The sequence below is a fragment of the Microbacterium sp. NPDC087592 genome (genome assembly GCF_044743585.1).
Taxonomy (GTDB): Bacteria; Actinomycetota; Actinomycetes; order Actinomycetales; family Microbacteriaceae; genus Microbacterium.
Window position 1 is genome coordinate 957,754 of the sequence record NZ_JBIUWT010000001.1, and the last position, 112,146, is coordinate 1,069,899.

The following is a 112,146-nucleotide window of genomic DNA, read 5'->3' on the forward strand; positions in this document are numbered from 1 at the left end:
GGCTCGACCCCGAGGGCATCCGCTGGATGCGGGAGCTGCTGCGCGGCCAGGCGGATGCCGGCGGGACTGTCCTGCTGTCCAGTCACCTGATGGGCGAAGTTGCCGGCGTCGCGGACGACCTCGTCGTGATCGCCCACGGCCGGATCGTGGCGACGGGCACCGTGGACGAGATCACGCGCGGGCACGCAGACCTCGAAGCGGCCTTCTTCGCCCTGACCGGCGGGGATACCTCGACCGACCCGAACGGCGGTCCCTCGCGATGAGACTCCTGCGCACCATCGCCGCCGAGACGGCCAAGATCCTCACACTCCCGGGCGTATGGGCCGGCGTGCTCGCGAGCATCCTCGGCACCGTCGCGATCACGACGCTGAACGCGACGCAGGCGGTCGCCGCCCTCGACGCGGGTGAAGCCGACCTGTTCGGTCCGATCTCGGTCCTCGAGACTGCTTTCGCCGCGGCTCCGCTCGGCACGATCGGCGCGATCGTCGTCGGGGTGCTGGCGGTCAGCAGCGAATACACGCCGAACAGTCCGGATGCCGGCGGATCCCGGCAGATCACCAGCACGCTCGTCACGAGCCCCGGTCGAGTGAGGCTCGTCTTGGCCAAGCTCACGGCGGTGGTGGTGATCACCGTCCTGACCGCGGCCGTGGCCTTGTCGTCCTGCCTCGGGGTCGCTCAACTGTTCCTCGGCGACGTCGCCCCCGAGGCCGTCCCCGTCGAACAGGCGATGTGGCGCATGGTCGGCACGACGGTCTACTGGACCCTCACCGCCCTCCTGGCGTTCGGCATCACGCTGATCACGCGCAGCGGCACGCTCCCGCTGATCATCCTCATCCTGAACAGCTCGGTGGTCTCGATCTCCCTCTTGCTCACGAACCTGACCCCGCTCGCGCACTGGCTCCCCGACATGGCGGGACGCAACCTGTTCGGCTTCGACGCCGAACTCGTGCTCCCCGGAGGCCTCGACGCCGTGCCAGGCGGGCTCGTCATGGCCGCGTGGGCCGTGGCAGCCGTGGGCGCCGGAACGATCGTCTTCACGCGGAGAGACGCCTGATGCGGCGGGCACTGGGGGCGGAGCTCTCCAAACTGCGGACGCTTCCGCTCACGACACATGCCGCCGCGGGCATGATCCTCGTCAGCGCACTCATCGCCGCGGCGCTCGCGGGGTTGCACGGCGAGCGAGGGGGCACCGTGCCGGCGGTCGACGCGGTTCTCGGGGCCATGCCGTATGCGCAGGCCGGTGCGATCCTGCTCGGGGTCGTGCCGGTGGCGCACGAGTACGCCGGGCGTCAGTTCAGCACCACCCTCATCGCGGTGCCTCGCCGGATGCGGGTGATCGTGGCGAAGACGTGCGCGGCGATGGTCGTGTTGTTCCTCGTCGGGACGCTGTCGGTCGCTGTGGCGTGGTTGTCCGCCGAGCTGACGCACCGGGCCTCGGATGCCGGCGGTGTGGCCGCGACGGCGGAGGACCTCGCCCGCCTCGGCGGCGCGATCGTCTATCTGGTGCTGATCGGGCTTCTCGCCCACGCGGTGACGCTCGTCCTGCGGAATCTGGTACCGGCGCTGGTGTCGATGCTCGTCGTCGTCTACATCCTGCCGTTCGCTCTGACCGCGCTCGGAGAGCACACTCGGTGGCTGCCCACCCGTGCCGGGTCGCAACTGTTCGCGCCGGACGACGCCGTGCTCACGGCGTTCACCGGGGCCCTGGTCCTGCTCGCCTGGGCGGTCACGATCGGCGTCGCCGGCGCCGCCCGCTTCACCCTCTCCGACGCGTGACCGGGGCTCCCCTCGCCCCTCTCCCTCCGCCGACCGCGCTCAGAGATCGGGGGCGGCGTTCCACGCGTCGACGAACTCCTGGGTCTCGTCGCCCCCACCCTTCACGAGGTTCGGGTGGAGTTTCCCGGTGACCGTGAATGCGTACGCAGGACGGTCGGTCTCCGGCGCCCAGCTCGTCGATGCGAAGATCTCGGCTTCCTGATCCCGCAGCGCGGCATGCTTGATCGCCGGGGCCAGCGCGGCGACGTCGGCGTCGTGGTCGAGCACGACATCGAGCTCCCGCGGTCCCAGCGCGACGGAGCGCACTCCCTCGGCATCGGCGAGTCCGAGCGCACGATCGAAGTTCGCGACGTATCCGTCCTCGCTCATGGTCTTCGCCGTGACGCGCGAGCCCGGCTCGTCTTCCTTCAACACGAAGAGCTGGAGGGAGTTGAACTCCTGGAGGTCCGGCGTGGCGAGAAGGGCCTGCTGCACGGTCGCGGCCGTCTCGGCATCGGTCGTGGTCACCGAAAGATGCAGAGCGCGCGGCCCATGAGTGCCGATCGAGGCGCCCACGACACCGGCGATCGGCGTGAGGATCGCATCGAGTCTGGCGCCGAGCTCCTGCTGCAGCGCCGGAGCGGTCATGATCCCGCTGGAGAGGTCGACACGGAGCCGTGCCTGGCCCGACGTCAAGGCGTCGACTGCGGGCGTCGCCGCCGCGGCACCCTCGACCGTGCGCATCCGCAGCGCGAGCGAGTCGTCGTCGAGCGTGTACTTCTGGATCGGGGCGACGGCGGCCACCGCCGCGACCGTCTCGACCGCGGCCTTCAGCGCCGCCGGATCCTGCGTCTCGATCGTCGAACGCTCGTGCACATCCGAGACCTTGAGCGACACCCCGTCCGTGAGCGGACCGGCCGCCGCCGCATCCGCCAGCGGCTCGATCGTCGCGGTCGGGTCGACCCCTGCTTCGGCGACCGCCTCGACGCCCAGCGAATCGTCGGAGGACCAGACACGACCCTGCAGGATGCCGTCGACTCCGGTCAGCTCGCCCACCGCCTCCGCGAGTTCGGCGACCTCGTCGTCATCCCCGGCGACCGTCCACTGCCAGGCACCGGTGCGCACCTTGAGCACCACGTCATCATCGGTCACGGACTCGGCGAGGGCGTTCAATCGCACAGCGGCCTCGGGGAGGTCCGCGGGTGCGACCGAGTCTTCGAGCGTGATCAGGTAGGCCCCGTCCTCCGCCTTCTCGATCGAGGAGACGGCCGGATCCTTCGCGACCTGCTCCTCGAGGTCTTCGCTCTTCCGCGTGCACCCGGCGAGCGCCGTCACGGCGATCACCCCACCCAGCAGCAGAGCGGCACCACGAACGATCCCCCGGTTTCGATGCATTACTCCATCGTATGCACAAACGCGCGAGCCCCGGATGGGCACAACTCCCCATCCAGTCTCGCGCTCGCGCGCGCGCTCGCGTATGCGCACGAGCGCGCGCCGAGTGCACGGCTTCGCGTCGAGTGCGCGGCGTCTTCACGCAGGTAAGCCGTGCACCCGGCAGCATCCCGTGCACTCGGTAGCAGGGGGCGGGTAGGGGGCAGGGGCGAGGCGGCGCGGACACGACAGAGGCCCCGGACCGCGGAAGCGGGACGGGGCCTCTGGTGAGCGAGACTCAGGCGGTGAGGTCGGCCGCGGTCGGCACGCGACCGGCGATCTCCTCGATCACGTCGTCGTCGAGGCGCGCGTTCTCGAACGGCGCGTCGATCTCGGCGCGGTCGAGCAGCTCGGTCATGCGACGCTGACGCTGACGCGTGATCAGCGTGACGACACGACCCGAACGACCCGCGCGACCGGTACGGCCCGAGCGGTGGAGGTACGTCTTGTACTCGTCGGGAGCGTCGGCCTGGACGACCAGGTCGATGTCGTCGACGTGGATGCCGCGGGCGGCGACATCCGTGGCGACGAGCACGTTCACGCGACCCGAGGTCAGACGCTCGAGGTTGCGCGTGCGCTTGGCCTGGTTCAGGTCGCCGTGCAGCGAGACGGCCGGGATGCCGGCATCGTCGAACTGCTCGGCGAGCATGTCGGCGTAGGCACGCGTGCGGGCGAAGACCAGCGTCTTGCCGGCACGGTCGACGAGCGACGTGAGGATGTCGGCCTTGTCGCGGTGCTCGATCACGAGCACGCGGTGCTCGATCGTGCTGGAGTCCTGGTCCTCACCGGCGACCTCGTACACGGCCGGGTCGACGAGGAACTCGTCGACGAGAGCCGCGACCTCGCGGTCGAGCGTGGCCGAGAACAGCAGCTTCTGGCTGCCGTCGGCGGTGTGACGCAGGATGCGCTGCACGGGCTCGACGAATCCGAGCTCGCACATGTGGTCGGCCTCGTCGAGCACCGCGATGCGGCAGTCCGAGAGGTCGAGCTTGCCCTGGTTGATGAGGTCTTCGACGCGACCGGGGGTACCGATCACGATGTCGACGCCCTTCTTCAGCGCACCGACCTGGCGACCCTGCGGGACACCACCGTAGATCTGCGTGGTGAAGAGGCCGACGCTGCGGGCGATCGGCTGGATCGTGCGGTCGATCTGCAGCGCGAGCTCGCGCGTCGGAGCGAGGATGATCGCACGCGGCGAGCGTCCGAACTCACGGCGCTTGCCGGCCTGCGACTGCAGCACGCGCTCCACGAGCGGCGCACCGAAGGCGATGGTCTTGCCGGAGCCGGTGCGGCCACGGGCGAGCACGTCGCGTCCGGCGAGGACGGCCGGGATGCTGGCGGCCTGGATCGGGAACGGCGTCGCCGCGCCCATGCCGACGAGGGTGTCGACGATGTTCGAGCCGAGGCCGAGGTCGCCGAAGGTCACACCGTCGACCTCGACGGCCGCGACGGACTTCGCCTCGAGGCGCTCGTGCACGACGTCGTCGCCCGGGGTGAACTTCGCTCCGGTCGACTCGGGCCGGCTGGTGGCGTTCCAGTCGTTGCGGCTCGGCCGCTCGTTGCGCGCCGGACGCCCACGGGTGTCGGAGGTCAGCGGGCGCGGACGCTCGGTGCGGTACGCGCCACCGGTCGACGGACGCGAACGCTCGTCACGGCCACCCTCGTACGAACGCTGCGTGCGGTCGCGGTCGAAGGCCCGACGGGCGCGGTCGGCGTCGTACGAACGCTCGCCGCCGCGGTCGGCACCACGGTCGTTGCTGCGGGCACGGTCGCCGCCGCGGTCGTCACGGCGCGGACGCTCGTCACGGTCGAACCGGGGACGCTCGGCACCACGGTCGCTGTTGAACCGGGGACGCTCGCCGCCACGGCGGTCGTCGCGAACCGGACGCCCGCCATCGCGGTGGTCGTTGTCGCGGAAGCCCTGACGCTGGGTGCCGGCACCACGGTCGTCACGACGCGAGCGGTCGTCGCGGTCGAAGCGGGGGCGGTCGCCACCGCGCTCGTCGCGGTAGGTTCCGGGACCGGTCGGGCGCTGTCCGCTCGGACGCTGTCCGCCACGATCGTCCCGACGCGGACGGTCGTCGAAGCGGCCGCCGGCGCTGGGCCGGTCGTTGTAGCGAGGACGCTCGGAGCGGTCGTCGTTGCGGTGGTGCGGTGCCTCGCGGCGTCCGGACTCGGCGCGGTTGCGGATGCCCCGGGCCTCGTCGCGGCCGGCACGCTCGGAGGCGTTCCAGCGCTGCTTGGGCGCACCCGACTCGGCCTCGGCCGGGCGGTAGCCACGGTGACCGGCGCTGCGGCTGCCGGGACGACGGTCGTAGCCGCCGGCGGCGGGGGCGGAGCGGCGGTCGCCGGCATCCGCGCGGGCACCACGCTCGTCGCGCGCACCGTCACGGGCGGGGCCGCCGTTGTGACGGTCGTGGAAGGAGGTCTTCTTGGCGCCGTAGCGCGGCTCGAAGTTGGCGGCGGGACGTCCGCCGCGGGGCTTCTTGTTCTTGGGCATTGCGTTGTCTTCCTGTGTTCTCGCACGAGAACAGCGCCGCGCACACGCGCGAGCACCCTGCGCGTGGTCGGATGCGACCAGCGGGGTTCCGGACTGTCAGCGGCCGGGGCCATTCATGTGATGGTTGATTAGCGTCGAGCGACGCTCACCATCGGCCCCTGGACTCACACTTCACACACATAAAACGTCCGCGCCAACGCGCGGGTGTCCGAAGCCGACCGCACAAGTGTAGCCGACGCGCCTGAGAGAGTGCCGACGCGGGGGTGGCCGTACGATGTCGAAGTGACTTCCGCATCCCCCACCGGCGCCCAGATCACCCTCCGACTCGGCGATGCGACCGCCCAGATCGCGCAGGTCGGCGCGTCTCTGCGGTCGCTGCGCATCGGCGGCGTCGACCTCGTCCCTCCATACCCGCTCGATCGGCCCACCCCCGCCTGTTCCGGCGTGGTCCTCACCCCGTGGCCGAACCGCGTGCGCGACGGCCGGTGGGACGATGACGGCACCTCGCGGCTGCTCGCGATCACCGAGCCGAAGCTGAACAATGCGAGTCACGGACTGCTGCGCTTCACGGCGTACGAGGTGTCGCACACCGACGCCGAGGCGGTGCTGCGGGCGACGATCGTGCCCCAGACCGGCTACCCGTACCTGATCGAGACCGCCGTGACCTACACGCTCACGCCCGACGGCATCGAGGTCACGCACACGCTCACCAACCGCTCGGCGACGCCCGCACCGGTCGCCCTCGGCACGCATCCCTTCGTGACGATCGGCGACGTCGACCCGCATGACCTGGTGCTGCGTGTCCCCGCGGAGACGGCGTTCACGACCGACGAGCGGATGCTCCCCACCGGCACCCGTCCCGCCGAAGCCACCCTGCGCGACGGGGCGCGGCTGGGCGACGTCACCCTCGACACCGGGTTCACCGACCTCGCCCGCGACACCGACGGCCGAGTGCGGCACTCGCTCACGGCACCCGACGGCCGCCGCGTGACCCTGTGGCAGGGCGAGGGCTTCGACTACGTGCAGGTGTACACGACGCCCGCCTACCCGGGGCAGAGTCTCGCGGTCGCGATCGAGCCGATGACCGCGCCCGCCGATGCGTTGAACAGCGGCCTCGGCATCCGTCGTCTCGCCCCCGACGAGACCTGGACGCTGCACTGGGGCATCGCCCTCGGCTGACCGGTTCCGACTCGTCGCAGGGTCGGGCCCGTTCACAATTCAGGAACTTCGAGCGAAAAGGCCCCGGATCACGCAGCTGACTGCGAATCCGGGGCCATTTTCCTGAATTGTGAACAGCCGGCGGGCGAGACCGCGCGCCCGCCGCGCGGGAGCTACTCCCCGCGGTCGCGCAGCTCGCGCCGCGTGAGCTGCGGCGCGTGCGGCAGCCCGGACGCGTCGATCAGCACCGATCCGGCCGGAGCCACAGCGGCGCCCGACGTGTCGGGGTCGACGGGAGCATCCGGCTTCGGCGCTCCCTCGGCATCCGATCCGCCGGCCTTGCGCGCGGCCCGCCGCTGCTTGGCACCCTCGACGAGGTTGTAGAGCGTGGGCAGCACGATCAGCGTCAGCACGGTCGAGGAGAGCAGTCCGCCGATCACGACGATCGCCAGCGGCTGCGAGATGAACCCGCCGTGACCGGTGATGCCGAGAGCCATCGGCGTCAGCGCGAGGATGGTCGCGAGCGCGGTCATGAGGATCGGCCGCAGACGCTTCTCGCCACCGGCCTTCACCGCCTCGATGGTCGACAGACCCTTCTCCCGATACTGGTTCACGAGGTCGACGAGCACGATCGCGTTCGTCACCACGATGCCGATGAGCATCAGCACACCGATCAGCGAGGCGACGCCCAGCGGCACACCCGTGACGATCTGCAGCAGGATCGCGCCGGTCGCCGCGAACGGCACCGAGACGAGCAGCAGCAGCGGCTGGCGCAGCGACTTGAAGACCGCGACCATCACCACGTAGACGATCAGGATCGCCGCGAGCATCGCGAGTCCGAGCTGCGAGAACGAGTCGGCCTGCTGCGAGGCGACACCGCCGACCTCGGCGGAGGCTCCGTCGGGCAGGTCGGCCGCGGCGAGCGCCTCGGTCACCGACTGCGTGGCGGTGGCGAGGTTGTCGGATGCCGGCGGCACGGTGACCGTCGATGTCCGGCGCCCCTGCTCGGTCGTGATCGAGGTGGGGCCGTTGCGCTGCTCGACCGTCGCGATGTCCTGCAGCTGCACGACGCCGAGCGGGGTCGTGATCGCGAGCTCCTTGAGGGCCTGGACAGTGGTCGGCGGCTCCGGCGTGACGATGTAGATGGTCAGCGCGGTGTCGTCGATCTCGACCGATCCGGCCTGCTGCGGACGCATGGTGTTCGAGACGATCGAGCCGACCGCGACCTCGGAGAGACCGCGCTGGGCGGCTGCATCCCGGTCGACGACCACGGCGATGTACGGCAGCGAGGCGGCGAGGTTGTCGGTCACCTGGCCGACGCCGTCGCGTCCGTCGAGCTCCTCGACGACCGAGGTGGTCGCGGTCTGCAGGTCGTCGGCGTTGGATGCCGTGACCGTGATCTCGATGTCGCTCGAGCCGAAGCCGGCGGATGCCGCGACCGACACCTCGCCCACGTCGTCGCCGAGTCCGTCGATCGCGTCCTGCACGTCGGCGCGCAGCTTCTCCTGGTCGGCGTCGCCGTCGGTGAGCACCGAGTAGGTGACACCCGCTCCGCCCGAGAAGGCGTCGCTGAGGGCCGAGCCGCTGGTGCCGATCGACGCCTGCACGTGCTCGATGCCGTCGATGCCGAGGAGTGCGTCCTCGACCTCGACCGCGGCATCCGACTTCGCCTGCAGGCTCGCGGTCGGGCCGAGGTCCTGCGTGACGGTCATGGTGTTCTGGCCGGAGTCGCTCAGGAAGTTGATCTTCATGAGCGGTGCGGCGGCGAGCGTGGCGCCGAGCACCACGACGGCGAGGATCACCGTGACACCGGAGTGCTTCAGCGTCCAGCCGAGGATCGGCCGGTAGACGCGCTGCAGCTGCGTGGGCGGAGCATCCGGGTGCTCGGGGTCGATGACGTTGCCGTGCTCGTCGACGAGCTCCTTGCCCGGCTTGAGGAACCAGTACGCGAGCACCGGGACGATCGTGAGGGCGACCAGGAGCGAGGCGACCATCGCGATGGTCACGGTCATGGCGAACGGTCGGAACAGCTCGCCGACCATGTCGCCGACGAACACGATCGGCAGGAACACCGCGACGGTGGTGATCGTGGATGCCGTGATCGCCATGGCGACCTCGCGCACGGCGAGGCGGATCGCATCACCCTTGTCGGCATCGCCGACGTAGTGACGTTTGATGTTCTCGATCACGACGATGGAGTCGTCGACCACGCGGCCGATCGCGATTGTGAGCGCACCGAGGGTCAGCACGTTGAGCGAGTAGCCGAACGCCTGCAGCCCGATGAAGGTGATGAGCACGCTCGTCGGGATCGAGATGGCTGTGACGAGCGTGGAGCGGATCGACATCAGGAACACGAGGATCACGATCACCGCGAACACGAGTCCGAGCAGGCCCTCGGTCGCGAGCGTCTCGATCGACTGCACGATGAACGGCGCCTGGTCGAAGATGATCGTGAACTCGGCGTCGGGGAAGGCGTCGCTGATCGTGTCGAGCGCGGCGATGACGCCGTTCGACACCTCCACGGTGTTCGCGGCGGGGAGCTTGGTGATCGAGATCGAGAGCGCGTCCTTGCCGTCGACGCGCGAGATCGAGGTGACCGGGTCGGACTCCTGCACGACCGTGGCGACATCGCCGATGGTCGAGGTGGTACCGACGAGCGGGAGTGCCGCGATCTCTTCGACCGAGGTGATCTTCGCTCCGGTCTGCACCGTGAGCGTCTGACCGTTCTCGGTGATGTCCCCGCCGGGGAAGAGCGTGCCGTTCTGCTGCAGCGCATTGCTGATCGCCTGCGTGCTCTGGCCTTCGGCGGCGAGCTTGGCGGGGTCGGGCGTGATGCTGATGCGCTGCCCGACACCGCCGACGATCTCGGCGGCGTTCACGCCATCGACGTCTTCCAGCTCGGGGATCGCGACGGATTCGAGCTCGGCCTGCGCGTTGTCGGCATCCTCGAATCCGGTGACGGCCACCTGGATCACCGGGAAGTCGTCGATGGAGACCGACAGCACCTGCGGGGCCACGTCTTCCGGCAGCTGCGAGGAGACGCGGTTGATCGCCTGCTGGATCTTCTGCTCGGCGGTGGCGAGGTTGGTGCCGTAGGCGAACATCGCCTGCACGATCGAGGCGTTCGTGGTGCTGGTGGCCGTGGTCGACTCCAACCCCGGAACGCCCTGGATCGCCGACTCGATCGGCGTCGACACGTCGTTCTCGACCACCTCGGGCGAGGCACCCGGGTACGTCGTCATCACGACGAGCGCCGGCAGCTCGAGCGAAGGGATCAGCTCCTGCTTGAGGTTGGTGAGCGCGAGCCCGCCGAACACCGCCGCGACGATGGTGATCAGGGCGATGAGCGCGCGGTTCTTGAGGCTCAGGATGGCGAGTTTCGACAAGGCGGTTTCCTCGGTGTCAGGGTGTGGCTGTCGCTGCGGAGGGAGTGGAGACGGAATCTCCGAGGATCCGCGCCAGTGCGGTCTCGATGAAGGACTGTTCGAGATGGGCGTCGCGGATCTGCATGCTCCACATGACGCCGTCGATGAAGATCATCGCCGCTCGGGCGCGGTCTTCGCCATAGGTCGGCTCGAGAAGTTCCACGAGCCGGTCGGAGAGATGACGTGCGAGCTCGCGCAGCCGGGGGTCGTGCACGGCCGCGGTGACCACGGCGCGGTCGGCCTGCACGGCATGGTGGTCGTCGAGGCTCTCGAACACGAGCGCGGCGATCACGGCGGGGCTGTCCCCGCGGTCGGCGATGGTCTGCCGGACGCCGTCGAGACGCGCATCGACCTCGTCGGCAAGCGCGCGGAAGGCGGCCGAGCGGAGGTCGTCGAGGGTGTCGAAGTACTGGGTGGTTGCACCGAGGGGAACGCCCGCGCGGGCGGCGACCTTGCGGTGGGTGACGGCTTCGGCGCCCACCTCGACGATGAGCTCGGCGGCGGCGGTCACGATCTCGCGACGGCGCGCTTCAGGGTCACGTCGACGACGCGACCCATCACCCATCCGAACCCCCTGGACATCCGTACATGTACGTTTGTACATTTCCGGATTGTGAGGACGCTGGGAGCGGTCAGAACAACGAGCCGACGGCCAGCCCGAGACCCGCGGCGAGCAGGCCGAGCAGCAGCATCCCGACGGCATTGAAGACGGATGCCGGGCGCTCGCCGTCGCGCCACAGGGCGACCGTGTCGAGCATCGCGGTGCTGAAGGTCGTGTACCCGCCGAGCAGCCCGGCGCCGAGGAGGAACGCGGCATCCGGCAGTGCGGTCGTGACGATGCCGAGCGCGAAGGATCCGGAGAGGTTCACCAGCAGGATCCCCCACGGGAACCGGCGACCGGCCAGCCGGGCGACGCCGAGGTCGACGACGTATCGCAGCACCGCACCGACGCCGCCGGCGAGCGCGGCGCCGACGAACAGCAGCGGGCTCACGATGCCGCTCCGGGGCGGGGGCGGGCGATGCGCAGCCCGAGAGCTGCGGCAGCGAGCCCGAGCACGAGGCTACCCGCGGCATAGGCGAACGCGAGCACCGGAGCATCCGCCCACAGCTCCACGCTCCCCGTCATGAAGGCGCTGTACGTCGTGAAGCCGCCGAGCACCCCGGTGCCGAGCAGCAGTCGCAGATCCGTGGAAGCGGGGATCCGGGCAGCCAGCACACCGATCAGCAGGGCACCGAGCACGTTCGCGACGAGCACGGCGACGGGCACACCGCCGGCGTCCGGGAGAGCGAGCCCCAGGCCGAGCCGTGCCGCCGTGCCCACTGTGCCGCCGAGGGCGACGAGGAGGATGCGGCGGAGGGTCACGTCGCCACTGTAGTCGCGCGTGACAGTGCGCCGCGGCGATGTCAAGGGCGTGGATGCCGGGCACCGCACGCCGTTGACTGTGCACATGACCCCTCTGTGGAAGCTCGAGAAGTCGCTGCCGACCGGATCGCCCTTCGAGGAGGGTGCGCGCCACGACGTCGTGATCGTCGGCGCCGGGATCACCGGCCTCACGACGGCCGTCATGCTCACCCGGGCCGGGCTCGATGTGGCCGTGATCGACGCGGGTGGCATCGCCGAGCTCGCGACCGGCGCGAACACCGGCAAGCTGTCGCTCCTGCAGGGGTCGCGGCTCGCGACGATCCGCCGCCACCACCCGGCGTCGCTCGTGCGCGCGTACGTCGACGCCAACAGGTCGGGGATGGAGTGGCTGACCGCCTTCGCCGAGAGCGCGGATGTGCCGTTCACCCGCCACACCGACCACTCCTACGCGCAGGGTCCCGACGGCGCAGGAGACGTGCGCGACCAGCACGACGCCGCCCGCGAGGCCGGGCTGCCGACGCGGATGCTGGCCGCCACCACCGTGCCGTCGACGCCGTTCCCGGTGGCCGCCGCCGTGGCCCTCGACGATCAGATCGCGATCGACCCGGTCGCGGTGACGGTCGCGCTCGCCCACGAACTGCTGAGCGCCGGCGGCGCGCTGCACATCGGCGTCCGCGCCACCGGCACCCGCGCGCTGCCCGGTCGCGTCGACACCACGGCGGGGCCCATCTTCGCCGACCACATCGTGCTCGCGACCGGCACCCCGATCACCGACCGCGGGCTGTACTTCGCCAAGACGCACGGGCTGCGGTCGTACTGCGTATCGTTCCGGGTGCCGGGCGATGTGCCCGCGGGGATGTTCCTCTCGGTCGACGGCCCGACTCGCTCGGTCCGTCCGGTGAGCGCGGCCGACGGGCCCGGAGGCGAGGCTCAGCTCGTCGTCGGAGGCAACGGCCACCCGGTCGGCAGGTCCGACAGCGAGAAGGCCGCGGTCGAAGACCTCGTCGCCTGGACACAGCTGCACTTCCCCGGCGCCGAGGAGACGCATCGGTGGTCGGCGCAGGACTACGAGTCGCACAACCTGATCCCGTTCGTCGGTGCGATGCCCCGCGGTCTCGGCCGCATCCGGTTCGCGACGGGCTACGCCAAATGGGGGCTGTCGAACGCGCCGGCCGCCGCACAGCGTCTCACCGCCGAGATCCTCGGCACGCCGTGGCGTGACCGGCCGACCTGGATGACGACCATCGGCACGCGTATGACCATGCCCGCCGACCTCGGACGCGGAGCCGTCGAGGGTGGGAAGGTCGCGGCCGCGCTCGCCGGCGGATGGACGGATGCCGAGAGCCGCTCGGTCCCCGTCGCGAAGCCTGCCGAGGGCGAGGGTGTGGTGGCGAACCGGGGCGGTCGTCCGGTCGGCGTCTCGACGGTCCACGGCGTGACGCGCGCGGTCAGCGCGGTGTGCACGCACCTGGGCGGCGTGCTCGAGTGGAACGATGCCGAGTGCACGTGGGACTGCCCGCTGCACGCCTCACGGTTCGCGGCCGACGGCACCCGCATCGAGGGCCCGGCGGTGAAGGACCTCAGTCGCCTGCCGCGCTCGGGCCGGGAGTGACCGGGCCGGTCGTCGGGCCGTCGTCCCACCCCTCCTGAGGCGTGTCTCCGTTCTCGCGGAACACGTACTGCGACACGAGCTTGCGCTGGCTGCTCGACCAGTCGATCGCGGGTCGGCGCTGCTCGGGCGGCAGGTAGCCCAGCCGGTAGACGGCCATGAGCTCGAGGTCGTCGGGCACCCGCAGCAGCTCGACGATCTCGTCCCAGCGCCCCGGCACCTCCATCGGGAAGGAGATGAACTGGATGCCCATGCCGAGCTCGACCGTCGTGAGCCAGATGTTCTCCATCGCCGCCCCCATGCTGAACACCGAGTAGAACGACGACAGCTGCCCCGGCCGGTACTCGCTGCGGTCGAGCATGACGCCGATCAGCAGCGGCGACCCCGCGACGAGCTTGCGGTTCTCGGAGCCGAGGGTCTTGGGCACCCCGAACGTGTTCATGAGCGTCTGCCCGCGCTTGGTGAACACCTGGCTCGTGAACGGGCGGAGGGCGGCGGGCAGCTTGTCGAACAGCATCCCACTGCGCTTCTCTTCCATCTCGGCCTGGCTGAAGCGGAAGTACGGCTTGTAGCGCTCGAAGAACGTGCCGTTCGACATCGCCTCGGTCATGCTCTCGCCCGAGATGCGGGCGATCTGCTCGATCGTGTCGCGGCTCTCGATCACGACGAACCGCCACGGCTGGCTGTTCAGCTGCGAGGGCGCGCGGCCGGCGGCCTCGAGGAGGATGCGCTGGTGCTCCTCCGACACCGGGTCGGGCAGGAAGGGCCCGTTCGTGGTCTTGCGGCGGCGGATGGCGTCGAGCAGTTCCATGCGGTCACTTCCGGTCGGCGGGGCGGAGCGAGACGACGAGTCCCGCGACGATGAAGGGGGCCGCGGCGAGCGCGACGAGTGGATGCCGGCGGCCGTGGCTGCCGAGGTACGGGATCGCGGCGAGGGGTGCGGCCGCGGGGAGCAGTGCGAGGGCGGCGCGGCGAGCGGCGGTGCGAGGGCCGCGGGACCAGCCGACCACGGTGGCCGCGGCGACGGTCGCGCAGGTGACGATGTAGAGCGCGTGATGCAGCCAGCGGAATCGACTGGTGTCGATGAGCCGTGCGGCGACCGAGGCTCCGAGTGCGCAGTTGGCCGCGTAGGCCGTGGTCGCGACGAGGAACAGCGGCGATGCATCCCTGTCCCTGTGCCGCCGACTCATGGCACGACCCTACGCCCGCCCCCGCGCCAGGGGCTCCCCCTTGCACCCCGACCCGCCGTTCGCTAGGCCCTCTCTCCCCCTTCCCCCGCCCGCCGAGCGGCCCCCCTGTGTGCGAACGGCCCCCTTGCATACGTCCACAACGGGATGGTTCGCACGCAAGGGGGCCGCTCGGCGCCGAAGAACGACGCCTAGAGGTTCGCCTCCGCATAGATGCGGAGCGCGTCGCGGACGAACTCCGCGCCCTGGGTGCCGCCGGACGACGTCGCGTAGTTCGCGCCGAAGCGCGGATCCGCGACGTACATCTCGCCGAGCCCGATCACGTACGCCTTGACGTCGCCGCCGGGGACGGCCGCGGGAGTGCCCGGGATGCCCGTGAGCCACTCGACGTGGCGTCGCGCGACATCCTGAGCCTCGGCGGATGCCGGGTCGATGCCGCTCTCTGCCGCGGCGATCCAGTCGCGTCCGAGGTCGGACACGCGCTGCTGCCAGTCGGCGCGTTCGGCATCCGTCATCCCCCGCCACCAGCGGTCGCTGTCGGCGTAGGCCTTCTTGCCCCAACGATCCTCGACCTCCTCCTTGTACTGGGTGTGGTCGAAGCCGTCGAACATGTTCTCTGCCATGAGGTTCTCACCTCCTCTCAATGCTGTGATGGTCGATTCGACCGACGCGATCTGCCGCGCCAGCCTGGCCTGCTCCTCGCGCAGCAGCGCGAGATGGGTCTCGAGGGCGGATGCCTCGCCGCGCTCCCGTTCGAGCACCTCCGCGATCTGCGGCAGCCCGAGTCCGAGCTCCCGCAACAGGAGGATGCGCTGCAGCCGCACGAGCGCCTGTGCGTCGTAGTGGCGGTAGCCGTTGGGCGCGATGCGCGAAGGCGGCAGCAGTCCGATGTCGTCGTAGTGCCGCAGCGTGCGACTCGTGGTTCCCGCCAGCCGCGCGATCTCCTGGATGGACCAGTCGTCCCGTTCCATGTCGCCTCCTTCCCGTTCGATATCTCGACTCTAGAAGTTGACGTTGCGTCAAGGTCAAGCATCAGCCACTCCTTCTCGAGTGCACGGCTTACCGACGAATGCACGGACTGTCTACGCGGCCAGGCCGTGCATTCGACAGCTTCCCGTGCACTCGGAGCAGCGACGGCGGCGCATGGAGCTCTGACTCAACGCGAAAACGGCCCCACCCCCGGGTCGGGAGGGCGGGGCCGCTGGTCGCGTGGGAACAAGGGTCAGTCGACGGCGGTTCCGAACGCGGTCACCGAGGCCGTCAGCGCGTCGGCGACCGCCTGCGCGTCGATGTCGAAGAGCACGTCGACGTTCGGCACTCCCTGCCACCGGTCGATCATCTGCACGACCGTCTGACCGCGGGTGTGCGTGCCGTTCAGCTCCACGTCCACGCGCAGCCGCCGCACCGTGAACCACTCGGGGTTGAGCGCATAGGCGACACAGGGCACGTCGTTGAGGTGCATGCCCTCGGTCTTCCACTCCGGCATGTCGTCGCGGTCGTCCTGGCGGTCGGGGTAGCCGATCATCTCGCAGAGCGCCACCCCCATCGGCGAGCGCGACTCCCAGAGAGTGCGGATGTGATCGGGCGAGAGCGAGAAGCTGCGGGACACATCCAGACCGACCTGCGTGAGCGGAGCCCCGGACTGGATGACGATCTCGGCCGCCTCGGGGTCGTTGTAGATGTTCGCACTCGCGACCGGCGTCACGTTGCCCCAGGTGAGAGCCGCCCCACCCATGTAGATGATGCGACGCACCGAGCGCGCGAACTCCGGCTCCAGCTTGATCGCCAGCGCGACGTTCGTCAGCGGAGCGAGCGCCATGATGGTCACCTCGCCCGGTGCCGCCATGACCGTCTCGATCATGCGGCGCACGGCATCGGATTCGACGTCGGCATCGGGATCCGGGTCCGGGTACTCCCAGTAGCCCACGCCACCGGGTCGGTGGATGTGCTCCGCGAAGTTCGGCTCACCGACCAGCGGCCGACTCGCACCCTTCCAGATGGGCAGGTCGGGACGACCGGCGAGCGCCGCGATCTTGCGGGCGTTCGCCGTGGCGGTGTCGACATCGACGTTGCCGAACACCGTGGTCAGCGCCTCGATGTGGAAGGCGTCCGAGGCGAGCGCCCAGAACAGCGCTCCGGCGTCGTCGATCCCGGGGTCGGTGTCAATGATCAGTCGTTCCATATCCATGCTTTCTGTCATGTCCTAGCGGCTCACAGGCCGTTCGGACGCTTCACTGAGCCCGTCCGCGACCACCGGTTCCGCCCGTGCGGCACGGGCGGAACGCATGTAGACGAACAGGTACCAGCAGTTGATCGCGATCAGGGTGATGTTGAGCGCGACCATGGGCGCGCTGCCGAGCATCAGGTTGTAGGCCATGAGCATCGCCGATGCTCCGAGGTTCAGCCACCGGAGGCGAGAGATCGTCGGCTGGAGGATCGAGATGATCAGGAGAGCACTGCCGGCCCAGCCGACGATCTCACGCCAGATATCCATCAGGCGGTCACTTGCCCACGAAGAGGCCGTTGCGGTTCTTGGCGAGGAGGTAGAGCACGACGCTGATCGCACACAGGGTGGCGATGTAGATCGGGAAGACCCACATCATCCCCTGGCTCTGCAGCCACAGCAGCAGGTACGAGGCCGTGCCGCCGAAGATGGCCACGCCGAGACCGTATCCGAGCCCGAGACCGGTGCCGCGGATGTGCTGCGGCAGGAGCGAGTTGGACACGACGACGAAGATGGTCATGTTGAGCAGCAGCACGATGGCGCCACCGAACATCACTCCGGCGAGCGTTCCGACCCCGGGCTGCGAGTACAGCAGCGCCAGGAAGATGGTCGGGATCGCCAGCAGGCGGGCGACGACGAACCACCGAGACATCGGGAAGCGGTCGAGGATGCGGCTCAGACCGTAGGCGCCGAGCGTCAGGAAGATGCCCATGCCGGTCGTGATGGCGAACACTGCGGTGGGGTCCTCTCCGAACGTGCCGTTCGCGAGGTTCGGCAGACCGGCGATCCAGGTGTAGTTGTACGCCTGGATGGCGCCCACGATGAACACCGTGGCGAGCACGCTCAGCCAGTACTTGCGCACATCGCGCCACACGGAGTTGTTCTTCGTGGGGATCGCGCCGACCGTGCGGATGGCTGCGGTGTCGAGCGTCTCCGGCAGCGTGCGGCGCAGCCACAGGACGATGAGACCGAACGCTCCGCCCACGAGGAACGGGATGCGCCATCCGTAGGCCGCCAGGGCTTCCGGTCCCAGCAGCAGGCTGATGAAGAAGATCGACAGCGGTGCGAGCAGGTTGCCCAGGTTGTTGAAGAAGGCGAAGAACCCGGCCACGTAACCGGGACGGTTGGGCACCAGCTCGAGCGCGTATGCCGTTCCGAGCGGCGCCTCGACACCGGCGGAGAGGCCCTGGAGGAGGCGTGCGGCGACGACGATGATCGGCGCGAGAACGCCGATGGTCTGGAAGTCGGGGAGGATGCCGATGATGAAGCTGCCCAGGGCGACGGCTCCGACGGCGAAGATCATGATCTTCCGGCGCCCGTACCGGTCGGCGACGAAACCGAAGACGACACCGCCGAGGGGGCGGGCGACGAAGCCGACCGCGAAGACCGCGAGCGCGTTCAGGGTCGAGGCGAGCGGGCTGTCGGAGGGGAAGAACGCCGCACCGAGGTAGACCGACAGGAGCCCGAAGATCGCCCAGTCGTACCACTCGAGCGCGTGGCCCCAGCTCAGCGCCCGGAGGTTGCGGCGCTCTGTCTTGCTGGCTTTGCTCGTCAGCTGCTGCGGCGCCGTGGCTGCCACTACTTCTTCAGTGCTCATGGAGCTCCTTTGCTCTGCCCTCGAGGGGGAGGTGATCGACCCGTTGACGACTATAGTATAGCAGGATCGCCCTTCGCGACAGAAAGAGTGCATCGTGACTTCACCGCTGAACGACACCGACCGCCGCCTCGTCGACGCCGCCTCCGAACTCCTCGTCCGCACGCACGACGCCGACCTGCACCGCGTCGCGGCTGCCGCCCGCGGAGCGTCAGGACAGATCTATCTCGGCCTCAGTCTGCGCTCCCCGCGAGTGAGCGTCTGCGCCGAGAGCACGGCCCTCGCGAACGCCAGGATCGGCGGCGAGCAGGACATCGAGGCCATGGTCGCGGTGGGGCTGCGGGAAGACGGAACCACGGTCATCCTCAACCCCTGCGGCGTGTGCCGTGAGCTCGTTCCCGCCATCGCCCCGGGCATCCGCACACTCGCCGACGGCGGCGGCCACCCGGTGTGGGTGACCGCCGCCGATCTGCTGCCGATGCCGTGGGTGCGCGCGCGCTCCTACGACTGAATCGCCGCGGGGCTCAGCGCCACGGAAGCGGGCGCCGCAGCACCTCGCCGATCCGCTCGAGCACGCCGTCGAAGTCCATGTCGAAGACGACACGATGGATCGGCCGCGTCTCGCCCTTCACCGGGTGCACCCCGGCGAGGTAGCGGTCGCCGGTCTCCTGGTCGAGGAACGTCTCCAGCGGACGCATGACCGCACCGGTGACGAGCTCGGGGAAGAGCAGGCTCGCCACCGCCATGCTGTCGTTGATGCCCATGACCCGGCGCCCTTCCGGCTGCGGGTACGAGCGCGAGTAGAAGCCGGCGTAGTCCCGACTGATCGCGGTGATCAGCTGTGCGGGGGCGAAGCCGGTCGACGAGGCGATGTCGAGGAAGAAGTCCTCGGGCACCAGGGCCTGACGGGTGACGTACGGCCCGCACCAGGTGACGTCGCCCTCGTGGGCTGCCACGATGCGCGCCGCGTCGATGTCGAACGAGACGTTGGGGTCGCGCGAGACCCGGAACCGGCGATCCTCCCACGGCGCGGTGTCGTGGTACAGCGCCGGCCCGAGCGTCCCCACGATGGTGGTCGAGCGGAGTCGCTGCAGTAGGTCGGGCCGCTTCTCGAGAGCGGCGGCGAGGTTGGTCTGCGGGCCGAGTGCGACGTAGTCGATCTCGCCCTCATGCCGATCGACCAGGTCAAGCACGACGTCGACGCCGACCGGCTCGGGATCCACGGACTGCTCCGGACGAAGCCCGGTGTTGCCGAAGCCGTCCTCGCCGTGGATGCCGGGGTTCATCCGCAGCTCCTGGATGAGCGGCACGTCCGCGCCGCGGTACACGGGCACATCCGTGCGTCCGCAGGTGTCCAACACGTAGCGGGCGTTGTCGGCCGCGCGCTCGCCGGTGGTGTTCCCGAAGACGCTGACCACCGCCAGGATCTCGACCTCGGGATCGGCGGCCAGCAGCATCAGCGCCAGCGCGTCATCCACGCCGGTGTCGGTGTCGACGATGACTTTTCTCATGAGTGCTCTCCAGGTAGGGGGTCAGGGACGCGACAGCCCGAACGCGGCGAACGCGTCCTGCGTTGACTTCTCGGTCAGGAGGGTGACGAAGCGCGCCGCGTCGTCCCCGGCGCCGGGGCGCGCGCCGATCGCGAACCGTCCATAGGACTGCAGGTCGTGCGGGATCGGTTCGACGATCTGCGGGCCGACGACGGAACGCAGCTCGCTGACCTGCTGGACCGCGACATCCGCCCGCCCGTCGAGCAGCGCTTCCACGGTGAGACCCGACTCGCAGCGAACGGCACGCTCATCGATGCGCTCGAGAAGACCGCGCTCCCGGAGCACCTTCATGAAGTGCACTCCGCTCGCCCCGCTCAGCGTGTACGCGACCGCACGGGCGGCGAGCAGATAGTCGAGGAAGGCCGCCGCCGAGTCATCGGCCGGCACGGGCGCACCCTCGAGCCGCGCGAAGCCCACGGACGAGACCGCGATCTCGGCGACCTGGGCCGGGTCCACCAGCCCCTGTTCGGCGAGGTCGGTCACCGACGACGAGACCCCGAGCACCAGGTCGGGGCGCTCCCCCGCGGCGATGCGCTCGAGGAGCACGGTCGTGGGCTCGAACGTCGCGTCGACGCGGACACCTGTGGCGCTCTCGAACGCCGGGATGATCTGCTCGACGAGGGGCTTCTTGACGACGAGGCCGCTGTACAGGGTGATCATGAGGGAGACCTTTCGGAGGGCGCCGCGAACGCGTGCAGCTGCGCAGGGGTGAGCGGGGCTGTGGCCAGACCGCGGGTGACGAAGAACAGCTGCGCGGTGTGCTCGAGCTCTTCCAGGGCGTCGACAGCCGAATCCAGATCGACGCCGGCGACGACGGGTCCGTGGTTGCGCAGCAGCAGAGCGTGAGTGACACGCGCCGCCTCTTCCACGGCGGCGGTCGCGGCAGGGTCGCCCGGGGCGAAGTAGGGAAGCATCCGCAGCGCTCCCACGCGCATGCCGTAGTACGCGGTGAGGGGCGGGATCGGAGCATCCGCGTCGATGTCGGCCAGGCACGACACGGCGGCCGCGTAGACCGAGTGGGTATGCACGACCGCGTTCAGGTCGGGACGCACCCGCAGCATCGCGACGTGCAGGAACGCCTCCTTCGTCGGCTTCGGACCCTCGAGGTGCGTGCCGTCGAGAGCGACCACCGACAGCTGGTCCGCCTCGATCTCGGCGAGGCTGACACCCGTCGGGGTGAGCAGGACGCGATCGCCGTCCCGCACCGCGAGGTTGCCGGTGCGGCCGTGGGTGAGACCGCGGCGATGGATGGAGTGCGCGACGCGTTCGATCGCGCGGCGGGCGGCGGTGCTCATGCGGCGACCCCCTGCCGAGCGACATCCACGAACAGATCCTCATCGCCGAAGTTCCCGGACTTGAGGATCAGGTGCACGTCGCGCCGCTCGTCGTGGATCCACGGCGCACCGGGCGCGACCTCCTCCCCCACGACGGCGACGGTGGTACCGAGCGCGCGGACGACCTCGCCCGAGGTCTCGCCACCGGCGATGAGCATGCGCTTCACCCCGCGATCCGACAGCTGGGCGGCGATGAGACCCGCCGTCCGCTCATACAGTTCGCCGGCACCGGGAACATCGTCGCGACGCTCCGAGGCGGGACTGGAGGAGTACAGGAGAGCGGCGGCACCTTCGGGCTGGCGGTCCCACCACTCCACGGCGCGTGCGGCGAGCTGCTCGGCGGTGTCGCCGGGTTCGGCCGTGATGCGGAAGGCGGGGCTTCCGGAGGAGACGAAGCGGTCGATCTGCTCGAGGGTGCGTCGGGAGCAGCTGCCCGCGATGATCGCGGTGCGCCCCGGAGGCGGCACCGGGGCTGCGGTGCCGCTCGCCGTCTCCCGCAGCGCGATCGCTCCGACGAGTCCGGCGGATCCGGCGACGAGCGCGTCGCCATCGACGGCCTCCGCGAGCGCCGCGAGGTCGGCATCGGTGACGGCGTCCGCCACCACCTGGAGGGCGCCCTCCGCGCGGGTCCGGCGCAGTGCCTCGCGCACCGCCTCGGCGCCCTGCTGCACCACATCCAGAGGCAGCGCCGCGACCGGTTCCGCGCTCTGCGCCGCGAGCAGCCGCGGCACCGAGGAGTCGCGCATGGGCGTCACGGGATGATCACGCATGTGGGTCTCCGCGAGCAGCGTGTCGCCGACGAAGAGGTGCCCGCGGTACACGGTGCGCCCGTGCAGCGGCGCGGCAGGAGTCGTCACGACCAGGTCGACACCGAGCTCGCGGGCGACCGCCTCGGTGACCGGCCCGATGTTCCCCTCGGCGGTGGAGTCGAAGGTCGAGCAGTACTTGACGTAGATGCGGTCGGCTCCCCGCTGTCGCAGCACCGCGAGCGCGGCGAGGCTCTGTGCGACGGCCTCTGCGGCGGGAAGGGAGCGCGTCTTCAGGCCGATGACGATGGCGTCGGCCGAGACCGCGGCGTCGTCGATGTCGGTGCCGAGCGCGAGGAGGGTGCGCAGACCCGCGCGCCGCAGTGCCGCGGCGACATCCGTGGCCCCGGTCACGTCGTCGGCGATGACGCCGATCATCGAGGACCCTCCTGGAGTGCCGCGGTCAGCCGTCGAGCAGCAGCGGCGGGGCCGTCCAGCACCGTGACGCCGAAGCGGTCCGCAAGAGGCGCAGCGGCGGCGGCGAGCGAGTACTGGGCGAGCACGATCAGGTCGTAGGGCTCGTCGACACCGGCGATCGCGGTGGCGAGGGCGTCGATCAGGTCCGGCACAGCCAGCGGCACAGCCGCCGCGGGGACCACGAGCGGGCGCACCTGCGCCGACGATCCGCTCGCGACGAAGGCTTCCGTCAGCCGTGCCGTGCTGTCGCTCGCGGACGACTCGAGCGACGCGACCAGCAGCACCCGCGCGGGGGCGGCCGCCACGGCCTCGGCGAACAGCGGACCGTCTGCCGACAGCACGGTGACGCCGTCGGCCTCGCGATCACGCCGATCGGCGCGGATCCCGAACTGCGAGCAGGTGAGCAGCACGCCATCCGCTCCGCCCGCCAGAGCGAGCTCGATGAGGCTGTCCATGCGGGCGGCCAGCGGCGCGGTGATGCCGCCCTCGACGTGCGCGTCGGCGAGCAGACGGTCGTCGAGCAGGTTCCACACGGTCGCCGTGGGAAGGGCAGCAGCGATGGCCGTCGCGGCCGGGGCGATCGCCAGCGGGGTGGCGCTGATGAGTGCGATCTTCGGGTCGGTCATCGAATGATCCTCTCGATCCAGGAGAGTCCGTCGCGGGTGCCCGCGACGGGGGCGTACTCGCAGCCGATCCACCCGGGATAGCCGCTCTGCGCGATGCGGGCGAGCACGCGCTCGTAGGCGATCTCGCCCGTGCCGGGTTCGCCGCGACCGGGGTTGTCGGCGATCTGCACGTGCGCGACCACAGGCAGCAGCTGCTCGAACCGTTCGATGAGGTTCCCCCGGTCGACCTGCGCGTGGTAGACGTCGAACAGGACGCCGACGACCTCGGGGTCGACCTCCTGCGCGACCGTCGCCGCGGTCTCCATCGAGGCCAGGCCGTAGCCGGGCTGATCGCGCTTGTTGATCGCCTCCAGCGCCAGGCGCACACCCGTCCCGCGCGCCTGCTCGGCGGCCCAGGAGATGTTCGACACGTACGTCGCGAACGCGGCGTCCGCGTCGGCATCCGCCGGCTTGATGCCGGCCATCGCGTGCACGACGCCGGCGCCCAGGACGTCCGCGTACTCCAGCGCACGCAGCACGCCTTCGCGGAACTCCTGCTCCGCTCCGGGCACGTACGCCGCGCCCGAGGCGGTGGGCGAGCCCGCTGCACCGGCGGGGGTGTTGATGAGGATCTGCGTCAGGCCCGCATCGTCCAGCAGACGCCGCACCTCGGCCGGCGCGAGGTCGTACGGCGACGCGAACTCCACCGCCGTGAACCCGGCCTCGGCCGCCGCGTCGAACCGCTCGACGAACGGCACCTCGGTGAACATCCACTTCAGGTTGGCCGCGAGGCGCACCGGCCCCGACGTGGTCTCGACGATCATGCCGACACCGCGTCGTAGTCGGGGTTGACCACGTATTCCGGAGCAGCGCCGCGGAGCGCGGCGATCACGTTGCGGGCCGCCATCCGGCCGGATTCGCCGCGTGCCTCGCGGGTCGCGCCGGCGACGTGCGTCGTGGCGAGGATGCCGGGGGTGTGCAGGAGCGGGCTCGACGCGCTCAGGGGCTCGTCCGCGAAGACGTCGAGCGCGGCGGCGCCGAGGCGCCCCTCTCGCACGGCGTCCACCAGCGCGTCCTCATCGACGATCCCCCCGCGGGCGGTGTTGATGAGCACCGCATCGCTCTTCATCAGCGCCAATCGGGAGGCGTCGATGAGGTTCCGCGTGGATTCGTCGAGGAAGAGGTGCAGCGTCACGAAGTCGGCCTCGCGCAGCAGGTCGTCCAGATCGAGACGACGGATGCCGTGGGCCGCGGCGAAGTCCTCGTCGAAGTAGGGGTCGTACGCGACGATGTGCATTCCGAACCCCGCGGCGATCGTCGCGACAGCCTTGCCGATCGAGCCCAGCCCGAGGATCCCGAGGGTCGACCCCTGCAGCTCTCGTCCGGTGAGCTGCTGCCACGTGCCCGCGGCCAGGTTGCTCACGTTCTCGGGGATGCGGCGAGCGCAGGCCAGCGCCAGCGCGAAGACGTGCTCGGCCACGGCCTGCCGGTTGGCGCCGGGCGTGACGCATACGGGCACCTGACGTGCGGTCGCGGCGTTCACGTCGACGCTGTCGTACCCGACGCCGGTGCGTACGACGATCTGCAGTGCGGGGGCGAGCGCGAACTCCTCCTCACCCAGCGGCCGCGTGCCGGCGATGATGGCGCGGGCTCCGGAGAGCGCGCCGGCCCGGTCGTCGGCGTCCAGCAGGGCCAGCTCGGGTTCGTGCCGCGTCGTGAGGCCGGCCTCGCGCAGCATCCGATCGACCTCGTCGCCGGGCTCGAGGAATGCGGTGGTGATCAGCACGTCGTGGGAATCGGTCTTCGTCACCAGATCCCTCCTTCGTAGTCGGGGGCGGCGAATGCGCCGCCGTGCAAGGTGGGTGCGGGGGCGCTGAAGTCCACCGCGTCGGTGTGGTCGGCCGCGTCGTCGCGGGGCACGTAGCCGATGGCCGCCCAGCCCGCGTCGCCGTTCCACCAGCGTTCGGTGTTCGCCGAGCAGCCGTAGACGACCTGGCAGCCCACGGGAGCGCTCTCGATCGCGCAACGGAACAGTTCGATGCCGTCGCGCCAGCTGAGCCAGAGGCCGAGCTGGCGTCTGTCTTCGGGCGCCGGGCGGAAGGTGCCGATGCGCACGAGCACCGACTCGACGCCCCACTTGTCGTGGTACAGGCTGGCGAGGGCTTCGCCGAACGCCTTCGACACCCCGTAGAAGGTGTCCGGGCGCAGCGGCGCGCTCTCGTCCAGGACCTCGCTCGCGGGGTGGAAGCCGACGACGTGGTTCGAGCTGGCGTAGACGACGCGACGCACACCTGCTCGCCGCGCGGCTTCGTAGACGTGGTAGGTCCCGTCGATGTTGACCGTGCGGATGCTGTCATACGGGGCCTCATCGGCGATGCCGCCGAGGTGCACGATGACGTCGACGCCTTCCGCAGCCGCGGTGAGGGCATCGAGGTCGCCGAGGTCGCCGATCACGACCTGCTCCCCGGGGAACAGAGGCTCGTCGGCGTCGGAGCGCGCGAACAGCACGACGCGGTCGTACCGGGAGGCGAGTCCTTCGCGGATCACCCGGCCCATCCGTCCGGTCCCGCCGGTGTACAGCACTGTCGTCATCGTCATCCTCTCCTTCGGCATCGGCGCTCAGCCGATGCTGCGGTCCTCTTCACCCGTCGAGGCGTCGGCGAAGAACCCGATCTCCGCCCGCTGCGGGCGCCGACGACGGGCGGTGCGTCCGTCCCAGCGCAGCTCCACATCGTGTCCGGGAACGAGCGCGGCCCCGGTGTCGGTCAGCAGCGAGCGCATCGCGGCGATCGTCGCGGCACTGGCCTCGGCGTCCAGCGTGGAATCGACCCGCCCCGAGGCGAGCTCGTACACGTTCTTCACCGCGTCGCCCGCGAACACGCGCTTCTCCTCGGCACGGTCGAGGTAGAACGCGAGGTGGTGCGGGGTGTGCCCGGCGCTGTCGATCGCGTGAATGCCCGGAAGCACCTCCTGCCCTGCGGCCATGCGCTCGACACGGTCGGTGCGACGGAGGAGCTCCTGCACGTGCAGGTCGGGGATGAACGGCGTACCGGCGGGCTGATCCGCCGCCCAGCGCAGCTCCTTCTCACCGACCCAGGTGGTCGCGTGGGCGAACATGGGGAAGTTCGAGACGTGATCCCAGTGCATGTGGGTCAGCAGCACGTCGGTCACATCGTCCGTCGTCAATCCGAGACGCTCGAGGCCCGCGTGGATGAGGGGGATGTACGCGGGCTGGCCGGCGTCGATGAGCACCCGGCGCACGCCGTCGTCGAGGAGCCACAGACTGCTCCAGCCGAAGGCCCCGTGCGAGCTCGATTTCCCGGGGAAGCCCTCCACGAGTGGACGCGCGACGTAGCCCGACGATCCCGCTGATCCGGTCGTCGGCGTCGACATGGGTCCCTCGTTCTGCGCCATCACAAAAAATAGTATAGCGCAGGAAAGGGGGAACTGACAGGCCGATCAGCCCTCGAGAAGCCTCTCGGTCGCTCCCACGATGTGGTGGCGCATCGCCTCGGCCGCGCCGTCCGCGTCGCCGGCCTTGATCGCCTCGTAGACCGCATCGTGTTCCGGCGCCGCACTGACGGCCCCCGTGCGTCCGAACTTCGAGAACAGTCGGAACCGCTGGATCTGCCCACCGAGTGCGGCGTACGACAGCTCAAGGAAGGCGTTGCCGGACTGCGCCGCGATCATCATGTGGAAGCGGGCGTCGCTGCGCCAGTACAGGTCGAAGCCCTCGGTCTCGGTGTCCGCGACCTCGGCCGAGCGGCGGAAATCCTCGACCGCCTCACGCAGCCCCTCCAGGAACTCGGGCGTCGTGCGCAGAGCGGCCTCGTACGCGAGACGGGGCTCCAGCAGAACGCGGGCCTCCCCCAACTGCTCGACCTCTTCGCGCGTCATGACCGGGGCCACCTGGTAGCCGCGCAACGCCTCGCGCTGGACGAGCCCGGTGTGCTCCAGGCGCGCGAGCGCCTCACGCAGGGGGGTCTGGCTGACGTCCAGTTCGCGCGACAGGGCGCCGATGTTCAGGCTCTGCCCCGCCGCCCGCTCTCCCGACATGAACTGATGCAGCAGCACCTCGTACATTCGGTCGGCGATGGGCTGCTTCGTCGATCGCCCGGCCACATCTTCTCCCCTCGAAGTCCTTCCGTCGAAGACTACCGGTCGACTCCACGGCGCCTGCACGGACGCGCGGCCGCCGCGGCGACCGACCCCCTCCCGCATGAGGCTGCATCCGAACTTCGCACGGAGAGGTTGACACAATCGAGATATATCGTGTTACGCTGGCCACACACGATATATCGTGACCCTACACACAGGAGAAGCACATGACCGAGAAGTGGCTCATCGCCCCGGGCGAGGAACGCGTCATCGACATCGAGTCCGTCACCCGCCTCAAGGTGGGCCTCGTCGGCGGACAGGTGGACATCATCGCCCACGACGAACCGGGCATCCGCATCGAGGTGCACGGCGTCACCACCAAGGACCTCCGCATCGAGTCCCACGACGGCGAGGTCGAGATCGACCACCCGCAGCTGGGCTGGGACAACTTCCTCGAGGTGTTCCGCAACTTCGGCTCCGGCGGCCCCCGTGCCGAGGTGAGCGTCGCGGTCCCCCGCGCGATCGCCCTGAACCTCGGCGTCGTCAGCGCCGGCGCCCTCGTCTCGGGCCTCCGCAACGACGCCCGCCTCAACACCGTCTCCGGCGACATCATCGTCGACACCCTGATCGGCGACCTCACCGTCAACTCGGTCTCGGGCGACGTGCAGGTGCGCGGCCTCACCGGCTCGATCAGCGCGAACAGCGTCTCGGGCGACGTGGCCGTCACGGGTGCGATCCGCAAGGCGACCGTCGACATCGTCTCGGGTTCGACGCTCGTGGATGCCGCGGGAGACGTGAACACCATCAACATCAACTCCGTCTCGGGCGGCACCACCGTGCGCCTCGACGAGTCGCTGGCCGCGAACTACGTCGTCCGCACACTGAGCGGTCGGCTGCTGATCGACGGCGTCGAGCGCAGCTCGACCGGCCCCAGCAACTACACGGGCACGAAGGGCGAGCTCTCGGGACGATTCGTCGACCTGCGCGCGAACTCCGTCTCCGGCGGCGTCACCGTCCTCCGCCGCACGCCGGCCTCGATCACGGAAGACGAGGAGTGGGAAGCATGAGCCCCGCCGTCTTCTCCCACGGCGACCTGCGCCTGTATCTGCTGTCGCTCCTCGCCAAGGCGCCACAGCACGGCTACGGCATCATCCAGTCGCTGACCGACCGCACCGGCGGCACGTACACGCCCAGCGCCGGCACCATCTATCCCCGCCTCGCGAAGCTCGAGGAGGAGGGACTGGTCACGAAGACCGTCGACGGCCGCACCACGATCTATGCGATCACCGAGGCCGGGCGGGCCGAACTCGCTTCGCGCGAGGGCGACCTCGCCGGCATCGAGGCAGGACTCACCGATTCGGTGCGGCTGATCGCGAGCGAGGTGCGCCAGAGCGTCCAGGACGCGATGAAGAGCCTCCGCGCCGATCTCGCCGCCGCCGAGAAGGGCGAGCGCACGGCGGCCAAGAGCCGCCCCCGCACGGCGACCGACGACTCCCGGCTCGTCAGCCGAGAAGAGATGCACCGGGCGGATGCCGTCATCAATGCCTTCCGTGCACGGGTCCGCACCGACCTGCGCACGCACCTCGCGAAGGGTGGCACGCTGTCTCCGTCGGTCGTCACCGAGCTGGAGGATGCCCTCGACAACGCGGCCCGCGGAGTCACGGTCTCGCTGAGCAGCTCCGGATCCTGAACATGCAGAGGGCCCCGTCGGCGAACAGCCGACGGGGCCCTCTGCTGTGCCGCGTCCTCTAGGACTCCGGCCAGATCTCCCTCTGCTCGTCCGGCACCGACTCGCCGAGCGGGACGACCAGGATGGAGCGGTGCTGCCGGTGCGCGAGCCGCGCCGCGACCGAGCCCGTGAAGAACTCGCGGATCGACTCGCCGATACCGCGCTTGCGGGTGCCGACGACGATGAGCTGCGCATCGAGCTTGTTGGCGAGCTGCTTGATCGCCAACGCCGGGTCACCGACGAGCTGACGCGCCGTCCACGTGACATCCGTCCCCGCCAGCAGCTTCGCGGCAGCGGCCTCGACCGCTTCGAACTCCGCGGCGCCCGCGTCGAAGTTGATGTCGATCGGTGCCGAGTGCACGTAGCCGTCCGGGTCCTCATAGGTGACGAATCGAGTGACGTCCACGTGCGCCACGACCAGCGGCACACCGAACAGTCGCGCATACCGAACCGCTTCGCGGATCACATGCGGGTCCTGGTCCAGCTGCATGCCGACGATGACGGCTTTCTGCAGCGCCGCGTTCTGTGCGGCCTCATCGGACGGAGTGGAGGTGTTGTCGGTCATGAAGATCGTTCCCTTCACCAGTCTGGCCTCGGCCAGAGCGTCTTTCCCGCGTGCTATTCTGAATGCTACTCTTACCGGCTTCTCGCCGGTGTCGTGAATGCCTCGGGCCTCACCGCCCGCAGCTTAACTCGTGAGGGGGTCTCGCGCATGGGCCGTGGCCGTCAGAAGGCGAAACACACCAAGATCGCCCGCGAACTCAAGGCGTACAGTCCGTCGGTGAACTACTCCGCGCTCGAGCGCGAGCTGGCTCACCCGACCGACGAAGACGCCTACGTCGACAAGTGGGCCGATGAGTATGAAGACGAAGACGAGGACGAGCTAGAGAAGGCCTGACCGCCCGATCTGCTCCGAAACACCCGCACCACGTGCGGGTGTTTCGTCGTGTCTGGATGAGGATCCCCGTAGAGACGCCGGATCCTCATCCGTCATGAGCGGGCGTCGGCAGCTGAGAGGATCTCCTCATGGCCCGCGTCGTCGCACTGTACCGCTACCCGATCAAAGGGCTCACTCCCGAGCGTCGCGATGCGTTGACCGTGCAACCGGACGGCAGGGTCACCGGCGACCGCGTCCTGGCGTTCCGCTTCGCGGACGCCACGGAGCCCGAGGATCGAGACGGCCTCGACTACTGGCCCAAGTCCCAGGGACTCTCACTGCAGGACTTCCCCGCACTCGCCGCGTTGCGCACGAGCTATTTCGACGAGACGCGGCGAATCCGCACCGAGCACGGCGACGGCGTTCTGGTGGGGGCGGCGCTCGATGATGACGGGCGCAGCGAGCTGGCGGAAGCCGTCACGGACTTCGTCCTCGGCACCCCCGAAGGTCGACGCCTCCGACGACCGGGCCGCCTTCCGCTCGTGCTCGTCGGGGACGGCGAGACCTCGCGGTTCCAGGATCGCCCCCGCGGCTACGTGTCGGTGCACGGCCGGAGCAGCGTCCATGCACTGGGCGACGCCCTCGGGATGCGCATCGATGACCGGCGATTCCGCTCCAACGTCGTGATCGACGATGTCGGCCCCTGGAGCGAACTCGACTGGAGCGGGGAGGTGCGCATCGGAGACCTGCGCTTCCAGACGGCCGGTCCCATCGTGCGCTGTCTCGCGACCCACGCGAACCCCGACACCGGCGTGCGCGACGCCAAGGTGCTCACCACGCTCACAGGAGCACTCGCGCAACAGGAACCGACCCTCGGACGACTCCTGCTGCCCGGGTGGGAGCGTTCGGACGACGGCGTCGGGCAGGGTGGCGGCGTGATCCGCATCGACGACGAGGTCCACGCGCACTGACCCTCGTGGACATCCGCATACAGGAATGTCAGCGCTCCCTTAGACCGACTCCATTTCGGCTCAGTCATGATCAGCCCAGGCTTGTGAGCGCAAACATTTTCTGATTTGATGTGCATGTGATCGATGACGCCTCGGCGTCAGGCCCCCGCCCAGGGCGATCCGCAGAACATGACCTCAAAGAGGAGAACAGCATGGCAATCACCCCTCGCTTCACCCGCACAGCCGCGATCGTCGCGGTCGGCGCGGTGTCGGCCTTCGGCCTCGCAGCCTGCTCGACCGGCGATTCCGGCGACAGCGGCGCCGGCGGCGAGCCCGTCACGATCGAGTACCTGCACCGTCTCCCCGACGGCGAGGGCATGACCCCCACGTCCGAGATCGTCGATCGGTGGAACGCCGACCACCCCGACATCCAGGTGAAGGCCACGAAGTTCGACGGCAAGTCCAGCGACATGATCCTCAAGCTCGAGACCGACGTGAAGGCCGGCAACGGACCCTGCCTCGCCCAGACCGGCTACTCGGAGGTGCCGCAGCTGTTCGTCAAGGGACTGCTGCAGGACGTCGCGGACGAGGCCAAGAAGTACGAGGACGACTTCTCCGCCGGAGCCTTCAGTGGCATGAAGGTCGGCGACGCCATCGTCGGCCTCCCGCAGGACACCGGACCCCTCGTGTACTTCTACAACGAGACCGAGTTCACGGCACTGGGCCTCGACGCGCCGAAGACGCTCGACGACCTCACGACCGACTCCGCCACGGCAGCGGCCGCCGGCAGATACGTCACCGCCTTCACGCCCGATGAGGCGCAGAACTGGCTCTCCGCCCAGTCGGCAGCGGCCGGCGACACCTGGTTCGGCACCGCCGGCGACGAGTGGAAGGTCGACGCCGAGGGCGCCGGCTCCGAGCGCGTGGCCGCGTTCTGGCAGGGGCTGCTCGACGGCAAGCAGACGCTCGCGACCGAGCGCTGGGGCGAAGGCTTCACCGCTGCGCTCAACGACGGCAGCCTCATCGGCCACGTCGGAGCGGCCTGGGAGGCCGGATTCCTCCTCGACTCGCTCGACGGCACACCGGCCGAGGGCCAGTGGCGCGTCGCCCAGCTCCCCGACTTCGGCGCCGGTGCCCTGAGCGGTCCCGACGGCGGTTCCGGAGTCTCGGTGATGAAGGGCTGCGAGCACCCCGCCGAGGCCATGGAGTTCAACGACTGGTTCAACACTCAGGTCGACGACCTCGCGTCGCAGGGCCTCGTCGTCGCCGCCAAGGGCGACGTGGAGACCCCCGAGAAGATGCTGCGCCAGTTCGGCGGTCAGGATGTGCTCGCCGAGCTCGGCACGGCGACCGAGAACCTGAACCCGGACTTCCCGTACGCACCGGGCTTCTCGACGCTGTCGAAGATGAACGAGACCGCCGCGGCGGCCGTCGCCGGCACGGCATCGGTCGCCGACATCTTCACCACGGCCCAGGAGACGGCCGTCGCCTCGCTGGAGGACCTCGGCCTTCCGGTCGCGAAGTGATCGCACGAGAAGGCATCATCGGATGATCGACGGCGGAGTGCACGCGCAATCGTGCACTCCGCCGTCGTCTTGACATCGAGAGGCGACACCATGGTCACAGTGACCGAAACGCGAGATGCGGTGCCGACGCCGACACCGCGCATCCCCGCGGATCCCGCCCGCCGACGCCGGTTCGGGACCCGGCGCGAAGGCCTCACGGGATGGCTGTTCATGACGCCGTTCGCCGTGCTGTTCGTGCTCGTCTTCCTGGTGCCGATCATCGTGTCGATCCGATCGTCCTTCTTCGCGCAGGTGCCGGCGGGCGACGGACTCTACGGCGGCGGCGAGCTCGTCGACACGTTCGTCGGCATCGAGAACTTCGTCACCGCAGCGACCGACGGCGCGTTCTGGACCGGGATGGGACGGGTCATCCTCTACGCCGCCCTGCAGATCCCGGTGATGATCCTCGTCGCTCTCGGTCTGGCCCTGCTGCTGGACTCCTTCATCGTGCGCCGACCGGCCGCCTTCCGGCTCTCCTTCTTCCTCCCGTTCGCGGTGCCGGGGATCATCGCGGCGATGATGTGGCTCTACCTCTACACACCGGCCGTCTCCCCCTTCCTCCCCTACCTTCCGGAGGGCACGGACCTCATGGCGCCCGGGACGATCCTCTTCTCGATGGCGAACATGACCACGTGGACCTACACGGGCTACAACATGCTCATCTTCCTGTCAGCCCTGCAGGCGGTGCCGCGCGACCTGTACGAGGCGGCCCGCCTCGACGGGGCATCCGGATTCCAGATCTCGATGCGCATCAAGGTGCCGCTGGTGCGGGGAGCAGCCCTCCTCGCGGTGCTGCTGTCGATCATCGGCACGATCCAGCTGTTCAACGAGCCGGTGGTGCTGCAGGCCGCGAACTCGTGGATGGGCAAGGACTTCACCCCCATGATGCTCACCTACAACACGATGATGGGCGAGATCTCGCCGTCCGGCAGCGGCCCGGCGTCCGCCTACTCCCTGCTCATGGCTCTGATCGCGGGCGTGCTCGCGATCGTGTACGCGCTGCTGCAGCGCCGGAAGGGCGACGCATGACCACCACGCGCCTCATCACCACCGAGGCATCCCCGCGCCGACGCCCCCGCCGCGCGCCCGACGTGGATGCTCCGCCGCCCTCGATCGCGCCCACCCCGGTCGCCCGGGCGTTCGGCATCATCGCGCTGGTCGTCGCGACGCTGTACTTCCTGGTGCCGGTCTACTGGCTCATCGTCGCGTCGACCAAGAACAACGCCGACCTCACATCGACGTTCGGCTTCTGGTTCGCCGAGTGGAACCTCGACACGAACTACGACAGCCTGATGGGCTGGACCCAGGGGTTGTTCTGGCGCTGGGTCGGCAACTCCATGCTCTACTCCGTCAGCGCCGGAGTGATCGGCACGCTGTTCGCGGTGATGGCCGGTTACGCGATCGCGAAGTTCGCCTTCCCCGGCAAGCGCATCGCCGTGGGCGTCATCATGGCGGGGCTCCTGCTGCCGGTCGCTCTGCTGACCGTCCCGCTGTACATCGAGTTCCACGCCCTCGGACTGACCAACACGATCTGGGCGATCATCATCCCCTCGGCGGTGTCGCCGTTCGGCGTGTTCCTCGGCATGGTCTACGCACAGTCGTCCGTTCCGACCGAGCTGCTCGAGGCCGCCCGCATCGACGGCGCCGGCGAGGGCCGCATCTTCTTCACGATCGTGCTGCGGCTGCTCGGTCCGGCGATGGTGACGATCTTCCTGTTCATCTTCGTCGCCGCCTGGAACAACTTCCTGCTGCCGCTCATGATGATCTCGAGCCAGGATCTGAAGCCGGTGACACTCGGCCTCTACGGGATGGTCAGCTACTTCGCGCCCGACAAGGGAGCGGTCATGCTCGGTGCTCTGCTCGGCGTGATCCCGCTCATCCTGCTGTTCTTCTCCCTGCAGAAGTACTGGCGCTCCGGCCTCGCCGCCGGCGCTGTGAAGGGCTGATCCGCCCCCTCTCTCGTTCGCTCTCCTTCCCGCCTCCCGTCCGCCCTCAGCACCCCTGCTGAGGGCGGACTTCTGCGTGTGCACCCGCGGAAGCCTCGCGAGTGCACGGGTTGGTGCCGAGCGCACGGGCTGCTCACGCGCCAAGGCCGTGCACTCGAGGACAAGCCGTGCACTCGGCGAGATGACCCGCGGTGCGGTGTCTCTGGCGTCGCGGGGGCGGGGGCGGGTGTGGGTGCAGGGGCGACAGGTTCGCGAGTGCACGGGCGGTTCGCGAGTGCACGGGATCTTCGCGCGTCTACCCCGTGCGCTCGAGCGCACGCCGTGCACTCGAGCGGCACAGGGCAGAGGCGGGAGAGGCGGGAGGGGCGGGAGGGGGTGGGGTGGGCGGGCGGGGATGGGGGTGGGTGGGGTGGGAGGGGGTGGGAGGGGGTGGGGTGGGCGGGCGGGCGGGGGCAGCACGAACGGCCCGGAGGAGACTCCTCCGGGCCGTCGTGCGTCAGCGAGGTCAGCTCAGGCGGCGCCTCCGCAGCCAGAGGACCAGGCCGAGAGCGATCGCGGCCAGACCGACCGCAGCCGCCCCGGCCCACAGGGCTCCGTCGGCGCCGGTCGTCGCGAGGTCGCCGCCGCCGCCCGCCGCGTCGGCCGTGACCGCGAGGTCCGCCCGCGCCAGCTCGACGCCCTGGGCATCGGTCGCGACGAGAGCGTGCGCCCCCGCCGGTGTCGCCGCGGGAATCGTCACCGTGGCCACGGCGTCGCCCGCAGCCGACGTCGTCACCTCGCCGATGCGCACCGGCTCGGAGTGCAGCCAGAGCTGGACGAGCGCGTCGGGGTCGAAGCCGGTCAGCTGCACGGTCACGCTCGTTCCGGCCGCGACCGAGCCGATGGATGCCGTGATGCGCGCATCCTTCCCCGGCTTGGCCTTCTTGACCTTCAGCGCAGCGCTCGCGAGTTCCGCGCCGGCCGCATCCTGCACGATCACCCGGTGCTTCCCCACCGCGGCATCCGCCGGAATCAGCAGTCGGGTCGTCAAGGCGCCCGCCGCATCGACCTCGGCATCCGTCAGCTTCACGTCATCGAGCCAGACCGAGACCGTCGACCGCGGGGCGAAGCCCGTGAGTGCCATGCCGACCGTCTCGCCGGCCCGCACCGAGTCGGCGTCGAGTCCGAGCTTCGGATCCGTCACCGGGTTGCACTCGCTCAGGTCGTCCGTCGGCCGCGTCTCGGGGGTGTGCCCCTCCTGCGCGGCCGAGGTGCCGTACACGGCCATCTCGGCGACGGCGGCGAACTGCGTGCCCGAGATCGACGAGGTGGCGGTGACGCGGATGTAGCGGGCCGTGGTCTCCGCGAAGTCCACGTCCTGCCACTCGGCGACGTTCTTCCACTCCCCGGTCGCGACCGGAGTGTACGCCTGGCCGTCGGTCGACACCGCGACCTCGTAGCCCTTGATCGGACCGTTCTGGTTGGCCCCACGGCGCAGGTACGAGATGCCGTCGACCAGCTCCGCGTCACCGAGGTCGAACGTCAGCACGTGCGGGTACGACGTCGCGGCCGAACTCCACCGGCTGTGCCAGAACGAGCCGGCGTCGCCGTCGAGCATGTTCGCGGCCGCGCCGTCTTCCCCGGATGTCTCCTCGGAGTTCGCCGACGCGGTGATCTGCGCGTTGGGGATACGGGCCCGCGAGGACACCGACACCTCCTGGGTCGCGCTGACCGTGCGCACATCGCAGTCCGCGAGGTACGTCGCGGCGATCCCGATGCCGACGGTCGAACCGGCAGCATCCGCCGGCGCGGTCACGAGCCAGGTGGTCTGCACGCTGTCGCCGGCTGCGACCTCGTCGAACAGGTTCGTCGATTCGTCGGCGACCTCGACCACGTAGCCCTCCGGCACCTCGAGCTGCACGCCGATGTTCTCGACCGCGATGGGCTCGCTGTTGGTGAAGGTGGTGGTGAACGCGGTCTGGGCACCGGGGCTCAGGACGCCGGCTTCGCCGGACACGGTCGCACAGGGAGTGCCGCCGGTCGTGGGGCCGAGGTCGGTGACCGTGAAGTCGTCGAGCACGAAGTCCACGTCCGGTCCGCCGACGCGCTCGAGTCCCACCCAGGTGTAGTCGCCGCATCCGACGATCACGTCCTGCGAGAACTCGGCCGTCTCCAGCGCCTGCGTGATCCCGGTGCGGCTGAGCGTGGTCGAGGTGATCTTACCCCCGGCCACGGCATCCGTTCCGGTGAGCCAGCGGTACGCCCCGCTCGCGCCGACCTGGTAGTCGAAGCCGATGCGGTAGGAGTGCCCCGCCTGCAGCGGCACGAGGGTCGGGTCGGTGCGGTAGACGACCCCGTTGTTCTCGGAGTGCGACATGAGCGAGTGATCGCCCGTGAGCGTCGTGTCCACCGCGAGCCCGGCGAGGGGCCCCGCGTCGAACGGCTTGGCGGTGTTGCGCCAGTCGCTGCTCGCATACGGGTCATGTCGGCGGGAGATGCTCGTGCGCGGATCGTCGATGCCGTTGGCATCGCCCTTCACGAACGGGCCCCATCCGGCTTCGTTGCCCTCGAAGTCGTTCGAGTACACCGTGCCGGCCGCGAACGGCGCCGTGGTGTCGGCCGAGACGCGGGCGTTGTCGATGCGAACCTTCGCGTCACCCGCGACGGCACCGATCGAGACCGTGACCTCACCGGATGCCGGAGCCAGGAACGACGTCGAGCCGCGCTGATAGTACTGGCCTGCCTTGGAATCCGCGCGCATGTAGTTGTAGGTGGGCGAGAGGTTCCAGGAGCGGGTCACCGCACCGGATCCCGTGTCGACCGAGACGCTCACGTCACGGGTCGCGGTCGGGTCGATCTGCACCTGCGCGGAGAACGCGTACCGCTGGCCGGGGGTGAGCCCGGTCACGGTCTGCGAGATCGACGATGCGGATGCTCCGAGCACGGCGATGTTGTCGCCACGGGACTCGTTCTTCGCGTTGCCGAGGTCGGTGCGCTCGATCGTCACATCACCCTGCGGGTTCCAGGCATCGAGCGAACCGGAGTTGAACCCCGGGTCGTCGAGGCCGGCATCGTGATACTCGACGGCCGCCCGCTGCGCACCGCCCTGCGGCACCACGACGTAGGCCTTGCCCTTGTCGCCGTTGAGCGTCAGCTCACCGCCATCCGCATTGACCGTGCCGATCTTGACGCGTCCCTGGTCGCCGAGCTCGAACACGTCGAAGGCGGCGTTGCCGCGGAAGGCCTCGGTGAGCCCGAACGTCTTGTCTCCCCCGGAGGCCGAGTAGAAGTACATCTTGTCGGCATCGACCGGCGAGCCGGCATCCTCGTTCGACTCCAGCGACTGCCATGGCAGCAGGTACGAGTCGCCGCGCAGCACCGTGGCACCGTCCATCGTGATGACCCTGGTGGTTCCGTCCACGCGCACCGCGACGTCATCCGTCAGGGTCGCCTCGGCGCCCGCCTCGTAGGTGAGCAGGTCGAAGTGCTGCAGGAACTTGGTCGGCAGGCTCTGCTTCCAGATGTTGTCGACGAAGCCGTCCCAGTTGCGGTTGCCGACCCAGCCCTCGGCGTCGATCAGTCGCTGCTGGCCGAGCAGGGCGTCGTCGTTCCAGACGTCGGCCTGACCGTTCTGGATGAAGCGCACCATGGTGGAGTTGATGCCCTTGTTGTCCTTGCCGCCGTAAGCGAGGTCGTTCGGCCAGTGCGACCAGACCGTGCTGTCGACGAACTTGTCGCCCCACTCAGTCGCGACCTCGAGGTCCATGCCGTTCAGCTCGTCTGCGAGCTCTTCGGCAACCCAGCCGTTGGAGTAGTACACGTCGATGTAGACGCCGCTGAGGCCGGGGACCTCGTCGCGCAGCTGCTGGAAGCGGTCGAGCACCCGTCCGGTGCCCAGGTCGGTCTGCTGGTTGATGTAGTACGACTGGTCGAGCCAGTTCCAGCCCGGCTTATAGGGAGCGGCGCCGTCGAGGATCGCGGAGTCGAAGGCGTTCGCCTGCGGATAGATCTCGGTGGCGTTCACGTGCACGCTCATGTCGGCGTTGAGCTTCGCGCCTTCGTCGACGAGGTTGTTCAGGTCGGAGAGACCACCGGCACGCTCGTTGTAGTTCCCGCCGTAGTCGGTGTTCGCCGAGTCGTGGCCCTCGCTGCCGTAGCCCTTGTTGAGCACCCACTGGCCGAGGCCGTCGGTCTGGTTGGCGATGCGCTTGGTGTTGTCGAGCACCAGGTCGAAGTAGTTCGTCGCGCTGGAGGCGAAGTTGAACGGGATGCGGCTGACGACGCGTTCGGCGACGCGGTCGGCTCCGAGTCGCGGGGTGTCGACCTCGCGGTAGCGGATCGCGGCGTCCTGCCAGTCGACCGCCGAGTCGTCGTTGCGGTCGGCGGCGAAGAGCACCGTCACCCGGGGCAGCGCGAACGTCGTGACCCAATCGTCGACCGCCGTGGTCGGATGGATCAGCCAGGCGTTGGAGCCGATCTCGGCCGTGCGGCCTGCGGCCTCGGTCACGCGTGTGGTGAGGCGGGTGTTCCAGGAGGCGGTGCCTCCGGAGGCCTGGGTGGTCGCATTGGTGATCACGCTGCCCACGAGCGCGCCGTTGCCGAGGAACGCGAAGGCCGCGCCCTTCTGGCCGGTCGGCGTCGAGCCGTTCACCGCGATGTGCTCGTCGGCGTTCTTCGTGCTGTCGGGGCTGATCACGGTGCGGTCGAGGACCGATCCGGCATCTGACGCGCTGGCGGAGAGGAAGGCGTTGTCCGGCAGACCCAGGGTGTTGACAGCGGCCGAACCATCGACGCCGGTGACCTCGAACTCGACCGTTCCCGCATCGGTGACGCGGATGGTGCTGCGGACCGTGACGTCGATCCCGTCGAGCACCGACACATAGTCGACCCCGGATGCCGTCGCGGTGGCAGTGGTCACTGCGGCGTAGGCGGTGCCGTTGACCGCCCACTTCTCGGATGACGCGCGCTGTCCGCCGAACGTCTCGCCGCCGATGCGGTAGCCGGTGATCTGCGGGAAGGCCTTCGCCACGGTCGCGGTCGTCCCGCCCTGGGTGATCTCGATCGTCTCGCCCGCCGAGGGGTTCTCGGGGTCGGTGACGATCGGCGGAAGCTCCTCGTCCGAGAGGATCTCGATCTCGCCCGCACCCCCGCCCGTGGTTCCCTGTGCGTCGATCACGAGCAGGGCCACGTAGCGGCCGTCCTTCGCGGCATCGAGCGCGATGCGCTGCTTCTCGTCGTTCGCGGTCGGGGCGTGCAGGGTCGCGGTTGCGGCGGCAGACCCCCACCCGCCCTCCGCCGGCGAGGTCAGCGCGACGGCGGCATCGTCCGTCACGTAGACCTCGACCGTCTTCGCGGCGACGCTCTGCCCCCGCTTCACCGAGTAGTCGAGCGCCTTCACCGAGAGCGAACGCTGCAGGTCGACGGAGATCCAGTGCGGGAACGGCGCGTTGACGGAGTACCGGGAGGTCCACTGCGTGCCGAAGTCACCGTCGAACGCGCCGAGCGCGGTGCCGTCGAGTGACGGCGGCGCCGGATACGGATCGGATTCGCTCGACACCGCGTGCAGGCGATAGTCGGACTTGGGCACGGGGATGAGGTCGGCGGCCTGTGCGGAGGGCGCCTGGGCGAACACACCGCCGAATGCGAGCGCCGTCGCCAGCAGCGAGCTGACGGCAACGGCGGTGCGGGGCGGTCGGGAAGGTTTCGACACGTCTTGCCTCTCGAGCGGAGCGACACTCGGGAGAACAGACGCCCCGATGCGTCGCAGATGGATGCCATCGATTCGCATCGATGTTTGCGCTATCACTCTAGAGGCGCGAATCCCGGCGAATCAAGCATTCAGATGTAGCGAGCGCAAACATTGGCCGAAAGTCACTCACGCGCCCGCTCCCGACTTACCCGCGAGTGCACGGGTTGCTCGCGAGCGCACGGGTTACGCGCGGCAACAAGCCGTGCACTCGACAACAAGCCGTGCACTCGGCACTGCGAGCGCGAGTACGAGAGCGAGGCTCAGGAGCCGATGAACTCCTCGGTCTCGCCGAAGGAGGGCTCCTCGCGGATCTCGACCGTCGCACCGAGGCCGTCGGTGTCGAGCACCACGATCTCGTTGCGTCCGACGCGCCACAGGGGCGCGGGCGCATAGAGCGTCTCCTGCGGACCCACCTTCCAGTACCGGCCGAGGAGGAATCCGTTCAACCAGACCATCCCCTTCGATCCGCCGGGGAAGGCCAGCCACGCGTCGAGAGGCTCGGCGATGTCGAAGGAGGCCACGGCCACACCGTCGGACGCACCGGCATCCGTCTGCGCAACAGAGGCCGGAGCCTCCTGCGGGACGAGGCGATGAGTCCAGCCGTTGACCAGGCGGCGACCGATCATCACGCCGCGCATGATGCCCTTGCCCTCGCCGGTGTACGGCCCGTAGTTGATGCGTCCGAGACTCTCGACGACGATCGTCAGGCTTCCCGACCCCCCGACGCCGGGAAGCGCCAGCGACGTCTCGCCGTCACGCTCGAGGACCCCGAGCGGTCGACGGTCGAGGAAGACCACGGCACGGTCGTGGAGCCCGTCGATCGTGAGCGTCGCATCGGCGGGGTACGACACTTCGGCCTCGTAGGCGACGAGACCGTCCTCGGCGCCGAGCTCCTCGAACGTGCGCGGTCGCGGCGCGACGCCCCCGGTCACCGGAAGGCTCGCGACGAGGTCGAGCAGCGACGCACGCGGATGCAGGGCGGCAGACGCCGCAGCCTGTCGACGCGGCGGGGCGGGAATCGGAGGCAGCTCGCCCGCATGGAACGGCGCGAACAGGGCGCGCAGGGCGTGGAACTTCTCGTTGAGAGTGCCGTCCTCGCCGATCGGCGCATCCGAGTCGTAGCTCGTCACGGTCGGCTGCAGCACCCGGTCGTGATTCGCACCGTTCCAGAGCCCGAAGTTCGTGCCGCCGTGAGCCATGTAGAGACTGACCGATCCGCCGGCGGCCAGGAGCTCGTCGACGGTCCCACCGGCGCTGGCGGCGGATCGCACATGGTGCCGCTCGCCCCAGTGGTCGAACCATCCGCCCCACAGCTCGCTGCACATGAGCGCGTCGCCACCGCGTCGCAGCTCCACGGCCGTGGCGACACCCGTGCCGAAGGTGAAGGTCGCCATCGCTCCCGGCACGCTGCCGTGCTCGATCATGTCGCCCGTGATGCCGTCGGCCGTCGTGAGCATCTCGATCAGTCCGCGACGGCGGAGCCCGTCACGCAGGTGGGCGAGGTAGGCGGCATCGCTACCGAAGGACCCGTACTCGTTCTCGACCTGGATGGCGACGATCGGTCCGCCCTGTGAGGCCTGGAGGGGGACGAGCCGCGGGATGAGCTCGTCGTACCAGGCGTCGACCGCGGCGAGGAACTCGGGGTCGCTGGTGCGCAACGCCGCGACGCGCCCCGACAGCCAGAACGGGATGCCGCCGTTGGACCACTCCGCACAGATGTATGGGCTGGGCCGCAGGAACACGTCGAGACCGACCTCGCCCGCGAGGCGGATGAAGCGCTCGATGTCCCGCCAGCCGTCGAAGCGGATGTCGCCCTCTGCACGCTCGTGGAAGTTCCAGGCGACGTACGTGTCGACGGTGTTCGCGCCCATCGCCGCCAGTCGCCGGAGCCGGTCCTCCCACTGGTCCGGATGCACGCGGAAGTAGTGGATCGAACCGGCGAGGATGCGGTGCGAGACACCCGCGCGGAGAATCTCCCCGTCTCGCCAGGTCAGGGTGGGCGCGTCGATCGGCGACGCGGCGTCCGGGGCGTCGACGGCAGCGGAAGAGCCGTCGAGAGCCGAGGCGAGAAGGTCAGGCATAGCGCTCCAAGCACGAGTGTTTGCGTTCACATTATCGCATCACCACGGCCACCGCCTCCTGATATTCCGCCGATTGATCGCTACCATTGGTCACATGTCACCACGCCGCCCCAAAGACGACCGCGCGCCCAGCCAGGTCGATGTCGCCCAGCTGGCCGGCGTCTCGACGCAGACCGTCTCGCGCGTCATGTCCGGACAGGACACCGTCCGCCCCGACACCGCCCGGCGAGTGATGGCCGCGGTCGAAGAGCTCGGATACCGCGTGCACGCCGCCGCCGCTTCCCTCGCCTCCGGCCGCACACGCGTGCTCGGCGTGATCGTGGTCTCGACCGACCGCTACTCGTCCGCAGCTCTCGGCGTCGGCATCCAGCAGGCGGCCGCGGCGAACGGATACACCGTGACCACGGCGGCGGTCGCCGATCATGCTTCTGCCGAGTCCTTCCTGGAGGCCTTCGATCGGCTCGAACGTCAGGGCGCCGAAGGCATCATCCTCGGCGTGCCGGTCGAACTCGACAGCCCCGCGATGCGGGCCCGCACCGAGCGCACCCCCGCCACCCGCAGTGAGCGCACCTCACTCGACGAGGACGCCCCGCTCGCCGTGGACCAGCGCGCGATCGCCCGTCTCGCCGTGGAGCATCTCCTCGACCTCGGACACTCGACCGTCTGGCACGTGTCGGGCGACGACTACTGGACCGAGACTCAGCAGCGCAGCGAGGCCTGGGAGCAGACGCTGCGCGATCGCGGCATCGCGCCGCCGCCCGTCATCCCCGCCGACTGGACGCCCGAGTCGGGCTACCGCGCCGGCCGCACGATCGCGGCGATCCCCGAGGTCACCGCGGTGTTCGTCAGCAGTGACGAGATGGCCTTCGGTCTGATCCGGGCTTTGCACGAGGCCGGCCGCAGCGTGCCCGACGACGTCTCCGTGGTGAGCGTCGACGACATCGCCCTGGCGGCTTACGCCTCGCCCGCGCTCACGACCGTCCGCCAGCCGTTCGAGGCGATGGGGCGGGCGGCCGCTCTCCGCGTCATCGCCCAGATCGAGGGGCACGAGGCCGTCGGCGAGGTGCCGTCGACCGATCCTCAGCTCATCGTGCGCTCGTCCACCGCACCTCCGCGCTCGGCCCGCTGACCCCGCAGGTCACCAGCGTCCGTGCCGGCGCTCCCACTCGTCCTCGACCGTACGGCGACGCCCGGCGACGATGCCCGCGGGAATCGTCGGCATCCACGCGAACGAGACATAGGCCATGGTCGACGAGGTCCCGAAAACGACCGCGAGCGCCCAGGCAAGCGGCAACCGCCACAGACGAGCGAAGTGACGCCGGCGGTCGCCACCGCATCCTGGAAGTCGTCGACTCCGTCGGTGGGATCGGGGAAGAGCTGGAGACGGCCTGACCGCCCGATCTGTTCCGAACGCGCTACGACGCAGGTGCCACCTGGCGATCACCCTCTTTGGAGACCCCTTGGAGCAAAAAGCACCAAGGGGTCTCCTGAATCCTGAGGACGCAGAGTGCGGCGGCGGGCAGCGGCCGAGCTCACCGTTGTCGCCGTGCGTGCCCATCTCGCGGGGATGCCCCTCGAGGGGGCCAGAGTTTCTGGCGCAACCGGGGGAACAAGAGGGCGACAGCGACCAGGATCGACACTACGGCGTACATCAGGAAGATCGGGTTCTGGTCGGACAGGTACTGATACACCACGAAGTTCATGGCCGCACTCACCATCGCCAGTGCGATCAAGACACACCGGATCGTCTGGGCGGCCGATTCCCTCACTGCCATTCGTTCATCCTCCCGCGAGTATGCATCCAGCGCCCGCCCCATACAGGGCACCGACGACACCGCCTGCCATGGTTCCCCAGAATGGAATAACGCTTCCCGCGGCCGCGGCCGCCCCTGCACCGGGCAACAGCCCCGCGAGCGCCCCTGCCGCGCACTTGCTGAGGTCTGGATCTGCTGTGATCACGTAGTCGTAACTCCCTGATGTGTGCTCGACGACCTGGGTGACGACGTTCCCCTTCACAGTGAAGTGGGTAGGCACGGTCGTCCCGGCTGCATCGTGAGCCCATGGCTTCGCGATCGTCCCCACCAGCACGACCTGGTCCCCGTCCTTGACATCAATCAGGGCAAGAGAGCCGTCATCGCGAGGAAGCACGAGATCCGCACCCGTGACGCGGAACTGATACTCCGTCGGCGCGTCTGATCCCTCAATAGTGATGAGTACCCGTTCTCCGGATGGTTTGCCTTCCGTCGCGAGACTATATCCCTCGTTTTCTGATGTCATCGATTCGATCGACACCGCAGGATCGTCTACGGTCTCTGTAGCATTGGCGGCCGGCGCTGCGGCTAGCATCGCGACAACCGCGATCACGCTAATCGTCCCGGCCTTCTGAGTGAGCCTGTTCATTTCTATCCACGCTTTCCATCGCTACATCCGAATCCCCACTCACCGCCAGTGTCTAACCTTTTACGTTCTATTACAAGAACTGGATGGTCACTGGCGTGGCTCAGCTTAGGGATGCCTTCGGCGTCAACAGCCTGCAGCGATCACCGGCGTTTTAACCGCGGCCGCGGTGTGGCTGTTCGTCCTCGTTGGCGTGCTCCAGCTCGTTTTGCCGGGCGCTGAAGAATGGCGCCCTCTTGAAGAGGTGGGCGCGAGCCAGACCCGAGAAGCAGGCGCTCACCAGCGTCCGTGGCGGCGCTCCCACTCGTCCTCGACCGTGCGGCGCCGCCCGGCGACGATGCCCGCGGGGATCGCGACGATCAGCACACCGGCGATCACGAGCAACGGGATCTGCCAGCCGGCGGTCGTCTCGTGGAGCAGCCCGATCAGCAGCGGGAAGGTGGCGGCGATTGCGTAGCCGATGCTCTGCACGAAACCGCTCAGCGCGACGGCACTCTCCGAGGTGCGGGCACGGATGCTCAGCAGCACGAGGCTCAGCGGGAACATGATGGCCGTGAGCCCGAAGATGCTCACCCAGAGCGGCAGCGCGACCGTCGGGAACAGCAGGAGACCGGTGAGCCCCACCAGACCGCCGATGACGGCGACGAAGAAGAGTGGGCGCGTGGCCTGGAAGCGGACGACGAGGATCGGCACCAGCAGGGAGCAGGGCAGGCCGATCAGCGCGAACAGGGACAGCAGGAACCCGGCGGTCGCCGGGGTCACCCCGCCGATGTCGACCAGCATGGTCGGCATCCAGGCGAACGAGACATAGGCCATGGTCGACGAGGCGCCGAAGACGACCGCGAGCGCCCAGGCGAGCGGCAGTCGCCACAGGCGAGCGAAGTGACGCCGGTTCGCCGGCTGGGAGGAGATCGGGCCGGTCGCGGTCGCCACCGCATCCTGGAAGTCGTCGACTCCGTCGGTGGGGTCGGGGACGAGAAGCTCGGTCTTCACCGGCTCGTCGCGGCGCGACCCGTTCTTGAGCAGCAGCGCGACCCACGGCACGAGCGCGATCCCCGCGACGATGCCCCACATCCCCAGCGACACCCGCCAGCCGAGGGTGTCGGCAACCGGAACGGCCGCCAGCGGGGGCAGGAACGTCGACACCGCCAACGTGGTCGAGTAGATCGTCATCACGATCCCGAGCCGATCCGGGAAGTACTTCTTCACCAGCGGCGGCAGGAGCACATTGCCCGAACCGACGCCCGCGAACACGACCACCGTCGCTGCGAGCAGGCTCGTCGAATCCACCGCGAACCCGCGCAGCAGCATGCCCAGCGCCATCAGCGTGATCGCGGCGACCGCCATCCGCTCCAGACCGAATCGCCGCTCGAGCAGCGGGGTCAGCAGCCCGAAGAGCGCGAAGCACACGGGCGGGGCGGCGCCGATCAGACCGACGACCGCAGTCGGCACCGGGAAGTCGGCGGCGACATGATCGATCACCGGCGACAGGGAGGCGACCGCCGACCGCAGCGAGAACGCCACGAGGACGATCCCCACCAGAGCGAGAGCCCGACCGTGCCACAACGGTCGTGCACTCGGCATCGTCATGAGGTCTGTGACCCCTCCACCCACGCGAGGTATTCGTCCGAGACCGTGCCCGTCACATAGCGGCCGTCGAAGCAGCTCATGTCGAGGTCGGTGAGGACGGAGCCCTCGATGATCGCGGCCTTGAGGTCTTCGACCTCCTGATAGACGAGGTGATCGCAGCCGAGTTCGGTCGCGATCTCGGGGATCGTGCGCCCGTGGGCGATGAGCTCGTGACGCGAGGGCATGTTGATGCCGTAGACATGCGGATGCCGCACCGGCGGAGCCGCGGAGGCGAAGGTCACCGAGGCGGCGCCGGCATCCCGCGCCATCTGGATGATCTCCTTGGAGGTCGTCCCCCGCACGATCGAGTCGTCGATCAGCAGCACGTTCTTGCCCTGGAACTCGGTCGACATCGCGTTGAGCTTCTGGCGCACGCTCTTCTTGCGCACCGCCTGCCCCGGCATGATGAAGGTGCGACCGACGTAGCGGTTCTTGTAGAAGCCCTCGCGGTACTCGATGCCGAGCTTGCGCGCGACCTCCATCGCGGCGGGCCGCGAGGAGTCGGGGATCGGCATGACGACGTCGATCTTGTCCATCGGCACGTGCTTGGCGATCGTGTCGGCGAGGCGGTCGCCCATGCGCAGACGCGACTCGTACACCGAGATGCCGTTCATGACCGAGTCGGGACGCGCGAGGTAGACGTACTCGAAGGCGCAGGGCGCGAGCGTCGCGGCCGTGGCGCACTGCTGGGAGAACAGCTCGCCGTCGTTGGTGATGAAGACAGCCTCGCCGGGCTCGACCTCGCGGACGACCTCGTAGTCGCCGTTCTCGAGCACGAGCGACTCGCTGGCGACGACCCACTCGTCCTTGCCCTCCGCACCGGGGACCGTCGAGGGACGACGCCCCAGGATCAGCGGACGGATGCCGAACGGGTCACGGAATGCGAGCAGCCCGTATCCGGCGATCACGGCGATCACGGCGTAGGCGCCTTCGATGCGCTCGTGCGTGCGGGCGACGGCCTCGAACACCCGCTCGGCGTCGAGGTCGACCGTCGACGTCGTGTTCTGCAGCTCGCCGGCGAGCACGTTGAGCAACAGCTCGGTGTCGCTCGACGAGTTGAGGTGACGGCGGTCGCGCTTGGCCATGTCGGCCGTGAGCTCACGCGTGTTCGTGAGGTTGCCGTTGTGGATGAGGATGATGCCGTACGGCGCGTTCACGTAGAACGGCTGCATCTCCTCTTCGTTCGATGCCGTGCCCTTGGTCGCGTAGCGCACGTGGCCGAGGCCGACGTTGCCGAGCAGCGCCCGCATGTCACGGGTGCGGAACGCCTCGCGGACCATGCCCTGCGCCTTGGCGTTGTGCATCACGCCGTTCGCCTCGGCGGTGGCGATGCCCGTCGCATCCTGGCCGCGGTGCTGCAGCAGCAGGAGTGCGTCGTAGATGTCCTGATTGACCGGGGCAGAGCCCACCATTCCGACGATGCCGCACATGGGCTCTTACTTCGCTCCGTCCGCGTAGGCGCCGACCAGGCGCACTGCTCCACCGTCGACGCCCTTGGCGCCTTGCTCGAATTCGCCGGCCGGACGCGGGCCGAAGCCGACGGTCCCGACCTGCCACGAGGGCATGCCCTCGGCGTTCAGCGCCGCGATCGCGGCATCCTTCTTGTCTGCGGCCACCACGGCGAGGAAGCCGATGCCGAGGTTCCAGGTGCCCTCCGCGGACTCCAGCGTGGAGCCGGCGATGTCGCTGAGCACCCGGAAGACGGGGCTCGGCGACCAACTGCTGCGGTCGACCTCGGCCCAGCTGCCCTGCGGGAGCACGCGCGCGAGGTTCGCCGCGATGCCGCCGCCGGTGACGTGGCTGAGGGCGTGGACGCCTCCGGTCCCGGCAGAAGCGCCGAGCTGCTCGATGAGACGCAGCAGGGGAAGAGTGTAGAGGCGGGTCGGCTCGAGCAGAGCCTCGCCCCAGGTGGTGCCGAAGTCGGCGGCGTTGTCGCCGTAGCCGATACCGGCACGCGTGACGATGTGGCGGACGAGCGAGTAGCCGTTGGAGTGCAGTCCGCTGGAGGCGACCGCGATCACGGCGTCACCATCCTGCACGCGATCCGCGCCGAGGATGGCATCAGCCTCGACCACGCCGGTGGCCGCGCCCGCGACGTCGTAGTCGCGCGGGCCGAGCAGTCCGGGGTGCTCTGCGGTCTCGCCGCCGACCAGCGCGGTGCCGGTGGCCGAGCACGCTTCGGCGATGCCGCGCACGATGTCGGCGATGCGCTCGGGAACGACCTTGCCGCAGGCGATGTAGTCGGTCATGAAGAGCGGCTTCGCGCCCACCACGACGATGTCGTCGACCACCATGCCGACCAGGTCTTGCCCGATCGTGTCGTGCTTGTCGATCGCCTGCGCGATCGCGACCTTCGTGCCGACGCCGTCGGTGCTGGTCGCGAGCAGCGGGCGACGGAAGTCGCGCAGCGCGCTGGCGTCGAACAGGCCGGCGAACCCGCCGACACCGCCGAGCACTTCGGGGCCGTGCGTCGCGCGCACAGAAGACTTCATCAGCTCGACGGCGAGATCACCTGCAGCGGTGTCGACGCCGGCTTCGGAATAGGGATTGGTGGGGGAGGCAGCCACGCCCCCAGCCTACCGCCCACAGGCGGTCCGACTCTCCGCGAGAGACGACCTCGGATCCGGACGCTCTCCCCGCCTACGATGGGGCCATGGCCGACAAGCCGCAGTGGCTCATCCGCGAAGACGCGAGCGTTCCGGTGCTCGTCGCGCTCGCGCTGCGCCAGCAGCTCGGGATCCGAGCGCCGGAGGACCTTCCCGCCCTCCGCGATCTCGCCGTGCGCGCGCCGGACGCGACCGATGCCTCGCCCGCGGTGGAGGAGCAGTGGCGGAGCTACTGGGACATGACGGTCGAACCGCGCGCACATCCCTCGGACGTGCCGCTCGAACTCATCGACGGGTTCGACACCCTCGTGGCCCTGCCCGCCACCGGCGCGGAGGAGCTCGCCACGGCCATCGCCCCGCAGGCGACATCCGCTCTCCTCTACGCGCACGCCGCGCACGACCGGTATGTGAGCTCGATGAAGAGCCACACCGGAGGCGACGCCTACCGCGCCTATGCGAGCGCGATCGCGGAATTCGAGCGCGAGGTCGGCCGTCGCGCGCACTCGTTCGAGCTGAACGTGCAGGTGCTGCCGCTGTCGCAGCGCGGCATCTGGTGGATCGGAGACCTCACGGTCGCGGTGACCGACGGTCTGCGCCGCGACGTGGTGGCCTTCGACACCGCCATCCGCCCCGTGATCGCCGAGCTGGCGTAGCTCTCAGTCCTCGACGACGGTTTCGCGGTCGACCTGCACGACGCGGTCGTGCCGACGGGCGATGCGCTCCATCACGAGGCCCGTGACGCCACCCAGGGCGATGCCGATCGGCACGGTCCACAGCAGCAGGAAGCCGAAGACCTGCCCCGGCGGGTAGACGATGTCGAGGGCCTGCGACTCATCGAAGCTGCCCGTCCAGGTGAGGATGCCGGCGGCGATGATGCCCAGCACGACGCCGATGCCCATGAGCACGCCGTACCGCGGCACACGGCGCACGGTCGCTTCGACGGTCTGGTGGGAGTCGGTGGGGGCCATACCTCCATTGTCCCACCGTCGGCGGATGGCGGGAACCGGGGTGCCGGACGGCAGAGAACGGCCCTCCCCGCGTCCGCCGCGGGGAGGGCCGTTCCGTCTTCTGCCTCGACTCAGACCTCGGTCGTCGTCTCGGCCGTCTCGTCCTTGCGGTTGCGTCGGGCGATCAGCACACCGCCGGTCGCTGCGAGCGCCACGACAACCAGGCCGCCGACGATCCACGGCCATACCGGGGCGCCGTCTTCGTCTGCTGGCTCGGTCACCGCGGTGACGGCGGCGGTGGCTTCGGAGTCGACCTCGGCCTCTTCCTCCACCGCGACGCCGCACTCGGCGTCGACCGGGATGACCGCGGTCACCGGGTCGAGCGCCTCGCCGGCGGCGTAGGTGCCGAACGCGGCCGCCCCCGCCTCGGTGAGTGTCGTCGGGATGGCGTCGAGCGAGAGCTTCCCGTCGACGACCGCGGCATCACCGAGGGCGAACTCTGCGAGGCGGACGGCCTTCTGGTCGACGCTCTCGCCACCCTGCGTGGTGCCGCTCACGTCGAAGACGAGGTAGCCCTTGTCGCCGGCGAGTTCGAGCCGCGCGTTCGCGAGCGTCGTGTTCAGCGCGCCGTCGTGGCCGGTGAAGGTGATGCTGCCGCCATAGGTGATGACACCGGCGAGCGTCTTGTCGTCGAACGACCCGGTGCCGCTCTCCCACACGTAGTCCGGGTAGCGGTACTCGACGTCGGTCAGGGTCCAGCCGCCCTTCGCGATGCCCTCGATGTACGTGCGGAACGACTCCTTGTAGCCCCACTGAAGCGTGGCGCCCTCGACCGTGCACGCACCGATCACCGTCTTCGCGCGGGTGAGCGTGAACGCCAGACCACGGTCGACCGAGCCCTGCAGGGTGAGCGTGTGCGCGCCGTCTTCGAGGCTGGCGGGCAGCGTGCCCGACCAAGTCGCGACGCCCGCGGCATCCGCGGTCACCGTGTCGAGAAGCACCGGGGTCGAGTACACGACCACCTTGATGCCCTCTTCGTTCGGCTGGAATCCGGATGCGGTGATCGTGGCCGACTGCCCGGACTCGAGCGCAGCGAGGTTCTCCGCGTCGACGTCGATGCCGTCCGATGCCGGCGGCGCCGCGGGCAGGGTCGTCTTCGCCTTCACGGCGGCCGCAGCCACGGTGCCCGTGTTCCCGGCAGGCGCCGCCGCGACGGAGCCGATCGTGAACGTGACCGGGTTCAGCTCGGTCGAGTAGCCCGACAGCACCCGATCACGACCGGCCGCGGTCAGCGACGCCGGGGCCGCGGTGTAGGTGACGGCACCGTTCGCCGAGACGCGCGCGGCCCGCGAGAGGTCGAGCGTCGCGAACGGCACCTGGGCACCGCCACTCGTCACGAAGAGCGTCGCCGCTCCCGCCGAGGTAATGCGGATCTGCGGGTTCGACACGGTCACGTCGAGCACCCCGTGGTGTCCCGTGAAGCGCACCGATCCGCGGTAAACGACGCTGCCGAGCCCGGTCTTCACGTCGAAGTCTCCCCCGACGGTCTGCCCGAACTGGAACTGGCTACCCGAGCGCGTCGCGCCGTCGGAGACCGAGATCGACCCCTGCGCGATGCCACCCGTGATGTAGCTCGCGAACTTCGACGAGATCGCCCAGCGGAGCGATCCGCCAGGAACGCTGGCCGGCGGAGTCGTCGGCGTCGTCGGCGGCTTCGGGTCGGTGGGCTTCTCGCCGAACAGCGTGCGCCACTGGGCGTCCGTGATCGTCACGTCGCCTCGCACGTAGATCGTGTCGGCGGTCGGCATCGTGTGCTGCTTCCACACGATCACCTCGTACGACTTCGTGCGATCGAGGTTCTTCGCCGCCGTCGTGAGATCGACCGCGAACGCGCCGAACGTGATCTTCGTCACGTACTGCATCGCGAGGAAGCCGCCGCCAGCCGTCACATCCGCCTCGGTACCTTTCTCGATCAGCGCGACGTACGCGCCGGGGATCGACCCGAGCTTCGAGGCCGCGGCCGTGACGGTCAGACCGTCCTTCGCCGTCGCCGTCTTCACGGTCGCGCCGAGAGCGGGGCCCTCCGGGAGGATCGCGTTCCACTGCTCATCGCTGACCGGCACGGTGGCACGGGCGTAGATGGTGTCGGTGTTCGGCATCGTGTGCTGCTTCCAGACGATGACCTCGTAGGACTTCGTGCGGTCGAGCGTGTCGGCGGCAGCCGTGAGGTCGACGCTGAACGCGCCGCCGATGATGCCCCGCACGTACTGCATCGCGAGGAATCCGCCGCCGGCCGTCACATCCGCCTCGGTGCCCTTCTCGATCAGCGCGACATATGCACCCGTGATGTCACCGAGCTTCGATGCCTCCGCTGTGACGGTCAGACCGTCCTTCGCCGTCGCCGCCTTCACCGTGGCGGTGAGCCCCGCAGCGTCGCCGTAGTTGAGGGCGACGCTCTGCTCCTGGTCGGCGTTGACCACGCCACCCGCTGCGTACGTGTAGATGCCGTACGCACCCGGGGTCGCGGCCGCGTCCTTCAGAGTCAGGGTCGCCTCGAAGGTCCCGTCGGCAGCGATGTCCACCCACTGCGAACGGATCGCCCCCTGGTACTGCGCGGGCACCTGATTCAGGACACCCTCGGAGAGCGCCCAGACCTGTGCTCCGACCGAGCGGGCCGACGACGCCGCGCCGGTGGACGGCTGCCACGCCGAGGCGAAGTTGCCGAACACCACGTAGGTGCCCTGCGGCAGATCCTTGGGGATCGGAACCCCGCGCCCGCCGACGTTGGCCGCCGGGTCGTAACCCGAGCCCTTCACGACGACCTTGTCGCCGGCCTTGAGAGCAGAAGTGCCGGCCGGCGTGGTGCCGTCAGCCAGGTACACCTCGATCGCCGGAGTGAGCGGCGCGGGCTGCAAGGCCTCCCACTGCGCGTCGGTGATGGTGATCGTCGCGCGGGCGTAGATCGTGCTCGCGTCGGGGTTCGAGTGCTGCTTCCAGACGATGAGCTCGTAGGACTTCGTGCGGTCGAGGGTGTCGGCGGCCGCCGTCAGGTCGACGGTGAACGCGCCACCAGTGATCGAGCGCACGTACTGCATCGCGAGGAACCCGCCGCTGCCGGTCACGTCCGCCTCAGTGCCCTTCTCGATCACCGCGGCGTACGCGCCGGTGATCGCGCCCAGCTTCGAGCCGGATGCGGTGACGGTCAGCCCGTCCTTCGCGGTCGCGGTCTTTACGGCCGCGGAGGCGAGAGCGGTCTCGGAGTAGGTCAGGGCGACGCTCTGCTCCTGGTCGGCGTTGACCACGCCACCCGCCGCGTAGGTGTAGACGCCGTAGGAGCCCGGGGTCGCTGCCGCGTCCTTCAGAGTCAGGGTCACCTGGAACGTGCCGTCGGCCGCGATGTCGACCCACTGCGAGCGGATCGCCCCCTGATACTGCGAAGGAACCTGGTTCAGCACACCCTCCGACAGCGCCCAGACCTGCGCTCCGACCGAGCGGGTCGACGATGCTGCACCCGTGGACGGCTGCCACGCCGAGGCGAAGTTGCCGAACACCACGTACGTGCCCTGCGGCAGATCCTTCGGAATCGGAACACCGCGCCCGCCGACGTTCGCCGCCGGGTCGTAGCCAGAGCCCTTCACGACGACCTTGTCGCCGGCCTTGAGGGCCGTGCCGGTCGCCGGGGTCGTGCCGTCAGCCAGGAACACGTCGATCGCCGGGGAGAACGGCGTCTCACCCGGGTCGGTGCCGGGGTCCGTGCCCGGATCGGTGCCGGGGTCCGTGCCCGGGTCCGTTCCGGGATCGGTTCCCGGGTCAGTACCGGGATCGGTTCCCGGGTCCGTCCCCGGATCGGTTCCCGGGTCGGTTCCGGGGTCCGTCCCCGGATCGGTACCGGGATCGGTGGGAACGGGACCGAACACGGCGTCCCACTGCCCCGCGGAGATCGCGACGTCGCCGCGGCCGTAGATCGTCGTCTCGTTCGGGTTCGAGTGCTTCTGCCACACGAGCACCTCGTAGGACTTCGTCCGATCGAGCGAGCCGGCAGGAGCGTCGAGCGTGAACGTGCTCGCCCCTCCGGCGACGGTCGGCATCACGAACGCCGCGTATCCGCCACCGCCGCTGAGGCCGGATTCCGTGCCCTTGACGATGAGGGCCGCGTAGGCGCCTTCGACCTCGGGCAGGCCGCTCGCCTGCACGTGCACGCTCACGCCGGATGTGGTCGCGGAGGCGACCGTCGCCGTGACCGTGGCGCCGGCAGCATGCGCGGGCGGGACGATCACCGCACCGGCGGCGACGAGGAGGAAGGAGACGAAAGCGGCGAGCAGCACGCGTATGCGGGTGCTCCCTGAGGATGCTGTGGCTGTGGCGTTCACGGTTCTCCACGGCTCCGGGCACGCAGAAGAGCGCGCGCCGGCGGTGCCGCAATGCAGTCGGGACGAAGGGTCGAATGTTGGTTAGGCTTGGCTAAGCAAGCCGCCGTTCCTGAGCGTAGAGGTGTGAATCAGCGCGCGTCAAGTTTTAGGATAGCCTTGCCTAATGCGTCGCGTCTTTGCCGTCTTCCTCGTCGCCGCTCTCGCCATGGGTCTCACCGCGTGCGCCGAGCCCGGAGCGACCGCCGCACCACCCGCCACCGCCGAAGACACCTGCCCGCAGGCATCCGTCCCGCTCTCCTCGCTCGACGTGATCGACGACGTGCGCGGATATGAGGGCCCTTCCACCGCGTGCCTCTCCAGCCGCGCGATCGAGGCCGTCGACGACGACACCGCGCCGAAGCTCCCGGTCACGGTGACCGACAGCGAAGGCCGCGAGATCGAGATCACCGATGTCGACCGCATCCTCCCGATCGACATCTCGGGCACGATCGCCTCCACCGTCTTCGCCCTCGGACTCGGGGACCAGGTCGTCGGCCGCGATGCGTCGACGGTCTTCGCCGGCACGGAAGACCTCCCGGTCGTCACCAAGACCGGACACACACTGAACGCCGAGGCGATCCTCGAGCTCGCGCCGACCGTCGTCCTCACCGACACCACGATCGGTCCGAAGGAGGTCCGTCAACAGCTGCGCGACGCGGGCATCGCGGTCGTGGTGATCTCCAGCGATCGGCGACTCGACACCACCGACGAGCTGGTCACCGAGATCGCCACCGCCCTCGGGGTGCCCAGCCGGGGCGAGGCGCTCATCGCGCGGCTCGACGCCTCGGTCGACGAGACACTCGCCGAGATCGCCGAGGTCGTGCCCGCCGACGAGTCCGATCGCGCGCGCATGCTCTTCCTCTATGTGCGCGGCAGCGCGAACGTGTACTACATCTTCGGGGAGGACTCCGGCGCCGACTCCCTCATCGACGCGGTGGGCGGGGTCGACGTCGCGGCCGAGATCGGCTGGGAGGGCATGAAGCCGATGACCGCCGAGGCCCTCGTCGCCGCGCAGCCCGACGTGCTGGTGATGATGACCGACGGACTCGAATCAGTCGGCGGCATCGACGGGCTCATCGAGCGGATCCCGGCCGTCGCCGAGACACCGGCCGGAGCGCACCGTCGGGTGATCGACATGGCCGACAGCGAGATCCTCAGCTTCGGCCCGCGCACCGCCGATGTGATCGGCGCCCTGGCCCGCGCCCTGTACGCCCCCGAGCCCGCGAAGTGACCGGCGAGGTCGTCACTCCGACGCCGACCAGGCACCGGGGGCTCCGGTTCGCCCTGGTGACGGTCGGCCTGGTCGTCGCACTCGCGATCACCTGCGTCGTCTCGATCACGAGCGGGCAGTACGACCTGTCCCCCACCTCGCTGGTCGGCGTGCTGCTGCGCGGCATCGGCATCGACACCGCTTGGGCCCCCTCGGCATCCACCGACTACGGCGTGATCTTCAACCTGCGGATGCCGCGCATCGTGCTCGGGCTCCTCGTCGGCGCCGCGCTCGCCGTCTCGGGCGTGCTCATGCAGGCGATCTTCGGCAACCCCCTCGCGGATGCCGGTGTCGTCGGTGTCTCCTCGGGCGCGGCGCTCGGAGCGGCGGCGAGCATCACGTTCGGACTCGCGACCTTCGGGATGTGGACCACGCCCGCCTTCGCGTTCCTCGGCGGACTGATCGCGGTGTTCTCGGTGTACTTCATCAGTCGCTCCGGAGGCCGCACCGAGGTCGTGACGCTGCTGCTCACCGGCATCGCGATCAACGCCATCGCCGGCGCGGGCTTGGCCTTCTTCACGTTCCTCGGCACGACGTCGACGCGCGAGCAGATCGTGTTCTGGCAGCTCGGGTCGCTGAACGGCGCCCTGTGGTCGAACATCCAGCTGGTCGCGCCGCTCGTCCTGATCGGCGTCGTGGTCGCCCTGATCGTGGCCCCCAGCCTCGACCTCTTCGCCCTCGGCGAGCGCACCGCGCGACACCTCGGCGTCAATGTCGAGCTGCTGCGGATCGTGGTCATCGTGACGGTCGCGCTGCTGGTGTGCGCGGCGGTCGCCTTCGCCGGGATCATCGGCTTCGCCGGACTCATCGTGCCGCACCTGATGCGCATGCTGATCGGCCCCGCCCACCTGCCGCTCGTGATCGCCTCGGCGCTCGGCGGCGCACTGCTCATCGCCGTCGCCGACCTCGTCGCGCGCACCGCCGTCCCGCTCGCCGACCTGCCGATCGGCATGATCACCTCGCTCGTGGGCGGCCCGTTCTTCCTGTGGCTGCTCGTGCGCACACGCCGCCGTTCGGGAGGATGGGCATGACCGTGCGGCTCCGCGGCTCGGGGCTCACGGTGCGCGTCGGTGAGGGGCGGACGATCCTCGACGATGCCTCCATCGAGATCCACAGCGGCGAGATCCATGCGCTCGTCGGACCCAACGGCGCCGGCAAGTCCACCCTGTTCGGAGTGCTCGCCGGCGATGTCACCGCGCAGGCCGGCACGGTCGAGATCGACGATCAGCCCATCGAGCAGATCAAGCCGCGCCTGCTCGCCCGCGAACGCGCCGTGCTGCTGCAGGAGAACACGGTCACCTTCCCGTTCAGCGCCGAGCAGGTCGTGCGCATGGGTCGAACGCCGTGGGCACGCACGCCTGCCGCGGACGACGACGACGAGCGGGTGGCGGCCGCCATGGCGCAGACCGAGGTGACAGCACTCAAGGCTCGCGCGGTGCCCTCGCTCTCCGGCGGCGAGCGCGCCCGCGTCGCTCTCGCCCGGGTGATCGCTCAGAGCACCGGCATCCTGTTGCTCGACGAGCCGACCGCCGCCCTCGACCTCAAGCATCATGAGGATGTCATGCGGCTGATCCGCGAGCGGGCGGATGCCGGCATCGCCGTGGCGATCGTCCTGCACGACCTCAATGCCGCACTCGCCCACGCCGACCGTGTCACGCTGCTCTCCGACGGCCGGGTCGCGGCGACGGGAACCGCAGCCGAGGTGCTGACGGCCGCGCGGATCGAGCAGGTCTACGGCCAGGCGGTCGACGTGTTCCCGCATCCGACCACCGGGGTGCCTTTGGTGGTCGCTCGGCGCTGAGTCGCGTCCCGGCCACGCGCGCCGGACTACTCCTCGTCGCGCAGGGAGCGGATCATGCCCCGCAGGATCTTCCGCGCGCCCGCCTGCTCGGCCTCGGTCATGCCCGACAGCATCCGGACCTCGACCGAACGGACGGCGGCCGTCGCCTTCGCGAGACTCTGCCGGCCACGGTCGGTGAGGCGGGCGGGGAGGGCCTTCCCGACCGGCGGCTCGGCGGGCCTGGTCACGAAGCCGTCCCGCTCGAGGGCCTGGAGCAGCACGTTCATCGACTGGCGGGTGACGAACGCGCCGCGCGCGAGCTCGGAGTTCGAGAGGCCGGGGCGCTGGGAGAGCAGCTCGAGGCAGGAGTAGTGGGTGATGGTCATGCCGAGCGGGCGCAGCACCTCCTCCATCGCCGCGCGGAGAGCGCTGGACGCCTCCTTCAGCAGGTAGCCCAGCGACGTGTCGAGCTCGATGCCGGCGCGATCTTGACTCATGTCAGTAGTCTGACATACGCTTGTTCATGTCAGAAAACTGACATGAAACGAAGGACTCTTCTCATGCCCGTCACCGGCCCCGATTTCCTCTCCCTCCAGGCACGCGACCTCGCCGCCTCGCAGGCGTTCTATGAGAACTACCTCGGACTCGTCCGCTCGCCGACGGGCCCCCCGCACGCCGTCGTGTTCCAGACGACGCCGATCGCGTTCGCGCTCCGGGACATCGCGCCCGGCACCGACCTGACCGACGTCGCGCAGCCGGGAATCGGCGCCGCGATCTGGCTGCACGCCACCGACGTCCAGGCGATCCACGATCGACTCGTCGCCGACGGCCACACCATCGCGGCCGACCCGATCGACGGCCCCTTCGGTCGCACCTTCACCTTCTCCGACCCCGACGGCTACCGGATCACCCTCCACGACCAGACATGACCCGTACCCCTCCGGGTGCGGGGATGGCCGGCGACATACAATCGCGATTGATTGCGAAGGAACGGCGGAGGCGCCGGCAGCGGCGCGAGGGAGGGGTCGGGATGTTCGGTTCGAAGAAAAAGAAGAAGCAGAAGCTCAGCTTCAGCGACCTCGTGGAGCAGCTCCGGCCCGACCTGAGTCGGGAGTCGCTCGGTGTCGGGCCCGACTTCCCCGGGGTCGCCCCGAACCCGCTCCTGAGCGGAGACGCCCGCACGCGCAACGCGGAGCTGCGCGCGGGAGTGCTCGCGCTCGGCGTTCTCGTCGACTGGCGCGAGGTCAGCAGTGACGGCAGCCCCCGCGTGGTCCTGATGCTCGATGTGGAGACGGCTGAGGGCCACTCGTTCCGCGGCATCGCCGACGAAGACCTCACGATCACCGAGCTCACCCGACTCGCACCGGGACAGACGATGCCCGTGCGCTACCGGCCGGCCGTCCTCGACCACTACGTCGCCCTCGCCCGCGATGCCGACCCCGGCCGCGTGCAGCAGCTGGCCGACGAGATCGCGCGCCGCAAGGGAGCCTGACCCGGAGGCGCCGGTCGAGCGCTCACACGCGATCTTCGGGCAGACCTCCGTCGCCTCTGCGTGCGCTCGCGCTACGGACGCACCGGAAGCACGTCGCTGAGATCCGCGCGCGTGCCGGACGCGTGGATGCGGCCGCCGGCCGCGGCATCCGCCCACGCCTCCGCGCCCGTGGCCACCGCGATCCAGGTCGCGGCATCCATCTCGACGACGTTCGGCGGTGTGCCGCGCGTGTGGCGGGGGCCCTGGATCACCTGCACCGCGCCGAACGGAGGCACTCGGACCTCGACGCTGTTGCCCGGGGCCTTCTCGTCGAGCAGCTGCAGGAGATAGCGCACGGCGGTGGCGAGGTCGGTCCGCTGCGGCTTCGTGCCGGCGGCATCCGCGTCGCGAACGGCATCCAGTGCTGAACGTCCGTCGATGATGTCGATCTTCCTGGCCATCGTTCAGCTCTCCCCCACGACGACGACCGACCAGGCCCCGACCGCGTCCCGACCCAGCCCGTTGGCCGTGACCTCGGTCGCGGCGTCCATGCCCATATCGATCCGCTGTGGCGCGCCGTCGCAGAGCAGATCGTCGGTGCGGATCGTCTGCGACGTCACGGAGCCGCCGGCATCCGATCCGCTCAGGGCGATGTCGGCACTCATCGTCTCGGGGCCGAAGCACGCGAACAGCACCGAGACGATCGCCGTCGGCTCATCGAACGCTGCCGTGACCCCGCCTTCGCCGACGACATCGGAGAGCGGGGACGCCAATCCGGCGAGCGTCGCGAGAGACCCGGTGACCTCACGGGGGTCCTGCGTCGCCATCCAGTCCTGCACGGCGTCGGGGTCGACCTCGGGCGTCGCGGAACATCCGGTGAGCACCGCCATCAGCACCGCGCCCAGCGCGAGTCCCCGCCATCGCCTCATCCCGCGAGCCTACCTTCGGCGCGCGTCCGCGTCGGCGACGCGGACCCCACGAAACGGGGATCATGGAGGCATGAGCATCGCCCTTCGCCCCTGGACGCCCGCCGACGCGGAAGCTCTGCAACGGGCGTGGCAGACGGCACCCGACCTCGCCACCCAGTTCGGATCCGCCGAGCTCACCTCGCCCGCGGCGGCGCGCGCCTACATCGACGAATCGCTGCTGTTCGAGGAGCGGGCGAGGAACTGGGCGATCGTGGAAGACGGCGTCGCCATCGGCAACGTGGCAGCGACCGCGATCGAGCTCCGCCACGAGACGGCCTGGATCTCGTACTGGCTCGCACCCGCCGCCCGCGGCCGCGGGTATGCGAACGGCGCTGTGCTCGCGGTGTCCGACTGGGGGTTCCGGCACGGGCTTCATCGACTCGAACTCGGCCACCGCGTGAACAACCCCGCCTCGTGCCGCGTGGCGACGGCATCCGGCTTCCGGGCGGAGGGGGTCGAACGCGAGAAGCTCCGGTACGGCGCCGAGCGGTTCGACGTCGAACTGCACGCGCGACTGCGCAGCGACCCCGCCCCCGCTTCGTCGTTGTCGCTGCCGTTGTCGATGGCGTGACCCACACCTTTCGGCGGCGTCGCTCGCCGCGCTCGGCGGGCCGGGAAACGCGGGCCACGAACGCCCGACGCGTCCTAAGCTCGGACGCATGAGCATGCATCCGCAGGGCGCCCGCGCCGAGCTGCTCGCCGCTGTCGCCGACCACTCGTGGGGCGTACGGATCCCGCCGCTCGCCGACCCGCACAACGCGCACGACGCCGCGGTGCTCATCCTGTTCGGGGTGCTGGACCGCGTCCCCGCCCCGACGGCCGATGCCGCTGTCGCCCGCGACCTCGACGTGCTGCTGCAGCGGCGAGCGCCCACCCTCTCGTCCCATCCCGGACAGGTCTCCTTCCCCGGCGGCCGAGTGGAGCCCGATGACGCCGATCTGGTCGCCACCGCGCTGCGCGAGGCCGAGGAGGAAACCGGGCTCGATCCGGCCGGCGTCGAGATCCTGGCCACGCTGCCCCTGATCCCTCTCGCCGCGAGCAACCACCTCGTCACACCGGTGCTCGCCTGGTGGCAGTCGCCGTCGAGGGTCGTGGCCGTCGACCACGCCGAGACGGTCGAGGTGTTCCGAGTGCCCGTCGCGCAGCTGCTCGACCCCGCGACCCGGTTCACCTCGACGCTCACGCGGATGGGCCGCACCTTCCGCGGACCGGCGTTCGACGTCGACGGGACGATCGTGTGGGGTTTCACCGCGATGGTGCTCGACGCCCTCTTCGACGCCACCGGCTGGACGGTGCCCTGGGACGCCACGGTGGAGCGGACCGTCGAGGTCTGAGGCGGTCTGCGTCGTCGGTTCCCCCTCGGTAGTCTGGACGGGTGAAGATTCTCGTCCTCGGTTCCGGTGCCCGTGAGCACGCGATCATCCTCGCCCTGCGGGCCGAGCAGACGGAGCACGAGATCTTCGTCGCACCAGGCAACGCCGGCATCGCGCAGGATGCGACCCCCGTCTCGGTCGATCCTCTCGACGGCGGAGCGGTCACCGCATTCGCCCACGAGCACGCGATCGACCTCGTCGTCGTCGGCCCGGAGGCCCCGCTCGTCGCCGGGGTCGCCGACGCCCTGCGCGTCCGCGGCATCCCGGTGTTCGGACCGGGCAGGGCCGCCGCCCAGCTCGAGGGCTCGAAGTCGTTCGCCAAGCGGGTGATGGATGCCGCCGGCGTGCCGACCGGACGCGCTGTCCGCGCCGCCAGCACCACCGAGGTCGAGGCCGCGTTCGACGATCTCGGCGCCCCGTACGTGGTCAAGGCCGACGGCCTCGCGGCCGGCAAGGGCGTCATCGTCACGTCCGACCGCGCCGAAGCTCTCGCCCACGCCCAGCAGTACCTCCCCGCGGGCCCGGTGCTCATCGAGGAGTTCCTCTCCGGCCCCGAGGTCTCCCTGTTCTTCCTGAGCGACGGCGACACCGTGCGGGCGCTCAGCCCCGCGCAGGACTTCAAGCGCGCGCTCGACGGCGACGCCGGACCCAACACCGGCGGCATGGGCGCATATTCGCCACTGCCGTGGCTCGCCGAGCAGTTCGGCAGCGAGCAGGCCTTCGTCGAAGAGGTCACGCGCGACGTGGCTCTCCCCGTGGTGCGGCAGCTCGACGCCGAGGGCACGCCCTTCATCGGGCTCCTCTACGCGGGACTCATCCTGACCCCGGCGGGTGTGCGCGTGATCGAGTTCAACGCGCGCTTCGGCGACCCCGAGACGCAGATCGTGCTGCCCCGACTGGTCACCCCGCTGTCGCAGCTGCTGTTCGCCGCGGCATCCGGCACCCTCGAAGACCAGCCGGAGCCCGAGTTCAGCGACGACGTCGCGATCACGGTCGTGTTGGCCAGCGAGGGCTACCCCGAGTCGCCGCAGACCGGACGCCCGATCGAGGGCCTCGCGGATGCCGCGGCCGTCGAGGGCGTGCGCCTCGTGCACGCCGCGACCGCGAGCCCGGATGCTCCCGGCGGATCGCTCATCGCCACGGGCGGCCGTGTGCTGAACGTGGTGGCCGTGGCCTCCGACTTCCGCACCGCGCGCGACCGTGCGTATGACGCGATCGCCCGCATCCGCCTCGACGGCTCGCACTACCGCACCGACATCGCCGCGCGCGTCGCGGACTAGCCTCCGCGCGCCCGCCTCCCGCGTCTGCGCGCGAGTGCACGGCTTCGCGACCCTGCGACCTCGCCGAGTGCACGGCTTCGCGACGAGTGCACGGCTTCGCGACCCTGCCACCTCGCCGAGCGCACGGCTTCGCGACGAGTGCACGGCTTCGCGACGCAAACACCCCGTGCACTCGGCAGCATCCCGTGCACTCGGCACCGGCCAGCGCGGCCAGCGCGGCGAGCGCGCGATTTCGGCCGAGTCCCAGCGCGAATCCTGCCAACGTGCGGGTTCGCGGTTGACGTGGCGAGCTTTCTTCAAGAAAGTGGGCGGATGCCGCTTCGCTCCGACTGGTCGTCCTCGACCTGCCCGATCGCCCGCTCCGCCGACGTGCTCGCCGACCCATGGGTGCTCCTCATCCTGCGCGAGCTCTTCTCGGGTCGCACCCGCTTCGACCAGCTGCGCGATGCCACCGGCGCGGCCGACTCGGTGCTCTCCCGGCGACTGACCTCGATGGGTGAGGCCGACCTCGTCGTGCGCGAAGACCCCGACGACGCTCGCAGCGGCTACCGGCTGACGGATGCCGGGCGCCAGACGCTCCCGATCCTGCACGCCTACGCGCGGTTCGCCCGCATCACCGACCCCGATGGCGCCTGGGGTCTGACGGTCAGCTGCGGCCGGTGCGGCGACGTCTCGGATTCGGTCGACTGGTGTGCGACCTGCGCGGAGCCGCTCGACGCCGACAGTACCCGCTGGGCACGACGCAGCATGGGCGGGGAGCCCTTCGCGCTTCTCGCCGGGCACGCGGCATGACCTCTGAATCGGTCGACGAGCCGACCGCCGGGCCCATCGAGACCCGACAGCGCCGCTTCCACCCGGCATGGACCGTCGCGCTCGTCGCCCTCATCGCGCTCATCGGCGCCGCCGGCTTCCGCGCCGCCCCCGGCGTGCTCATGGTGCCGCTCGAAGAGGAGTTCGGTTGGAGCACCGCCGAACTCTCGCTCGCGGTCTCGATCAACCTCCTGCTCTACGGCCTCATCGCCCCGTTCGCCGCCGCGCTCATGCAGCGCTTCGGCATCCGCGCGGTCACGGTCGTCGCACTCTTCGTGATCGGCGCGGGCGCGGCACTGAGCGTTTTCGTCGCCACTCCCGGCCAGCTCATCCTGACCTGGGGTGTGCTGATCGGCCTCGGCACCGGATCGATGGCGCTGGTGTTCGCCGCCACGATCACCGACACATGGTTCGCGACCCGCCGCGGCCTGGTCTCGGGCGTGCTCACGGCCGGCAGCGCGACCGGACAGCTCATCTTCCTCCCCGTGATCGCGGTCGCCGCGGAAGACATCGGATGGCGCGGGGCCTCGCTCATCGTCGCGGGCGGCGCTCTCGCGGTCATGCCCCTCGTCTGGATCTTCCTGCGCAACCGCCCGAGCGACCTCGGCGTCGCGCGCTACGGCGAAGCCGCGCCCACCGTGGCGGCGACACCGGTTCCCCGCGGAACGGCCTGGGGAGCCGCGAAGCTCGCGCTGACCACGCTGCGAGAGGCCGCGCGCACGAAGACGTTCTGGGCGCTGGCGATCGGGTTCGCGATCTGCGGGGCGACGACCAACGGACTCATCGGCACGCACTTCATCCCCAGCGCGCACGACCATGGGATGGCGACCACGACCGCCGCCGGCCTGCTCGCGGTCGTCGGCATCTTCGACATCGTCGGCACCGTGTTCTCAGGGTGGCTGACCGACCGTGTGAACCCCCGCATCCTGCTCGCGGCGTACTACGCACTGCGCGGGGTGAGCCTGCTGTTCCTCCCGAGCCTGCTCTCGGCCGAAGTGCAGCCGAGCATCATCGTGTTCATCGTCATCTACGGCCTCGACTGGGTCGCCACGGTGCCGCCGACGATCGCGCTGTGCCGCGAGGTCTTCGGCGACAAGGGACCGCTCGTGTTCGGCTGGGTGTTCGCGGCGCACCAGATCGGCGCGGGTATCGCGTCCGTGCTCGCCGGGGTCGTCCGCGACCACACGGGCCAGTACACGTTCGCGTGGTTCGCGGCGGCCGGTCTCTGCGCGGTCGCGGCTCTGGTCAGCGCGACCATCCGCCGGCACCCTGCCCCCGCACCCGCCCCCGTTCGCGAGTAGCCGCGCGTTCCACCCGGTCGAGTGCACGGGATGCTGCCGACTGCACGGCTTGTTCACGTGTACAAGCCGTGCACTCGGCGCGAACCCGTGCACTCGGCGTCAGCGAGCGGGCGCGGGCAAGCGAGCGGGCGAGCGCGAGCGGGCGGGCGGGCGAGCGCGCGCGAGCGCCGGGGTCAGAGCACCTTCGAGAGGAAGTCCTTCAGTCGCTCGTTCTTCGGGGCGCCGAACAACTCGGCGGGCGCGGCCTCTTCGACCACGACGCCGCCGTCCATGAAGACCGTGCGGCCGGAGACCTCGCGGGCGAAGCCCATCTCGTGCGTCACCAGCACCATGGTCATGCCGCCCGAGGCCAGGTCGCGGATCACCTGGAGCACCTCACCGACCATCTCGGGGTCGAGGGCGCTCGTCGCCTCGTCGAACAGCATGATCTCGGGGTCCATCGCGAGCGCGCGGGCGATCGCCACGCGCTGCTTCTGTCCACCGGAGAGGGATGCCGGCTTCGCGTCGGCCTTCTCCGACAGGCCGACCCGCTCCAGAAGAGCCAGCGCCCGCTCACGCGCCTGAGCCTTCGTCATCTTGCCGCACTCGACCGGCGCGAGGGTGATGTTCTCGAGCACGGTCATGTGGGGGAACAGGTTGAAGTGCTGGAACACCATGCCGATGCGCTGACGCACCTCATCGAGCTTCACACTCTTGTCTGTCAGGTCGACGCCGTCGATGATGACGTGTCCCGAGGTCGGCTCCTCGAGCTTGTTGAGGCAGCGCAGCAGGGTGGACTTGCCCGAACCCGACGGGCCGATGACGGCGACGACCTCGCCGTCTTCCACCGCCAGGTTGATGCCCTTGAGCACCTCGTTGTCGCCGAACGACTTGTGCAGGTCCTGCACCACGATCTTGCTCATGCGTTGAACGTCCTCTCCAGGCGGTTCGCGAGCAACGTCAGCAGCGTGATCACGATGAAGTAGATGATGGCGACGATCGTCAGCACCTGCGCTGACAGGTACGTCGACGCGATGATCTGGCGGGACACGAACGTCAGCTCCGCGAGGCCGATGACGCTGATCAGCGACGTGTCCTTGAGGGTGATGATGCCCTGGTTCACGAACGACGGGATCATGATGCGGAACGCCTGCGGGAGCACGACCTTCTGCATCGTCTTCCAGTGACTGAGCCCCAACGAACGCGAGGCCTCGTTCTGACCGGGATCGACCGCCTGGATGCCGCCGCGGATGATCTCGGTCATGTACGCGCCCGTGTTGAGCGAGAGCGTGATCGCACCGGCGACGAAGGGATCGAACTTCAGGTCGGGGATCAGCTGCGGGATCGCGAAGAACACGAAAAACGCCTGGATGAGGATCGGGGTGCCACGGAAGACGTAGACGTACGCGGTGGAGATCCACCGCAGGGGAGCGAACTTCGCGAGACGTCCGAAGCCGAAGATGATGCCGAGGATGAAGGCGGCCACGACCGCGACGAGAGTCGCGAGGATGGTGAGCCAGAGCCCCTGCATGAGCGCGGGCCAATATTCGACGGCCACCGAGATGATGTCCGTCGGCTGCGCGGACTCCTCACCACCGGCGAGGTAGGTGTCGACGATCTCGTCGTACTCGCCCGAGGACTGGAGGTTCGCGAGTCCCGCGTTGAACATCTCGATCAGTTCGGGGTTCTCGCCCTTGTTGACCGCGAAGCCGTACTCGCCGCCCAGCTCGGGCTTGCCGATCAGACGGAAGCCGGACCCCTGCTGGATGCCGTAGGCCAGCACCGGGAAGTCCTCGAAATAGCCGACCGCCTGGCCGGCCTTCACGGCATCCACCATGTCGGTCGTGTCCTGGTAGGGGGTGACCTTGAAGCCGTACTCGTCCTTGTTCTCGTCGGCGAAAGTCTGCCCCTGCGTGCCGGTCTTGACGGCAACGGCCTTGCCGTCGAGGTCGTCGAGGGACTGGATGTCGCTCGCCTCGAGTACGCCGAGCTGTATGCCGCTGGTGAAGTAGGGCTCGCTGAAGTCGAACGTCTTCTCGCGCGCCTCGGTGATCGACATGCCGGCCATGACGGCGTCGACCTGGTTGGACTGCAGCGCTTGGACGGCGGCGTCGAATCCGAGCTGGCGGATCTCGACCTCGAAGCCCTGGTCTTTCGCGATCGCACGGAGCAGATCCATGTCGATGCCGACGAGGTCGCCGTCCGCGTTCGTGAACTCGAACGGCGCGAACGTCGTGTCGGTGCCGATGACGTACTTCTCGCCGTCGTCCGCGGCGGTGGCGGGGGCGGCTCCGGCCAGGAGCGCGCCGACGGCGACGAACGTGGCGAGCGCGGCCGCGCCGACAGTGCGGATAGACCGGCGCAGGCGGCCCGTCGCGGCGGATGGATTTCGGATCACGACGTGTGCTCCTCGGGTCGACAGCAGCGACCGGACGATCGCCGAGCATCCACCTTAGTCGCCGCCCCGCCGCACACCCGCCTCGACAGGTCTGCCAGGAACCGCGCAGAGGGGCGGATCCGCGCTCAGGCCGGCGACAACTCGATCCAGTACCGCCGCACGCGGGGCTGCCCCGGCTCGGGAGCCTCGACCACGTCTTCCAGCTCGCCGCCGGCCCCTTCGATCGTGCGGATGGAGCCGATGTTGTCGTCGTCGCAGGTGAGCATCACGCGGTCGTATCCCTCGGACTTCGCGAACCGGAGCACGAGACGGAGGGCCTCGCGCACGATTCCCTCCCGACGCCGGGACGGGATCGTCGCGTAGCCGATGTGGCCGCCGAAGCGACGCAGCCAGTCGTTGAGCTCACGGCGGAACGCGATGAACCCCACGACGCGGTCGCCCTCGGTGATCCAGAAGAAGTCGCACGCCACGTGCCCCTCGGGCAACACCGCGCCCGGAGTGGCGTACAGCGCCGCCTTCGCGACGAACGCCTCGCACGCGGCCCGGTCGGGCGTGAATCCCTGTTCGTAACCGCCACCGTCGATGTGTCCGCCGTCGAACTCGGTCACGGCAGCGGCCCAGGAGTCGAAGAGGTCGATGGTCGGTCGAGCGAGAGCGATCGTCATCGCCCGATGACACCAGAAAGGCACCGTATCCGCAAACCGACGGACACGGCACCCTCCCGAACTCGACTACTCGGGACGCGCGGCTGCGGGAGCCGCGGCATCCACCTTGTCGTAGCGACCGAGGAACAGCGAGGCGACGAGCGCGATCACCATGACGCAGGCCGGCAGCAGGATCGCCTGCGACATCCCGGCGGCGAAACCATCGGCCACCTGCGGCGGCAGCGTTCCCCCGGTCGAGATGCCGGCCGGTGCATCGGCGAGACCGGGCAGGTTCGCCTCGAGGCGGGATTGCATGAACGCGGCGATGGATGCCGAGCCGATGACCGACCCGATGGTCCGGGTGGTGTTGTAGATGCCGGCACCGGCACCCGCCTGGCGCGGCGGGAGTTTGCGCGTCGCGGTGGTCGCGAGCGGCCCCCACATACCCGCGTTGCCGATGCCCATCAGTGCCGACGGGAGCAGGAACATCCAGATCGGGGTGTCCATGTTGATCAGGGCCGAATACCAGATCAGCGCACCGGCGACGCAGAGCAGACCCGGGATGAGGATGATGCGCGGATCCACCCGGTCGAGCAGCTTGCCCGCCGCCGGAGCGAGCGCACCCGAGAGCACCGCCATCGGGATCAGCAGCAGCGCCGCCTCCGTGGGGGTGAGCCCGCGCGCGGTCTGCAGGAAGAACATCATCGGCAGCGACATGCTCGTCACCGTGAAGCCGACCGCGGCGATGGCGACGTTCGCTCCCGAGAAGTTGCGGTCGCGGAACAGCTCGAGCGGTACCAGCGGTTCGCTGCGTGTCTTGGCCTGCTGCAGGATGAACAGCCCGAGAACGATGAGTCCGACGATGATCAGACCCCACACCGAGATGGGACCCCAGATCACGCCCCAGTCGAACTTCTCGCCCTCCTGGAGGCCGAAGACGATGAGGAAGAGCGCCACGGCGCTCAGCACGACGCCGACGATGTCGAAACGGTGGGGATGGGTCGCGAGCTTCGGCACCAGGCGCCAGGCGAGCACGAACGCGACGATGCCGACCGGGATGTTCACGAAGAAGATCCACTCCCAGCCGAACCCGTCGACGAGCAGGCCGCCGACGAGCGGACCGACGAGCGTCGCGACACCGGCCGTCGCACCCCAGAGGCCCATGGCGGCACCGCGGCGCTCCGGGGGGAAGGTGCGCGTGATCACGGCCATGGTCTGCGGCGTCATGAACGCCGCGCCCAGCCCCTGCACGGCACGCGCGACGATCAGGCCCTCGAGCGAGTTCGACAGTCCGCACCACAGCGAGGCGAGCGTGAAGATCGCGAGGCCGATCAGGTAGATGTTCTTCGGCCCGAAGCGATCGCCGAGGCGTCCGGTGATCAGCAGCGGCACCGCGTAGGCGAGCAGGTACGCGCTCGTGACCCACACGACGTTGTCGAGGTTGTTCGTGTTCGGATCGAGCGCCGCCTTGATCGCCGGGTTCGCGACAGACACGATCGTGGTGTCGACGAGGATCATGAAGAAGCCGATGACCAGTGCCCAGAGGGCGGGCCAGGGGCTGGTGGGCTTGTGCCCCACGGAGTAGGTTCCGGTCGAGGGACCGGAGGTGGAGGGCACGGACACCGGCGGGCGGTCTCCGTCGCGGGGAGTGTCTGTCATTGCTGTGCAGCCTTTCGCTGAGCGCGGTAGCGTTCTGAGTTCGGGAATGCCGCGGGTCCCCACGGCAGGTCTTCGGCTTCGAGGCGGGCGATCAGTGAGTCGGCCCAGCGCAGCTCGGCCTCGAGCAGCACCTCCTGCCGCTCGTACTCCACGAGCACCTGCTCGGGCACGCCATCGCGTCTCGCGTCGATCAGTCCATCGCGATACGCGACGCGCTCGTCGTCGAGGGAGACGCGACGCGACCGCAGACACTGGAGCACATCTCCACGTTCGAGGTTGTGCGCCTCGGCGAGCGCGATCCGGAACTCGGCGGGACGATCGATCGTCGACAGCTCGCGTCGCAGCCAGGCGATGAGGGTCTCCCGACCTGCGTCGGTCAGCGAGTACGTCGTGCGCTCGGGGCGATTCCCCTCGCGGTCACTGCCGACCTCGTCGATGAGCCCCGCCCGCTGGAGCCGGCCGACCGTGTGATAGAGCGTGCCGTTCGTGAGGGTCAGCAGCCGATCGTCGCGGCGCACCCGCATCAGTCGCACCATCTCGTAGGGGTGCATGTCGCCCTCGCGCAGCAGGGAGAGGATCATCGCCCCCATCGGGGTCAGTCGTTGCATGGCCCCTCCCCGGGTGTCGCGCTCAAATAGTCCATGTGGACTATACGCCGTACCGCCGACAGCAACAAGACCGGCGGCCGGGCGGATCAGCGGCCGGGGCGGATTAGCCGAGAGCGGCCGTGAGCTGTGCCGGGGTGAGCGGCCGATCCGCGTACACGAGCCGCATCACCGCGGGATCGGGGTTGCCGACATCCGGCGCACGATGCACGAGCTCCAGACCGAGCTTCTCTGCCACGTGCGCCGACGCGCGGTTGTGCTCCACGAGGAAAGCGATCACCGGACGATCGGGGGCGATGATCCGTGCCTGCTCGATGCCCGCACGCGCCAGCTCGGTCGCATACCCGTGCCCGTGATGGTCGGCCGCGATCCGATAGCCGACATTCCACACCTCGTCGCGCAACAGCGTGCACCCGCCGTTGCCGATGATCTCCCCCGTCTCCCTGAGCCGTGCGACCCACGATCCGAGTCCCGCCTGCTCCCAGCTGTCGGACCAGCGCGCCATCATGTGGAGAGACGTCGCGGGGTCGGTGTGCCGAAGGCTCGGATAGTGACCCCACACTCGCGGATCGCTCTGGATCGCGAAGATCGCGTCGAGGTCGGACGGGACCGCCCGCGACAGGCGGAGCCGGTCGGTGAAGATGTCATCAGCCACCCCTCCACGCTAGACAACCGTTCCGACACCGGTCGATGCGACCCACGGTCCGCGACTTCTCGGCGGGTGGGCGCTGACGGAACCGGGATAATGGGCGGGTGAGCACTCCTTCAGAAGGCACGGCACAGAGCATCCCCGGCTGGCGGCACATCTACTCGGGCAAGGTCCGCGACCTGTACGCCTCCGAGGATCCGGCGGACACGCGCATCCTCGTCGTCGCCTCCGACCGCGTGAGCGCCTTCGACTTCGTGCTCTCGCCCGGCATCACGGACAAGGGCGCCCTGCTGACGCGACTGAGCCGCTGGTGGTTCGCGCAGCTCTCCGACTTCCCGAACCACATCGCCGAGGGCGACCTGCCCGAGGAAGTCGCCGACCGCGCCATGCTCGCGCAGTCGCTCGAGATGCTGCCGATCGAGTGCGTCGTGCGCGGCTACATCACCGGTTCCGGCTGGGCCGAGTACCAGGAGAGCGGCACGGTGTGCGGCATTCCGCTGCCCGCCGGCCTGCAGAACGGCGACAGGTTGCCCGAGCCCCTGTTCACCCCGGCCTACAAGGCGCCGATGGGCGAGCACGACGAGAACATCACGTTCGAGCGCACCGTCGAACTGGTCGGAGCGGAGCGCGCGGCCGAGCTGCGCGACACTTCCCTCGCGATCTACGCCCGTGCCGCCGAGATCGCCGAGGAGAAGGGCCTGATCCTCGCCGACACCAAGTTCGAGTTCGGGACGGATGCCGACGGCACCCTGCGCCTGGCCGACGAGGTGCTCACGAGCGACTCGTCGCGCTACTGGGACGCCGAGGCGTGGCGCACCGGCACCACCCCGAGCGCGCGCATGGCGAGCTTCGACAAGCAGATCGTGCGCGACTGGATGGCCGCAAACTGGGACAAGCAGGGCGAGCCGCCGGCCCTCCCCGCCGATGTCGTCGAGCGCACCGCCGACCGCTACCGCGAGCTGATCGACCGCCTCGGGGCCTGATCCCGTCAGGCCGGTTCGACGAGCCGCACGTCGGTGTGGACGAAGTCGTCTCCCTTGAACAGCAGCGGCTCGTCGCGGGTGGTCGCGAGCGCATAGGAGAAGCAGTCGCCGTAGTTCAGGCGAGCGCGGCTCCCTGACCCTCGGCCGTAGCGGGCGTATGCCCTGCTCGCCAGGCGCGCCTGCACCTCATCGACGGGAACGACCTCTGATCGCGTCACCTCCAGAAGCTCGTCGAGCGCAAGCGCCTTCGCTTCGCCGCCCTTGCTGCGGAGGACGATCGTGCACTCCGCGAGCGTGGCCGCGGACAAGGCGAAGGGCCGCGACTCCAACAGGTCGCTCATCTCTTCGGCTTCCGGCTCAGCCATCAGCACCGCGACCAACGCCGAGGAGTCGACGATCATCGCGGCATCCCCGTCTCGTCGTAGAGCTCGTCCATGATCTCCTCTGTCGTGCGCCCGGTGGAGGGAAGCTGCTGCGCCCGGCGGATCACCGCACGGATACGGCGACGACGCTCCTCTTCGTCGGCCGACTGCTGCTGCTCCAACTCGGCGAGACGTCGCCGCACCGCATCCTCGACGGCACTCGTCTGACTCTGACCGGTCAACGCCGCGAGCCGTCGAACGAGCTCATGCGTGGTCTCGTTCTTGATGTTGAGGCTCATGTCTACCATTCTACCTTTGCGTCTACCTTGGTAGAAGCGTTCAGGAAAAACTCAGGAATCGGTAGTGTTGCTCCGGCACTCCTGCCATCCCCCGAACCTTGAGGAGCCCGCATGGCCCTGTGGAAGCTGCACGGAAACGGCCGCACGGTCGAGCCCGGCGCCGTCGTCCGTCCCGACGAGCGCCTGAACTGGCCCGCCACGATCGCGATCGGACTCCAGCACGTCGTCGCGATGTTCGGCGCGACGTTCCTGGTGCCGATCATCACCGGCTTCCCGGTCGCCACGACCCTGCTGTTCAGCGGTGTCGGCACCATCCTGTTCCTGCTGGTCACGCGCAACAAGCTGCCCAGCTATCTCGGTTCGTCGTTCGCGTTCATCGCGCCGGTCACGGCAGCCACCGCCTCGGCGAACATGGGCACCGCCCTGGCCGGCATCGTCGCCGTCGGAGTGCTGCTCGCGATCATCGGCGTCGTGGTGCACACGGTCGGCGTCAAGTGGGTCGACCGCTTCCTGCCGCCGGTGCTCGCCGGGACGATCGTCGCCCTCATCGGGTTCAACCTCGCCGGCGCCGCGCACGACAACTACGCCGATGCACCAGTGACCGCGACGTTCACGCTCGCCATCACGATCCTGTTCGCCGTCGTGTTCCGCGGATTCCTCGGACGCATCTCGATCTTCCTCGGCGTCATCGCGGGCTACATCTTCGCGGCGTTCCGTGGCGAGCTCGACTTCTCGGCCGTGGAGAAGGCCGATTGGGTCGGCCTCCCCACCTTCACCTTCCCGAACTTCACCGAGCCCGGCACCCTCACCGCCCTCGCCATGTTCCTCCCGGTCGTGCTCGTGCTGATCGCCGAGAACGTCGGACACGTGCGCGGCGTCGCGACCATGACGGGCGACGCGAGCGTGAACCAGCAGACCGGCAAGGCCCTGATCGCCGACGGCGTCTCGACCACCCTCGCCGGCTTCTTCGGCGGTTCGGGCACCACGACCTACGGCGAGAACATCGGCGTGATGGCCTCCACCCGCGTGTACTCCACCGCCGCCTACTGGGTCGCCGGTATCGCCGCGATCCTGCTCAGCCTCTCGCCCAAGTTCGGCGAGGTCATCAACTCGGTGCCGGCCGGCGTGCTCGGCGGCGTGACCACGGCGCTGTACGGCCTCATCGGCGTCATCGGCATCAAGATCTGGGTCGACAACCGCGTCGACTTCTCGCGCCCGGTGAACCAGTACACGGCAGCCGTGGCCCTGATCATGGCCGTCGGCGGGTTCATGATCAAGGATGAGGCGTCCGGCTTCGAGCTCGGCGGCATCGTCATCGCCACGGTCGCGGCGATCCTCATCTACCACCTGGGCAACCTGATCGCCCGTCTGCGCAAGACCGGCGCCGACGACCCGAAGCCTCTCGAGGCGGTCGGCCCGCTCGGCGGCGACCCCGCCTAGCGGGTTGGTCTTCGCGTTCACAACTCAGGAGAAGCCCGCCGAGACTCACCCGTGAGGGCGGTTCTCGTCGGATTCACTCGGTTCTTCCTGAGTTGTGAACCGATCGGCGGCGGAACTCAGCTGTCGGAGCGCACCTGCACGGCGAATCGAAGGCGCACGCCCGGCGGCAGTTGACCTGCGAGGTCGAGGCTGCGGTCGGTGAGGGCGCCGATGATCGGGTACCCGCCGGTCAGCGGGTGGTCGGGGAGGAAGAGCACCGGCTGCCCGTCGGGTGGCACCTGGATCGCACCGGTGACCGCTCCCTCGCTGGGCAGCTCGCCGTCGACAGAACGCTCCAGCGGGGCATCGCCCTGAAGACGGATGCCGACCCGGTCGGAGCGCGGTGTGACCGTCCACTCCTGGGCCGTGAGCACCTCGAGGGCATCCGCCGTGAACCAGTCGTCGCGCGGACCGAGCGTGATCTCGAGCTCGACGACATCGCCGGCGGCCGGGAGATCGCGCGGCACGGCGCCGGGCTCGACCGCGTGCGGAGCGGCCTCGCCGATCGGGAGGACGGCCCCGGCCGCGAGCGGCTCCGGACCGAGTCCCGCGAGGGTGTCGGACGCACGACTGCCCAGTGCAGGCGACACATCGACTCCGCCGCGGACCCCGATGACGCACCGCAGACCGCTTTCCGGATGGCCGAGTGTCAGCTCGTCGCCGTCGAACGTGGCGAAGGGCTCGCCGTGGAGAATCGGGCGGGCGAAGCCCTCAGCTCCGGTCAGGGTGAGGGTGCCGATCGCCCCCGTGACCGCCGCGACACCCGCCCCGTGGAACCGGAGCACCGCTCCCCCGACACTCTCGAGCACCGCGGCCGCGACGGTGTTCCCCACGGCGCGGTTCGCATCCCGCATCGCGCGCCGGTCGGCGGCTCCGGATGCCGAGACCCCGAGTGCCGCGAACCCAGGGCGCCCGGCATCCTGCACCAGCAGCTGCAGCGAGGGCCGGACGACCTCGACCGCGGATGCCGTGCCGAAACCCGGACCATCCGCATCCGCATCCGCGAGTTGCCGCGCGGCGCGCCGTGGGTGCGAAGGATGGTCTCCGTTTCGGCTCACTTGAGCCGCGCCCAGCCGCGCATCCGCCCGCACCCGCTCGAAGCGCACCGCGGTCCCGGGAGCGAGGAGGGCCGGCGGATCGCGGTCGATGTCCCACATCACGGCATCCGTGCGTCCGATCAGCTGCCAACCACCGGGGCTCTCGCGCGGGTAGACGCCGGTGAACGGTCCGGCGAGTGCGACCGAGCCGGCGGGCACGCGTGTACGCGGAGACGAGCGGCGCGGCACGTCGAAGAGCGGATCGCTGCTCACCACGTATCCGAATCCGGGAGCGAACCCCGAGAACGCGACCCGCCAGTCCGCGGCGAGGTGGCGGTTCACGAGCTCCTCCGCCGAGACGCCGAGCCCGGATGCCGCCTCGTCGAGGTCTTCACCGTCGTACTGCACGGGGATCGTGACCTCCCCGTTGATGGGCGGGCGCGCGGCGTCGACCTCCGTCGCCGCCAGCGTGTGCGCGAGCTCGGTGGCCGAGACGCGCAGCGGGTCGAAGCGCACGAGCACCGTGCGCGCACCGGGGACGCGCTCGACGACGCCGGGCAGCCCTTCCCACGCGAGGTTCAGGCGCATCGCCTCGTCGAGGTCGGCCGCCTCGACGAGCAGAGCGCGATCGGATGCCGTGAGGATGCGCATCAGCCGACCTGCGCCGGTCGCCTCATCGGGAGCCCGCGAACGGTGCGATCGTGATGCCCGCGCCCTGCAGCATCCGCTTGGTCTCGGCTGCCATCGCCACTGAGCCGGGGCTGTCGCCGTGCACGCAGATCGACTGCGCCACCACGGGCACGTCCGTGCCGTCGATCGCCCGGATCACACCGTCGGCAGCGAGGCGAACCATCCGCTCCGCCACCGCGGCCGGGTCGTGCAGCACGGCACCCGCCTCGGTGCGCGACACGAGCTGCCCGTCGGGCTGATAGGCCCGATCGGCGAAGGCCTCGGCGGCGACGGCGAGCCCGGCCCGCTCGGCGACGTCGAGCACCACACCCCCGGAGAGTCCCAGCAGCACCAGGCTCGGGTCGATCGCGCGGATCGCCGCCACCACGTCCTTCGACTGCCTCTCGTCGCGGGCGATGGCGTTGTAGAGCGCGCCATGCGGCTTGACGTAGGAGACCGTCCCGCCCACCGCGGCGGCGAGCCCCATGAGAGCTCCGAGCTGGTACTCGACGTGCGCCTGGAGCGTGGCCGAGTCGAGGTCGAGGCGGGTACGACCGAAGTTCTCGTAGTCGCGATAGCCGGGATGCGCCCCGATCACGACGCCGCCCTCCACGGCGGCGGCGAGCGTCTGTCGGATGCCCTCCGGGCTGCCGGCATGGAACCCGCACGACACGTTCGCGCTCGTGACGAGGCGGAGCATGCTCGCGTCATCGCTGACGATCCGGTCGGCGACGTTCTCGCCGAGGTCCGAGTTCAGGTCGATCGACGTCATGCGATCACCCCTGCGGTTCCGCCCGCAGAGCCGCCGTCGCACGCGGGCGTGGTTCGCCGTCGCGGAGCGGAACCGGCGGAGCGATGGGCGTCGTCGGCTCGGGCAGCCCGTAGCGGCGGTGCACCCAGCGCCGGGCCTCCTCGAGCGGGTAGGTGTCGCCGAACACGGCGAACTTCACGAAGACACCCTCGAGGGTGCTGCGGAGCATGACCTCTTCGAGTGCGGGATCCTCGGCGCCGCGCGCGCGGAACAGCTGTCGCACGGCATCCTCCGCGGCGGTTGCGCGCACTTCATGCCGAGCCTCGGACTCAGCGAACAGTCGATGCGTGGCCGGCTGCTGCTGCATCGCCAGCACCGCTCGCTGCAGAGGGATCGCGTAGGCGGTGGCCGTGAGGGCTCCGTCGATCACGGCGGCGAGCATCTCGTCCGGGGTGCCCTCCACGCGGGCGAAGCCGAGCACCGTCTCGAACCATCGGTCGATGACGGCGGCGACGAGCTGCTCCTTGCCGCCGAAGTGGTAGTTCACGAGGCCCTGGGCGACCCCCGCCCGCGTCGTGATCGCGGCGATGCTCGCGCCCGCGACACCTCGTTCGCTGAAGACCTCGATGGCGGCCTCCAGGATGGCCTCCCTGGCGCGTTCTCGGGCCAGCCGGTTCTGCTCGTCGGAGCGTGCCACGCGGCATCCACCTCCTGAGTTCAGCCGGCCTGATTTTCCCGAATGCTCCCCCTGCCGTATAGATTAATCACTGAATGTCCGTTCAACCTATGAATGGATTCGATCTTCGGCTGGCTCGCTCAGCCGAGCACGACTTCGGAGATCCGAGGCGCCACGCCGCGGCATCCATCCTTCGGGGGGCGATTCGCCGCCGATCACGACGTCGTGCAACACAAACGCACGGGTGCGTCCCTGGCCAGGAGGGGGCGTCAGGGGCGCGCCCGTGTCTCACCGGATGACCGAAGACCGACCTCAGGCCGAGGCGCGGACCACGAGCTCGGTCGGCAGGATCGTCGTCTGCGGCGGATCCTGCCCGGCGAGACGGGACAGCAGCACGCGGGCCATGGTCTCGCCCTGCGCGTACATCGGCTGACGCATCGTCGTGAGCTGCGGATCGGTCGTGATCGCCACGGACGAGTCGTCGAAGCCGACCAGGGCGATGTCCTCGGGGACGCGCACACCGGCGGCGCGCAGCACCGTCAGCGCGCCGCGCGCCATCAGATCGCTGGCGACGAAGATCGCGTCCGGTCGACCTGTTTCGAGGATGCGCCGTGCGGCATCGGCTCCGCTGGCCTCGCTGTAGTCGCCCTGCTCCTCGGCGAACGGCGTCAGCCCGGCCTCGGCGAGGGCGGCCCGGAAACCCTGGATGCGGTCGCCGGAGGAGACCATGGTCAGCGGGCCCGAGATCGTCGCGATCCGCGTGCGTCCGATGTCGATCAGTCGACGGGTCGCGGTGCGGGCACCCGCGACGTTGTCGACGTCGACGACGTAGTCGCCCTCGAGCCGGCGCACGGGCCGACCGCCGTACACGACAGGCACGGCGTCCGCGACCCGGTCGATGAACGCATCGCTGGTGTGATGCGAGACGATCAGTGCGCCGTCGACGCCCCCGTTGCGCACGAAGCCGGTCATCTTGTCGCCCGGGTCGTCACTCGCGATGAGCAGGTTGAGCAGGTAGTCGGATCCGCCGAGGGCACCCGTGATGCCGGCGACGATCGCGGCGAAGAACGGGTCGCCGAAGAAGCGGTTCGTGTCTTCCGGCACGATCAGGGCGATCGCGTGCGTCTGCCGCGAGGCGAGGGAGCGCGCCGCGCGGTTGGGCACGTAGTTCAGCTCGTCGATCGCGGCGCGCACCGCGGCGAGCGCCTCCGGGCTCACCGCCGTCGACCCGTTCACGACCCGCGACACGGTCGACCGGGAGACACCGGCTGCCGCGGCCACCTCTTCGATGGTCGCTCGTGGCGACATCAACGTACGCACTCTTCCATCGCCCTATTCTCACCGACGTTCGCGCTTCGAATCGCGCACACGGTCCCATCCGGGCCCCGGATGGGACCATTCACCCGATTCGAACGCCCTGCGGCTAGAGCGAGCGGGCCGCGATGATGCGCGCGTACTCCCGGCCGGAGTCCTTGAGGCTCCGCTCCTGGGTGTCGTAGTCGACGCGCACGATGCCGAAGCGCTTGTCGTAACCCCAGGCCCATTCGTAGTTGTCGAACATCGACCAGTAGAAGTAGCCCCGCACGTCGACACCCGACTCCGCGGCATCGAGCACCGCACCCAGGTGCAGGCGCAGGAACTCCGTCCGGTCGGCGTCGTGCACGCGCGTCTCGCCGTCTTCGACCACCACGACGTCGTCGTAGGCGGCGCCGTTCTCGGTCATGTACAGCACGGTGCCCGCGGGCTCGGCGTATTCACTCCAGACCCGCTGCAGCACCCGGGTGAGGCCCTCGGGCTGCACCTCCCAGTTCTGCGCCGTGCGCGGCAGCCCGCGCTCGACCGAGTGGATGCCGTCCCTCGACGGGTAGGGGCTGCGGCCGGCGCGCTCGGTGGCGGGCCCTCCGGAGACCGGCGCCTGAGCCGGAGCCGTGCCCGACAGGAAGTCGCCGTGGTAGTAGTTCACACCCTGCGTGTCGATGGGCTGGGAGATGGTGTCGAGGTCGCCGTCGTGGACCGCGGCCTCGAACTGCGCGACGGCGTCGGCATCCACCGCGCGGATGTCCTCGACGATGTCGGCCGGATAGCTGCCGCGGTAGATCGGGTCGAGGAACCAGCGGTTGAACTGCCCGTCCACGCGGCGGGCGGCATCGACGTCCGCGGGGTTCTGCGGATCGGCGGGATCGGCGACCGTGTGGTTCAGGGTGATGCCGAGGTTGAGCGAGGCGTCGCGTCCGCGCAGCTCCTGCACGGTCTTGCCGTGCGCGAGCAGCAGGTGATGCGAGGCGAGCAGCCCCTCGGCGACGCTGGTGTGCCCCGGAGCGTGCTCCCCTCCGGTGTAGGAGAGGAAGGACGAGCACCAGGGCTCGTTGAGCGTCGTCCACACGTTCACCCGATCGCCGAGCGCGTCGTGCATGGTGCCGGCGTACTCGAGGAACCGGTCGACCGTGTCGCGGTTCGTCCAGCCACCGGCATCCTGCAGCGCCTGCGGCATGTCCCAGTGGTACAGCGTCAGCCAGGGCAGGATGTCGGCGGTGAGCAGCTCATCGACCAGGCGCTCGTAGAAGTCGACGCCCGCCGGGTTCACGGCACCGCCGTCCGGCCGCACCCGTGACCACGACGTCGAGAAGCGGTAGGTCTGCAGCCCGAGCTCGGTCATGAGGGCGACGTCGTCGCGGTAGCGGTGATAGTGGTCGCAGGCCACGTCGCCGTTGTCGCCGCCGATCACGGCGCCGGGCACGCGGGCGAACGCGTCCCAGATCGACGCCGTGCGTCCATCCTCGAACGCCGCCCCTTCGATCTGGTACGCCGCGGTCGCAGCGCCGAAGAGGAAGTTCTCGGGGAAGGAGCGGGTCATAGGGGTCATCCTTTCACCGCGCCCGCCATGATGCCACTGACCAGCTGCCGACCCGCGACCACGAAGAGCACGAGCAGCGGAAGGGTCGCGAGCACCGCACCGGCGAGCACGATCGAATAGTCGATGTAGTAGCCCGACTGCAGCTGGCTGAGCGCCGTCTGCAGGGTCGGGTTCTGCGGGGAGAGCACGATCAGCGGCCACAGGTAGTCGGTCCACGCCGTCATGAAGGTGAAGAGTCCGAGGATCGCCATGGCCGGTCGGGCCGCGGGGAGCCCGACGGTCAGGAACGTGCGGAACTGGTTCGCACCGTCCATGCGGGCGGCTTCGATCAGCTCGTCCGGGATGACGTCCACGAGGTACTGCCGCATGAAGAAGACGCCGAACGCGGTGACGAGGGTCGGGACGATGACCGCGCCGATCGAGCCGGTCCACCCGAGCTCCCGCATGAGCATGAACAGCGGGATGATCCCCAGCTGCGTCGGGATCGCCATCGTGGCGATCACGAAGATCATCATCCCGTCGCGGCCCTTGAACTTCAGCTTCGCGAAGGCGTAGCCGGCGAGGGTGGAGAACGTGACGACCGAGATCGTGATGATGCCCGAGATCAGGAACGAGTTGCCCAGCGCGAGCCAGAACGGGATCGCATCGAAGACCTTGGCGGCGTTCGCCAGGAAGTTCCCGCCGGGGATCAGCGGCAGGGTCTCGCCGCGGGTGGCGTTCGTGCCACTGGCGACCACGACCGACCACCACAGCGGGTAGACGCTGCCGATGATGAACGCGGCGAGGAGCCCGTAGGTCAGGAATCCGGGGCGGCTGCCGATGCCGGCGTTGCCCCCGACGGCACGACGCCGGCGGATCTTCTCGGGGACGCTCAGCGCCTGGGTGGCGGTCATCGCGCGTTCTCCTCGGTGGTGGTGGCGATCGTCGTGGACGCGGCAGCCGTGGCGGCGGCCGCGGCAGTACGGGCTCGGCGTCGGGCCGCGCGGTTCTTCGGACCGTCGCCGGTGGAGATGCGCCGGGAGATGAGGAAGTTGATCACTCCGATGCCGACGATCAGCAGGAACAGCAGGATGGCGACGGCGGAGGCCTCACCGAGGTCGCGGCGGAAGAACGCCAGCTCCCAGAGGAAGAGCACCGTGGTCTGGAACTGCCGGTCACTGCCGCCGATGCCGCCCGCGGTCGAGACATCGAACAGGCGGGGCTCGGCGAAGATCTGCAGTCCGCCGATCGTCGCGGTGATGATCACGAAGATCAGGGTCGGACGGATCGTGGGGATCGTGATCGAGAAGAAGCGGCGGGCGGCCCCTGCACCGTCGAGGGCGGCCGACTCGTACAGGTCGCGCGGCACCGCCTGCATCGCGGCGAGGAGGATCAGGGCGTTGTACCCGGTCCAGCGGAAGTTCACCATGACGGCGATCGCGATGTGCGACAGGGCGGTGTTGTGCTTCCACTCCTGGTCGGCGATGCCGATGAGGTTGAGCAGGTTGTTGGCCAGGCCGTCGGCTTCGTTGAAGATGCTCGAGAAGATGATGGCGACCGCGACCGGGGTGACGACGAACGGGATCAGCACGCTCATCCGCCAGAACGTCGGGGCGCGGAGTCCGCGGTCGAGGAGGTAGGCGATCACGAGCGCGACGGAGAGCTGCGGGATCGCGGAGAGCAGGAAGATGCTCAGGGTGTTGCCGATCGAGTTCCAGAACATGGCGTCGCCGAGGATCTCGACGAAGTTGCCCACGCCGACGAAGTCGCCCTCGCCCTTGAGCAGGTCCCACTCGTGCACGGCCACCCACACGGTGTAGAGCAGCGGGAACAGGCCGACCAGCCCGAACAGCAGGAAGAACGGCGAGATGTAGAAGTACGGGGAGGCGTTCTGGTCGAACCGCGAGACGCGGTGGCGCCAGGGGCGCTTCGGCGGGGCGGCCGGCGCCGAACCGGATGCCGTGCGCTGCTGCTCCGCAGGCGGGGCGGTGAGAGTCATGGGGTGTCCTTTTGAGGTGCAGGGAGACGTTTCGTCTCGCTGCGCTCGCTCAACGACCGGATGAAGACTGGTCGTTGAGCGAGCACGGCGGAGCCGAGCGAGACGAAACGTCCGCTGGGTATCAGTCGACGAGCTCGTTCAGGAGCTTGATCGCCTGGTCCCAGGAACCCTGCGTGTCGGTCTCACCGCGGTCGAGGCTGCTGAGGGCCGGGCCGAACACGTTCTCCTGGATCACCGAGTCATCGGCGCCCTTGAACTGGGCGACGACTCCCTTGGCGCGCTCCGCGAGGATGGCGCCGGTCGGAGCATCGTTGAAGAACTCGTTCGGCGTCGCGTCGGCGGCGAGGGTCTCCTGCGCCTTGATCGTCGAGGGGAAGTTACCTGCGGCGGCGGACTGCTTCACCTGCTGCTCGGGCTGCGTCAGCCAGTCGGCGAGCTCAGCGGCCGCCTCCTTGTGCTGCGAGGACTCCGGGATCGACAGGAAGGCGCCACCCCAGTTGGCCGCACCGCCGGGGAACACGTCGGCGAAGTCCCAGCCGGTGGAGGCGTCGCCGCCGCCGGCCTCGACCTGACCCTGCACGACACCGAGCATCCAGCCCGGGCACACGAAGGTCGCGAAGGTGCCGTCGACGAACGACTTGCCGCCGTTCCAGTCCCAGGCCGTCTGTGCCGCCGACTGGCCGCCCTCGGTGGCCGCACCCAGCAGCTCGAAACGCTCCTTGAGTTCGGCGTTGTCCTCGACGTTCAGCTTGCCGTCGGTCGTGTAGTAGCCCTCATCGAGCTGGTTGACCATGGCGTTCCAGACGAAGCCGGAGTGGTCGTACCAGGCCTTGCCGGTCTTGGCCGTGTAGTCGGCGCCGACCTTGAAGTAGTTCTCCCAGTCGCCGTTGAGCAACTCGGCGACGGACTCGCGGTCGCTCGGCAGGCCGGCAGCCTCGAACGCGGCACCGTTGTAGCAGATGCCGCTCGGGCCGATGTCGGTGCCATAGCCGATGACGCGGCCTTCGGCATCCGTCGCCTGACCGTACTTCCAGTCGACCCAGTCGGCCTTGCGGTCTTCGATGCCGTAGTCGCGGAGGTCGACGAACGTGTCGGAGACGTCCATGATGGCGCCGAGCCAGCCCTCTTCGATCGCGACGACGTCGCTGAGGCCGGAGCCGGCGGCGATCTTGGTGAAGGCATCGGTGCGGGCGTTGCCGCCGGTGTCGATGTTGGTCGCCTCGATCTTCACGTTCGGGTGCGCCTTCTCGTACTCCTTGTAGAGGTCGTCGTAGCCGAAGGTGCCGAAGGTGGTGACCGTCAGCGTGACATCCTCGTCGGCGCTGCCTTCGGGGGCGCCGTCGGCGTTGCCGGCACAGCCGGCGAGGGCGAGGGCGGAGACGGATGCCACGGCGGCAATCGCGAGGATCCGGTGGCGGGCACGTGTGTTCACGGTTCACTCCTTTGTGGTGGGGGTCGTGCGGTCTTGCTGCTTTCGGGACGCCGTGGGAGCGCTCCCACGGACTGAGCAGTCACTCTATGGGAGCGCTCCCACGGTGTCAAGCCGTGCCCAACTGTGACGCCCGCTCCATCGGGAGAGGTACCCTTGCTCGGTGCCCGAAGCCGCCCTGTCTCCTGCCCTCGTCCGCGCCGAAACCCTGATCCGCAACGTGCCGGACTACCCGCAGCCGGGCATCATCTTCCGCGACATCACGCCGCTCCTCGCCGATGCCGAGGCGCTGCGGGTCACGACCGAGGCGATCATCGAGCCCTTCGCCGGCCAGTTCGACGTGATCGCCGGCATCGAGGCGCGCGGCTTCATCCTCGCCAGCGCCGCCGCGATCGCCGCGGGCGTCGGCCTCATCCCGATCCGCAAGGCCGGCAAGCTGCCCCGCCCCGCGGCATCCGTCGACTACGCCCTCGAGTACGGCACCGCCACGATCGAGATGCACGACGACCTGCCCGCCGGTTCCCGGGTGCTGCTCATCGACGATGTGCTCGCCACGGGCGGCACGCTCGCCGCCGGACGCGAACTCGTCGAGCGTCTCGGCAGCCACGTCGTCGGCATCTCGGTGCTGTTCGAGATCGACGGCCTCGGCGGTCGCGAGGCCGTCGGCGACCTGCACACCGTCTTCCACTCCGCGTAGGCAGCTCGCCCGCACCCCCATCGCCCCCTCGCCGAGTGCACGGCTTCTCGTCGAGCGCACGGCTTAGTGGCGTGAACAAGCCGTGCACTCGGCAACAAGCCGTGCACTCGGCAGAAGGAGCGGGGGCGGGAGGAGGCGGGGCGGGGACGGTAGACTGGGTGCGCCCCTCCGCCCGCGACTCTTGGAGCCGTCATGCCCACCATCGTCGTCGACGTCATGCCCAAGCCCGAACTGCTCGACCCGCAGGGTAAGGCCGTCTCCGGCGCCTTCGCCCGTCTCGGCGTCGAGGGCTTCACCGACGTCCGCATCGGCAAGCGCTTCGAGCTCACCGTCGAGGGCGAGGTCACCGACGAGGTCCTCGCCGAGGCCCGTCGGATCGCCGACGAGGTGCTCTCCAACTCCGTGATCGAAGACGTCGTCGGCATCGAGGTCGCGGAGTGACCATCCGCATCGGGGTCATCACCTTCCCCGGCTCGCTCGACGACCGCGACGCGCAGCGCGCCGTCCGCATCGCCGGCGCCGAGCCCGTCGCTCTGTGGCACGGCTCGCACGACCTCGAGGGCGTCGACGCACTCGTCCTCCCGGGCGGCTTCAGCTACGGCGACTACCTGCGCGCCGGCGCGATCGCCGCGCTCTCGCCGATCATGTCCGAGGTGAAGGATGCCGCCGCCAAGGGCATGCCCGTGCTCGGCATCTGCAACGGCTTCCAGATGCTCGTCGAGGCGCACCTGCTGCCCGGCGGACTGATCCGCAACAACCACCAGCACTTCGTGCGCCGCGACCAGCGACTCACGGTCGAGAACTCCGACACCGCCTGGACGAACGCGTTCCGCAGCGGCCAGGAGATCGTCATCCCGCTCAAGAACGCCGACGGCGGCTACATCGCCGACGAGCAGACCCTCGACCGCATCGAGGGCGAAGGTCTCGTGGCGTTCCGCTACGCCGGCGTGAACCCGAACGGGTCGCTGCGCGACATCGCCGGTGTCACGAACGAAGCGGGCAACGTGGTCGGCCTCATGCCGCACCCCGAGCACGCCACCGAAGCCGGCTTCGGCCCCGACACCGCAGCCGCCATGCGCAGCGGAGTCGACGGACTCGACTTCTTCACCAGCGCCATCGCCGCCGTCGCCCGCGTCGCCGCGTAAGCCGACCCACCCCCTTCGGTTCGAACCAGCCCCTTGCGTCTGCACGCACGGGGGCGGCTCGTCCTCAAGAGGCCGGGTCGACCGGCAGCACGAACGGGTTGTCCTCCGCCGACGCGAGCAGGTACCACGCGGTCGCGCCGGTGTGCAGGCTCGCGTAGTAGAGGTCGCCGAAGCCCGAATCGAGGCCGTCGTTCGAGGTCGCGACGATCCCCTTGCCGTCGCCGTTCGGGGCGTCGCGTTGCGCCAGACGGATGCTGTCCAGCAGCGTCTCCGCTGTCGCGGCATCCTCCGAACCGTCGCGCAGCCGGAGGGCCAGCGCCAGGTGCCCGCTGCCCTCGAACCACGCCTTCGACACGTCGACCTCGCTGATCGACGGTCCGGTGTAGGGGCCGTCGGTGGCGATCAGGTTCTCCAGGGTCCAATCCAGTGCTGACCCGTAACGCGGGTCGCCGGTGGCGAGCGAACTCCAGGTCTGCGCGTCGAGAGGGATGGGCCGGGTGTTGATCGTCGAGCCGTCGAGGCCGGTACCGGTGTTCACGTGGCCGTCGGCGCTCTGCATCGCCGCGACGAATCCCGCCGCGACGGCCGCCCGATCCGCCCACACCGCATCGCCGGTGAGCTGCGCCAGTTGGGTGAAGAACCCGGCCACGTCGCTGTTGTGCTCCGTCGACTTCCAGGTGAGTGACGTGCCGTCCTCGAGCTGCCCGCCGGTGTAGCCGTACGGTGCCCGGGCCATGTCGGCCGTGTTGTCCTGAAGCCATTGACCGACACGCAGCGCCCCCTCGAGATACCGCGGGTCCCCGGTCGTGTGCGCGAGCCGCGCGAACGCCATCCCGACCCAGGCCTGGTTGCCGGTGAAGCTTCCTGGACCGGTGATCTCCACTCGCCCCTGCCGGATGCCGTGCGGCTCGTACGATGCGCGGGTGCGCCCGTCACCGATCGGGTCGTTCTGCTGCACGAAGAGGAGGGCGTCGCCGATCGTCCGCGCTCGGCGGATGTCGTCCGGCAGGCCTCGGGCGGTGTACGCCATGATCACCAAGGCGTCGTCATAGACGAACGACGGCGTGAAGTCCCAGCTCGGCGTGGTGAAGAACCCGCCCTCATAGCTGCGCGGCAGGCACCGGCCTGCGCCGTCGCAGAACTGATCCACGCGCGCGTCGAGGAACTCGTAGGCCAGGGCGACCGAGCGCGAAGGGTCGGGCGCGCCGTCCCCCGACGTGGAGCCGTCGGCAGCGGCGAAGGCCCCCGAGACGGCGGGCACGGCGGCCGCGAGAACCGCGGCGACGAGCGCGGCGGTGACCACCGACGGCATCCTTCGACGCGACGAACCGGGCATCGGAACCCCTCTGGCAGGAACACGGTCCGCTCGCGGTCCGTGGGCGGCCGGACGGCCACGATAGGAACATTCGCACATCGAACATCCCCGCAGAAGTGGCGAAGGTCTAGTTCTCCGTCCGGCGGAGACGCCTCGCGACGGCGTCCGCATAGCAACCGGGGCCGAGGTACGCAAGGCTTTTGCCCCGAGGGGGAGGTCGGCCGCACGCTGGGAGTCCACTCGCCGCCGGGACCCGTGCCCGCGTCTCACACGCAGAGCACGGGGGGCGGAGACGATCAGCCGCTGTCGAAAGGACGCATCATGCCCCGCGACCAGTACACCTTCACCAACCCTGCCGAGCTCTACGCGGACATCGAACCTGAGAAGCAGCACATGCCGGAGCCCGGCCTCGACGCCGACCTGGCCCCGAAGGCCGACCTCGGCGAGGAGAGCTACCGCGGCACCGGACGGCTCACCGGCCGCAAGGCGCTGATCACCGGCGGCGACTCCGGTATCGGCGCGGCCACAGCGATCGCGTTCGCCCGAGAGGGCGCCGACGTCGCGATCTCGTACCTGCCCGAAGAGGAGGAGGATGCGAGCCGCATCGCCGGGATCCTCCGCGAGGCCGGGGTGAAGGTCGCCGCTCTGCCGGGCGACCTCCGCGACCCCGAGTACTGCCGGACACTCGTCGCCGATGCGGTGGCCGCCCTGGGCGGGCTCGACATCCTCGTCAACAACGGCGGGAAGCAGGTCTACCAGGAGTCGCTGATCGACATCACGGACGAGCAGTTCGACGACACGTTCAAGACCAACGTGTACGCGATGTTCTGGATCACGAAGGCGGCGCTGCCGCACCTCCCCGCCGGTTCGACGATCATCAACACCACGTCGATCCAGGCGTACTCGCCCTCCGGCATCCTCGTCGACTACGCCTCGACCAAGGCGACCATCAACGCGTTCACGAAGGGGCTTGCCGAGCAGCTCGCCCCGAAGGGCATCCGTGTGAACGCGGTGGCGCCCGGCCCGATCTGGACGCCGCTGCAGCCGAGCGACGGTCAGCCGCAGGAGAAGCTGGACAGCTTCGGCGAGGACACCCCGCTCGGCCGGATGGGACAGCCCGCCGAGCTCGCCCCGGCATACGTGTTCCTGGCGTCGGCGGAGTCGAGCTATGTCGCCGGCGAGACGCTGAACGTCAACGGCGGCATGCCGACGCCGTGACCGCGCGGGGTCGTCGACGGGCTCCCCGCCGACGCCCCCGCACGACCTAGCCGAGTGCCGGCGGCCAGACGCCGATGATCACGGCCATCACCACGACCGTGACCAGCTCGTGCGCGATGTTCAGCGTGGTCAGCCTCGTCGAGCGACCCTCGAACGCATCGTGGGTGATGAAACGTGCGGCGGTGAAGCCCGCCCACAGCGTGACCGCCGTGACGATGGTGCCCCAGAAGAACGCGCCGCCGTAGAAATGCCAGGCGATGGCGGATGCCCCGGCGAGCACCCATGCCGTGATGAAGCTGACGATGACCGTGGTGATGATGGGCCACATCGCCGTGGCCGCCGGACGGTCCATGTCGACGTTCGCCAGCTTCGACCAGCGGGTGCCGAACACCTTCGGGGCGTACCAGATCGAGCCGACGATCATGCTCGACGCGGTGGCCAGCAGCACCGCCCAGTAGTTGATCTCGGGAACCATGACAGCCTCCACACATCGGATGCCGTCAGGCTACTCCTGCGGTGCGGCAGCGCGGGGAGGAGGTCGACTCGACTTCCCGCGTCACGACTGTGCGAGCAGCTCCTCCACCTGCGACCGCGTCGGGATCGAGGCGACCGCTCCCCGTCGCCCGACGGAGAGCGCCGCCGCGGCCGACGCGTATCGGCAGGCCTCTTCCAGGGCGCTGCCGCGGGTGACCTCGGCCGCGAGCGCGCCGCAGAACGTGTCGCCGGCCCCCGTCGTGTCGACGACCTCGACCCGATGCGCGGGCACGGCGATGACCTCGTCGCCCCGGCCGAGCATGAGCCCAGCGGCTCCCCTCGTCACCACGACCGCCGGCACCCGCTCCGCGAGGGCGCGGACCTGACCTTCGATGCTCCCGCCCGCAGCGGCCTGGCCGAGATCGCGGAGGATCGTCGCGGCCTCGCCTTCGTTGACGATGAGCACGTCGACAAGCGCCAGCAGCTTCTCGGGCAGACCCTGAGCGGGAGCCGCATTGAGGATCACGGTGCGGCCGGCAGCCCGCGCCGCCTCGGCCGCGTCGAACGCGGATCCGGCCGGGCACTCCCGCTGCAGCGCCACGACGTCCGCCCCGGCGATCGCGTGACGTTCGAGCTCGCTCACGCCACGAAGCGTCGAGTTCGCCCCGCCGTCGATCACGATGCTGTTCTCACCCCGAGAGTCGACGACGACGTACGCGCTGCCCGTCCGCTCCGCGACGACGCGCACTCCGCGGGCGTCGACACCCGCCTCCTCGGCCTCGGCGCGGAGGAACCGCCCGTGCTCGTCGTCCCCGACCGCCGCGAGGAGTCTCGTCCGCGCCCCGGAGCGCGCCGCCGCGACCGCCTGGTTCAACCCCTTCCCCCCGGCGTGCACCTCCGAGCCACGCGCGCTGACCGTCTCGCCCGGGACCGGGATGGCATCGACGCGGAGCACCAGGTCGACGTTCGCCGCTCCGAGCACGACCACCGATCCCGTGCTCATCGACGCGCCTCGCGTGCGCTCACCTGTCCGCCGTCGAAGTACGCCTTCACCTGCGGATCGAGCTCCGGAACCCGCTGCGGCATCGCCCCCGCGCGCAACGACGCGGTCGCCGCGATGCCGGCGGCGACGCTGTCCCTGGCCTCGGAGGGAGACGTCTCGAGCTGGCGCTCTCCACGGAGGAACCCCAGGAACTCCTCGACGATCGCGACATCCGCCCCACCGTGGGTGCCCTCGCCGAGAGGGATCTCGTAGTCCCTGTCTCCGGCGCCGTTGTATTCGGATCGCCTGTTCCACAACCGCACCACGCCGCCGTCGGAGTCGCCGAGGTTCTCCAGGCGTCCCCCCGTGCCGATCACCGTGTAGTTGCGCCAGTAGTCGGGCGAGAACGCGCACTGCTCGTAGCTGGCGAGCACCCCGTTGCCGAGACGCATCGTCATGATCGACACGTCCTCGATGTCGATCACCGGGTTGAGCTCGGTCTGCGCGAGCGGCGGCCAGTTGTCGAGGCTCGCGAGGGTGCCCATCATCCGGTCGGAGTTGTCGCGCCGATCCTCGACGTCGCCGTAGACCATGAGGTCGCCCATCGCGACCACGTCACGGCTCGGGGCTCCCGCCAGCCAGTGGATCACGTCGATGTCGTGCGCGCCCTTCTGCAGCAGCAGCCCGGTCGTCTTCGCCCGCTCGGCGTGCCAGTCCTTGAAGTAGAAGTCACCGCCGTGGCCGACGAAATGACGGCACCAGATGGTTTTCACCTCACCGATCGTCCCCTCGTCGATCAGCCGCTTCAACAGACGCACCATCGGCATGTGCCGCATGTTGTGACCGACGGCGAGGCGGGTGCGTGTGCGGAAGGCGGTCTCGAGGATGCGATCGGCATCGTCGAGCCGCGTCGCGATCGGCTTCTCGAGGTACACGGCGATGCCGGCCTGGAGAAGATCGACGGCGACCTCGGCGTGCGTATGGTCGGGAGTCAGCACGAAGACGGCATCGAGGTCGAGGTCGATGAGTGCACGATGGTCTTCGACGACCAGGACGTCGGGTCCGAACAGCGAGCCCGCGCGTTCCCGGCCTCGCGCGGCAGGGTCGGCGACCGCCACGATCTCCGCTCCGAACCGAGGAAGGAAGGTGGCCAATTCCGCGCGGGATCCTGCGCCCGCGACCGCAATCCTCAGCGCCATGCGTCGAGCTCCGTTTCCTGTCGGATGGCACCCCAGGCACCCGCGAGGGGCGGGCGTCCCAAGTGGTCGTCGATGAGTCCGGACAGTTCCTCCGGACCGACGACGGTGACCGCGTACCGGTGGCGTCCGCTCGCGGAGGGGGCCCACAGGGTGCCCGCCGCTTCGTCGAGCGACACGGTGCCGGGTCCGCTCCAGGCGACGCGTCCGTCGAGCTCACCGGCGGCGAGCATCACCGCGAGCAGGTCCCAGCTCGGGCGTCCGTTCCCCTTGCCGCTGTGCAGGGAGTACGCGATCGCCACCGGGCTGTCGTCGCCCTGGGTGGCCGAGAGCGTGCGACCGGTGATGACGTCGGCCGCGGTCTCCCATCCCACGAAGTCCACCGGGCTCGGCCATTCCGCGAGGAACCGTGCGGTGTGTCCCGGTTCGTGCGCGAAGTTGGTCTCCGCGAGCGGCTCCGCACCGAGATGGGGCCGGGCGCGCGTACCGAAGACACCGCCCATCACGACGGCACGCGCGACCTTCGTGGCCACGAGCTCCCGCCCGCTCAGAGCACTGAGAGCATCGGCGGGGGTGTCCAGCAGCGCGACCAGGTTTCCGAAGTAGCCGATCGAGACGACCGTGACCGTGCCGTCATCGGCTCCGGCGAGGGCTTCCCTGAGCACCGCGACCGCGTCCGGCATCACGTCCGGTGTCGCGGCATGCGGATGCATCCTGCTGATCGCCCGCGCGTAGTCCTCCGGCCCGATCCCGTCGGTGATCGGATGCCGGATCCCGACGGGGATCTCGGCCCTGCCGTAGTAGTCGTTGAGCACGCGGGCGGCGCTGTGGCTCCAGTGACCGGAGGTGTTGATCCCGATGCCGAGGATCTCGACGAGCCCGCGGTCGGCGAGGGCGTGCGCGACCGCGATCGCCCCGGCATCGTCCACGTCGTCGCAGAGATCGGTCTCGATAAGGATCGGCATCGGACGATGCCCGCGGTCAGTCATTGCGTGAGATGAGGATGTCATCGACAGAGAGCGCCCCTCCGTTGTGCAGGCCCCAGATGAGGCGGTAGTCGGTGTGGTTGCCGGTCGTGAAGGTGACGGATCTCTTCTGCACGGTCGCGACCGGATCGGTCCAGCTCGTCACGCCCCGGTCGCTCGGCGCTCCTGCCGCCTGCGATCGCGCGAGGAAGTAGAAGTGACCGCCGCTTCCGGGGAGCGTGCCGGTCTTGGTGACGAACTCCACGGTGTACGAGGTGTCAGCGCTGAGCGCGATCGTCGCGGGGTTCGAATAGAGGAACTCGTACCAGTCGGTCGTCGCAGGTGCCGCCCCGTAGGCGGAGCGGCTCCCCGAGATGACCTGCGACGGGGCACTGGTGATGGTGCCGTACGATCCGCCGAACCCTCCCGTGAAGTGGCTGGTGGCGAAGGACCCCGTCTCGAAGCCGAAGACGACTCCACCGGTGACCAGCGGGTTGCTCCGGGTGAGGAGCACCGTGTCACCCTTCGCCATCGTGAAGGTTGCCGTGGTCGTGGAGAGACCGAGGAGCGTTTCGCTCCCCGTGTCGTAGAGCGGGCCCGGGGTCGGGAGAGTGACGGTCTTCGTCCCCGCGGTCTTCGCATGCAGGCTGATCCAGGCGGCGTTGGCCTCGAGGTTGTCGTCGCCTCCGGTATACACGTGCACCCCCGCGTCGCTGTATAGCTTGCGCAGCACCGGAGACGGGATCGGCGGAGTGCTGGCGAGCACCGAGGTCCACCCGGTCAGCGTCTTCCTCGCAATCACGGGCCGCGGTGTGCTCTCGGCCGAGCGGGCGAGCGTGGTGAATCCGCTCCCGCTCGGGAGGAACAGCGGTTCGAGGGCGATCTCGCCTCCGAAGGTCTCCGTGACGCCGGGGAACGCGGCCGAGTCCAGGTGGTAGCTCATCGGGGGAAGCCCCGCGTTCTTGACCTTCGTGATCGTGATGTCGTCGACGGTGATCGCGCCCCCGTCGTGGATGCCCCAGATCAGGTAGTAGTCGCTGTAGTTCTTGAGCGTGAACTCGAACTCCTTCGTGTAGACCGATCCGGGAGCATCGCTCCACTGATTGAACCGACATCCTGCGGCACGCCGCCGGTGCCGGTGCGGGCGACGAAATAGAAGTATGCGCCGGCACCCGGGGCAGTGATCGTGCGGCCACGGAACTTCACCCGATAGGTCGCGTTGGCTTCGAGCGGGATCGACGCGGCCTTCGTGTAGAGGTACTCGTGCCAGTCGGTGCTGGCCGGTGCGCTGCCTTTGACTGATCGCGTCCCGCCGATCACCTCGCCCGCCGTCGCGATGATCGTCCCTGTCGCACCGCCCGCCCCGGCCGAGTACCCCGTGCCCGCGAAGCTGCCGGACTCGAAGTCCTCGCTGTCCAGCGGTGTGCTCGGGTCGGGTGGTGACGCCGCAGGAGCGTTGACCTGCGTGAGGCTGAACCCGGTGAGCGCCTCGACGTCGGCCTTCGAGAGGCCGGAGTCTCCCGCGTACCCGGGTGCCCAGCCCCAGACGAGCGTGCGGCCACCGGACTTGAGCGCGGTGATCGCTGCCCGCTGGGCGGCGTTCAGGCGGAAGGCGTCGGGGAACACGTAGACCTTGTAGTGCGTGGGGACCAGCCCGTCGACCAGGTCGTCGATCGTGAAGCGGTCGAAGGGCGCTCCCGCGCGGCTCAGCTCGCCGATGCCCTGGCGGCTGCCGAGAGACGGCCCTTCGTAGAGCTTGGCCGTCGTGTCGGTCTCGCCGCCGAGCACGAGCTCGGCGGTCGGCACGCTGATCACGGCGACCTCCGAGGACCGGGCGCGCGAGACGTTCATCGAGTAGTCGCCCCAGTGCTTGAGCTTCGCGAACTCCGCACCGAATGCAGGATCGGCGTACCAGAGTCCCGAGGTGTGATCCATGTACCACATGCCCGTAGCGTGGGTCACAGCCTGACCGAAAGCCCGACGGATGATGCCGAGGGATTCGGCCATGGTGGTCGCGTAGATGAACAGGATGGGGCTCGTCGCGAGGTGCGTGCGGTCGTCTGCCTCGTCGATGAAGAGCTTGCCATGCAGCGCGAGGCTCTCGGTATAGGTGCGGTAGGCGCCGTCGTCACCGGGAGCACGCCGATAGTAGGAGTGCGGCGAGGTGACCAGATCGACGGAGTCGAGCCGGTGCAGTGCGGCCACGGCGCGGTGGTGCTGCTCCTGCGGCATGTACCCCTGGTCCGGGGTGTAGCCGTAGAGGACGGACGTGAGAAGCGTGCCGTCGCTCTCGTCCTTGACGATCGAGGCGAAGTGATCGATAGCCTCCACGACGACACGGTGATGACTCTCGTAGTAGTCCAGCACGCGGCGCGACGCGGCAGGATCGCGGAACAGCCCGTTCGCCGTCTCCCGCCGCTCCCCTGTGCCCGGGATCACCACGGTGTCAAAGGTGACGGCCGGGTCACCCCACGCGGCACGGAGCTGCGCGACGCTGTTCGCGTACTTCGTCTTGAGATGCCCTATCCAGGCGGTGCGCATGGCCTCGCTCGTGTCGGGCAGGTACTCCGCGTTGTAGCAGAGCCACTCGCCGTAGAGTCCGCCGGCGAGCGTGATGCCCATGGTCCGGTCGCCTTGCGGTCCGTCCAGGATGTGCCGCACCATCGTGCGGAGCTTGGCACCCGCCTCCGTGCGCCAGGTCGCAGAGGCGAAGGAGGCGTCGCGGGGGATGTCGGCCGTTCCGGGGTCGATCGCATAGTCGACCAGGTCGTCGGGGTGGGCGTCGAGCCACCAGTCAGGCGCCCACAGGTGCACCCGCGGCATGGCATAGCCGCTCGGCACATGATCCTCGAACGTCTGCATCACGCGGTCGATCACTGTGAAGTTCTGCGTACCGGCGCCGGTCCAGCCGAGGTCGAGGAAGCTCTCCTTCTCGATGAAGGAGTAGAACTCCACGCCGGCGTCGCTGAAGGTCTGCCCGTCGGCGACGGACACCTCCTGCTCGAACAGATACATCGGGAAGCGCGGGGCGTCGTCGACGAAGAGGCAGGGAGCGCCGCGATGGGTCCCCACCCGGAACGTCGACCGCCCCGCCGTCGTCGTGAGCGGATGCACCGACGCGGCCCCGGTGCCCGCGAAGGCGGATGCCGGACGGGAAGTGCCGTCCACGAGGGCGATCAGCATGGGTGCGGCCATGACACCGAGGAACGTACGTCTCTTCATCGAGCTGTCCTTTCGGAAGGTCGGTCTCAGCCTTTGAGACCGGAGAAGGCGATGCCCTCGATGACGCGGCGCTGCATCACGAGGAACAGGATCATGATCGGCAGCATCGCCATGAGCGCCGCGGCGAGCATCGACGGGTACTCGGAGCCGTGCTCTCCCGTGAACGATGCGAGCCCGACGGCGAGCGGCATCATGTCCTGGCTGTTCACGATGACGAGCGGCCAGAGCAGGGAGGACCAGGATGCGAGGGCGGTGAGGATCGCGAGCGCGCTCAGGCCCGGCTTCGCCAGCGGGAGCATGACCTGCCAGAACACCTGGCCGGGGTTCGCACCGTCGAGCCGTGCCGCCTCTTCGAGCTCCTTGGGCAGTCCGAGGAAGAACTGCCGCATCATGAAGATCCCGAAGGCGTTTACCAATCCGGGGACGACGATGCCCGCGAAGGAGTTGAGCCAGCCGAAGCTCTGCACGGTCTGGTACTGCGGAATGAGCAGAAGCGTTCCCGGCACCATCAGCATGGAGAGCACGATCGCGAACAGCGGACCCTTGGCGAAGAACCGCATCCGCGCGAACGCGTATCCCCCGAGCGCGCAGAGGATGAGCGTCGCGACCGTGGTCAGAACGGTGATGATGACGGTGTTCAGCATCTGGCGGAGGAAGGGGACCTGAGCGAAGACACCCACGTAGTTGTCGAGGTTCCACTGCGTCGGCCAGAGCGTGGGCGGCACCGAGGTGATCTGCCCGTTCGTCATGAAGGTCGCCAGCACCTGATAGATGAACGGCGAGACCATGACCACGCCGCCGATCAGGAGCACGGCATGTGCACCGAGCTGCCGACCGGAACGCCGACCCCGCCGGCTCTGCGCGAGACGGTCACTCATAGTGCACCCACTTCTTCTGAAGACGGAACTGGATGGCGGTGAGGATCGCGATCATCACGATGATCACGACGCCGATCGCGGTCGCGTACCCCTTGTCGTTCTGCAGGAAGCCCTCGTTGTAGAAGAAGTACACGAGGGTCTGCGATCGGGCGGCGTTGGGACCGGTGCCCAGCATCACGAAGATCAGATCGAAGACCTGGAAGCCGCCGATCAAGGTCAGCACGCTGATGAAGAAGATCGTCGGGGTGAGCAGCGGAAGCGTGATGCTGCGGAACTGCCGCGCGGGACTCGCCCCGTCGATCGACGCCGCCTCATACAGGTCCGGCGGGATGCTGGAGAGGCCCGCGCTGAACACGATGATGTTGAAGCCGAGCGAGAGCCAGATGCCGACGATGGCGACCGCGACGAGGGAGAGCCCCGGCGTCGAGAGCCAGTACGGCCCCTGGATTCCGAAGAGTCCGAGGAAGGCGTTGATCAGACCGAAGTCCCCGCTGTAGAGCATCCGCCAGACGATGGCGACCGCGACCGGCATCGTGACCACCGGCAGGAAGTACAGCGTGCGGTAGAGACCTTTGAACCGCAGACCCGGCCGGTTGATGAGCGCTGCGAGGTACACGGCGATCGGCACGTTGAGCATCACGATCGCGGTGTAGATGGCGGTGTTGCCGAGCGCGAGCGCGAAGTCCGGATCGTTGAACAGGCGGACGTAGTTGTCGATTCCCGCCCAGCTCACGTCTCCGAAGAAGCCCCAGGTGGTGAAGCTGTAGTAGAACGTGCGCAGCAGCGGCCAGATGAAGAAGACGGCCAGGGGCACGAGGATCGGCACGAGGAAGATCCACGGCCAGACTCCGTCGTACTTCTGCGAGCGCCGCACGGGGCGGGTGGCGGCCGGAGCCACCACCCGCCCGCGACTCGCTGTGGTGGTGGTCATCACTTCTTCTCGGCGGCGAGCACCTCGTTCATCGCGGCGGCCAGTTGCTTGCAGGCCTCCTCGACGGTGAGCTCGCCGCTCCATGCCTTGGTGAGGTACTCGTTCTCGAGCGTGTTCCATGCCGCGGTGTTCAGCGACACGGGGTACGGAGCCGCGTGCGCGGCCTGGTCGCTGAACAGCGAGAGGTCCCACTGCGGGAAGGCGTCGGTGAAGCTCGAGGCGACGCCGTTGAAGGCGGGGATGCCGAGGCCCGCGGCTCCGTAGAGCTCCTGGGCCTCCTTCGAGGCGAGGAAGGCCTGGAAGGTCTGCGCGGCCTCTTTGTTCTCCGAGTAGGCCGACACGGCGTCGGCGCCGCCCTGGATCGTGGTGACGAGGTCGGACTCTCCGGTCGGCAGCGGAGCGACCGCCACAGTATCGGCGATCTCGCTGTCCTTCAGAGAATTCGCGTTCCACGGGCCGGACCACATCATGGCCAGCTTGCCCGAGGTGAAGTACTGCGGGATGGGCGTGTCGGTGATCTGCGCGACGGACGGGGAGACTCCCGCCTGAGCGAGGTCGACCCAGAGCTTGACGCCCGCGATCGTGCCGGGGTCGTCGTAGCCCGAGGTGGTGCCGTCTTCGGAGATGACTTCACCTCCGGACTGGTAGATGGTGTTGTACGAGGTCTCCTGACCGGTCCACGGGGCGGCGGCAGCACCGAACACGCCTTCGGAACCGAGCGCGGTGCTGATGGCCGTCGCTGCGGCGACGAAGTCCTCCTGCGTCCACCCGTCGGCCGGGTATGCGACGCCCGCCTGATCGAAGAGAGCGGTGTTGTACCAGACGCCCATCGTCGCGTAGCCGGTCGGAGCGGCGTACAGCTCGCCGTCGAAGGTGTAACTCTGGATCGACGCGTCAGGGAAGTTCGCGGGGTCGATCCCGTTTGCGGTGTCGACGGCGGCGAGTGCGCCGTTGGTGGCGTACAGGCCGGCGTTGGGCTCGTTGATCCAGAAGACGTCTGGCAGCGTCTTGCTCGAGGCCTGGGTCTGCAGCTTGGTCCAGTACTGGTCCCAGGGGAGGGCCTGGATGTTGACCGTGATCTCGGGGTGCTCTTCATTGAAGGCGGCGATCACGTCCTTGTACGGCTCGAGGGCGTTGGCATCCCAGATCACGTAGTCGATGCTCGCCTCACCGCCGTCAGCGGGTCCTGCGCCGGATGCGCATGCGGTGAGGCTGAGGGAGAGAACGGCGACGGCGGCGACGGCGCTCGCGGTCATTCGCTGACGATTCATTGTCTGCTTGGTCCTTTGCTCGGGTGCGAGGGGGTGGAGCATCGTGCTCGAGCGGTGACGGCCTCGGCACTCCTGGATCACGACTTCCATATAATAATCCAAGTTGGCATTAAAATTAGAGGATGCCGATCACGCCTGTCAAGAGCCGGGTTCACCTCGGTCGCGCCGATCCGATCCTGCGGCTCGCAGCGCGCTACGATGACTAACCAAACTTGACGTGAGAATCCGCTCCTCGAGTACGGGAGACCATGACGACGACACCACGCTCCGGCGACCGCTCGCTGCTGAGACGCATGAACACCCATGCGGCACTCCTCGGCGTCCGCGACGGACAGCACACCGTGACCGGCCTCGCCGACCAGCTGGGCATCTCACGCACGGCGGCCGAAGACGTGGTCCGCGACCTCGTCGAGCTCGGCTGGGTGACCCCCGCCGACGCCCCGGCCAGCGCTCGCCCCGGTCGCCCCGCACGCAGCTACCGCTTCGCCGCCGAAGCGGGACACGTCGTCGGATTGGACATCGGCGTGCACAAGATCCTCGGCATCGTCGCCGACCTCGAAGGCCGGCCGCGCGCCTCGCACAAAGTGTCGATCGACGAGGATGCCAGCGCCGCCGACCGGCTCGCGCTCGCCACGACCGTCGTGGAGGCCTGCCTCGCCGAAGCCGGTCTCGACACGGAGGCGGTCTGGTGCGCCGGCGTGGGCTCGCCCGGCGTCATCGACGCCTCGGGCACCGTCACCCGGTACGGAGGCAACGGCCTGCCCGGCTGGCTCGGCCTCGACCTCGCCGACACGCTCTCGACGCGCTGGGGCGTGCCCGTGCGGGTCGAGAGCGACAACAACCTCGGCACGATCGCCGAGCACTGGCGTGGCAGCGCACAGGACGCGCGCGACGTCGTCTACGTCCTCTCCGGGAACCGGACCAGTGCGGGGATCCTCATCGGCGGATCCCTCTACCGCGGTCACAGCGGCGGATCCGGCCTGGTCGGCGCCCTGCCCCAGCTCGGGTGGGCGGAAGCACCGCGACACGTCGACTCGCTCGCGGGCACCGGAGTCGATCCGACCCGGGAAGCCATGTTCCTCGCCGCGCGCGACGGCATCCCGCACGCACTCGCAGCGCTGGACGGATTCGCCGCCAGCATCGCGACCGGGGTCGTGGCGATGTCACTGGCCGTCGACCCGGAGCTGATCGTGCTCGGCGGCGGCATCTCCCGCGGCGGCGAGATCATCCTCGACGCGATCCGCTCGCACATCGACGAGCTCCAGCCGCACGCCCCGCGGGTCGTGCTCTCCACGCTGGGCGACGAGTCGGTGGCGATGGGTGCCGTCCGGATCGCGCTCGACGCCATCGACGCCCAGCTCCTCGCCTCGGTGCAGGCCGAGGCCCGCTTCCCCTCCCCGTCGCGCGGGATCCTCACCCTTTGAGTCGGGGCGGCACACCCCCGGATCGAACCGATTCGATACCCGCTCTGGCACGACTGTAAGCGTTTGCAGTAGCCTGTTCGCATGGCACAGCTTGAGCAGATCGCAGCCCCCGGTTCCGAGTGGTGGCGCAGCGCCGTCATCTACCAGATCTACCCCCGATCCTTCGCGGACGCGTCCGGCGACGGCATCGGCGACCTCCCGGGCATCACCAGCCGCCTCGACTCGCTGCAGGAACTCGGCGTCGACGCGATCTGGCTCAGCCCCTTCATGACCAGCCCGCAGCGCGACGCCGGCTACGACGTGGCGGACTACCGCGACGTGGACCCGCTGTTCGGTACGCTCGCCGACTTCGACGAGATGCTGGCCCAGGCCCACGACCGCGGCATCCGCGTGATCGTCGACCTGGTCCCGAACCACTCGTCCGACCAGCACGTGTGGTTCCAGGAAGCCCTCAAGGCGGCACCGGGCAGCCCGGAGCGCGCGCGGTACATCTTCCGCGACGGCCGTGGTGAGAACGGCGAGCTCCCGCCCAACAACTGGGAGTCGGTGTTCGGCGGCGGCATGTGGCAGCGGGTGACCGAGGCCGACGGCACCCCCGGCCAGTGGTACCTGCACATCTTCGACGCCACGCAGCCCGACTTCGACTGGAACAACGAAGAGGTGCAGGAGGAGTTCCGCTCCATCCTGCGCTTCTGGCTCGACCGCGGGGTCGACGGCTTCCGGGTCGACGTGGCCCACGGCATGATCAAGACCGAGGGCCTCCCCGACTACACCCCGCCGACCGACGCCGACTCCATGGGCGGCGGAGAGTCGAACGTGCCGTACTGGGGCCAGGATGGCGTCCACGAGATCTACCGCGACTGGCACAAGGTGCTCGCCGAGTACGACGGCGACCGTGCGCTGTGCGGCGAGGCCTGGATGCCGACGCTCAAGCAGACGGCTCTCTGGGTGCGTCCGGACGAGATGCACCAGACCTTCAACTTCCCGTACCTGATGACGCCGTGGAACGCGAAGGAACTGGGCGACGTCATCCGCGAGTCGCTCGACGAGTTCGGCGGCGTCGGAGCGCCCAGCACCTGGGTGCTCTCGAACCATGACGTCGTGCGGCACGCCTCGCGCCTCGCGCTCACGGCCGACAACCCCCAGGGCGAGGGCATCGGACCGAACACTCCGAACAAGCCCGACACCGCGATCGGCCTGGCCCGCGCCCGCGCGGCGACCACCCTCATGCTCGCGCTCCCCGGCTCGGCGTACCTGTACCAGGGCGAAGAGCTCGGTCTGCCCGAAGCGATGGAGATCCCGGACGAGTTCCGTCAGGACCCGACCTGGTTCCGCACCGGGGGCAAGCGCTACGGACGCGACGGATGCCGCGTGCCGCTGCCCTGGGAGGCGGAGGCTCCAGCCTTCGGCTTCAACGAGACCGGACTGTCGTGGCTCCCGCAGCCGACCGAGTGGGCGACGTACGCCCGCGACGTCGAAGAGGTCGACCCCGGCTCGACGCTCGCCCTGTACAAGCGTCTGCTCGCGGCTCGTCGCGAGCACGGCTTCGGCGCCGGTTCCCTGATCTGGGAGGATGCCGGCGCTGACACGGTGGCCTTCCGCCGCGGCGACGTGCACGTGGTCGCGAACCTCGGCACCGCACCGATCGAGCTGCCGGCCGACGCGAGCGTGATGCTGAAGAGCCAGCCGTTCGACGGCTCGTCGATCCCGGTCGACACCGCCGTCTGGTACACCACGGTCTGACCCGCCCCACACCCCGTTCCGGTCGCGGATCCCGTCGCTCACCACGTCGTGAGACAACGGGAGCCGCGACCGGAACGATTTCTCAGAGGAACACATGGCCAGCATCGATGAGGTCGCCCGGCTCGCCGGGGTCTCCACCGCGACCGTCTCGCGCGCGCTCAGCGGCCGCGGCCACGTGTCCGAGTCCGCCAGGGAGCGGGTGCAGGCCGCGGCGCAGTCGCTCGGCTACGTCGTCTCCTCGCGCGCATCGAGCCTCGCATCGGGGCGCACCCGCAACATCGGGGTGGTCGTCCCGTTCCTCGACCGGTGGTTCTTCAGCACGGTGCTGTCGGGCGTCTCGGCCGCGCTGATGCGCGCCGGTTACGACATCACGCTCTACAACATCACCGCCGACAAGGACGTGCGTCGACACGTGTTCGACACGTTCCTGCGTCGGCAGCGTGTGGACGCCGTGATCGCGGTGTCGATCGAACTCGACGCCGACGAGACACAGCATCTGCTCGACCTCGGCCTGCCGGTCATCGCGATCGGCGGCCCGAACCCGAAGCTCGACACCCTCACGGTCGACGACGTGGCGGTCGCCCAGCTCGCCACCGAGCACCTGATCGGCCTCGGTCACACCGACATCGCGCACATCGGCGCCAACCCCGAGTTCGACATCGACTTCCACATCCCCACCAACCGCCGCCTCGGGTTCGAGAAGGCCCTGGCGAAGGCCGGGATCCCCCTGAACCACGCCTTCCTCGAGCCGGCGGACTTCACGGTCGAGGGCGGCTACCGCGCGGCGAAGCAGCTGCTCGGACGCCCGGGCCCACGACCGACCGCGGTGTTCGCGGCATCCGACGAGATGGCGATCGGGGCGCTGCTCGCGGCCCGCGACCTGGGCTTCAGCGTGCCGGACGAGCTGTCGATCGTCGGCATCGACGGGCACGAGCTCGGCGAATTCTTCCGCCTGACCACCGTCGACCAGTTCCCGCTCGGGCAGGGCGAGCGGGCCGCGGATGCGGTGCTGGCGAAGCTCACCACGCCCGACGAGGTGCACATCCCGTCGGCACTGCCGTACGAGCTGAACGTGCGCGGAACCACCGCCCGCCTGATCTAGTCGCGACCCTGCACAGCATCGCTCCAGGTCCGGTAACCTCCATCGAGGTTGCGCGCGTCGACCCCGCGGTGCCGGAGCAGTCTGGTGGCGATGTGCCCGCGCAGGCCCACCTGGCAGTGGACCACGATCGGACCGCCGGGGAGTTCGCCGAGCCGGTCACGGATCTCATCCAGCGGCATGTTGATCGCACCGGGGATCGCGCCGGCAGCGAACTCCGACGGCGCGCGGACATCGATCAGCGTCGCTCCCGCCCTCCGCGCGGCTTCGAGTTCATGCCATTGGACCGTCGGAGTCGTTCCGGTGCGAGTGTTCTCCGCGACGTAGCCGAGGATGTTCACCGCATCCTTCGCCGAGCCGAACTGCGGCGCGTAGGCGAGTTCGAGATGCGCGAGCTCGGCGGCCGGCATGCCGGCCTGCATGGCGGTCGCCACCACGTCGATGCGTTTGTCGACACCGTCGCGTCCCACGATCTGCACACCGAGGATGGCATCGGAGTCCGGGTCGGCGAGCAGCTTCATCGATAGGGTCTCGGCTCCGGGGTAGTAGCCGGCGTGGGATCCCGGGTGCACGTGCACGACGTAGAACTCGCGTCCCGCCGATCGAAGCTGCCGTTCGCTCCACCCCGTCTTCGCTGCGACGATCCCGAACACGCGGACGATCCCGGTGCCGAGTGCGGGTCGCGCCGACTCCGCGCGCCCCGCGATGAGGTCTGCCACCATTCGCCCGTGCCGGTTCGCGAGACCGGCCATGGTGATCAGTGCCGCGTCCCCGCCGACGAGGTCGAACTTCTCGACTCCGTCTCCCACGGCGTAGACGTCGGGAGCGCTGGTGCGGCAGGAAGCATCGACCCGGATCCCTCCGACCTCGCCGAGCAGGATTCCGGCGTCGGCCGCGAGCGAGGTCTCCGGCACCACCCCGGAGGCGTCGACGACGAGCTCTGCGGGGACGATGGCGCCGTCGCTCAGCGTGACGCTTCCGGAACCGGCTCGAACGACCTCCACGCCGAGACGCACGTCGACGCCGTGCGCACGGATCTCGGCCGCGATGGGGGCGGCCATCTCCGTGTCGAGAGGGGCGAGCAGCTGAGGGCCGCGCTGCACGAGGGTCACGGATGCGCCCCGCGCGACGAGGTTCTCGACCGCCTCGAGGCCCGTGTATCCGCCGCCGACGACCACGACGGGAACGCCTGCGCGGGAGAGCGCGGCGTCGATCGCATCCGCGTCCTCGACCGTCCGCAGGCTGCGTGTCGGGATGTCCGAGGCGGGCTCGTCCCGCCGGGGCCTCGCCCCGGTGGCGAGGACCAATGCGTCGTAGCGCTGCACGAGGTGGTGTCCCGTCTCGAGATCGACCACCTCGACGAGCTTCTGCGCGGTGTCGATCCGCACGACATCATGCCGCACGCGCACATCGAGTCCGAAACGGCTGCGCAGGGATGCGGGTGTCTGCAGCAGCAGCGATTCGCGATCGGCGATCACACCTCCGACGTAGTAGGGCAGGCCGCAGTTCGCGTACGAGACCTCGGGCCCACGTTCGAAGATCACGATCTGCGCGTGCTCGTCGAGCCGGCGCAGGCGTGCGGCGGCGGACATCCCCCCGGCGACCCCGCCGACGATGACGACGGTACGCGGTTCGGTCGACGTCATCGCTGGAACATCCTCGAGAAGAATCCGCCCTGCGCCGGCTCCTTCGGGTGCCCGGAACACCACTGCGCCGCGGGAACCGTGCGGCGCACGGCGTCGACGTGCTGACCGCACCCCGCCCAGGTCGTCTTGCCACAGGTCTTGCAACGGACTGCTCGACACATCGTTTCTCAACTCCTCACCGATACCCCCGTGGGTATACGAGAGATCACTATACCCCAGGGGGTATAGTGATCAGTTCAGTCGACACTCAGGGAGCGAACATGTCATCCGCAGACGCCGAGACCCAGCGCAAGATCGCCAACCGCCTCAAGCGCGCGCACGGTCAGCTCGGGGCTGTGATCGCGGCGGTGGAGAACGGAGGTGACTGTCGAGCCGTCGTCACGCAGCTCGCCGCCGTCACCTCGGCGCTCGACAAAGCCGGATTCCAGATCATCGCCTCGGCCATGAAGGACTGCCTGACGGACCCCGGGTCGGAGACGGAGACGGCCACCGACACGGACGGTGTGTCGATGGCCGAACTCGAGAAACTCTTCCTCACTCTCGCGTGAACCGCGCCGTCGCCGGTCAGCCGGCGACGATGAGCCCCTTCGTCGCGGTGCGCGCTGCCTCGAAGCGGCGCTGCACGTCGGGCCAGTTCACGAGGTTCCAGAACGCCTTGACGTAGTCGGCGCGCACGTTGAGGTAGTCGAGGTAGTAGGCGTGCTCCCAGACGTCGAGCTGCAGCAGCGGCGTGACACCGAGGGGTGCGTTGCCCTGCTGGTCGAACAGCTGGAAGATGACGGGGCGAGCGCCGACGCTGTCCCAGGCGAGCACGGCCCAGCCCGACCCCTGCACACCGAGTGCCGTCGCGGTGAAGTGCGCACGGAAAGCGTCGATCGATCCGAACGCGTCGACGAGCGCGGCCTCGAGCTCACCCTCGGGAGCGCCGCCGCCCTCGGGCGAGAGGTTCTGCCAGAACACCGAGTGGTTGATGTGGCCGCCGAGGTTGAACGCGAGGTCCTTCTCGAGCTTGTTGACGTTCGCGAGGTCGCCCGCGCTGCGCGCCGTGGCGAGCTGCTCGAGTGCGGTGTTCGCACCGGTCACATAGGCCTGGTGGTGCTTGGAGTGGTGCAGCTCCATGATCTTGCCGGAGATGTGCGGCTCGAGGGCCGAGTAGTCGTAGGGCAGCTCGGGGAGTGTGTAGAGAGTGGACATGGCGTCTTCCTTTCGATGATGGTCAGTGGTGGGGGTCGTGCGGGAGGGCGTGGAAGCGGCGGTCGAGGTAGACGAGCGGACGGCCCTGCGGCCCGGTGAGCACTTCGAGGACCTCGGCGATCACGACCGTCGACGAACCGACGGCCACGGTCTGCAGGGAGCGGCAGCGCAGCGCGGCCCGTGCCGCGGCGAGGTGCGGCTCACCGGTCTCGAGCGCCGACCAGCCCTGCTCAGGCGTGAAGCGCTCGGAGCCGCTGACGGCGAAGCTCTGCGCCAGGTCGGAGTGCTCGTCGTCGATGAGGTGGACGACGAACGTGTCGGCACCGAGGATCGCGCCCGCAGAGCCGGTCGCACGAGTGACCGAGAACACGATCGCCGCGGGGTCGACCGCCACGGAGGCGACACTCGACGCCGTGAGCCCGACCGGACCCTCCGGAGTGGATGCCGTGATGATCGCGACGCCGGCCGGGTGCGTGCGGAACGCGGCCTTGAGGCCTTCGCCGACCGGGGTGGGTACGGGTGTCATGGTCATCGGACGGCCTCCGTCATCTGCTCCAGCTTCGCGTGCGCGAGCATCTCCGCGCGGTCGACGAGCTTCGTGCGCTCCCGTCCGCGTTCCGCACCGGCACCGCGCTCGGCGGCATCGATGCGCAGCCAGCCGTCCAGGTCGACGGCGTGGTCGACGTGGGCGAGCGGGTCCCCCTCGGGCGCGATCGGCTCCGCGTCGGCGAGGTCGTCGACGAGGTGACGCACGGTCTGCGCGGCATCCGACTTGGTCGAGCCGATGAGCCCGACCGGCCCGCGCTTGATCCAGCCGGTCGCGTACAGTCGCGGGATCGGTGCGCCCGCCGCATCCACGACGCGTCCCTCGGCGTGCGGAACCACTCCGAGATCGGCGTCGAACGGCATCCCGGGAACGGGCGTCGAACGGTAGCCCACGGCCCGGTACACGGCTCCGACGTCGTAGCGCAGCAGCTCACCGGTGCCGACCATCCGGCCCAGCTCGTCGGATGCGGTGCGCTCCATCTCGATGCCGGTCACGCGATCCGCGCCGAGGAGGCGCACGGGACGCTGCCGCAGGTGCAGGTGGATGCGGCGTGAAGCCGTGCGGCCCGCCGGGTCGAGCGCAGCCCACTCGGTCATGGTGCGCACGATGATGCGGCGTTGGGAGAACTGCGCGACCATCCGCTCGGCGTGCTCGTCCAGGGCGAGCTCTGCCGGGTCGACGATCACGTCGACGTCGTCCTGCTCAGCCAGCTCGCGCAGCTCCATCGCCGAGAACCGCACGTCAGCAGGACCGCGCCGGGCGAACAGGTGCACGTCGCGCAGCGGGCTGGCGGCGAGCTGATCGAGCACGGTATCCGGAGTGTCGGTGTGGGTCAGCGCGGAGGCGTGCTTCGCGAGGATGCGCGTCACGTCGAGGGCGACGTTGCCCGCTCCGAGGACGGCGACCGACTCCGCCTCCAGGGGCCAGGTGCGCGGAGCATCCGGATGCCCGTCGTACCAGAACACGAAATCGGCCGCGCCGAAGGAGCCGGGCAGGTGGATGCCGGGAATGTCGAGGTGCACATCCAGGTCGGCTCCCGTCGCCACGATCACCCCGTCGTAGGCCGCGCGGAGGTCTTCGATCTCGACGTCGACGCCGATCTCGACGTTGCACAGCAGCCGGATGCGCGGGTTCACGAGCACGTCGTGCAGGGCGTCGGTGATCTTGCGGATGCGCGGATGATCCGGGGCGACGCCGTAACGGACCAGACCGTAGGGTGCGGGAAGCTTCTCGAACAGGTCGATCGACGCGGTCGGGGCGAGGCCGAGGAGGATGTCGGCGGCGTAGATGCCGGCCGGCCCTGCTCCGACGATGGCGATGCGCGGTTCGGCGACGGTCATGCGTGTTCCCCCTGGGGTGCGAGCGCGGCGATGATCGGGTGGTCGAAGGCGAGCATCCCCGTCTTGGCGGCGCCTCCGGGCGAGCCGATCTCGTCGAAGAACTCGACGTTCGCCTTGTAGTAGTCCTGCCACTCATCGGGCAGGTCGTCTTCGTAGTAGATGGCCTCGACCGGGCACACCGGTTCGCAGGCGCCGCAATCCACGCACTCGTCGGGGTGGATGTACAACGACCGTTCCCCCTCGTAGATGCAGTCGACGGGGCACTCGTCGATGCAGGCCTTGTCCTTCACATCGACGCACGGCAGAGCGATCACATAGGTCATCGCGGGGTCTTCGTTCGGGTCACGCTGTCCTCGTTCGGGTAGATCGGCCCATTTCGGGGCCACAGGACAACCGTAAAACCTCAAGTACACTTGAGGTCAAATCGAGGGAGAGGCATCCGGATGAGCCCGCACGCACCCGACGAGCCGCTGACGATCGGCGAGATGACCCGACGCACCGGGGTCGCCGCCTCCGCCCTGCACTTCTACGAGTCGCTCGGCCTCATCGCCTCGACGCGCACGCCCGGCAATCAGCGCCGCTACGCCCGGCACATGCTGCGGCGGGTCTCGCTCATCACGGTCGCCAAACGCCTCGGTATCCCGCTGTCCGACGTGCAGACGGCCTTCGCCGACGTGCCGCTCACCGAGACCCCGAGCCACGCCGACTGGCAACGGGCCTCACGACGCTGGAAGCGCGAACTCGAGAAGCGCCGCGAGGGCATCGAGCGCCTCGAACGCGAACTCACCGGATGCATCGGCTGCGGCTGCCTGTCGATGAAGGCGTGCGGACTGCTCAACCCCGACGACGCCCTCGCGACCCAGGGCGTGGGCCCGCAGCGACTGCAGGACTGATCCGGCCGCGGCGAGGGTCAGCGCACCTCGAAGTCGGCGGAGAGGAGCACCTCGTCGCGCGAGCTCGGGCCGACCAGCAGCTCGAACGCGCCGGCCTCGACCAGACGCGTGCCGGCGGCATCCACGATCGAGCAGTCGGCGACCGGAAGCTCCACGCGCACGCGGGCGGACTCCCCCGGAGCGATGTCGACCTGGCGGTAGGTCTTCAGCTCCTTGTCGGTCCAGCTCACACTCGTCACAGAGTCGCGCACGTACACCTGCACGGTCTCGCGTACCGGCCGCGTGCCGGTGTTCGCCACCGTGACATGGCCGACGATCGTGTCGGACTCCCCCAGGGAGGTCGCTTCCAGCTCCAGGTCGGAGTACTCCACCGTGGTGTACGACAGCCCCTCACCGAACGTCCAGGCGGGCGACTGCGTGAGGTCGGCATAGCGGTCGCCGTGCTGTCCGCGGATCTGGTTGTAGTACGTCGGCTGCTGGCCCACGTGGCGGGCGAACGAGATCGGCAGGCGGCCCGACGGCTCGACGGCTCCCGAGATGACCTCGGCGAGCGCACGGCCACCCTGCATGCCCGGGTTGGCCGCCCAGATCACGGCGGCGGCCCGGGACGCGGATGCCGGGAGCACGAGCGGCTTCGAGGCGAGCAGCACGATGACGACGGGCTTCCCGGTCGCGATGACGGCGTCGATCAGCGCGTTCTGCCCGCCGATCAGCTCGAGCGTCGCGGTCGAGCGGCCTTCGCCGACGAGCTCGATCCGGTCACCCACGACCGCCACGACCACGTCGGAGTCGGATGCCGCCGCCACGGCTTCCGCGATCAGCTCCGCATCCGGCTCGCAGGCCTTGACCACCGGCGGCCGCGGCTGCTTGTCGGGGAAGAACGGGCCCTTGGGGTCTTCCTCGAGCGTGAGGATGTCGGCACCGCGAGCGTGGGTGACGGTCCAGCCGTCGATCGCCTGCAGACCGTCGAGCACCGTCGCGATCATCTCGCGCGGCTGTCCGTCGAGCCACCCGGCCTGACCCGAGCCGCCGGCCCAGTCGCCGAGCTGCGTCTGCGCGTCGTCGGCGAGCGGCCCGGTGACCGCGACCTTCAGCGGCGCTGCGGGGTCGAGCGGCAGCACCCCGTCGTTCTCGAGCAGCACGAGCGAGCGGCGAGCCGTCTCGAGGTTCAGCTCGGCATGCGCGGCGCTGCCCACCACGGCATCCAGCTCGGTGCCCGGCAACCGCGGGTTCTCGAAGAGTCCGAGCTCGAACTTGAGCGTGAGGATGCGGGCGGCTGCGGCGTCGAAGGCGTCCTCGGCGAGCATCCCCTTCGCCACGGCATCCAGTGCCCCCTCGTAGAAGGCGGGCGTCGTCATGATCATGTCGTTGCCGGCCCGCGCCGCCGCAGCGGCCGCGTGCGTGATGTCGGGCTGGATCCGCTGCTCCCACACCATGCGTCCGACGTTGTCCCAGTCGGTGATGAGCGTTCCGGTGTACCCCCACTCGCCACGCAGCACGTCGCTGAGCAGCCAGTCGTTCGTCGTGATCGGCACGCCGTCGGTGGTCTGGTAGCCGAGCATGAACGTGCGGCATCCCTCGCGGGCGACGCGCTCGAACGGCGGCAGGAACCAGGAGCGCAGCTTGCGCCGCGAGATGTCGGCCTCGCTCGCATCGCGCCCGCCCTGGGTCTCGGAGTACCCGGCGAAGTGTTTGGCGGTCGCGAGGATCGCGGTGGGGTCGTCGAGGCCGTCGCCCTGGTAACCGCGCACCATCGCCGATGCCAGCTCGCCGATCAGGAACGGGTCTTCGCCGAAGGTCTCGCTGATGCGACCCCAGCGCAGGTCGCGGGCGATGCACAGCACGGGCGAGAACGTCCAGTGGATGCCGGTGATCGCCACCTCCTCGGCCGTCGCGCGGGCCACCCGCTCGAGCAGGTCGGCGTCCCACGACGCGGCCATGCCCAGCTGGGTCGGGTAGATCGTGGCTCCCGGCCAGAACGAGTGCCCGTGGATGCAGTCCTCCGCCACGAGCAGCGGGATGCGGAGCCGGGTCTGCGCCGTCAGCACGTTGGCCTGCAGGATGCGCTCGGGAGAGGTGTGCAGGATCGAGCCCGCGTGCCGCCGGGCGATGTGGTCGTCGAGGTCGTCGCGCGCGTCGAGCTGCAGCATCTGCCCGACCTTCTCCTCGAGCGTCATCCGGCTGAGGAGGTCGGCCACGCGCTCGGGGATCGAGAGGGCGGGGTCCTGGTAGGGAAGAACGGTGGTCAGGGTCTGAGAGGTCATCACTTCGTGTTCTGGGTCGAGGTCTTCGAGGAGTCGGAGGTGTCGGGCGAGGCCGCCGACGTTACGGGATCGGGGCTCTTCTGCGGCAGGGGCACGCTGCGGACGGCCGTGACGGCGTCGTTCACGTTCAGCCCCTTCTTCTTCATCGCCCTGGCCCGCTCTCCGGCGGAGCGCAGGCGCGGGTTGACGTACTCGTCGATGCCGAAGTTGATGAGAGAGAGGGCGACGCCGATGATGGCGATGCAGAGCCCTGCGGGCACGTACCACCACCACAGCCGCGGGAACGCGCCGTTCTGCTGCGCCCAGAACAGGATGGTGCCCCAGTTGAGGTTGCTCACCGGGATCACGCCGATGAAGGCCAGGGTCGTGAGACCGAGGATGGCCGCCGTCACGGTGCCGACGAAGCTCGAGGCGATGAGTGCCATGAGGTTCGGCAGCATCTCGACCGTGATGATGCGGCGCAGCGGCTCTCCGTTGGCCCGGGCAGCTTGGATGAAGTCGCGGTTGCGCAGCGACATCGTCTGGGCGCGTAGCACGCGCGCACCCCACGCCCACCCGGTGAGCCCGAGCACCGCGGCGATCACGATCAGCGGCGGGTTCTCGAACTGCGAGGCGATGATGATGATGAGCGGGATGCCGGGGATCACCAGGAACACGTTGGTCAGCGCCGAGAGCGACTCGCTCTTCCAGCCGCGCACGTAGCCGGCGATCACACCGATCGTGATGGCGATGATCGTGGCGATGAACGCGGCGAGGAAGCCGACGACGATGACGCCGCGGGTGCCGTAGATGATCTGGCTCAGCACATCCTCCCCCATGTGGGTCGTGCCCAGCCAGTGCTCCCACGAGGGCGGCTGGCGGAGCGCGGTGCGGTCCTTCTGGGTCGGCCCGTAGGGCGCGATCCAGGGGGCGAGGATCGCGACGAGAACGAACACCCCGAGGATGATGAGCCCGGCGATCGACTTGGGATTGCGGAACATCGCGAACGCCTGGGCGAGCTGCGACCAGAACGTCTTGCGCGGCGGTGCGCCGGCCGGCGGGGTGCGCAGGGTCGCGGTCTCGGGCATACCGGAGACGACGGCCGATCCGTCGGGCGCGGTGCTCGCTGCGGTGGTGGGAACGGTCATGTCAGGACTCCATCTGGCGCGTGCGCGGGTCGAGGTAGGCGTAGACGACATCCGCGAGGATGTTGGCCACGAGCACCGACAGCGTGATCACGAGGAACACGCCCTGCATGAGGGCGAAGTCCTTGGCGTTGGTCGCATCGAGCAGCAGCTTGCCGACACCCGGATAGCTGAACACCATCTCCATCACGATCGTGCCGCCGACGATGAAACCGATCGACAGCGCGAAGCTCTGGATCTGCGGCAGCACCGCGTTGCGGGCGGCATAACCCCAGAGCACCCGCTTGTTGGGCATGCCCTTCGCCTGCGCGACCGTGATGTAGTCGTCGTCGAGCACGGTCAGCATCATGTTGCGCATGCCGAGCACCCAGCCGCCGAGCGACGCGACCACGATGGTCAGCGCCGGCAGGGTGCCGTGCATGATCACCTGGCCGATGAAGTCGAAGCTCCACTCCGGGGACTGCCCCTTGTCGTAGGCGTGCGAGGAGGGGAACCACTTCAGGGTCGACGAGAAGATCGCGATGGCGATGAGCCCGAGCCAGAAGTACGGGATGGTGTTGAAGAACGTCGTGACGGGGATGATCGCGTCGAGCCTGCTGCCGCGCTTCCACCCCACGATCGCACCCGCGACCGTGCCGATCGTGAACGAGATGATCGTCGCGATGCCGACGAGTCCCAGCGTCCACGGCAGCGCGGCGGCGAGCACCTCGGCGACCGGGCGCAGGCCGTGCAGCGTCGAGATGCCGAGGTCGCCACGCAGCAGCATCCCCCAGTACTCGATGTACTGCTGCCAGATCGACTTGTCGGTGTCGATTCCGAGCAGGATGCGCAGCGCTTCCTCGGCCTCGGGGCTCACGCTGCGGTTGCGCGCGAGGTAGGAGCTGACCGCGTCGCCCTTCATGAGGCGCGGCAGGAAGAAGTTGATCGTGATGGCCGCCCACAGGGTGAAGAGGTAGAAGCCCGCGCGTCCGGCGAAGAAGCGCCACGGGACCTTGCGGCTTCCGCGCTCGGCCGTGGTCGCGGTGGTGCCGACCTCGAGGGCGTCGCGCGCGACGAGGTCGTCGTCGTCGAGCTGGGGGAACGCGGTGCTCACAGTGCGCCTCCGTTCGATGCTGCCTGTGCGAAGAACTTGTCCGGGTCGGGGGAAGCCGATCGCAGTTCGCGCGTGTACGGGTCCTGCGGGTCGAGGATCACGTCGTCGGCGGCGCCGTACTCCACGACGCGGCCCTGGTTGAGGACCATGATCTCGTCGCTGAAGTGGCGGGCGGTCGCCAGGTCATGGGTGATGTAGAGCACGCCGAGCCCCTCCTCGCGCTGCAGGTCGGCGAGCAGGTTCAGCACACCGAGCCGGATGGAGACGTCGAGCATCGAGACGGGCTCGTCGGCGACCAGGAGCGAGGGACGCGAGGCCAGGGCGCGGGCGATCGCCACGCGCTGCCGCTGCCCGCCGGAGAGCTCGTGCGGGCGACGGTCGATCACGGCATCCGCATCCAGCCGCACACGGTCGAGGAGTCGGCGCACCTCGTTCTCGGTCTCCTTCTTCGACACCACATCGTCGAGCCGGATCGGGCGCTCCAGGTGGTAGCGGATCGAGTGGTACGGGTTGAGCGAGGCGAACGGATCCTGGAACACCATGCGCAGCTGCTGCCGATACTTCCGCAGCCCCTTTCCGCGGCGGGGGATCGGCGTGCCGTCGAGCAGCACCTCGCCGCTGGTCGGGGTCTCGAGCTGGGTGAGGATCTTCGCGATCGTGGACTTGCCGCTGCCGGACTGGCCGACCAGGCCGATCGTCTGGCCGGAGGTGAGGGTGAAGCTCACGTCATCGAGCGCCTTGATCTGTCCGGCGCCGCGGACGTTGTACGCCTTGGTCACCTGTCGGAATTCGAGGGTGGTCATCGCACCAGCACCCCTCTCTCCCCGGTCAACCGGGGGAACGACGACAGCAGCGTCTTCG

General features: G+C 69.3%; 107 protein-coding genes (2 of these 107 cut by a window edge). 36 read left to right on the plus strand and 71 right to left on the minus strand.

Annotation, left to right across the window (positions count from 1 at the left end; genetic code table 11):
• The 3 genes in view from ACIOTO_RS04570 to ACIOTO_RS04580 are tightly spaced (each overlapping or abutting the next) and all read left to right on the plus strand, a layout consistent with a single transcriptional unit that may run on beyond the window.
• Positions 1-263, plus strand: partial view of an ABC transporter ATP-binding protein gene (locus tag ACIOTO_RS04570; RefSeq protein ID WP_400856763.1) — the 3' end only. 469 nt of this gene lie to the left of the window's left edge; only the last 263 of its 732 coding nucleotides appear in the window; its start codon lies off the left edge, out of view; its stop codon occupies positions 261-263.
• Entirely contained in the window at positions 260-1,054 is a 795-nt protein-coding gene (locus ACIOTO_RS04575; protein WP_400856766.1) for an ABC transporter permease, read from the plus strand. Before ACIOTO_RS04570 ends, ACIOTO_RS04575 begins: the two co-directional genes overlap by 4 nt.
• The gene (locus ACIOTO_RS04580) at positions 1,054-1,776 is read left to right on the plus strand and encodes a hypothetical protein (protein WP_400856768.1); all 723 of its coding nucleotides are present in this window, start codon (positions 1,054-1,056) and stop codon (positions 1,774-1,776) included. The genes ACIOTO_RS04575 and ACIOTO_RS04580 overlap by 1 nt, the downstream gene beginning before the upstream one ends.
• 39 nt (positions 1,777-1,815) lie before the next feature.
• On the opposite strand, the gene ACIOTO_RS04585 is transcribed toward ACIOTO_RS04580, so the two are convergent.
• Both ACIOTO_RS04585 and ACIOTO_RS04590 read right to left on the minus strand, forming a co-directional pair.
• Positions 1,816-3,150, minus strand: a complete 1,335-nt coding sequence (locus ACIOTO_RS04585) for a hypothetical protein (RefSeq protein ID WP_400856770.1) — start codon at positions 3,148-3,150, stop codon at positions 1,816-1,818.
• A gap of 274 nt (positions 3,151-3,424) precedes the next feature.
• Positions 3,425-5,686: a DEAD/DEAH box helicase gene (locus tag ACIOTO_RS04590; protein ID WP_400856771.1), complete on the minus strand. Its 2,262-nt coding sequence runs from the start codon at positions 5,684-5,686 to the stop codon at positions 3,425-3,427.
• A gap of 282 nt (positions 5,687-5,968) precedes the next feature.
• Here ACIOTO_RS04590 and ACIOTO_RS04595 point away from each other — a divergent pair, with 282 nt between their 5' ends.
• Positions 5,969-6,865 (plus strand): aldose 1-epimerase family protein, encoded by an 897-nt coding sequence (locus ACIOTO_RS04595; RefSeq protein ID WP_400856774.1) that lies wholly within the window; start codon positions 5,969-5,971, stop codon positions 6,863-6,865.
• Between the two features lie 152 nt (positions 6,866-7,017).
• Here the strand turns inward: ACIOTO_RS04595 and ACIOTO_RS04600 are convergent, their stop codons facing one another.
• From ACIOTO_RS04600 to ACIOTO_RS04615, 4 genes are all read right to left on the minus strand, one after another.
• Entirely contained in the window at positions 7,018-10,230 is a 3,213-nt protein-coding gene (locus tag ACIOTO_RS04600; protein ID WP_400856776.1) for an efflux RND transporter permease subunit, read from the minus strand.
• Positions 10,231-10,246: 16 nt separating this feature from the next.
• Complete coding sequence (locus ACIOTO_RS04605; RefSeq protein WP_105710779.1) at positions 10,247-10,834, minus strand: TetR/AcrR family transcriptional regulator; 588 nt, start codon at positions 10,832-10,834, stop codon at positions 10,247-10,249.
• Between the two features lie 67 nt (positions 10,835-10,901).
• Entirely contained in the window at positions 10,902-11,261 is a 360-nt protein-coding gene (locus ACIOTO_RS04610) for a CrcB family protein (protein WP_167632892.1), read from the minus strand.
• The gene (locus tag ACIOTO_RS04615; protein ID WP_400856780.1) at positions 11,258-11,632 is read right to left on the minus strand and encodes a fluoride efflux transporter FluC; all 375 of its coding nucleotides are present in this window, start codon (positions 11,630-11,632) and stop codon (positions 11,258-11,260) included. The genes ACIOTO_RS04610 and ACIOTO_RS04615 overlap by 4 nt, the downstream gene beginning before the upstream one ends.
• An 85-nt stretch (positions 11,633-11,717) precedes the next feature.
• Here ACIOTO_RS04615 and ACIOTO_RS04620 point away from each other — a divergent pair, with 85 nt between their 5' ends.
• Positions 11,718-13,244, plus strand: coding sequence for an FAD-dependent oxidoreductase (locus ACIOTO_RS04620; RefSeq protein ID WP_400856782.1), 1,527 nt, complete (start codon positions 11,718-11,720; stop codon positions 13,242-13,244).
• Here ACIOTO_RS04620 and ACIOTO_RS04625 read toward each other — a convergent pair.
• The 6 genes from ACIOTO_RS04625 to ACIOTO_RS04650 all read right to left on the minus strand — a co-directional run bounded on the left by ACIOTO_RS04625 (position 13,213) and on the right by ACIOTO_RS04650 (position 18,249).
• Positions 13,213-14,052 (minus strand): nitroreductase family protein, encoded by an 840-nt coding sequence (locus tag ACIOTO_RS04625; RefSeq protein WP_091032496.1) that lies wholly within the window; start codon positions 14,050-14,052, stop codon positions 13,213-13,215. The two genes, ACIOTO_RS04620 and ACIOTO_RS04625, sit on opposite strands and share 32 nt — an antisense overlap.
• 4 nt (positions 14,053-14,056) lie before the next feature.
• On the minus strand, positions 14,057-14,431 hold the full coding sequence (locus tag ACIOTO_RS04630; RefSeq protein ID WP_400856785.1) for a hypothetical protein: 375 nt from the start codon (positions 14,429-14,431) through the stop codon (positions 14,057-14,059).
• Positions 14,432-14,619: 188 nt separating this feature from the next.
• Entirely contained in the window at positions 14,620-15,399 is a 780-nt protein-coding gene (locus ACIOTO_RS04635) for a MerR family transcriptional regulator (protein ID WP_400856788.1), read from the minus strand.
• Between the two features lie 251 nt (positions 15,400-15,650).
• On the minus strand, positions 15,651-16,610 hold the full coding sequence (locus ACIOTO_RS04640; protein ID WP_167381572.1) for a nucleoside hydrolase: 960 nt from the start codon (positions 16,608-16,610) through the stop codon (positions 15,651-15,653).
• A gap of 21 nt (positions 16,611-16,631) precedes the next feature.
• Positions 16,632-16,922, minus strand: coding sequence for a hypothetical protein (locus ACIOTO_RS04645; protein WP_029263700.1), 291 nt, complete (start codon positions 16,920-16,922; stop codon positions 16,632-16,634).
• 7 nt (positions 16,923-16,929) lie between these two features.
• The gene (locus ACIOTO_RS04650) at positions 16,930-18,249 is read right to left on the minus strand and encodes an MFS transporter (protein WP_400856791.1); all 1,320 of its coding nucleotides are present in this window, start codon (positions 18,247-18,249) and stop codon (positions 16,930-16,932) included.
• Positions 18,250-18,343: 94 nt separating this feature from the next.
• Between ACIOTO_RS04650 and ACIOTO_RS04655 the strand changes: the two genes are divergently transcribed.
• On the plus strand, positions 18,344-18,757 hold the full coding sequence (locus ACIOTO_RS04655; RefSeq protein WP_400856793.1) for a hypothetical protein: 414 nt from the start codon (positions 18,344-18,346) through the stop codon (positions 18,755-18,757).
• A 13-nt stretch (positions 18,758-18,770) separates the two neighbouring features.
• Here ACIOTO_RS04655 and ACIOTO_RS04660 read toward each other — a convergent pair whose 3' ends face one another.
• From ACIOTO_RS04660 to ACIOTO_RS04705, 10 genes are all read right to left on the minus strand, one after another.
• On the minus strand, positions 18,771-19,757 hold the full coding sequence (locus ACIOTO_RS04660; protein WP_400856795.1) for a nucleoside hydrolase: 987 nt from the start codon (positions 19,755-19,757) through the stop codon (positions 18,771-18,773).
• A gap of 21 nt (positions 19,758-19,778) precedes the next feature.
• Positions 19,779-20,456: a substrate-binding domain-containing protein gene (locus ACIOTO_RS04665; RefSeq protein WP_400856796.1), complete on the minus strand. Its 678-nt coding sequence runs from the start codon at positions 20,454-20,456 to the stop codon at positions 19,779-19,781.
• Positions 20,453-21,091, minus strand: a complete 639-nt coding sequence (locus ACIOTO_RS04670; RefSeq protein ID WP_400856798.1) for a class II aldolase/adducin family protein — start codon at positions 21,089-21,091, stop codon at positions 20,453-20,455. The genes ACIOTO_RS04665 and ACIOTO_RS04670 overlap by 4 nt, the downstream gene beginning before the upstream one ends.
• Entirely contained in the window at positions 21,088-22,314 is a 1,227-nt protein-coding gene (gene otnK, locus ACIOTO_RS04675) for a 3-oxo-tetronate kinase (protein WP_400856800.1), read from the minus strand. Before otnK ends, ACIOTO_RS04670 begins: the two co-directional genes overlap by 4 nt.
• On the minus strand, positions 22,311-22,979 hold the full coding sequence (locus ACIOTO_RS04680; RefSeq protein WP_029263707.1) for a hypothetical protein: 669 nt from the start codon (positions 22,977-22,979) through the stop codon (positions 22,311-22,313). Before ACIOTO_RS04680 ends, otnK begins: the two co-directional genes overlap by 4 nt.
• Complete coding sequence (locus tag ACIOTO_RS04685; protein ID WP_400856801.1) at positions 22,976-23,782, minus strand: hydroxypyruvate isomerase family protein; 807 nt, start codon at positions 23,780-23,782, stop codon at positions 22,976-22,978. The genes ACIOTO_RS04680 and ACIOTO_RS04685 overlap by 4 nt, the downstream gene beginning before the upstream one ends.
• Complete coding sequence (locus ACIOTO_RS04690) at positions 23,779-24,768, minus strand: phosphoglycerate dehydrogenase (protein ID WP_400856803.1); 990 nt, start codon at positions 24,766-24,768, stop codon at positions 23,779-23,781. Before ACIOTO_RS04690 ends, ACIOTO_RS04685 begins: the two co-directional genes overlap by 4 nt.
• Positions 24,765-25,550, minus strand: a complete 786-nt coding sequence (locus ACIOTO_RS04695) for an NAD(P)-dependent oxidoreductase (protein WP_029263710.1) — start codon at positions 25,548-25,550, stop codon at positions 24,765-24,767. The genes ACIOTO_RS04690 and ACIOTO_RS04695 overlap by 4 nt, the downstream gene beginning before the upstream one ends.
• 27 nt (positions 25,551-25,577) lie before the next feature.
• Positions 25,578-26,351, minus strand: coding sequence for an MBL fold metallo-hydrolase (locus ACIOTO_RS04700; RefSeq protein ID WP_400856806.1), 774 nt, complete (start codon positions 26,349-26,351; stop codon positions 25,578-25,580).
• 66 nt (positions 26,352-26,417) lie between these two features.
• Positions 26,418-27,080 carry a GntR family transcriptional regulator gene (locus ACIOTO_RS04705; RefSeq protein WP_029273917.1) on the minus strand — a complete coding sequence of 221 codons (663 nt, stop codon included), beginning with the start codon at positions 27,078-27,080 and terminating at the stop codon, positions 26,418-26,420.
• A 203-nt stretch (positions 27,081-27,283) separates the two neighbouring features.
• On the opposite strand from ACIOTO_RS04705, the gene ACIOTO_RS04710 reads away from it, so the two are divergent.
• Positions 27,284-28,123, plus strand: coding sequence for a DUF4097 family beta strand repeat-containing protein (locus ACIOTO_RS04710; RefSeq protein ID WP_029263713.1), 840 nt, complete (start codon positions 27,284-27,286; stop codon positions 28,121-28,123).
• Positions 28,120-28,746 carry a PadR family transcriptional regulator gene (locus ACIOTO_RS04715; protein WP_400856807.1) on the plus strand — a complete coding sequence of 209 codons (627 nt, stop codon included), beginning with the start codon at positions 28,120-28,122 and terminating at the stop codon, positions 28,744-28,746. Before ACIOTO_RS04710 ends, ACIOTO_RS04715 begins: the two co-directional genes overlap by 4 nt.
• A gap of 58 nt (positions 28,747-28,804) precedes the next feature.
• On the opposite strand, the gene ACIOTO_RS04720 is transcribed toward ACIOTO_RS04715, so the two are convergent.
• The gene (locus ACIOTO_RS04720; RefSeq protein WP_400856809.1) at positions 28,805-29,350 is read right to left on the minus strand and encodes a universal stress protein; all 546 of its coding nucleotides are present in this window, start codon (positions 29,348-29,350) and stop codon (positions 28,805-28,807) included.
• Between the two features lie 147 nt (positions 29,351-29,497).
• Here ACIOTO_RS04720 and ACIOTO_RS04725 point away from each other — a divergent pair, with 147 nt between their 5' ends.
• From ACIOTO_RS04725 to ACIOTO_RS04745, 5 genes are all read left to right on the plus strand, one after another.
• The gene (locus tag ACIOTO_RS04725; protein ID WP_029263716.1) at positions 29,498-29,683 is read left to right on the plus strand and encodes a DUF3073 domain-containing protein; all 186 of its coding nucleotides are present in this window, start codon (positions 29,498-29,500) and stop codon (positions 29,681-29,683) included.
• A 128-nt stretch (positions 29,684-29,811) separates the two neighbouring features.
• Positions 29,812-30,633: an MOSC domain-containing protein gene (locus tag ACIOTO_RS04730; protein ID WP_400856811.1), complete on the plus strand. Its 822-nt coding sequence runs from the start codon at positions 29,812-29,814 to the stop codon at positions 30,631-30,633.
• A gap of 191 nt (positions 30,634-30,824) precedes the next feature.
• The gene (locus ACIOTO_RS04735; RefSeq protein WP_400856813.1) at positions 30,825-32,138 is read left to right on the plus strand and encodes an ABC transporter substrate-binding protein; all 1,314 of its coding nucleotides are present in this window, start codon (positions 30,825-30,827) and stop codon (positions 32,136-32,138) included.
• A gap of 90 nt (positions 32,139-32,228) precedes the next feature.
• Entirely contained in the window at positions 32,229-33,206 is a 978-nt protein-coding gene (locus ACIOTO_RS04740; RefSeq protein WP_400856814.1) for a carbohydrate ABC transporter permease, read from the plus strand.
• Positions 33,203-34,123: a carbohydrate ABC transporter permease gene (locus tag ACIOTO_RS04745; RefSeq protein WP_400856816.1), complete on the plus strand. Its 921-nt coding sequence runs from the start codon at positions 33,203-33,205 to the stop codon at positions 34,121-34,123. Before ACIOTO_RS04740 ends, ACIOTO_RS04745 begins: the two co-directional genes overlap by 4 nt.
• Before the next feature lie 505 nt (positions 34,124-34,628).
• Here the strand turns inward: ACIOTO_RS04745 and ACIOTO_RS04750 are convergent.
• Positions 34,629-39,812 carry an endo-alpha-N-acetylgalactosaminidase family protein gene (locus ACIOTO_RS04750; protein ID WP_400856818.1) on the minus strand — a complete coding sequence of 1,728 codons (5,184 nt, stop codon included), beginning with the start codon at positions 39,810-39,812 and terminating at the stop codon, positions 34,629-34,631.
• A gap of 299 nt (positions 39,813-40,111) precedes the next feature.
• Complete coding sequence (locus ACIOTO_RS04755) at positions 40,112-41,932, minus strand: beta-galactosidase family protein (RefSeq protein WP_400856819.1); 1,821 nt, start codon at positions 41,930-41,932, stop codon at positions 40,112-40,114.
• 94 nt (positions 41,933-42,026) lie between these two features.
• Here ACIOTO_RS04755 and ACIOTO_RS04760 point away from each other — a divergent pair, with 94 nt between their 5' ends.
• Entirely contained in the window at positions 42,027-43,061 is a 1,035-nt protein-coding gene (locus ACIOTO_RS04760) for a LacI family DNA-binding transcriptional regulator (protein ID WP_400856821.1), read from the plus strand.
• 9 nt (positions 43,062-43,070) lie between these two features.
• Here ACIOTO_RS04760 and ACIOTO_RS04765 read toward each other — a convergent pair whose 3' ends face one another.
• The 5 genes from ACIOTO_RS04765 to purM form a co-directional block, all read right to left on the minus strand.
• Positions 43,071-43,226 carry a hypothetical protein gene (locus ACIOTO_RS04765; RefSeq protein WP_400856823.1) on the minus strand — a complete coding sequence of 52 codons (156 nt, stop codon included), beginning with the start codon at positions 43,224-43,226 and terminating at the stop codon, positions 43,071-43,073.
• Between the two features lie 485 nt (positions 43,227-43,711).
• Positions 43,712-44,332 carry a hypothetical protein gene (locus tag ACIOTO_RS04770; RefSeq protein ID WP_400856826.1) on the minus strand — a complete coding sequence of 207 codons (621 nt, stop codon included), beginning with the start codon at positions 44,330-44,332 and terminating at the stop codon, positions 43,712-43,714.
• A 273-nt stretch (positions 44,333-44,605) separates the two neighbouring features.
• Positions 44,606-45,919 (minus strand): CynX/NimT family MFS transporter, encoded by a 1,314-nt coding sequence (locus tag ACIOTO_RS04775; protein WP_105710749.1) that lies wholly within the window; start codon positions 45,917-45,919, stop codon positions 44,606-44,608.
• Positions 45,916-47,388 (minus strand): amidophosphoribosyltransferase, encoded by a 1,473-nt coding sequence (purF, locus tag ACIOTO_RS04780; protein WP_029263719.1) that lies wholly within the window; start codon positions 47,386-47,388, stop codon positions 45,916-45,918. Before purF ends, ACIOTO_RS04775 begins: the two co-directional genes overlap by 4 nt.
• Before the next feature lie 6 nt (positions 47,389-47,394).
• Positions 47,395-48,525 carry a phosphoribosylformylglycinamidine cyclo-ligase gene (gene purM / locus ACIOTO_RS04785; RefSeq protein ID WP_400856828.1) on the minus strand — a complete coding sequence of 377 codons (1,131 nt, stop codon included), beginning with the start codon at positions 48,523-48,525 and terminating at the stop codon, positions 47,395-47,397.
• 86 nt (positions 48,526-48,611) lie between these two features.
• On the opposite strand from purM, the gene ACIOTO_RS04790 reads away from it, so the two are divergent.
• The gene (locus ACIOTO_RS04790; protein WP_029263721.1) at positions 48,612-49,217 is read left to right on the plus strand and encodes a hypothetical protein; all 606 of its coding nucleotides are present in this window, start codon (positions 48,612-48,614) and stop codon (positions 49,215-49,217) included.
• A 3-nt stretch (positions 49,218-49,220) separates the two neighbouring features.
• Here ACIOTO_RS04790 and ACIOTO_RS04795 read toward each other — a convergent pair whose 3' ends face one another.
• Complete coding sequence (locus ACIOTO_RS04795) at positions 49,221-49,532, minus strand: hypothetical protein (RefSeq protein WP_029263722.1); 312 nt, start codon at positions 49,530-49,532, stop codon at positions 49,221-49,223.
• Between the two features lie 110 nt (positions 49,533-49,642).
• A complete protein-coding gene (locus ACIOTO_RS04800; RefSeq protein ID WP_400856832.1) occupies positions 49,643-53,881 on the minus strand; it encodes an HtaA domain-containing protein in 4,239 nt (1,412 codons plus the stop codon).
• A 163-nt stretch (positions 53,882-54,044) separates the two neighbouring features.
• Here ACIOTO_RS04800 and ACIOTO_RS04805 point away from each other — a divergent pair, with 163 nt between their 5' ends.
• From ACIOTO_RS04805 to ACIOTO_RS04815, 3 genes are read left to right on the plus strand one after another with little or no spacing between them, the layout of a single operon-like run.
• Positions 54,045-55,151 carry a hemin ABC transporter substrate-binding protein gene (locus ACIOTO_RS04805; RefSeq protein WP_400856833.1) on the plus strand — a complete coding sequence of 369 codons (1,107 nt, stop codon included), beginning with the start codon at positions 54,045-54,047 and terminating at the stop codon, positions 55,149-55,151.
• Positions 55,148-56,221 carry a FecCD family ABC transporter permease gene (locus ACIOTO_RS04810; RefSeq protein ID WP_400856835.1) on the plus strand — a complete coding sequence of 358 codons (1,074 nt, stop codon included), beginning with the start codon at positions 55,148-55,150 and terminating at the stop codon, positions 56,219-56,221. The genes ACIOTO_RS04805 and ACIOTO_RS04810 overlap by 4 nt, the downstream gene beginning before the upstream one ends.
• The gene (locus ACIOTO_RS04815; protein ID WP_400856837.1) at positions 56,218-56,991 is read left to right on the plus strand and encodes a heme ABC transporter ATP-binding protein; all 774 of its coding nucleotides are present in this window, start codon (positions 56,218-56,220) and stop codon (positions 56,989-56,991) included. The genes ACIOTO_RS04810 and ACIOTO_RS04815 overlap by 4 nt, the downstream gene beginning before the upstream one ends.
• A 26-nt stretch (positions 56,992-57,017) precedes the next feature.
• On the opposite strand, the gene ACIOTO_RS04820 is transcribed toward ACIOTO_RS04815, so the two are convergent.
• The gene (locus tag ACIOTO_RS04820) at positions 57,018-57,467 is read right to left on the minus strand and encodes a MarR family winged helix-turn-helix transcriptional regulator (RefSeq protein ID WP_400856840.1); all 450 of its coding nucleotides are present in this window, start codon (positions 57,465-57,467) and stop codon (positions 57,018-57,020) included.
• Positions 57,468-57,530: 63 nt separating this feature from the next.
• Between ACIOTO_RS04820 and ACIOTO_RS04825 the strand changes: the two genes are divergently transcribed.
• Positions 57,531-57,899 carry a VOC family protein gene (locus ACIOTO_RS04825; protein ID WP_400856842.1) on the plus strand — a complete coding sequence of 123 codons (369 nt, stop codon included), beginning with the start codon at positions 57,531-57,533 and terminating at the stop codon, positions 57,897-57,899.
• Between the two features lie 101 nt (positions 57,900-58,000).
• Entirely contained in the window at positions 58,001-58,462 is a 462-nt protein-coding gene (locus tag ACIOTO_RS04830; protein ID WP_400856843.1) for a hypothetical protein, read from the plus strand.
• A 71-nt stretch (positions 58,463-58,533) separates the two neighbouring features.
• Here the strand turns inward: ACIOTO_RS04830 and ACIOTO_RS04835 are convergent, their stop codons facing one another.
• Complete coding sequence (locus ACIOTO_RS04835; RefSeq protein WP_091032579.1) at positions 58,534-58,902, minus strand: sterol carrier family protein; 369 nt, start codon at positions 58,900-58,902, stop codon at positions 58,534-58,536.
• 3 nt (positions 58,903-58,905) lie between these two features.
• Positions 58,906-59,370 (minus strand): hypothetical protein, encoded by a 465-nt coding sequence (locus ACIOTO_RS04840; protein ID WP_400856845.1) that lies wholly within the window; start codon positions 59,368-59,370, stop codon positions 58,906-58,908.
• Between the two features lie 70 nt (positions 59,371-59,440).
• Between ACIOTO_RS04840 and ACIOTO_RS04845 the strand changes: the two genes are divergently transcribed.
• The 5 genes from ACIOTO_RS04845 (at position 59,441) to ACIOTO_RS04865 (ending at position 64,173) form a co-directional block, all read left to right on the plus strand.
• Entirely contained in the window at positions 59,441-59,980 is a 540-nt protein-coding gene (locus ACIOTO_RS04845; RefSeq protein ID WP_400856846.1) for a GNAT family N-acetyltransferase, read from the plus strand.
• A gap of 88 nt (positions 59,981-60,068) precedes the next feature.
• Positions 60,069-60,743, plus strand: a complete 675-nt coding sequence (locus tag ACIOTO_RS04850) for an NUDIX hydrolase (protein ID WP_400856847.1) — start codon at positions 60,069-60,071, stop codon at positions 60,741-60,743.
• Between the two features lie 41 nt (positions 60,744-60,784).
• Entirely contained in the window at positions 60,785-62,062 is a 1,278-nt protein-coding gene (purD, locus tag ACIOTO_RS04855; RefSeq protein WP_400856848.1) for a phosphoribosylamine--glycine ligase, read from the plus strand.
• A gap of 312 nt (positions 62,063-62,374) precedes the next feature.
• Positions 62,375-62,854, plus strand: coding sequence for a winged helix-turn-helix transcriptional regulator (locus tag ACIOTO_RS04860; protein WP_400856849.1), 480 nt, complete (start codon positions 62,375-62,377; stop codon positions 62,852-62,854).
• Complete coding sequence (locus ACIOTO_RS04865) at positions 62,851-64,173, plus strand: MFS transporter (protein ID WP_400856850.1); 1,323 nt, start codon at positions 62,851-62,853, stop codon at positions 64,171-64,173. The genes ACIOTO_RS04860 and ACIOTO_RS04865 overlap by 4 nt, the downstream gene beginning before the upstream one ends.
• Before the next feature lie 173 nt (positions 64,174-64,346).
• Here ACIOTO_RS04865 and ACIOTO_RS04870 read toward each other — a convergent pair whose 3' ends face one another.
• From ACIOTO_RS04870 to ACIOTO_RS04895, 6 genes are all read right to left on the minus strand, one after another.
• Complete coding sequence (locus tag ACIOTO_RS04870) at positions 64,347-65,075, minus strand: amino acid ABC transporter ATP-binding protein (RefSeq protein WP_029263084.1); 729 nt, start codon at positions 65,073-65,075, stop codon at positions 64,347-64,349.
• Positions 65,072-66,550 (minus strand): amino acid ABC transporter substrate-binding protein/permease, encoded by a 1,479-nt coding sequence (locus ACIOTO_RS04875; RefSeq protein WP_400856852.1) that lies wholly within the window; start codon positions 66,548-66,550, stop codon positions 65,072-65,074. The genes ACIOTO_RS04870 and ACIOTO_RS04875 overlap by 4 nt, the downstream gene beginning before the upstream one ends.
• 125 nt (positions 66,551-66,675) lie before the next feature.
• Positions 66,676-67,215, minus strand: coding sequence for a GNAT family N-acetyltransferase (locus tag ACIOTO_RS04880; RefSeq protein ID WP_400856853.1), 540 nt, complete (start codon positions 67,213-67,215; stop codon positions 66,676-66,678).
• A 66-nt stretch (positions 67,216-67,281) separates the two neighbouring features.
• Positions 67,282-68,853 (minus strand): MFS transporter, encoded by a 1,572-nt coding sequence (locus ACIOTO_RS04885; protein ID WP_400856854.1) that lies wholly within the window; start codon positions 68,851-68,853, stop codon positions 67,282-67,284.
• Positions 68,850-69,461 carry a PadR family transcriptional regulator gene (locus tag ACIOTO_RS04890; RefSeq protein ID WP_400856855.1) on the minus strand — a complete coding sequence of 204 codons (612 nt, stop codon included), beginning with the start codon at positions 69,459-69,461 and terminating at the stop codon, positions 68,850-68,852. The genes ACIOTO_RS04885 and ACIOTO_RS04890 overlap by 4 nt, the downstream gene beginning before the upstream one ends.
• A 103-nt stretch (positions 69,462-69,564) precedes the next feature.
• Positions 69,565-70,113: a GNAT family N-acetyltransferase gene (locus ACIOTO_RS04895; RefSeq protein WP_400856856.1), complete on the minus strand. Its 549-nt coding sequence runs from the start codon at positions 70,111-70,113 to the stop codon at positions 69,565-69,567.
• Positions 70,114-70,211: 98 nt separating this feature from the next.
• Between ACIOTO_RS04895 and ACIOTO_RS04900 the strand changes: the two genes are divergently transcribed.
• Positions 70,212-71,090, plus strand: a complete 879-nt coding sequence (locus ACIOTO_RS04900; RefSeq protein WP_400856857.1) for a phosphoribosylaminoimidazolesuccinocarboxamide synthase — start codon at positions 70,212-70,214, stop codon at positions 71,088-71,090.
• Between the two features lie 5 nt (positions 71,091-71,095).
• Here the strand turns inward: ACIOTO_RS04900 and ACIOTO_RS04905 are convergent, their stop codons facing one another.
• Entirely contained in the window at positions 71,096-71,491 is a 396-nt protein-coding gene (locus ACIOTO_RS04905) for a type II toxin-antitoxin system VapC family toxin (protein ID WP_400856859.1), read from the minus strand.
• A complete protein-coding gene (locus tag ACIOTO_RS04910; RefSeq protein ID WP_105710732.1) occupies positions 71,488-71,751 on the minus strand; it encodes a type II toxin-antitoxin system VapB family antitoxin in 264 nt (87 codons plus the stop codon). Before ACIOTO_RS04910 ends, ACIOTO_RS04905 begins: the two co-directional genes overlap by 4 nt.
• A 111-nt stretch (positions 71,752-71,862) precedes the next feature.
• On the opposite strand from ACIOTO_RS04910, the gene ACIOTO_RS04915 reads away from it, so the two are divergent.
• Positions 71,863-73,191, plus strand: coding sequence for a uracil-xanthine permease family protein (locus tag ACIOTO_RS04915; protein ID WP_091032623.1), 1,329 nt, complete (start codon positions 71,863-71,865; stop codon positions 73,189-73,191).
• Positions 73,192-73,307: 116 nt separating this feature from the next.
• On the opposite strand, the gene ACIOTO_RS04920 is transcribed toward ACIOTO_RS04915, so the two are convergent.
• The 8 genes from ACIOTO_RS04920 to ACIOTO_RS04955 all read right to left on the minus strand — a co-directional run bounded on the left by ACIOTO_RS04920 (position 73,308) and on the right by ACIOTO_RS04955 (position 82,627).
• Positions 73,308-74,918, minus strand: a complete 1,611-nt coding sequence (locus ACIOTO_RS04920) for a carboxyltransferase domain-containing protein (protein WP_400856861.1) — start codon at positions 74,916-74,918, stop codon at positions 73,308-73,310.
• 22 nt (positions 74,919-74,940) lie between these two features.
• Positions 74,941-75,708 carry a LamB/YcsF family protein gene (locus tag ACIOTO_RS04925; RefSeq protein ID WP_400856862.1) on the minus strand — a complete coding sequence of 256 codons (768 nt, stop codon included), beginning with the start codon at positions 75,706-75,708 and terminating at the stop codon, positions 74,941-74,943.
• A gap of 4 nt (positions 75,709-75,712) precedes the next feature.
• Positions 75,713-76,384, minus strand: a complete 672-nt coding sequence (locus tag ACIOTO_RS04930; protein ID WP_372468147.1) for a TetR/AcrR family transcriptional regulator — start codon at positions 76,382-76,384, stop codon at positions 75,713-75,715.
• Positions 76,385-76,675: 291 nt separating this feature from the next.
• The gene (locus tag ACIOTO_RS04935) at positions 76,676-77,671 is read right to left on the minus strand and encodes a LacI family DNA-binding transcriptional regulator (protein WP_029263072.1); all 996 of its coding nucleotides are present in this window, start codon (positions 77,669-77,671) and stop codon (positions 76,676-76,678) included.
• A 115-nt stretch (positions 77,672-77,786) separates the two neighbouring features.
• Positions 77,787-79,217 (minus strand): GH1 family beta-glucosidase, encoded by a 1,431-nt coding sequence (locus ACIOTO_RS04940; RefSeq protein ID WP_400856863.1) that lies wholly within the window; start codon positions 79,215-79,217, stop codon positions 77,787-77,789.
• Between the two features lie 5 nt (positions 79,218-79,222).
• The gene (locus ACIOTO_RS04945; RefSeq protein ID WP_091032633.1) at positions 79,223-80,110 is read right to left on the minus strand and encodes a carbohydrate ABC transporter permease; all 888 of its coding nucleotides are present in this window, start codon (positions 80,108-80,110) and stop codon (positions 79,223-79,225) included.
• A complete protein-coding gene (locus ACIOTO_RS04950; protein ID WP_400856864.1) occupies positions 80,107-81,195 on the minus strand; it encodes a carbohydrate ABC transporter permease in 1,089 nt (362 codons plus the stop codon). The genes ACIOTO_RS04945 and ACIOTO_RS04950 overlap by 4 nt, the downstream gene beginning before the upstream one ends.
• A gap of 121 nt (positions 81,196-81,316) precedes the next feature.
• Positions 81,317-82,627 carry an ABC transporter substrate-binding protein gene (locus ACIOTO_RS04955; RefSeq protein ID WP_029263068.1) on the minus strand — a complete coding sequence of 437 codons (1,311 nt, stop codon included), beginning with the start codon at positions 82,625-82,627 and terminating at the stop codon, positions 81,317-81,319.
• 160 nt (positions 82,628-82,787) lie between these two features.
• Here ACIOTO_RS04955 and ACIOTO_RS04960 point away from each other — a divergent pair, with 160 nt between their 5' ends.
• The 3 genes from ACIOTO_RS04960 to purQ all read left to right on the plus strand — a co-directional run bounded on the left by ACIOTO_RS04960 (position 82,788) and on the right by purQ (position 84,466).
• Complete coding sequence (locus tag ACIOTO_RS04960; protein ID WP_029263067.1) at positions 82,788-83,321, plus strand: adenine phosphoribosyltransferase; 534 nt, start codon at positions 82,788-82,790, stop codon at positions 83,319-83,321.
• 192 nt (positions 83,322-83,513) lie between these two features.
• Positions 83,514-83,762 carry a phosphoribosylformylglycinamidine synthase subunit PurS gene (gene purS, locus ACIOTO_RS04965; RefSeq protein ID WP_017204254.1) on the plus strand — a complete coding sequence of 83 codons (249 nt, stop codon included), beginning with the start codon at positions 83,514-83,516 and terminating at the stop codon, positions 83,760-83,762.
• Positions 83,759-84,466, plus strand: a complete 708-nt coding sequence (gene purQ, locus ACIOTO_RS04970) for a phosphoribosylformylglycinamidine synthase subunit PurQ (RefSeq protein WP_029263066.1) — start codon at positions 83,759-83,761, stop codon at positions 84,464-84,466. The genes purS and purQ overlap by 4 nt, the downstream gene beginning before the upstream one ends.
• Positions 84,467-84,530: 64 nt before the next feature.
• On the opposite strand, the gene ACIOTO_RS04975 is transcribed toward purQ, so the two are convergent.
• Complete coding sequence (locus ACIOTO_RS04975) at positions 84,531-85,778, minus strand: hypothetical protein (RefSeq protein WP_400858075.1); 1,248 nt, start codon at positions 85,776-85,778, stop codon at positions 84,531-84,533.
• Between the two features lie 324 nt (positions 85,779-86,102).
• Here ACIOTO_RS04975 and ACIOTO_RS04980 point away from each other — a divergent pair, with 324 nt between their 5' ends.
• Positions 86,103-86,999: an SDR family oxidoreductase gene (locus ACIOTO_RS04980; protein WP_262002855.1), complete on the plus strand. Its 897-nt coding sequence runs from the start codon at positions 86,103-86,105 to the stop codon at positions 86,997-86,999.
• 46 nt (positions 87,000-87,045) lie between these two features.
• Here the strand turns inward: ACIOTO_RS04980 and ACIOTO_RS04985 are convergent, their stop codons facing one another.
• The 9 genes from ACIOTO_RS04985 to ACIOTO_RS05025 form a co-directional block, all read right to left on the minus strand.
• Positions 87,046-87,474, minus strand: a complete 429-nt coding sequence (locus ACIOTO_RS04985; RefSeq protein WP_029263063.1) for a DUF1761 domain-containing protein — start codon at positions 87,472-87,474, stop codon at positions 87,046-87,048.
• A gap of 81 nt (positions 87,475-87,555) precedes the next feature.
• Positions 87,556-88,476, minus strand: coding sequence for a ribokinase (locus tag ACIOTO_RS04990; RefSeq protein ID WP_400856865.1), 921 nt, complete (start codon positions 88,474-88,476; stop codon positions 87,556-87,558).
• Positions 88,473-89,654, minus strand: a complete 1,182-nt coding sequence (locus tag ACIOTO_RS04995) for a Gfo/Idh/MocA family protein (protein ID WP_400856866.1) — start codon at positions 89,652-89,654, stop codon at positions 88,473-88,475. Before ACIOTO_RS04995 ends, ACIOTO_RS04990 begins: the two co-directional genes overlap by 4 nt.
• Complete coding sequence (locus tag ACIOTO_RS05000; RefSeq protein ID WP_400856867.1) at positions 89,645-90,616, minus strand: nucleoside hydrolase; 972 nt, start codon at positions 90,614-90,616, stop codon at positions 89,645-89,647. The genes ACIOTO_RS04995 and ACIOTO_RS05000 overlap by 10 nt, the downstream gene beginning before the upstream one ends.
• A gap of 16 nt (positions 90,617-90,632) precedes the next feature.
• Positions 90,633-91,559: a hypothetical protein gene (locus ACIOTO_RS05005; RefSeq protein WP_400856868.1), complete on the minus strand. Its 927-nt coding sequence runs from the start codon at positions 91,557-91,559 to the stop codon at positions 90,633-90,635.
• Positions 91,560-91,639: 80 nt separating this feature from the next.
• Complete coding sequence (locus ACIOTO_RS05010) at positions 91,640-93,838, minus strand: hypothetical protein (protein WP_400856869.1); 2,199 nt, start codon at positions 93,836-93,838, stop codon at positions 91,640-91,642.
• Positions 93,839-93,864: 26 nt separating this feature from the next.
• Positions 93,865-94,716 carry a carbohydrate ABC transporter permease gene (locus tag ACIOTO_RS05015; protein WP_091032668.1) on the minus strand — a complete coding sequence of 284 codons (852 nt, stop codon included), beginning with the start codon at positions 94,714-94,716 and terminating at the stop codon, positions 93,865-93,867.
• Positions 94,709-95,647: a carbohydrate ABC transporter permease gene (locus ACIOTO_RS05020; protein ID WP_091032672.1), complete on the minus strand. Its 939-nt coding sequence runs from the start codon at positions 95,645-95,647 to the stop codon at positions 94,709-94,711. The genes ACIOTO_RS05015 and ACIOTO_RS05020 overlap by 8 nt, the downstream gene beginning before the upstream one ends.
• Complete coding sequence (locus tag ACIOTO_RS05025; protein ID WP_400856872.1) at positions 95,647-96,903, minus strand: ABC transporter substrate-binding protein; 1,257 nt, start codon at positions 96,901-96,903, stop codon at positions 95,647-95,649. Before ACIOTO_RS05025 ends, ACIOTO_RS05020 begins: the two co-directional genes overlap by 1 nt.
• Positions 96,904-97,166: 263 nt before the next feature.
• Here ACIOTO_RS05025 and ACIOTO_RS05030 point away from each other — a divergent pair, with 263 nt between their 5' ends.
• From ACIOTO_RS05030 to ACIOTO_RS05040, 3 genes are all read left to right on the plus strand, one after another.
• The gene (locus tag ACIOTO_RS05030; RefSeq protein WP_400856874.1) at positions 97,167-98,342 is read left to right on the plus strand and encodes an ROK family protein; all 1,176 of its coding nucleotides are present in this window, start codon (positions 97,167-97,169) and stop codon (positions 98,340-98,342) included.
• Between the two features lie 81 nt (positions 98,343-98,423).
• Positions 98,424-100,085 (plus strand): glycoside hydrolase family 13 protein, encoded by a 1,662-nt coding sequence (locus tag ACIOTO_RS05035; protein WP_400856876.1) that lies wholly within the window; start codon positions 98,424-98,426, stop codon positions 100,083-100,085.
• Between the two features lie 94 nt (positions 100,086-100,179).
• The gene (locus tag ACIOTO_RS05040) at positions 100,180-101,187 is read left to right on the plus strand and encodes a LacI family DNA-binding transcriptional regulator (RefSeq protein ID WP_262002859.1); all 1,008 of its coding nucleotides are present in this window, start codon (positions 100,180-100,182) and stop codon (positions 101,185-101,187) included.
• Here ACIOTO_RS05040 and ACIOTO_RS05045 read toward each other — a convergent pair.
• Positions 101,184-102,830: an FAD-dependent oxidoreductase gene (locus ACIOTO_RS05045; RefSeq protein ID WP_400856878.1), complete on the minus strand. Its 1,647-nt coding sequence runs from the start codon at positions 102,828-102,830 to the stop codon at positions 101,184-101,186. The genes ACIOTO_RS05040 and ACIOTO_RS05045 overlap by 4 nt on opposite strands.
• 260 nt (positions 102,831-103,090) lie before the next feature.
• Between ACIOTO_RS05045 and ACIOTO_RS05050 the strand changes: the two genes are divergently transcribed.
• Positions 103,091-103,378 (plus strand): metal-sensitive transcriptional regulator, encoded by a 288-nt coding sequence (locus ACIOTO_RS05050; protein ID WP_400856879.1) that lies wholly within the window; start codon positions 103,091-103,093, stop codon positions 103,376-103,378.
• A gap of 16 nt (positions 103,379-103,394) precedes the next feature.
• Here the strand turns inward: ACIOTO_RS05050 and ACIOTO_RS05055 are convergent, their stop codons facing one another.
• From ACIOTO_RS05055 to fdxA, 4 genes are read right to left on the minus strand one after another with little or no spacing between them, the layout of a single operon-like run.
• Positions 103,395-104,024, minus strand: a complete 630-nt coding sequence (locus ACIOTO_RS05055; protein WP_105710713.1) for a superoxide dismutase — start codon at positions 104,022-104,024, stop codon at positions 103,395-103,397.
• Positions 104,025-104,046: 22 nt separating this feature from the next.
• A complete protein-coding gene (locus tag ACIOTO_RS05060) occupies positions 104,047-104,556 on the minus strand; it encodes a flavin reductase family protein (RefSeq protein ID WP_400856880.1) in 510 nt (169 codons plus the stop codon).
• On the minus strand, positions 104,553-105,911 hold the full coding sequence (locus ACIOTO_RS05065; protein ID WP_400856881.1) for an FAD-dependent oxidoreductase: 1,359 nt from the start codon (positions 105,909-105,911) through the stop codon (positions 104,553-104,555). The genes ACIOTO_RS05060 and ACIOTO_RS05065 overlap by 4 nt, the downstream gene beginning before the upstream one ends.
• A complete protein-coding gene (fdxA, locus tag ACIOTO_RS05070) occupies positions 105,908-106,234 on the minus strand; it encodes a ferredoxin (RefSeq protein ID WP_091032694.1) in 327 nt (108 codons plus the stop codon). The genes ACIOTO_RS05065 and fdxA overlap by 4 nt, the downstream gene beginning before the upstream one ends.
• 120 nt (positions 106,235-106,354) lie before the next feature.
• Here fdxA and soxR point away from each other — a divergent pair, with 120 nt between their 5' ends.
• Complete coding sequence (gene soxR / locus ACIOTO_RS05075) at positions 106,355-106,804, plus strand: redox-sensitive transcriptional activator SoxR (RefSeq protein WP_029261477.1); 450 nt, start codon at positions 106,355-106,357, stop codon at positions 106,802-106,804.
• 17 nt (positions 106,805-106,821) lie between these two features.
• On the opposite strand, the gene ACIOTO_RS05080 is transcribed toward soxR, so the two are convergent.
• The 5 genes in view from ACIOTO_RS05080 to ACIOTO_RS05100 are tightly spaced (at most 1 nt apart) and all read right to left on the minus strand, a layout consistent with a single transcriptional unit that may run on beyond the window.
• Positions 106,822-109,068 carry a glycoside hydrolase family 3 N-terminal domain-containing protein gene (locus tag ACIOTO_RS05080; protein ID WP_400856883.1) on the minus strand — a complete coding sequence of 749 codons (2,247 nt, stop codon included), beginning with the start codon at positions 109,066-109,068 and terminating at the stop codon, positions 106,822-106,824.
• Entirely contained in the window at positions 109,068-110,195 is a 1,128-nt protein-coding gene (locus ACIOTO_RS05085) for an ABC transporter permease (RefSeq protein ID WP_400856884.1), read from the minus strand. Before ACIOTO_RS05085 ends, ACIOTO_RS05080 begins: the two co-directional genes overlap by 1 nt.
• 1 nt (position 110,196) lies before the next feature.
• On the minus strand, positions 110,197-111,285 hold the full coding sequence (locus tag ACIOTO_RS05090; protein ID WP_029261473.1) for an ABC transporter permease: 1,089 nt from the start codon (positions 111,283-111,285) through the stop codon (positions 110,197-110,199).
• Positions 111,282-112,088 (minus strand): ABC transporter ATP-binding protein, encoded by an 807-nt coding sequence (locus tag ACIOTO_RS05095; protein WP_400856885.1) that lies wholly within the window; start codon positions 112,086-112,088, stop codon positions 111,282-111,284. The genes ACIOTO_RS05090 and ACIOTO_RS05095 overlap by 4 nt, the downstream gene beginning before the upstream one ends.
• Positions 112,085-112,146 carry the final stretch of an ABC transporter ATP-binding protein gene (locus ACIOTO_RS05100; protein WP_028503076.1) on the minus strand. The gene runs 763 nt beyond the window's last position, so only the last 62 of its 825 coding nucleotides appear in the window; its start codon lies beyond the right edge, outside the window; it ends in the stop codon at positions 112,085-112,087. The genes ACIOTO_RS05095 and ACIOTO_RS05100 overlap by 4 nt, the downstream gene beginning before the upstream one ends.

Coding starts and splice junctions, on each gene's coding strand:
- ACIOTO_RS04995 (WP_400856866.1), bottom strand. CDS start 89,654: ATGGCGCTGAGGATTGCGGTCGCGGGCGCAGGATCCCGCGCGGAATTG.
- ACIOTO_RS05085 (WP_400856884.1), bottom strand. CDS start 110,195: ATGACCGTTCCCACCACCGCAGCGAGCACCGCGCCCGACGGATCGGCC.
- ACIOTO_RS05055 (WP_105710713.1), bottom strand. CDS start 104,024: ATGTCCACTCTCTACACACTCCCCGAGCTGCCCTACGACTACTCGGCC.
- ACIOTO_RS04825 (WP_400856842.1), top strand. CDS start 57,531: ATGCCCGTCACCGGCCCCGATTTCCTCTCCCTCCAGGCACGCGACCTC.
- ACIOTO_RS04880 (WP_400856853.1), bottom strand. CDS start 67,215: ATGACGATCGCTCTCGCTCGACCGACCATCGACCTCTTCGACTCCTGG.
- ACIOTO_RS04950 (WP_400856864.1), bottom strand. CDS start 81,195: ATGACTCTCACCGCCCCGCCTGCGGAGCAGCAGCGCACGGCATCCGGT.
- ACIOTO_RS04805 (WP_400856833.1), top strand. CDS start 54,045: ATGCGTCGCGTCTTTGCCGTCTTCCTCGTCGCCGCTCTCGCCATGGGT.
- ACIOTO_RS04820 (WP_400856840.1), bottom strand. CDS start 57,467: ATGAGTCAAGATCGCGCCGGCATCGAGCTCGACACGTCGCTGGGCTAC.
- ACIOTO_RS05060 (WP_400856880.1), bottom strand. CDS start 104,556: ATGACCATGACACCCGTACCCACCCCGGTCGGCGAAGGCCTCAAGGCC.
- ACIOTO_RS04580 (WP_400856768.1), top strand. CDS start 1,054: ATGCGGCGGGCACTGGGGGCGGAGCTCTCCAAACTGCGGACGCTTCCG.
- ACIOTO_RS04770 (WP_400856826.1), bottom strand. CDS start 44,332: ATGAACAGGCTCACTCAGAAGGCCGGGACGATTAGCGTGATCGCGGTT.
- ACIOTO_RS04980 (WP_262002855.1), top strand. CDS start 86,103: ATGCCCCGCGACCAGTACACCTTCACCAACCCTGCCGAGCTCTACGCG.
- ACIOTO_RS04585 (WP_400856770.1), bottom strand. CDS start 3,150: ATGCATCGAAACCGGGGGATCGTTCGTGGTGCCGCTCTGCTGCTGGGT.
- fdxA (WP_091032694.1), bottom strand. CDS start 106,234: ATGACCTATGTGATCGCTCTGCCGTGCGTCGATGTGAAGGACAAGGCC.
- ACIOTO_RS04665 (WP_400856796.1), bottom strand. CDS start 20,456: ATGATCACCCTGTACAGCGGCCTCGTCGTCAAGAAGCCCCTCGTCGAG.
- ACIOTO_RS04695 (WP_029263710.1), bottom strand. CDS start 25,550: ATGACGACAGTGCTGTACACCGGCGGGACCGGACGGATGGGCCGGGTG.
- ACIOTO_RS04935 (WP_029263072.1), bottom strand. CDS start 77,671: ATGTCGCCACGAGCGACCATCGAAGAGGTGGCCGCGGCAGCCGGTGTC.
- ACIOTO_RS05030 (WP_400856874.1), top strand. CDS start 97,167: ATGACGACGACACCACGCTCCGGCGACCGCTCGCTGCTGAGACGCATG.
- ACIOTO_RS04870 (WP_029263084.1), bottom strand. CDS start 65,075: ATGAGCAAGATCGTGGTGCAGGACCTGCACAAGTCGTTCGGCGACAAC.
- ACIOTO_RS05020 (WP_091032672.1), bottom strand. CDS start 95,647: ATGACCACCACCACAGCGAGTCGCGGGCGGGTGGTGGCTCCGGCCGCC.
- ACIOTO_RS04680 (WP_029263707.1), bottom strand. CDS start 22,979: ATGACCGACCCGAAGATCGCACTCATCAGCGCCACCCCGCTGGCGATC.
- ACIOTO_RS04830 (WP_400856843.1), top strand. CDS start 58,001: ATGTTCGGTTCGAAGAAAAAGAAGAAGCAGAAGCTCAGCTTCAGCGAC.
- ACIOTO_RS04985 (WP_029263063.1), bottom strand. CDS start 87,474: ATGGTTCCCGAGATCAACTACTGGGCGGTGCTGCTGGCCACCGCGTCG.
- ACIOTO_RS05065 (WP_400856881.1), bottom strand. CDS start 105,911: ATGACCGTCGCCGAACCGCGCATCGCCATCGTCGGAGCAGGGCCGGCC.
- ACIOTO_RS04745 (WP_400856816.1), top strand. CDS start 33,203: ATGACCACCACGCGCCTCATCACCACCGAGGCATCCCCGCGCCGACGC.
- ACIOTO_RS04660 (WP_400856795.1), bottom strand. CDS start 19,757: ATGAGAAAAGTCATCGTCGACACCGACACCGGCGTGGATGACGCGCTG.
- ACIOTO_RS04885 (WP_400856854.1), bottom strand. CDS start 68,853: ATGACAGACACTCCCCGCGACGGAGACCGCCCGCCGGTGTCCGTGCCC.
- ACIOTO_RS04920 (WP_400856861.1), bottom strand. CDS start 74,918: ATGCGCATCCTCACGGCATCCGATCGCGCTCTGCTCGTCGAGGCGGCC.
- ACIOTO_RS05045 (WP_400856878.1), bottom strand. CDS start 102,830: ATGACGTCGACCGAACCGCGTACCGTCGTCATCGTCGGCGGGGTCGCC.
- ACIOTO_RS04635 (WP_400856788.1), bottom strand. CDS start 15,399: ATGGAACGGGACGACTGGTCCATCCAGGAGATCGCGCGGCTGGCGGGA.
- ACIOTO_RS04835 (WP_091032579.1), bottom strand. CDS start 58,902: ATGGCCAGGAAGATCGACATCATCGACGGACGTTCAGCACTGGATGCC.
- ACIOTO_RS05035 (WP_400856876.1), top strand. CDS start 98,424: ATGGCACAGCTTGAGCAGATCGCAGCCCCCGGTTCCGAGTGGTGGCGC.
- ACIOTO_RS04640 (WP_167381572.1), bottom strand. CDS start 16,610: ATGGAACGACTGATCATTGACACCGACCCCGGGATCGACGACGCCGGA.
- ACIOTO_RS04685 (WP_400856801.1), bottom strand. CDS start 23,782: ATGATCGTCGAGACCACGTCGGGGCCGGTGCGCCTCGCGGCCAACCTG.
- ACIOTO_RS04735 (WP_400856813.1), top strand. CDS start 30,825: ATGGCAATCACCCCTCGCTTCACCCGCACAGCCGCGATCGTCGCGGTC.
- ACIOTO_RS05025 (WP_400856872.1), bottom strand. CDS start 96,903: ATGACCGCGAGCGCCGTCGCCGCCGTCGCCGTTCTCTCCCTCAGCCTC.
- ACIOTO_RS04590 (WP_400856771.1), bottom strand. CDS start 5,686: ATGCCCAAGAACAAGAAGCCCCGCGGCGGACGTCCCGCCGCCAACTTC.
- ACIOTO_RS04795 (WP_029263722.1), bottom strand. CDS start 49,532: ATGGCCCCCACCGACTCCCACCAGACCGTCGAAGCGACCGTGCGCCGT.
- ACIOTO_RS04945 (WP_091032633.1), bottom strand. CDS start 80,110: ATGACCGCCACCCAGGCGCTGAGCGTCCCCGAGAAGATCCGCCGGCGT.
- ACIOTO_RS04760 (WP_400856821.1), top strand. CDS start 42,027: ATGTCACCACGCCGCCCCAAAGACGACCGCGCGCCCAGCCAGGTCGAT.
- ACIOTO_RS04700 (WP_400856806.1), bottom strand. CDS start 26,351: ATGTCGACGCCGACGACCGGATCAGCGGGATCGTCGGGCTACGTCGCG.
- ACIOTO_RS04715 (WP_400856807.1), top strand. CDS start 28,120: ATGAGCCCCGCCGTCTTCTCCCACGGCGACCTGCGCCTGTATCTGCTG.
- ACIOTO_RS04725 (WP_029263716.1), top strand. CDS start 29,498: ATGGGCCGTGGCCGTCAGAAGGCGAAACACACCAAGATCGCCCGCGAA.
- ACIOTO_RS05010 (WP_400856869.1), bottom strand. CDS start 93,838: ATGAAGAGACGTACGTTCCTCGGTGTCATGGCCGCACCCATGCTGATC.
- ACIOTO_RS04850 (WP_400856847.1), top strand. CDS start 60,069: ATGAGCATGCATCCGCAGGGCGCCCGCGCCGAGCTGCTCGCCGCTGTC.
- ACIOTO_RS04890 (WP_400856855.1), bottom strand. CDS start 69,461: ATGCAACGACTGACCCCGATGGGGGCGATGATCCTCTCCCTGCTGCGC.
- ACIOTO_RS04975 (WP_400858075.1), bottom strand. CDS start 85,778: ATGCCGTCGGTGGTCACCGCCGCGCTCGTCGCCGCGGTTCTCGCGGCC.
- ACIOTO_RS04845 (WP_400856846.1), top strand. CDS start 59,441: ATGAGCATCGCCCTTCGCCCCTGGACGCCCGCCGACGCGGAAGCTCTG.
- ACIOTO_RS04790 (WP_029263721.1), top strand. CDS start 48,612: ATGGCCGACAAGCCGCAGTGGCTCATCCGCGAAGACGCGAGCGTTCCG.
- ACIOTO_RS04730 (WP_400856811.1), top strand. CDS start 29,812: ATGGCCCGCGTCGTCGCACTGTACCGCTACCCGATCAAAGGGCTCACT.
- ACIOTO_RS04630 (WP_400856785.1), bottom strand. CDS start 14,431: ATGAGTCGGCGGCACAGGGACAGGGATGCATCGCCGCTGTTCCTCGTC.
- ACIOTO_RS04840 (WP_400856845.1), bottom strand. CDS start 59,370: ATGAGGCGATGGCGGGGACTCGCGCTGGGCGCGGTGCTGATGGCGGTG.
- ACIOTO_RS05095 (WP_400856885.1), bottom strand. CDS start 112,088: ATGACCACCCTCGAATTCCGACAGGTGACCAAGGCGTACAACGTCCGC.
- ACIOTO_RS05080 (WP_400856883.1), bottom strand. CDS start 109,068: ATGACCTCTCAGACCCTGACCACCGTTCTTCCCTACCAGGACCCCGCC.
- ACIOTO_RS04720 (WP_400856809.1), bottom strand. CDS start 29,350: ATGACCGACAACACCTCCACTCCGTCCGATGAGGCCGCACAGAACGCG.
- ACIOTO_RS04915 (WP_091032623.1), top strand. CDS start 71,863: ATGGCCCTGTGGAAGCTGCACGGAAACGGCCGCACGGTCGAGCCCGGC.
- ACIOTO_RS05015 (WP_091032668.1), bottom strand. CDS start 94,716: ATGAGTGACCGTCTCGCGCAGAGCCGGCGGGGTCGGCGTTCCGGTCGG.
- ACIOTO_RS04865 (WP_400856850.1), top strand. CDS start 62,851: ATGACCTCTGAATCGGTCGACGAGCCGACCGCCGGGCCCATCGAGACC.
- ACIOTO_RS04670 (WP_400856798.1), bottom strand. CDS start 21,091: ATGAGCACCGCCGCCCGCCGCGCGATCGAACGCGTCGCGCACTCCATC.
- ACIOTO_RS04625 (WP_091032496.1), bottom strand. CDS start 14,052: ATGGAACTGCTCGACGCCATCCGCCGCCGCAAGACCACGAACGGGCCC.
- purS (WP_017204254.1), top strand. CDS start 83,514: ATGCCCACCATCGTCGTCGACGTCATGCCCAAGCCCGAACTGCTCGAC.
- ACIOTO_RS04740 (WP_400856814.1), top strand. CDS start 32,229: ATGGTCACAGTGACCGAAACGCGAGATGCGGTGCCGACGCCGACACCG.
- ACIOTO_RS04605 (WP_105710779.1), bottom strand. CDS start 10,834: ATGGGTGATGGGTCGCGTCGTCGACGTGACCCTGAAGCGCGCCGTCGC.
- purF (WP_029263719.1), bottom strand. CDS start 47,388: ATGTGCGGCATCGTCGGAATGGTGGGCTCTGCCCCGGTCAATCAGGAC.
- ACIOTO_RS05005 (WP_400856868.1), bottom strand. CDS start 91,559: ATGAGCTACCACCTGGACTCGGCCGCGTTCCCCGGCGTCACGGAGACC.
- ACIOTO_RS04860 (WP_400856849.1), top strand. CDS start 62,375: ATGCCGCTTCGCTCCGACTGGTCGTCCTCGACCTGCCCGATCGCCCGC.
- ACIOTO_RS04990 (WP_400856865.1), bottom strand. CDS start 88,476: ATGAGCACGGGATCGGTGGTCGTGCTCGGAGCGGCGAACGTCGACCTG.
- ACIOTO_RS05040 (WP_262002859.1), top strand. CDS start 100,180: ATGGCCAGCATCGATGAGGTCGCCCGGCTCGCCGGGGTCTCCACCGCG.
- ACIOTO_RS04755 (WP_400856819.1), bottom strand. CDS start 41,932: ATGCCTGACCTTCTCGCCTCGGCTCTCGACGGCTCTTCCGCTGCCGTC.
- ACIOTO_RS05000 (WP_400856867.1), bottom strand. CDS start 90,616: ATGCCGATCCTTATCGAGACCGATCTCTGCGACGACGTGGACGATGCC.
- ACIOTO_RS04775 (WP_105710749.1), bottom strand. CDS start 45,919: ATGACGATGCCGAGTGCACGACCGTTGTGGCACGGTCGGGCTCTCGCT.
- soxR (WP_029261477.1), top strand. CDS start 106,355: ATGAGCCCGCACGCACCCGACGAGCCGCTGACGATCGGCGAGATGACC.
- otnK (WP_400856800.1), bottom strand. CDS start 22,314: ATGATCGGCGTCATCGCCGACGACGTGACCGGGGCCACGGATGTCGCC.
- ACIOTO_RS04645 (WP_029263700.1), bottom strand. CDS start 16,922: ATGGATATCTGGCGTGAGATCGTCGGCTGGGCCGGCAGTGCTCTCCTG.
- ACIOTO_RS04925 (WP_400856862.1), bottom strand. CDS start 75,708: ATGACGTCGATCGACCTGAACTCGGACCTCGGCGAGAACGTCGCCGAC.
- ACIOTO_RS04815 (WP_400856837.1), top strand. CDS start 56,218: ATGACCGTGCGGCTCCGCGGCTCGGGGCTCACGGTGCGCGTCGGTGAG.
- ACIOTO_RS04710 (WP_029263713.1), top strand. CDS start 27,284: ATGACCGAGAAGTGGCTCATCGCCCCGGGCGAGGAACGCGTCATCGAC.
- ACIOTO_RS04905 (WP_400856859.1), bottom strand. CDS start 71,491: ATGATCGTCGACTCCTCGGCGTTGGTCGCGGTGCTGATGGCTGAGCCG.
- ACIOTO_RS04575 (WP_400856766.1), top strand. CDS start 260: ATGAGACTCCTGCGCACCATCGCCGCCGAGACGGCCAAGATCCTCACA.
- ACIOTO_RS04940 (WP_400856863.1), bottom strand. CDS start 79,217: ATGACCCGCTCCTTCCCCGAGAACTTCCTCTTCGGCGCTGCGACCGCG.
- ACIOTO_RS04650 (WP_400856791.1), bottom strand. CDS start 18,249: ATGAGCACTGAAGAAGTAGTGGCAGCCACGGCGCCGCAGCAGCTGACG.
- ACIOTO_RS04910 (WP_105710732.1), bottom strand. CDS start 71,751: ATGAGCCTCAACATCAAGAACGAGACCACGCATGAGCTCGTTCGACGG.
- ACIOTO_RS04620 (WP_400856782.1), top strand. CDS start 11,718: ATGACCCCTCTGTGGAAGCTCGAGAAGTCGCTGCCGACCGGATCGCCC.
- ACIOTO_RS05050 (WP_400856879.1), top strand. CDS start 103,091: ATGTCATCCGCAGACGCCGAGACCCAGCGCAAGATCGCCAACCGCCTC.